We start from the raw sequence: 114,197 nt of genomic DNA on the forward strand, positions 1-114,197 counted from the left end.
CGGAAGCTAAGACTCTCAGCGCCGATGGTACTGCAGGGGGGACCCTGTGGGAGAGTAGGACACCGCCGGACACCAATTCACGATGGCCACCCAGAGATGGGTGGCCATCGCTGTTTAACCAGAGGTTCCGCAGACGGAACCGGAAGATCCAGCACCTCGACCCCCGTGGCATCCGCCATGGTGCGGGTTAGGGTGGTGGCTGGCGGCTCACGGGCCGCCGATCCCCGTCCTCACGGACGGGTCAACTCCACAGAGCTCCACCACGACAGGCGAGGAACGCATGGACGACGCAGCATCCGACCGCAACGACCGCGGACAGGACCGGCGCGACGAGCGCCCGCCCCGCGCTGCCGGCGGCGACCGCTCCTCCTCCCCGCGAGGCGGAGCTCGAGACGGCGAGCGGCCCGCTCGCGGTGGAGACTCCCGTCCGTACCGCGCGAACGACTCCGGAGCGCGCTCGGACGCTCCGCGCCGTGACGGAGCCGGCCGTCCGGACCGTGGCGGAGACTCCCGGCCGCGGCGGGACGGCGACTCTCGTCCGTACTCCGGCGGCGACTCCCGTCCGCGCCGCGACGGTGACGCCCGCCCTCCTCGGGCCGGCGACTCCCGTCCTTCCCGTGACGGTGATTCCCGTCCGCGTCGTGAGGGCGACTTCCGTCCCTCTCGTGACGCCGACTCCCGCCCTCGCCGTGACGGCGATGCGCGTCCTTCCCGTGAGGGTGATTCCCGTCCGCGTCGTGAGGGCGACTTCCGTCCTTCTCGTGGTGGCGACTCCCGTCCGCGTCGTGAGGGCGACGTCCGTCCTTCTCGTGATGGTGACTCCCGCCCCCGCCGCGATGGTGAGTCCCGTCCCTCGCGTGACGGTGACTCTCGTCCCCGGTACGGCGATTCCCGTCCTTCTCATGACGGTGATTCCCGTCCGCGTCGTGAGGGCGATTCCCGTCCTTCTCGTGATGGTGACTCTCGTCCGCGTCGTGAGGGCGACTTCCGTCCCTCGCGTGATGGCGACTCTCGTCCCCGCTACGGCGAGGCACGTCCCTCTCGTGACGGTGATTCCCGTCCGCGTCGTGAGGGCGACTTCCGTCCCTCGCGTGACGGTGACTCCCGTCCTCGTCGTGAGGGCGACTTCCGTCCTTCTCGTGATGGTGACTCCCGTCCGCGTCGTGAGGGCGACTTCCGTCCGTCTCGTGATGGCGATTCCCGCCCTCGCCGTGAGGGTGACTCCCGTCCCTCGCGTGACGGAGACTCTCGTCCGCGTCGGGACGGTGACTCGCGTGGCGGGCGCTTCGACGAGCGTCGGGGCGGTGGCGATCGCGCGGGCGGCCGTGGCGGGTTCGGCGGCGGGTACGCCGGCCGCGGCGCTCCGCGCGAGGAGCCGGAGCTCACCGAGGAGGAGCGTGAGCGTCGCTCCCTCCAGTCGGTACGCCCTCGGCACGACGACCCGGATCTGCCGGACGACGTCCAGGCGAAGGATCTCGACAAGGTCGCCCGCAACGAGCTGCGCACGCTGTCCAAGGACAACGCGGAGTGGGTCGCGCGTCACCTGGTGATGGCGGGCCGCCTCCTCGAGGAGGACCCGGACCTCGCGCACCGGCACGTGCTGTCGGCCGCGCGCCGGGCCGGCCGGATCGCGGTCGTCCGCGAATCGCTGGCCATCTCGGCCTATGCGACCGGAGACTTCGCGCTCGCGCTGCGCGAGCTGCGCACCTACCGCCGGATCTCCGGCTCGGACGAGCAGGTCCCCCTGATGGTCGACAGCGAGCGCGGCGTGGGGCGGCCCGACAAGGCGCTCGAGCTCGGCCGCTCCGTGGACCGCAGCATGCTGAGCCCCGGTGCCCAGGTGTCGCTCGCGATCGCGATGTCCGGGGCGCGCCTCGACCTCGGTCAGGGCGAGCTGGCGCTGATGGAGCTCGAGATCCCGCAGCTCGACCCCGACCGCGCCTTCTCCTACAGCCCCGACCTCTTCGCCGCGTACGCGCTCGTCCTCGAGGAGGTCGGCCGTGCCGAGGAAGCCGCCGAGTGGCAGCGCCGCGCGGACATCGCCGCGCGCGCCGTCTTCGCGGCCGAGGGCGGCGGCGACGACGAGACCATCGAGGTCGTCGAGGAGGAGGGCGAGTACGTGCCCGCCACCCGCGCCGAGCTCTCGGGCCTGGTCGCCGCCGACGCAGCCCCCGAGACCGACGCAGCCCCCGAGACCGACGCGGCCCCCGAGGCCGACCTGGACGACTCGCTCGACATCGACGACGAGGACGAGGACGAGGACGACAGCCTCGACCCCGACTCGGCTGAGCTCGCCGAGCAGGACGTTCCCGAGATCGACCAGCCCCTCGAGATCGACGAGCCCGCCGAGACGGACGAGTCCGCCGAAATCGACGAGCCCGCCGACGCCGGTGCACCGGTGGAGGACGACGAGACCACCGACTCCGATGTCTCCGCCGAGACGACGGCCGCGGACGCGATCGAGAACCAGGCCGCGCTCGACGACGCGGACCTGTCCGACGCGGACTTCGAGGAGGCCCTCGCCGATTCGACGCTCGAGGCACTGTCTGTGGAGGACGCCGCCGAGGAGACCGGCGACGAGCAGCCCGCGGACGAGACCACCGCGGCGTCCACCGACGCGGAGTCCGCAGACGACACCGACACCACCACCCCCACCGACACCGAGGAGGACGGCGCCGATGTTCCGAAGCCCGAAGCCTGAGCCCAGCCCCCTCGACGGGCGCGACTGCGTCCTCGCCGACCTCGACGGGGTCGTCTACAAGGGCGCCGACGCGATCCCGTACGCCGTCGAGAGCCTGAACCGCGCGGCCGAGACGGTCCGCGTCGGCTACATCACCAACAACGCCTCGCGCACCGACGTCTCGGTGGCCGGCCACCTCTCCGACCTCGGCCTCGCCGTGCGCCCGGAGGACGTGGTCACCTCGCCGCAGGCGGCCGTCGTGCTGCTCGCCGATCTGATCCCGGCCGGCTCGACCGTCCTGGTCGTCGGCGGGGAGGGCCTCACCACCGAGGTCGAGCGGGCCGGCTTCACCGTCACCCGCAGTGCGGAGGACTCACCGGCCGCCGTCGTCCAGGGCTTCGCGCAGTCGGTCGGCTGGGCCGAGCTCGCCGAGGCGTCGTTCGCGCTGCACACGGGCATCCCGTGGGTGGCCACCAACACCGACTGGACGATCCCCGTCGCCCGCGGCATCGCGCCGGGCAACGGCACGCTCGTCTCCGCCGTGCACACCGCGGTCGGGCGCCTCCCCGTCGTCGCGGGAAAGCCGGAGCGCGCGATCTTCGACGCGGCGACCGCGCGGTTCGGCTCGACGAATCCGCTGTTCATCGGCGACCGGCTCGACACCGACATCGCCGGGGCGAACACCTCCGGCATGGAGAGCGTGCTCGTGCTGACCGGCATCGACCGGGCGAAGCAGCTGCTCGCGGCCGAGCCGAAGCTGCGGCCGACCTACATCCTGGCCGACCTGCGCGAGCTGGACGCGCCGTACCCGGCGACCGTCGTCGCCCGGAACGGCACGCACTCGGTGCGCTCGGCGAAGGTCCGGCTCGACGGCGACTCCGTCGTGATCGTCGACGCCGGCTCCGACGAGACCGACCTGCTGCGCGCCGCCTGCTCGGTGATCTGGAGCTCGGGCCGCGCGATCTACGGACTCGACGTGCCGGAGTCGCTCTACAGCTGACCCCGCGCCCGCACCGGGCCTAGGCCCGATCCCGTGCGGCGGGCTCCTCCCGGCCCTCGAGCCGGAGGAGCCCGCTCAGCCGGATCGCCAGCGCCACCGCCGCGACGGCGATCAGCGCGCCGTAGGCGAAGGTGGCCGTGAAGACGGCGGCGCCGCTCCCGATCAGACCGGTCACCGCGGCGGCGAGCAGCCCGGTGAGCGCGAGCGAGACCGAGCCGCCGGTCGAGTCGGCGATCTGCAGCGCCGAGCTGTTGAAGCCCTCGCGCCCCGGCGCCGAGAGGCCGAGCGTCAGCGTGCCCATCCGCGGGAACATCGCGCCCATCCCGCCGCCCGCGAGGAACCAGCCGACTCCGGCGACGATCGGCGAGAGCGCGAGCACGACCGTCAGCAGCACGACGACGATGCCGGCGAGCAGCAGCCCGGTTCCGAGCCGCATCGCGCCGCCGTGCGAGAGGCGGGTGCCCGGCCGGCCCTGCAGCTGCGAGCCCAGCGCCCAGGAGACGGCGCCGGCGGTGAGCGCGACCCCGGACAGCCACGGCGGGAGTCCGTACCGCTCGCTGAGCAGCAGCGGGAGGTAGACCTCGGTGCCGAAGAAGGCGGCCGCGACGAGGGCCCGGAGCAGCATCGTCGACGGCAGGACACCGCGCGCTCGCAGCGTGCCGACCGGCAGCAGGGCGCGGACCGCGAGGATCACCACCGCGATCGCGACGGCGGCCACTACTCCCGCCGCGTCCGGAGCGATCTCCGCGCTCGTGCTCAGCACGACGACGGCGGCGGCCACCACGACGGCGCGGACGACGCGGCCGATCGCGCTCCGGTCGAAGGGCCGCAGCGCCTGCGGCTCGAGCGCGCGCAGCGTCGGCGCGATGACCGCGCTCGCCACGGCCACCAGCGCCACGACGCCGAGGAACACCCAGTGCCAGCTCGTCAGCTCGGCGACGAGGCCCGCGGCGAGCGGCCCGACCAGCGAGGGCACCACCCAGGCTGCGGCGAAGGCGCCGAAGATCCGGGGGTGCAGCTCGGCGGGGAAGACCCGGGCGACGAGCACGTAGAGCGTGACGGTGATCCCTCCGCTCCCGAGGCCCTGCAGCAGGCGCGCGCCGACGAAGACCGGCATCGACGTCGCCGTCCCCGCCGCGATCAGGCCGAGCGTGAAGAGCAGGATCGCCGCGATCAGCGCCGGGGTCGGTCCCCGGCGGTCCGCCGAGGAGCCCGCCGTGACCATACCGACCACGGCCGCGGCGAGGGTGGCCGCGAAGGCGAGCGAGTAGAGCGCCCGGCCGTCGAGGTCGGCGCTGATGATCGGCATGATCGTCGTCACCGCGAGCGATTCGAACGCGCAGAGGAAGACGAGCGCGGTCGTGCCGGCGGTGGTCAGGAGGAACGGGGCCGAGGTGATGCCGCGGCGGGCGACGGGAGGCACTCTCGCCACACTACGCGGCGGCCGGTGCCGTCGGCGGAGTCAGCGGTAGACCGCCCAGTCGTCCTTCGTCAGCAGGGTGGGCGTGCCGTCGATGTCGACGAGCCAGCCGGCGTCGTCGCGCTCGAGGTAGCGCCCCTGGATGATCTCCGGAGCCCAGCCCCCGTCGCGCGAGGACACCCAGCGGACGAAGCGGACGGTGCCGCCGCGCCGGAAGAGCGTGCCGTTGTGGTCGCTCACGCCAGGATCCTCCTGGCCCGGGGATCGGGAGCGCTCTCGGGCTCGGCGACGACGTGCAGTCCGATCCGGCCGTGCGAGGCCGCGGTCAGCGCGCGCAGCCAGTGCGGATTGAGGTCGTGCTGCCCCTCGGCGTCGTACTCGTAGCGCGTGGCGATGGAGGGGTGCAGCCAGAGCTCGGACAGTCGCCCGTCGTCGTCCTCAGTGGTGAGCAGGAAGCCCTCGCCGCGGCGGAACCGCGCGGTGATCACGCTCTGCAGGTGCGCGAGGGTGCGGTCCTCGAACCGGTGCGCACTCGGCGGTGCCCCGTACAGCAGGCGTCCCATCGTCGACTCTCCTCCGCCGTTTCCGGTCCACCGAGGGGGGCGCACCACAGAACAGCGTACTTTATTGACTAAATCGGTTAGCTAAATGCTCGGCGAGCAGTGCGTTTCCGGGACAGCGCGTGCTGCGTTTCCCGGAGGGCGCCCGCGGGCTGCCGAGAAGTGGTTGCATGGTCGGAGCGAGTTCCCGATCGGGGCGCCTGCCGTCAGGAGGGCGACCCATGGACGATCGACCGGATCTGTTCGCACTGCTGGCCCGGCTGCGGACCGTGGAGCGGAGCTACGACGCGCGCGTCGAGCGCCGGCTGGGCATCGGCGCGACCGACCTGGCCGCCCTGCGTCTGATCGGCGCCGGCGCCGGGCGGAACGAGATCATCCGCGCGGTCGATCTGGCCGGGGCGATCGGTCTGACGACGGCGGCCGTCTCGATCCTCGTCGACCGGCTCTCCCGCGCCGGCTACGTGGACCGCGTGCTCGATCCCTCCGACGGCCGCGGCCGGATCCTCTGCCTGACCGGCCGGGCCGAGACGGCGCTCGGCGAGACCGACGAGCGGGTCTACGGCGAGGTCCGCACCCTCACCGACTCGGTCGCCGACGCCGAGTCGGTGCGCTTCGCCGCGATCCTCGAGGGGCTCTCCGGGATCTTCGAGCGCGGACCGCATCCCGCGGTCTGAGCCCGCAGTCCTGCAGCCCGCGGCCCTGCAGCCCGCCGCCCTGCTCCCGCGGGGCGGCGCGCTCAGCGGGTGAGGCGCTCGATCAGCTCGCGGTAGCGACCGGCGGTCCGGACGACGATCTCGTGCGGGAGCCGGGGCGGCTCGCCCTGGCCGTCCCAGTTGTCCGCGAGCCAGTCCCGGACGATCTGCTTGTCGAAGGACTGCCCGCGCACGCCCGCGTCGTAGTCGACCGCGTCCCAGTAGCGCGAGGAGTCGCTCGTCAGCACCTCGTCGCCGAGGGTGACGACTCCCGTCGCCCGGTCCACGCCGAACTCGAACTTGGTGTCGGCCAGGATGACGCCGCTGCGCAGCGCGATCGCGGCCGCCTCCCGGTAGACGTGCAGCGAGAGGGTGCGCAGCGCCTCCGCCGCGTCCTCGCCGACGAGCTCGACGGTCCGCTCGAACGAGATGTTCTCGTCGTGCTCGCCCTGGGGCGCCTTCCAGGCGGGGGTGTAGATCGGCTCGGGCAGCACGTCGCCGTCGTCGAGGCCCTCGGGGAGCGCGACGCCGGACACGGTGCCGGTCGCGCGGTACTCCTTGAAGCCGCTGCCGGAGAGGTAGCCGCGCACGACGCACTCGATCGGGAACATGTCGAGCGTCTTCACGAGCATGGCGCGGCCGCGCACGGCCTCGGGGATCTCTCCCGGGACGAGGTGGTTGGGCACATCGGCCAGCTGGCCGAACCACCACAGCGACAGCTCCGTCAGCAGCTCGCCCTTGCCGGGGATGCCGGGCTCGAGGATCGTGTCGAAGGCGCTGACCCGGTCGCTCGCGACGACGAGCATCCGGTCGGCGCCGAGCACCGGGTCGGAGTCGTCGGGGGTGTAGAGGTCGCGCACCTTGCCGGAGTAGGCGTGCTGCCAGCCGGGCAGCGGGGCGGTGGGGTCGAAGGCCGGGGAGTCGTCGCGGGTCACCGGGCCATTCTCCCGGAAGCGGGGGCCGTGGTCAGCCTCTCAGCGCGTCTGCGGACGTCGAACCTGGAAGCGGGCTGGGCATCCGCTCTGCCGCGCGGATCCTGAGCTGTCAACCACGCGCGCTGCCGCCGTGCCCGCGCCTAGCGTCGAGGACATGACTTCCGAGAACACGACCGACCAGTACACGTTCCAGGACCCCACGAAGATGTTCGCCGACATCGACACCGAGGAGCAGTATCAGGAGGGCTCCGGCCTCGACTCGAAGATGGACGACCTCGCCGACCGCGGCGAGTCGACCTACCGCGGTTCTGGCCGCCTCGAGGGCCGCAAGGCGCTGATCACCGGTGGCGACTCCGGCATCGGCGCGGCCGTCGCCATCGCCTATGCGCGCGAGGGCGCCGACGTCGCGATCGTCTACCTGCCCGAGGAGGAGTCCGACGCGAAGAAGGTCGTCGCCCTCATCGAGGAGGCCGGCCGCGTCGCCGTCGCCATTCCCGGCGACATCACCGACCACGACTTCGCCGTCGGCGCCGTCGCGAAGGCCGTCGAGGGCCTCGGCGGCCTCGACATCCTCGTCAACAACGCGGGCAAGCAGCAGTCGGTCGAGAACTTCCTCGACATCTCCGACGAGCAGTTCGACGAGACCTTCAAGACCAACGTCTACGCGATGTTCTGGATGACGAAGGCGGCCGTGCCGCACCTCGCCCCGGGCTCCGCGATCATCAGCACCTCGTCGATCCAGGCCTACCAGCCGTCGCCGACGCTGGTCGACTACGCCTCCACCAAGGCCACGATCAACACGTTCTCGAAGGCGCTCTCGCAGCAGCTCGCGCCCAAGGGCATCCGCGTGAACGTCGTCGCGCCCGGTCCGATCTGGACCCCGCTGCAGACCGCGGGCGGCCAGCCGCCGGAGAAGCTGCCCGAGGTCGGCTCGCAGACGCCGCTCGGCCGCTGGGGTCAGCCCTCGGAGCTCGCTCCGGCCTACGTGTTCCTCGCCTCGCCCGAGTCGAGCTACGTCGTCGGCGAGACGCTGCACGTCAACGGCGGCATGCCCACGCCGTAACACTCGGCGGCATCCGCGGGCCCAGCCGGCGTCCGGAGACCTCGGTCCCCGGACGCAGGCTGGGTCTTCGCATTTAGTTGTCGTAACAATCGGTGCGGAGAAGGCGAACTGCGCAAGGCTTTCTCCATGACCGATTCCCTGCCGATCCTCGACCTCTCCCGCCTCGACCAGGGAGAGGAGGAAGCCGCCGCGTTCCGCCGCGATCTCCGCGAGACCACGCACGACGTGGGCTTCTTCTACCTCGTCGGCCACGGCGTGCCGCAGGACCTCCTCGACGACGTGGTCGCCGTCTCCCGCCGCTTCTTCGAGCTCTCCGAGGAGGAGAAGCTGGCGATCGAGAACACGGCCAGCCCGCAGTTCCGCGGCTACACCCGCTTCGGCGCCGAGCTGACCAACGGCGACGTCGACTACCGCGAGCAGGTCGACATCGGCATCGACCGCGAGACCGTGCCGGCCGGCGCCGACGTCCCGGACTACCAGCGCCTCGAGGGACCGAACCTCTGGCCGGAGTCGCTGCCCGAGTTCCGCGCCGTCTTCGAGCGCTGGCACGAGGAGCTCGCCGCGGTGGCGATCCGCCTGCTGCGCACCTGGGCCGTGGCGCTCGACGCTCCGGCCGACGTCTTCGACGAGGCGTTCGCCGAGAAGCCGTTCTCGCTGGTCAAGGTCGTCCGCTACCCGGGCACCTCCGACCCCGAGCCCAAGCAGGGCGTCGGCGCGCACCGCGACGGCGGAGTGCTGACCCTGCTGCTGGTCGAGCCCGGCAAGGGCGGCCTGCAGGTCGAGCACGACGGCTCCTGGATCGAGGCGCCGGCGCTGCCCGGGGCGTTCGTCGTCAACATCGGCGAGATGCTCGAACTGGCCACCGGCGGCTACCTCAAGGCGACGCTGCACCGGGTGATCTCGCCGCTGATCGGCACCGACCGGATCTCGATCCCGTTCTTCTTCAACCCCTCGCTCGACTCGACGATGCCCTCGCTGCCGCTGCCCGAGGAGCTGAAGTCCGGCCTCTCGGTCGACCCGACCAACAGCCCGATCCTCGAGACCTACGGCGAGAACGCGCTGCGCTACCGCCTGCGCGCGCACCCCAACGTCGCGGCCGTGCACCACGCCGACCTGCTGACTCCGGCGAGCTGACCGCCCGCCGCGAGATGCCACTTGTGCACGCTTCTCACGGCGTGTCGCGTGCACAAGTGGCATCTCGCGGCGGGGGAGGGGGCCCGGGCTACTCGATGAGGTTCGCGGTGGGGAGCGAGTGGGTGCCGAGGTGCAGGGTGCGCGTCCCGAGCGTCCAGCTGATGCGGGGGCGGAAGACGGCCAGGCCGGTGAAGGACACCGACTTCATCTTCTTCAGCGCGGTGCTCGCCTTCGTCCGCAGGGAGGAGACCTGCTCGGCGGAGTGCGCGGCGGCGGCCGGGGGCGGTCCCACCTCCCACATCTCCACTGCGGACTGCGGCGGCACATCGGCCGGGAGGTCGGTGGCGCGTCCCGCCGCTCGCGTGGCCTTGTACTCCACGGAGAGGGGCACGGCGACGGAGGCGTTGGAGGTCAGGAAGCTGGTGAGCCGCCCGTCCGCCGCCTCCGCCGCGGTCTCGATCCCCTCGAGGAGATCGGAGCCGACGTGGCAGCCCGTGATCGGGTCCTGCCCCGCGACGATCGCGAAGACGAAGCCACCGGCGCAGCCGAGCAGCGCACTCGAGACGTCGAGGGCGAGCCAGGTGTCCAGCGCCGACTTCTCCCGGGTGGCGATCTCCACGATGTAGCTGCCCTCGACGGTCGCCTTCCCGGCGACGTCGAGCCTGTGCGGGGCCGGCATCCGCTTGCCGGCGAACGTGTCGAGCATCTTCGTGCCGTCGACCTTGCCGTCACCGGCCAGGCTGAACTCCTTGAAGTAGATCGTGTGGCCGGGCAGGAAGCGCCACGCGTCGGGCTCTCCGGCCTTCGGCTGGAAGTAGAGCCGGACGCCGTGCTTCCGGACGAGCGCCGGAGACAGATTGACCCCCGCCTTCGCGAACGCCGTGTCCTTCACCTTCGGCGCCCCCAGGACCGAGTAGTTGATCGAGTCGCGGAAGGAGAACGCGATCGACATCGTGGGGACGTTGCAGTCCTCCTTGAGAGCGAGCTGCCGGACCTCGCACGGCCCGTTCGGAGAGGTGACCCACGGATTGCCGCTCCTCGTCATCGACGGAGCGCCGACGGACATCTCCAGGTCGAACTCGTCGCTCACCCCGGGGTACTCGGAGGAGAGCTCGATCCCGGCCCGCAGGAGGAAGCTGAAGCGGCCCTTCCCGGAGATGTGCGAGTTGAGGAGGCTGTAGGAGCTCCAGCCCTCCAGATGCGCGGTCGAGCCGCCGGTGAACAGGACCGTCGCGGAGCTGTCCTGGTCGTGGGCCGGGAGGCTCGCGATCGCGGCGCTGAATCCGGGGTCGGACGACGGAGTGCTCAGCATGACGGCGTCGCGGAAGCGGGCGCCGACATCGCCCTGTCCCTTGCAGCGCTTCACCTCGACGTCGAAGATGGCGCAACGCCACCAGTTGAGCGAGTGACCGAGCTCCTCGAGGTAGAACTTGGCGAAGTCCGGGTTCGCGGAGCCGTCGGTGATCCTCACGAGGTCCTCGTTGAGCAGGATCGCGCTCTGATCGTCGTCGTAGACGAAGGCGGCGGGCCGGTCGCCCAGGGTGTCGGAGGCGACCCAGAGCGGACTGATCTGCTCGAGGTACGCGGAATCCGTCAGGACCTTCAGCAGCTCCGCCGTGATCGACCGGCTCTCCGCGCTCGCCCACGCGGGGTTCTGCCGCGCGACCTCCTCGTAGTCCGGGCCGAACGCATGGGTGAACACCGTCTCCACCCCGCGCTCGAAGGCGACCTGCGCGGCGGCCTGGCGCAGATCGGCACTGGTGGCGCCGACCACGGGGAAGGTCTTCGTGCCGTCGAGCCCCAGCTCGTCGCGGAGCGGCCCGTTCGCGAGGAGCCACTTGTGAGTCGCCTCCGGGATCATCCGCGAAGCCCGGGCGAGGAGCTGCCCGAAGTCCTGGTAGTGCGACTCGGGCGGAGCGTCGGACCCGGGCGCGTCACTCCAGAGGCCGCTCTCGCGGACCCCCTCCACCGCCTCGTCGCCGAGGTCCTTCGAGAAGTCGGTGACGAGGCTCTCGAGCGTGGTCCCGAAGTCGTCCTTCCCTCCGATCTCGTGCAGCGCGTCCGAGAGGAACCGCTGCTCGCCGGTCTTGAGCGCGGTCTCGGCGGAGAGCTCCAGCCCGCCCTCGATGGCCTCGCCCGCCGGTCCGAGTGCTCCGAGGAACACGCGGCGGAGGTTGGTCCCGCTCGGGTTCTGCTCGTACTCCTCGATGTGCCGGATCAGCGGCCCGATCAGCGGGATCTGCTCCGCCTCCCCGATCGCGCTGTGCTCGTGGAGCCACTGCCGCTGCAGTTCGCGGAACGTCTCCTCGTCACGGTCGGCGGCGCGCCGGTACTCCTCCTCCGACGCTTTCAACTCGGACAGCTCCTTGCTCTCGACCCGGAGCAGGGCCGCGTAGCCGGTGGGGTCCTCGCCCGCCCAGGTGCGGTGAAGCTCGTGCCAGTCCTCCGCCATCCGGGCCCGGAGTGCCGCCTGCGCCTCGGCGACCCGGGCGCCGTACTCGTTCCGGACGGCGTTCCGCTCCGCCTCGAGCGTCTCCACATCGTGACCGGCGGCTGTGCAGAAGACCATGCTCACGCCGAGACTGAGGGCCAGCCAGAACGGTTGGCACGCGCTTCTCCGCTCGGCGATCGCGCGGTGGATCCGCGGCTCGAAGGCGGCGATCCTCTCGCGGAGCGCCGCCTCCGCTCCGAGCTTCGCGTCGTTCAGCCCCAGGGAGAAGAGCCGATCCATCCGCGCGTGCTGACGGTCGTACGCTCGCTGCGCGATCCAGTGGCCGGAGTCGTCGAGAGCGGCTTGGAGCCGACCACAGGCCTGCAGCAGGGGGGAGCCCGCCGCCGCGGAGCTGCACCGAGCGGCGGACACCCGCCAGCGATCGGCACCCGACGCCGGATCGACGCCGGGCTCGCTCGTGAGGCACTCCGTTCCCGTCCCCGTGATGCAGACCAGACCCCCGTCGAGGTCGCGGGCGTACCAGATCGGCACTCCGAGTGAGCTGCCGTCCCTCCAGGTCATCTCGGCGGCACTCGCCGCCCGGCAGAGGCTCGCGAACACGGTCGCGATCGAGTCCGGGACGGCGTCCACCTGCGAGCAGCGCACGAGTGCGGTCCGGCCCCTGGCGACGTCGGTGACCGCGGCGAGCGGCGTCGCCGTCCGCAGGTCGTACGCCGACCCCTCGGCACCCGGCTGCGGCGTCGCCGCCACCGGGAATGCGATGTCCCGGTCGTCGACGATCGTGTACACGGCGGCGGGACGTCCGACCTTCGGGTCCGCGGGCAGGACGCGCAGCTCCTCCATCCTGACCCCGACGAGCGGATCGTCGAGGGGGGAGGGGCCGGGCGTCGCGGCGTGCGCGGGAAGGGCGGTGCAGACGGCGAGAAGAGCCGCGAGGACGGCGGTCGGTCGGGTGAGGCGTCGAGGCATGGCTGCTCCTGGGTGGGAGGGGCGGGATGCTCCGGGCGGACCGGGCCCGGTGAGGGCCGGCGGCAGCGTCTCGCGCGATCGATCGGGTTGCCACACCGTAGTGGGATCGGATTCCGCTTCTGTGTCGTTGCGCGTCCTGCGGCAGCGGAGGCGCGACATGCCTCGTCCTCCTCGGGCCGACGCTGCCGAACGGCGAGGGGGGGATCGTGACGCGCGCTTGATGCAGGGGTGACGGAGCGCTGACGGGGTGGAGCGGAGTGTGGAGTGCCGGCGTCGCCGGACCGCCGCTCCTCTCGTCGTCAAGGGAATCCCATGTCGTCTCCTCGTGCTCGTTCGTCCCGCCGTCTCGGCGCTGTGCTCGCGCCGCCGGCTGCGCTGCTCCTGGTGCTCGCCGGCTGCAGCGCCGCTCCCGCGCCGGCCGCGTCCACGGCGACCGCCGCTGCCGCGGTCGCCGCGCCCACCGACGCCGAGGTGCGGGGGCTGTTCGACGAGTGGAACGCGGCGCTCGCCACCGGCGACCCCGCGCAGGTGGACGCGCTGTACGCGGACGACGCGGTGCTGCTGCCGACCGTCGCACCCGGGGTCCTCGACACCTCGGCCGAGCGCATCGGCTACTTCGACGCCTTCCTGAAGAAGCGGCCGACGGGGACGATCGACGAGAGCGTCGTCCGTGATCTCGGCGACGGCTACGCCTCGAACACCGGCCTCTACACCTTCGCGCTCGCGGAGACCGGGGAGCTCGTGCACGCCCGGTTCACCTTCGTCTACGAGGAGATCGACGGCGAGTGGAAGATCATCGAGCACCACTCGTCGAAGGAGCCCGTCACGCCGTGACAGCGGAGCGGCTCGCCCGCCCGGCGTGGCACAGTGAGTCGTGCTCATCTTGCTGGTGGAGGACGATCCCGTGATCGCCGACTGCGTGACCGCGGTGCTCGAGCAGTACGGCTACGCCGTCGTCCGGGCGCGGACGGGCAGGGAGGCGCTCGACTCCGGTCCTCCGGACCTCGTGCTCCTCGACCTCGGACTGCCGGACATGGACGGGCTCGACGTCTGCCGGACGCTGCGCCGCAGGGCCGACGTCCCGATCATCGTGATCACCGCGCGGAGCGACGAGGCCGACACCGTCGCCGCGCTCGAGGTGGGCGCGGACGACTGCGTGATCAAGCCGTTCGGCGTCCGAGGGCTGATCGCGCGGATCCGGGCGGTGAGCCGGAGGGTCGGCGCGGCCGGGGCGCGGTCGGCGGCTACCCTCCCGCCGCCGCCCCTGTCGCTCGGCCGGGTCGTCGTCGATCCCGCGTCCCGTCGCGTGCACCTCGACGGTGCCGAGCTCCCTCTGACACCCAAGGAGTTCGACCTGCTGCTGGCCCTGGCCCGGCGCCCGGGGGCGGTGCTCACGCGCGAGGCCCTGATCGACGAGGTCTGGGACTGCAACTGGTTCGGCTCCACCCGCACCCTCGACGTCCACGTCTTCGCGCTCCGCCGCAAGCTCGGCGCGGCGGTGACGATCACCACCCTCCGCGGCGTCGGCTTCCGCCTCGACCTGCCCTGACGGCCTCCGCGAGATGCCACTTGTGCTCGCCTTTCACGGCGTGTCGTGTGCACAAGTGGCATCTCGCGGAGGGGAGGGGGGCCTCGGGGTCAGGGGGTCAGCAGGTGGCCGCCGGGTAGGGGAGGGTGGCGGCGAAGGCGGGCTGGCCCGGGGAGGTGCCGGTGACGGTGACGGAGCCGGCGGGGGTCGACTTCAGGCGCGTGGTGAAGGCGGCCGAGGCGGAGGAGCCCGGGGCGACCGAAGGGAACGCCTTCGTGCCGTAGGCGGAGTCGACGGTGATGTCGGCCGCTGCGGTGTCGGTGTTCTTGACGGTCACGGTGAGCACGACCTTGCCGGCGATGCAGCGGGTCGAGACGGCGGGCGCGAGCTCGAGGGTGTCGAGCGGCAGCGCGGCCGAGGCCGAGGTGCGCACCAGCGCGTCGGCGTAGCCGTTGTAGGAGGCGGTGACGCCGCTCACTCCGGCCGGGACGACGGCGCGCGCCGAGCCGCCCGAGAGCGCGACGGTCGAGCTCCAGGTGCCGCCGGTGAAGGTGACGGTGCCGGCGACGTCGCCCCTGTCGGCCGCCGCGACCGTCGCCGTGACCGTGCGGCCGTCGGCGGTGAGGGTCGTGGTGGAGTCGACGGCGGTGACGCCGGTCCAGTTCTTCATCGCAGTGAGGACCGTCTGCGGGACGCTGACGAACGCGCCGTGCCGCGGGCTGGCGGGGAGGCCGCCCTTGGTCGAGACGTTCCAGTCGGCCGACTTCGACAGGCGGGCCGACTGCGAGCTGCCGGCGATGGCGGCTCCCGAGGTCACGAAGGCCTTGTAGCCGCCCTGGCCGTAGTTGTCGACGAGGAAGGCGTAGCCGTCGCCGTTCGCGGTGGTGTCGTTGGGGTCGCCCGCGTTCAGCTTGATGATCTCGGGGCCCTCACCGTCCTGACCGGTCTCGAGCTTGGTCATGTTGGTGTCGGTCAGCTGCCAGGTCTTCGTCGGGTCGGCGTTCCAGTTCGACGAGGTCGTCGGCGCGGTGAGCACCGTCGACTTCTCCAGGAAGATGTCCTTCCCGGCCTCGAGGGTGCCGGCGGCGGCGCCCTCCTCGTTCTTGGTGAAGCGGTAGTAGGAGTCGCCGATCTTGGTGATCGTCGAGTCGATCCGCGCGTAGCCGGTGTCCTGCCAAGTGGCGGGCGGCTGGGTGAAGGTGCGGAAGTCGCGGGTGATCACCGAGAAGACGCGGGAGTAGAGCTTGTCGCTGTTGGTCTTCGTCGCGTCGGAGTAGAGGCGCGAGGAGAAGAAGACCACGTAGGACTGCAGCGCGTCGTCCCAGTACGCCTCCGGCGCCCAGGTCATGCCGGCGGCCGGCTGGTTGACCGTGATGCCGGTGTCGGCGCCGTTGGTGCGGGTCCACGTCACCAGGTCGGTCGACTCCCAGACCTCGATCTTGAGGCTGCCCTTGGACTGCGCGTCGCCCCAGCCGGTGCCGCAGGAGATGCAGAGGTCGGTGGCGACCATGTAGTACTTGTCGCCGTTGTGCGAGCGGAGGATGAACGGGTCGCGCAGGCCCCTGGTGTCGGTCGTCGAGGTGATGACCGCCTTGCCGCCGTTCACCGGCGAGAAGGTGAAGAAGTCGTTGCCGGACGTCGCCGCCTGGTAGATCTTCTCGTCGCCGTCGGACTTGAAGTACGCCGAGGCGTAGCCCGCGTCGGGAGCGGTGCGGCCGAGCTCGGCCACCGTCAGCGAGAAGGAGCGGGTCTCGGTGACGCCGTTGAGGGTCGCGGTCGCGGTCAGCGTGACGGGCTTGTCGCCCGAGCCGTAGGCCGGACGGGTGACGACGCCGCCGCCGCGGAACGGGTCGGCCGCGCCGACCGCCGGGGCGGTGTACGAGGTGCTGGTCGGGGTGACGAGCGCCGGGTCGGACGAGGTCCAGGTGATGGCGGTGCCGTTCTTGGCTCCTGTGACCGCGAGCGGCAGGTTCTCGGTGGTGCGGGTGGCGAGCACGAGCGCGTCGAGGTCGTCGTTGATGCTCGGGGCGAGCACGACGACGTCGAAGGTCAGCACGGCGCCCTGGCCGGTGGTCGCGGTGAGGGTGACCGGGGTGTCCTGCGCGATCGAGCGCGAGACGACTCCGGTGCCGGAGACGACCGCGGGGTTCGAGGAGGTCCAGGTGAGCGGGACGCCGCTGCTGGTCGCGGGGAGCGTCAGGTTCGTCGAGACGGCGGTCAGCGAGGGGTTGCCGGCCAGGAGCACGGGCAGGATGTCGGGGCGGAGCAGCGCCGAGGTCGCGGCGGCCTTCGCGGCGGCGGTCGGCATGCTCGACGCGACCTGGTCGGCGGTGAGCGCCGTGTCCCAGAACTTGACGTCGGTGACGTCGGCGGTGAGCAGCGGGTCGCCGGAGTAGAGCGAGCGGCCGAGGTAGCCGAGTGTGCTCCCGGAGGGGACGATGCTCGCCATCGACTTCGCGGCGGTGACCGTCGAGATCTGCACGCCGTCGCGGTAGAGGGTGAGCGTGGTGCTCGCTCCGGTGCCGGTGCCGACGAGGGTGAGGGTGGTGAAGCCGGGGTTGAGGGTGCCGCCGAAGGGCATCCGGGTCTCGCCGTTGCCGCTGTCCTTCACGCGGATGCCGGCGAGGACCTGGCCGCTCGGGGAGCCGTCGGGGTTCCGCGGATTCACGAAGACGTGGTTGCCGAGCTGGGTGGTGTTCCAGGGGCCGACGCCGTCGCCGATCACCCAGCCGAACTGGTTGGCGGTGGTCTGCGTCTTCACCGTGTACTCGACGGCGAAGGCGTTGTCGGTGCCGGTGACCAGTCCCTTCGGGAGGCTCGCGTAGCCGTCGGACTTGAAGCGGGCGACCTGGTCGCCGCCGGCGTCCGCGAAGGAGGCGTCGGTGAGGCCGGTCAGCGTCGCGTTGCGGCCGTTGCCCGAGATGTCGAGCAGGGCGGACCCGGCGTGCGACATGTCGTAGTGCGCGGTGGGTGCGGGCACGTCGACGGCCTGGGCCGAGACGGGGACGAGGGCGCCTCCGAGGGCGACGCTCGTGCACGCGAGTGCGGAGAGGAAGAGGGACCGGGCACGGCGCCGGGGCGCGGTGGCAGGGGGCTCCGGGGAGCGTCGTCTCATCGTCGAGACCTTTCCTGGGTGAGGGGGATCAGGCCGCCGAAGAGGGGCCGGCGGGTGGTGTTCACGTTAACATGCGCGCCGGTCCGGGGCTAGGGCGGATCGGCGCCGGCGTGCGGTCGCGTCGCTCCTCCGGCGCCACCCTGTGCGGCGGCGGCCGGGTGGCGTACGGTGAGCGGACCGCATCCTGGTCCCCGATGTCGGACCTCGTCCATCCGTCGAGAGCACCAGGGGAGCATGAGATGAAGACTCTGTCGTACGCCGGGGGCGCGATCGTCCTCGAGGACGAGGCCGCGGACGCCGTTCTGCGCTACTCGGTGGCGCTGGCCGACCGCGGCCGGATGGCCACCGTCACTCTCGCCGACGCGGCGTCCTCCGACGCCTCGGCGGTGGTGGTCCTGACCATCGGCGTCGGGGTCCCGCTCCTGCTGCGGGGCGAGCGGACCGGGTCCGGCACCGACTCCGCACTCGACCTGCGCGACCGGCTCGACGCGCTCGAGCGCTCCCGGGAGCCGATCGGGGTCTGGGACACCGACCCCCGGCAGCTCTGGGGCGAGCTGGACTACGACTTCCTCTGAGGCGGTCGCCGCACGTCCGATCACCCGGATCGCCCCGGCCCGTGGGCGGTGCGGCGCCTTCCGGCGCACCCGTTCAGGGGAGCGCTAGAGTCGGCTACAACGTTGTATGTTCAGCAGGTCCCGACTGAAGGAGATCGATGGCGATCACTCTGCACGACGTGGCGCGGGCCTCCGGAGTCTCCATCAAGACCGTCTCCAACGTCATGAACGACTACCCGCACGTGCGGCCGGCGACCCGCGAGCGGGTCGAGGCCGCGATCGCCGAGCTGGGGTACATCCCGAACCTCTCGGCCCGGAGTCTCCGGCGCGGGCGGACGAACGTCATCGGACTGGCGCTCCCCGAGCTGAGCCTGGCGTACTTCGCCGAGCTCGCCGACAGCGTCATGCGCGCGGCCGACGACCGCGGTCTGACCGTGCTGATCGAGCAGACCGGAGGCGACCCGCAGCGCGAGCGGGACGTCCTGCGCAGCTCGCGGCGCCAGCTCACGGACGGACTGCTCTTCAGCCCTCTGGGGATGGCGATGGCCGATGAGCCGGCGCTCGCGGTCGACTACCCGCTGGTCCTGCTGGGCGAGCGGATCTTCACCTCGCGCTTCGACCACGTGACCATGCAGAACGTCGCCGCCGCCCGCGCCGCGACGACCCACCTGATCGAGTCCGGCCGGCGGCGGATCGTCGCCCTCGGGGCGCACGAGAACGAGGACGTCGGCTCGGCCGCGCTGCGGATGCGGGGGTACCGCGAGGCCCTGGAGGCGGCGGGCATCGCCTACGACGAGCGCCTCGTCAGCTACTCCGGACCGTGGCACCGCGCCAACGGCAACGCGGCGATGTGCAGGGTCCTGGAGTCCGGGGTCGACTTCGACGCCGTCTTCGCCCTGAACGACTCCCTCGGGCTCGGCGCCATCCGCGCGCTGCAGGTGCAGGGGCTGAGCATCCCCGGGGACGTCGCGGTCATCGGCTTCGACGACGTCGACGAATCGCGGTACTCGGTCCCGAGCCTGTCGAGCATCGATCCGGGTCGCGACGAGATCGCGCGGACCGCCGTCGAGGTGCTGAAGGGGCGGATCGAGGGTTCGCTCCTCGCGCCGCCGACGCTGCACGAGGCCGGTTTCTCGGTGACGTCGCGGGAGTCGACCGCGCCGTAGCGCGTTGTCACGGTTGCGTCGCGGACGGCGACCGCGCTCTTGACACTCGCCGACGAACTCCGCATCATCATTTCTACAACGTTGTTTTCCATCGTTGTACAAACGACCTGCTCCAGGACGATCCCCCTTCCCGGCCGACGACGGCCGTATCCGAAAGGACACGCAATGATGCGTCACACGAAGAGAATGCTCGCGGCGGGGGTGGCCGTCGCCGCCTCCGCGGCCGCCCTCACCGGCTGCTCCGCAGGGAGCGACGCCGCCACCTGCGAGAACACGATCGTGAACGAGGACGCCAAGGTCGTCACGATGTGGGCCTGGTACCCGGAGTTCGAGGGGATCGTCGACCTCTTCAACAACAGCCACGACGACGTCCAGATCTGCTGGAGCAACGCCGGCGCCGGCAACGACGAGTACACCAAGCTCACCACCGCCGTGCAGGCCGGCTCGGGCGCACCCGACGTCGTCATGCTCGAGAGCGAGGTCGTGCAGAGCTACATCCCGCAGGACGCGCTCGTCGACCTCACCGAGTACGGCGCGGGCGACGTGCAGAGCAACTACTCCGAGGGCGCCTGGGCCGACGTCTCCAGCGGCGACGCCACCTACGCGATCCCCGTCGACGGCGGACCCGTCGGGATGCTCTACCGCCAGGACATCCTCGACCAGTACGGCATCCCCGTCCCGACGACCTGGGAGGAGTACGCCGCAGCGGCGCAGGCTCTCAAGGACGCCGGCTCCACCACGCTCATGACGGACTTCCCCGGCAACGGCCGCGCCTACCAGCAGGCGCTCTTCGCGCAGGCCGGCTCGGTGCCCTACACCGTCGACGGCACGGACGTCACGGTGGACCTCGACGACGAGGCCAGCGCGAAGGTCATGGACTACTGGAGCGACCTGGTGCAGAAGGGCCTGGTCGGCACCGAGGACGCCTCGACCACCGACTACAACACCCACCTGGTCGACGGCACCTACGCCTCGGTCGTCGCCGCCGCCTGGCTGCCCGGCTACCTGAAGGGCTTCGAGGGCGCCGACACCGACGCCGTGTGGCGTGCCGCACCGGTCCCGCAGTGGGAGGGTGCCGAGCCGACCCAGATCAACATCGGCGGATCCGCTTTCGCGGTGACCAGCCAGGCCGAGGACAAGGAAGCGGCCGCGACGGTGGCGAAGGAGATCTTCGGCACCGAGGAGGCCTGGAAGATCGGCATCGAGAAGGGCGCTCTGTTCCCGCTGTGGAAGCCGATCCTCGAGTCGGACTACTTCGCGAACCTCGAGTACGACTTCTTCGGCGGTCAGCAGATCAACAAGGACGTCTTCCTCTCCGCCGCCACGGAGTACCAGGGCTTCCAGGTCTCGCCGTTCCAGAACTTCGCCTACGACAAGCTCACCGAGGCGGTGAACGCCGTGAACAGCGGTGACTCGGGCGTCGCGGACGCCCTCTCGACCTATCAGACCGCGGTCAGCGAGTACGCCGCGGGCCAGGGCTACACGGTCGGTTGACGATCGGCGGCCGCCGTCCGCGAGGGCGGCGGCCGCCCCGTCCCTCCTCGAAGGAGCACCATGTCCAACCTCGTCGTCCCCGCCCCCGCCGCCACCGCAACCCCGGCCGAGACCCGTCCGAAGAAGCCGCGCGCCGGAGTCGTCGCCTCGCGGCGCGCCCGCTGGGGCTGGGTCTTCGTCGCCCCGTTCGGGATCTTCCTCGTGGTCTTCCTGATCACGCCGCTGATCTACTCGTTCATCCTGAGCCTGCAGAACAAGACCGTCGCCACCGGCAATCAGTGGGTCTGGTTCGCGAACTACGCCAAGGCCTTCTCGGACCCCCTCTTCCTCGAGGGCGTCTGGCTGGTGGTGCGCTTCGCCCTCATCCTGATCCCGATCCAGATGCTGGTCTCGCTGATCGCCGCGCTGATGCTGGACGCGCTCACCTCGCGGTTCTCGCGGTTCGCCCGGCTGATGATCTTCGTGCCCTACGCGGTGCCCGCCGTGATCGGCGCCCTGATGTGGGGCTTCCTCTACAGCCCGTCCTTCGGGCCCGCCACGGAGGTGTTCGGCTGGCTCGGTCTCGACGCGCCGAACCTGCTGGGCAAGGACTCGATCTTCGGCAGCCTGGTCAACGTCGTCACCTGGCAGTGGGCCGGCTACTACATGATCATCATCTACGCGGCCCTGCAGGGCATCGACCCCGCGGTCTACGAGGCGGCACGCCTGGACGGCGCGAGCGCGATCCAGACGGCGCTGCGGATCAAGATCCCGATGATCTCCTCCTCGATGGTGCTGATCCTCGTCTTCGCCCTCATCGGCACGCTGCAGTTCTTCACCGAGCCGCAGATCCTGCGCTCGCTGGCGTCGGGCTCGATCGACGCGTCGTACACGCCGAACATCTACGCGTACACGCTCGCCTTCTCCTACAACCAGTTCAACTACGCCTCCGCGATCTCCTTCGCGCTGGGTCTCGTGGTGTTCCTCGGGTCCTACCTGTTCCTGATGGCCACCAAGAAGAGGAACGGACTCTCATGAGCACCCTCTCGCTCGCCCCCAAGCGCGACCGCGTCCAGCGACGCGACGACGCCGTCCGGGCGCGGAGCCGCCGCGGCGGCCGCCAGCTGCTCCCGCACGTGATCCTGCTCGCCTTCGTCGTCTACTTCGCGCTCCCGTTCTGGTGGCTCGTCGTGGCCTCGACCAAGGACCAGGTCGGCCTGTTCTCGGGCACCGTCAGCCCGCTGTGGTTCGGCGACTCCTTCGAGTTCTTCACCAACATCGGCTCGCTGTTCACCTACTCGAACGGCCTCTACTGGAAGTGGCTCGGCAACTCGTTCCTCTACGCCTTCGCCGGCGGACTCGGAGCGACGGTGCTGTCGGTGCTCGCCGGCTACGGCTTCGCGGCCTACGCCTTCAAGGGCCGCAACGCCTTCTTCTCGCTGGTCCTGGGGTCGGTGATGGTGCCGGCGACGGCCCTGGTCATCCCGCTGTTCGTCATGTTCAGCACCGCCCAGCTCACCAACACCGTGTGGGCGGTCATCCTGCCCTCGATGCTCAACCCGTTCGCCGTCTACCTCATGCGCGTCTACACGCAGGACGCGGTGCCGGAGGAGATGCTGGACGCCGCCCGGATGGACGGAGCCGGCGAGATCACGGTCTTCTTCCGCGTCGCCCTGCCGCTGCTGCGCCCCGCACTCGTGACGGTGCTGCTGCTCTCCGTCGTCGGGACCTGGAACAACTACTTCCTCCCCCTCGTGATGCTCTCGAACTCGCAGCTCTTCCCGGTCACCGTCGGACTCGGCACCTGGCAGACCCAGGCGTCGGTCAACACCGGCGGCCAGTCGCTGTGGAACCTCGTCATCGTCGGCGCCCTGATCTCCGTCATCCCGCTGATCGTCTCGTTCCTCACCCTGCAGAAGTACTGGCAGGGCGGACTCTCCATCGGCTCCGTCAAGTGACGCCGACCGCCGCCGGGACTCCCGCATCACCGCTCACCTCAGCACGATCCAGAAAGGCTCTGCCATGACCGACGCCTCCCGCGCCGTCTCCCCGCCCGCGACCGCGCGCATCTCCCTCGACCCGGCCGCGGTGGTCGCTCCCGTGAATCCGCGGCTGTTCGGCTCGTTCGTCGAGCACCTGGGCCGCTGCGTGTACGACGGGATCTACGAGCCCGGGCACCCGACCGCCAATGAGGACGGCTTCCGCCTGGACGTGGTCGAGCTGGTCAAGGAGCTCGGCTCGACCACGGTCCGCTACCCCGGCGGGAACTTCGTCTCCGGCTACCGGTGGGAGGACGGCGTCGGACCCCGCGAGGACCGCCCGCGCCGCCGCGACCTCGCCTGGCACTCCCTCGAGACCAACGAGGTGGGCCTGGACGATTTCGCGAAGTGGGCGAAGCTCACCGGCAGCGAGATCATGTACGCCGTCAACCTCGGCACCCGCGGCGTCCTCGAGGCCTTGGACGTCCTCGAGTACGCGAACGGCAAGGCCGGCACGTTCCTCGCCGACCAGCGGATCGCGAACGGGTCGCCGGAGCCGCACGACATCCGCATGTGGTGCCTGGGCAATGAGATGGACGGCCCCTGGCAGGTCGGCCACATGAACGCCGACGACTACGGCAAGCTCGCCTCCCGCACCGCCAAGGCCCTCAAGATCGCCGACCCCTCGCTCGAGCTCGTGATCTGCGGCTCGTCCGGCTCGTCGATGCCGACCTTCGGCGAATGGGAGCGGGTGGTCCTCGAGCACGCCTACGACGACGTCGAGTACGTCTCCTGCCACGCCTACTACCAGGAGTACGACGGCGACCTGGGGTCGTTCCTGGCGTCCTCGCTCGACATGGAGTACTTCATCTCCACCGTCGCGGCGACCGTCGACCACGTGAAGCACAAGCTGAAGAAGTCGAAGGACATCAAGCTGTCCTTCGACGAGTGGAACATCTGGTATCTCAAGGAGCACCAGGAGGAGGAGGCCGCCCTCGCCGCCGCCGACACCAGCGGTGCCCGGGAGTGGCCGTACGCGCCGCGGCTGTTGGAGGACGTCTACTCGGTCGCCGACGCGGTCGTGCTCGGCAACCTCATGATCACGCTGCTGAAGAACTCCGACCGGGTCACCTCGGCGTCGCTCGCGCAGCTCGTCAACGTGATCGCGCCGATCATGACCGAGCCGGGCGGAGCGGCCTGGCGGCAGACCACGTTCTTCCCGTTCTCCACCACCGCTCGCCTCGCGTCGGGCTCGGTGCTGCGGCCGCGGATCGAGGTCGGGTCCTACTCCACCTCGCGCCACGGTGACGCGCCGCTCGTCGACTCCGTCGCCACGCTGGATGACGGTCGCGCGGCCGTGTTCCTGGTGAACCGCTCGACGACCGACGCCCTCGAGGTCACGGTCGACGTGAACGGCCTCGGCGTCTCCACCGTCGCCGAGGCGGTCGCCCTCTTCGACGAGGACGTCTACGCCAGGAACACCAAGGACGACCAGAACCGCGTCGGCCTCAAGCCCGTCGACGCCACGCTGGTCGACGGCGTGCTGGCGCTGACGCTGCCCCCGGTCTCCTGGACCGCCGTCTCCCTGACGGCGTAGCGGACGGACCGGGTGGGTCTCGATACGCGGGCCTGCGGCCCGCTACTCGACCAGCATGAAAGGCGAGCTGCGCTCCCTGTTCTTACGGGCGCGGGCGCTCCATGCTGATCGAGTAGCCCGCGCAGCGGGCGTATCGAGATCCCCCACCGCAGGCACGTCGGCCACCGGGTCTCGATACGCGGGCCTGCGGCCCGCTACTCGACCAGCATGAAAGCTGCGGTCCCGCTGCTCGACCAGCATGAAAGCTGCGGCCCCGCTGCTCGACCGGCAGGGGAGCACGAACTGCCGCGGCGGCCGGTCAGTCCCGGTAGCCCTCGATGATCTGGCGGGCGAGGGTCGTGATCGGCGTGGAGGTCGAGCGCGAGCGGGAGCGGAGGATCTCGAAGGCGCGGTCGACGGTGGTGCGCTGGGAGTAGGCGATGATGCCCTTCGCCTGCTCGATCAGGACGCGGCTGTCGAGGGCGCGCTGCAGCTGCTCCTGGGTGACGGTGCTCTCGCGGAGCGCGCGCTGGTGCAGGATGCCGATCGTCGCGACGTCGGCGAAGGCCTGCACGACGGCGATGTCGTCGGGGTCGAGGGTGCCGGTGCCGGCCTGGAAGAGGTTGAGCGAGCCGATCGTGGTGCCCCGCGAGCGCATCGGCACGCAGTGCGCGGCCCGGACGCCGAGGTCGCGCGAGCGGGTGCGGAACTCGGCCCAGCGGTCGTCGACCGCGAACGTGTCCGGCACGATGACGGGGCGCCCGGTGTCGTAGCACTCGATGCACGGGCCGGCGGTCTCGAGCTGCAGCAGCTCGATCAGGCGGGTGTCCTCGTCCGTCGAGGCGAGCACCTCGAGCGTGCCCTCGGGGCTGGCGAGCACCAGGCCCGCTGAGACCGCGTCGAAGAGGGTCGCGCTGCTCTCGACGAGCGTCTGTGCGAAGTCGACGACGTCGTAGTCGTCGATGAGCGTGTCGGAGAGGGCCACGAAGGTCGCGATGACGCTCCGCTCGCGGGAGTTGATCACCATGAGTCGTCCTGAACGGTGAGCGGGCGGTCGGGGAAGCCGTCCTGGCGGGCGACGATGTCCTGGGCGACGTCGACGAGGGGGCGGTGCTGGGCGAACGCGTGGGCCCTCAGCAGCACGAGGGCGTCGTCCGAGTCGATGCGGTAGCGGGCGATGATCATGCCGGTCGCCTGGTGGACGACCCTCCGGGACCCGGGGTTGCTGCTCACCTCGTCCGCGTCGTCGTGGAGCACCGCGGCGAGCACCCGGAGCGAGGTGGCGGGCGACTGCGCCGAGATCTCGGTGAGCGCGGCGTCGTCGAGGGTGATCGGGGCGCGGGTGTAGAGGTCGACGGCGCCGATCGAGAGCCCGGCGAAGGTGAGCGGGAAGGCGAACACCGAGCGCACGTCGAGGGCGTCCACCGCCTCGGCGAAGAGCGGCCAGCGCACGTCGGTACCGGTGTCGAGGAGGGACACGGGGGCGCCCGCGGCGATCGCGTCCCAGCAGGGGCCCTGGCCGAGGTCGAGCTGGATCTCGTCGAGCCGCGCGGCCGTCGGGTCGCTGGCGGCGATCGTCTCGCCGCCGAACGTGCGGCCGAGGGTGGAGATGGCGACGCCGTCGATCGGGTACCCGCGCAGATACGGGTCGCAGAGGACGGCGGAATCGGTCATCGCGCCTACCCTAGCCGCCGCGGTGCCGGGACGCGCGGGCCGGAGCGACGAGGCGGCCGCCGGCAGCGTCGACGCTTCGGCGTCGGCTCCGCGCCGTTCAGGCCGCGTCGGGTGTGTCGTCGTCCTCGGCGTCGTTCGTGAGGATCGTGATCGCCGTGAACGGGGTGATCAGGATGAGTGCGGTGCTGGCGCGGCCCTCGCCGTGGTTCACGGCGAGCCACTGCGGGGTCTCCGCGGCGAGGGCGGCGTCCACCTCGACCCGGAACTGGGCGGCGGTGCGGTCGCTCACCGTGTAGGGCGCTCCGTCGTAGAGGATGTCGAGCCGGCGCATCAGTGCGCCTCCCGGTCGAGCGTGCGGACGTGCTCGGTGTCGGGCTCGGCGACGACGTAGAGGCCGCCGGCGGAGTTGGCGAGATCGGTGAGCGCGGCGATCCAGGCGGGGTTGATGCGGGGCATCCGCCCGCCGAAGTACTTGTAGCGCAGGCCGACCGCGGGGTGCAGCCAGATGGCGCTGCGGCCGTCGCCCATGCTGTGGTCGTCGCGCCAGCTGAGCAGGAAGGACTCGTTGCGGCGGAGCTTCGCGGTGATGACGATCTGCAGGTGCGCGAGCACCCGGTCCTCGAAGTCGATCTCGACGGATCCGTCGTAGAACAGTTTTCCCATCGCCGTCTCCAGCCTTCGTCACAGCCGGCGGGCGCCCGCCTGTCTGCCACCCTTCTCCAGATCGACGGCCCTGACAACCCCGATCGATCCTCGCCACCGTCCCGTCTCCTCCTCGATCTGTCAAGGACCTCCCCGGGGGCGGGGACCTCGACCGAGCATGGTCGACATGAAGCACATCCTCTTCGCGGACAAGACGATCCTGCTCGGGGACGACGCAGCGGACGCCCTGGTGGCGTACGCGGTCGCACTCGGCGCGAACCGCACGGCCGACCGGGTCGAGTACACGGGGATCGGGGCGGACGGCGCGACGATCCAGGTGTCGTTCCTGCTGAACTCCGGCGCGTCGCTCGTCTCGGAGACGACGCCGTCCGAGTTGCCCGAGCCGGACAACCACGAGGAGGTGCAGCGGATCCGCGCGCGCACCGAGGCGCTCGTCGGGTCGCACCCGGTCCAGCCGGGCGACGGCGGTCTGACCTCGGACTTCGACGTCGAGAGCGCTCTCGACTACTGAGCGGTTCCTCCCGGTCGAGGGCTGATGAGAAAGGAGTCGACATGGTCTGCGAGTTCCCGGTGTGGGTGCACCTGGCCCGGAAGACGCCGGTGCGCGCGGCCGTGCGGGGCCGGGTCTACGAGATCGGCGCTCCCGAGCGCCCGGACGGCGAGGTGCTGCTGACGGTCTGGACCGGAGGGCGCGCTGTCGGTCAGGTGCTGGCGACGGAGCCGCCGGTCTTCCGCCGCCTCGGCCCGCGGGCCGACCCTGAGCCGCAGCCCGTGAGCGGCATCCCCGACCTGCTGGAGTGCGCGGCCGGGCTGCGTTAGACCGAGCGGGTCCGGGTGCGTGCCGGTCGAGTCGCCCCGCCGGGGCGTCTCGAGCAAGGGGGGGATCTCGATACGCCCGCTGCGCGGGCTACTCGATCAGCATGGGGCGGGCCGCTGCGCGTGGCACTCGGGGCGCGTGTCGGCGGCGCCGCGAGATGCCACTTGTGAGCGCGACACGCCGAGGAATGCGTGCACAAGTGGCATCTCGCGGACGGGGGAGGGGCGTCACTGCCAGAGGACGATGCGGTGGCCGGCGACGTCGGCCACCAGCGCGCGGGTGTCGTAGAGCGCCTCGAGGTGCGGGGCGGTGAGGACCTCGGCGACCGGGCCGTGATGGGCGATGCGGCCGTGGCGGACGGCGACGATGCGGTCGGCGAACCGGGCGGCGACGTTGATGTCGTGCAGGACCACGACGATCGTCATCCCCCGCTCGTCGGCGAGGCGGCGCAGGAGCTTCATCAGCACGACGCCGTGGCGCGGGTCGAGGTTGTTCAGCGGCTCGTCGAGGAGGAGGTGGTCGGTGTCCTGCGCGAGCGCCATCGCGACGAAGGCGCGCTGGCGCTGGCCGCCGGAGAGCTCGTCGAGGAAGCGCTCGCGGACGGCCGAGAGGTCGAGGGCGGCGATCGCGGCGTCGACGTGGGCGCGGTCCTCGGGGGAGGTGCCCCGGCCGCCGTGCGGGAAGCGGCCGTAGGCGACGAGGTCTTCCACGCTCAGGCGGATCGCGACGTGGTTGTCCTGGCGGAGGATCGCCAGGCGCCGGGCGATGTCGCGGGAGCGGGTGGTCGCGACGTCGAGGCCGTCGACGCTGACGCTGCCGGCGGACGGCTTCACCAGGCGGCCGATGGTGGCGAGGAGGGTCGACTTGCCGGAGCCGTTCGGGCCGATGATCGCGGTGAGGCCCGCCTCGAGGGCCAGTGTGACGTCGTCGACGGCGACGACGCTCCCGTGCCGGGTGGTGACGGCGGTGGTCTGGATCATGTCAGCGGGCCCTTCCGGTGAGCACGAGGAGGAGGAAGAGGAGGCCGCCGGCGAACTCGATGACGACCGGCAGCTCGGTGCCGAAACCGAGCACGCGGTCGAGCACGAGCTGGCCGCCGACGAGGGCGACCACTCCGACCGCGACCGCCGCCGGAATGCTGCGCAGGTGCCGGTGGCCGACGACGGTGTAGGCGACGTTGGCGACGATCAGGCCGAAGAAGGCGACCGGGCCCACGAGCGCGGTCGAGGCCGCCACCATCACCGCGACCGCGACGATCACATGCATCACGGTGTGGCGGTGCTCGACTCCGAGGGAGACGGCGGTCGCCTCGCCGAGCGCGAGCACGTCGAGAGAGCGGCGGATCGGCCAGAGGGAGGCGATCGCCGCGGCGACGAGCACGCCGGTCGGCAGCAGCAGCTCCCGGTCGACGGAGGTGAAGCTCGCGAAGGTCAGGTTCTGCACGACGGCGAAGGTGTCCGGATCGAGGAGGCGCTGCAGGAAGCCGGTGACCGAGCGCAGCAGCACGCCGAGGACCAGGCCCGCGAGCACGATCACGTGCAGATCGAGCCGGCGGCGGACGAAGAGCCAGGAGTAGAGGGCCGTGACGACGCCGACCATCAGCACCAGCTCCACCAGCCAGGAGGCGAGTGGCGGCGCCGACACCAGCAGGGCGGGGCCGATCGCGAAGGCGGTCACCACCTGCAGCAGCAGGAACACCGCGTCGAAGCCCATGATGCCGGGGGTGAGGATGCGGTTCGCGGTGACGGTCTGGAAGAGGACGGTGCCGACTCCGATCGCCGCGGCCGCGATCACCATACCGAGAACGGTGCGGGTGCGCAGGCCGAGCGCGTACTCCCAGCGGCCGGGCAGATCGGTGACGAGGTAGAGGGCGACGACGGCGACGGCGATCGCGGCGAGGAGCACCAGGTGCGGGCCGGGGCTGCGCAGGGCCGCCGGGCGGAGGGCGCGGGCGGCGCGGCGGGGTGCGAGGGCGGTCACGCGGCGGTCCTCCGACGGGCGGGCCCGATCAGCAGGCGGAGGAAGACGAGGCCGCCGAGGATCCCCATCACCAGGGAGATCGGCAGCTCGAACGGGAAGCGGACGGTGCGGGCGACCAGGTCGCAGGCGAGGACGAGGGCCGCTCCGAGCAGGGCGACGAGCGGCACGGAGCGGCGCATGGTGTCGCCGACGAGCCGGCTGACGAGGTTGGGCACGATCAGGCCGAGGAAGGGCAGGGCGCCGGTCACGACGATCATCACTCCGGTGACCGCGGCGATGATGACGACGCCGGTGAGCATCACCGCGCGGGTGTCGAGGCCGAGGCCGCGCGCGGTGTCCTCGCCGAGGGCGGCGACGGTGAAGCGGTCGGCGGCGATCCAGGCCACGGCGGCGGCGGCCGCGGCGACGTAGAGCATCTCGTAGCGGCCGCGGAGGATGCCGGAGAAGTCGCCGATGCCCCAGTTCAGGAGCTCCTGCTGGGTGTCGGTGCGGTAGGCGAGGAAGGTGGTGGCGGCGCCGATCACTCCGGAGTAGAGGAGGCCGACGACGGGCACGAGGACGCTGGAGCGCGCCGGGATGCGGCGGGACAGTGCGAGGAAGCCGAGCACGCCCGCGAGGGCGCCGACCGCGGCCAGCGCCGCCTTCGCTCCCATCGGCAGCGCAGGGGCGAGCAGGAGGACTCCGAGCAGAGCGAGGGTCGCGGCGTCGGTCGCGCCGGTGGTGCCGGACTCGACGAGGCGGTTGCGGGTGAGCAGCTGCAGGATCAGGCCGGTGACGGCGAACGCCGCGCCGGCGAGGATCAGGGCGAGGGTGCGGGGGAGGCGGCTCTCGACGAGGACGAACGCGTCGAGCTCGGCGACCCCGAGGAACAGCGAGAGCGTCGCGAGGGCGGCGACGAGCGCCACCCCCGCGACGGTCAGCGCGCGGACGGGAGGACGGACCACGCGGGGAGCGCTCAGCTCTGCATCGCGTCGTGCACGCTCTCGAGCACGTTCTGCACGGCGGTGAGGCCGTTGATCACGATGTACAGCTCGCTCGCGGGCAACTGGACGATGCGGTCGTTCTGCGCGGCGGGGGTCTGCGCGACGAGGGCGTTGTCGAGGGTCGCCTCGGCGGTGCTCGCGGCGCCGGTGGCCGCGCCGCGGTCGAAGGCGAAGATCCACTCGGGGGCGGCGGTGAGGAGGAACTCGTTGGTGACGGTGTCGCCGTGCGGGGATCCCTCCGTGCCGGGCAGCTCGGCCGCGGCGACGGCGGGGGTGAAGCCGAGATCGTCGAAGAAGTAGCCGAAGCGGGAGCCCTCGCCGAAGGCGCTGTACTCGCCGCCGGAGACGGAGAGCACGAGGGCGCTGCCGTCGGCCCGGTCCTCGATGGTCGCGGCGAGCTGCTCGGTGGCGGCGGCCTGGGCGGCGACCTCCTCCTCGCGGTCGAAGATCTCGCCGAGCTGGGTGGCTCGCTCGAGGGCGGCGGCGGGGTCGAAGGTGCCGGCGTAGCTGCCGGTCAGGTCGATCGTGGTGGCGATCTCGGACAGCTCGTCGTACTGGCCGGTGCTGCGCGCGGCGGTGACGATGAGGTCGGGCTCGAGCTCGGCGACGGCCTCGAAGTCGGGCTCGAAGAGCGTGCCGACCTTCGGCAGGTCGGCGTACTCGGCGAGGTACTCGGGCAGGGTCGCGTCCGGGATCGCGACGACCGCGTCGCCGGCACCGATGGTGTGCAGGGCGAGGGTCGCGATGTCGAAGGTGACCACGGCGGAGGGGGACGCGGGGACCTCGACGGAGGTGCGGGCGACGGCCGTGTCCTCCTGGTAGGACTGCTCGCCGTCCTCCTCGACGAGGGTCAGCGTGGGCTTGGCGTTCTCGACGACGATCGTGGCTGCGGCGGCGTCGCTCGGGGCGGCTCCGGAGGCGCCGGACGAGCAGCCGGCGAGGGCGACGGAGGCGGCGGCGAGACCGGCGATCAGCAGGGGGATGCGAGAGCTGGATGTGCGATGCATGAGGGTAGGCTAGCCTAACTCTCAGTAAGGGTGGCCTCAGTTCTGGCGGTGGGCGGATCTACTTGGAAGAGACGCCCGCAGACATGTTGGTCGAGTAGCCCCGCAGGGAGGTATCGAGACCCGCCCACCTAAGGACGTCGGTCTGTTCCCCGCCCTGCGCTGGCGCCGGAGGCGCCCCCTCCGCCCGATACGCCCGCTTCGCGGGCTACTCGATCAGCATGCAGGGGCCGCTGTGCGGGCTGGTCGGGGTCGCGAGATGCCACTTGTGAGCGCTTTTGACGGCGTGTCGGCCGCACAAGTGGCATCTCGCGGGAGCGCAGGGTGTCGCGTTGTCGCGGCAGGGTGATCAGTGGTCTCGGCGTGGTCCTCGGGGTGACGAGGGGCGGGTCGTCAGGTTCGATCCGACAGAGAACGCTATGAGACCGATGAAGAGGTAGTTGGCATGTGCTTCTCCCTTCGGGCCCTCGAGCGTTCCCGTCTGGATGAGCCACGCCAACACGCCGAACCACACCGCGAGAGGGGCGAGGGCGAGGGCTGTGCCGAGCTTCGGCCCTGCTCTCCCGGACAGGGCGCCGAGACCGAAGAGGACGGCGCCCACTGCGACGAGCATCACGTTATTGCTCTAGCAATCCCTGGTCCACGGCCACCACACGCCCGCGGGCCCTCCGAGTCCGACGACGTAGTGAATAGAGATGCATTTGCCGCCGGCCACTTGAGACGTGCCAATGGCGGCAACCGTCGTGCAAGCAACCGAAAGCAGTCTGGCGAACGGCACGGGCGACTTGCTTAGTACGCCAGCGCAGGCCCCATAGCCGCCCACTGCCGTGAAGCTCTCTTGCCTGTTCAGGTGAACTTGGATGTACAGGCCAAAGAAGTCGACAGTGGGGTCGGCGACGACGGGGAAAGCCGCTTCCGCGGTGTCGATGACCTGAGTCAGTGTGGAGCCTGATATCTCGTAATGCGTGGAGAGCGAGCGTCCCAGAGCGTCGACCGCCCACGGCGCTTCGATGCCCCCTATGAATTCATCACCCTCCGAGATGCTCACTGATCCGTTATCGAGAAGGAGAAGCTGGGTGTCGCTCCCGAAGGTCCAGTGTGGGTGGTCGTTCGTGGGGGTGCGGAGGACTGCTGAGAATCGCGTCGCGCCTTCCCTGGGATGACTGATCGCGTAGGTGATGGATTCGTCCTCCACCGTTGCGAACTGTTCCGACTCGGAGATTGCGGCGTCGTCCGAAGCACCCAGAGTGACCGACAGGTCTGCGCCCTCCACCGCGACGGTCGGGCCGTCGTCGCCGGCGTGAACAGCGGGCAGCTGGGCGTCGGCCGGAGTCGATGACCCGACAGCGACGGTCTCAGCCCTCTCGAGAACGTCTGCGACGGAGTACGTGTCCGCGTTCGCGACGCTCGGTAAGCATGTCGATATGAGGACCGCAGTCACGGCGGCCGCGGTCGACCCGAATGTGCGTCTAGCTTTCATTTCTTGTCCTTCTCTCTACTGGGTCAGGTTGATCCAGGTGCTGGGATCGACGAGAGGGCGGAGGTATTCACTCCTCGATCGAGATACTGGCGACAGGTGGTGTGTTCACAGCACGGCTCAACCCGGGTCGAGCGGACGCCGAGCCGATTCAGATACTTGTGATGAAAATCAAGGCACTTCATGCCGCGACGCGTCATTCGAGTAGTTCACCGCCATCGGTGATCTGGACAAGAAGTGTGCGCCTGCGAATCGATTTCTGAATTGTATCCATGCTTGTGGATGGGCATCTGAATAGGAATGTCCACCGGACGCCAGCCGGTTCCTTTTCGTGACTCAGTTTGGTCGGTATTGGGCGGCTCCTTCAAGACCTGGCGCGAGACCGGTAGTTTTTCGGCGCGGAATGTCCGTTGGCAAAAAATTCTGGCTCACGTGGGTCTCGATACGCCGCTGCGCGGCTGCTCGACCGGCATGAGGAAGGCCCGGGAGCAGCGGAGGTGGAGGTCCATGTTGGTCGAGTAGCCCCGGAGGGGAGTATCGAGACCCGGCGTGCTCGGCTGGGCGGGTCTGCAGGCTGGAGTTCTTGCCTGGGAGGATCTCGATACGCCCGCTGCGCGGGCTACTCGATCAGCAGGGAGGGGCCGCTTCGCGGGCCGCCCGGTCAGTGTGATCGGGCCCGCGAGATGCCACTTGTGTACGCGACACGCCGAGGGATCCGTGCACAAGTGGCATCTCGCGGTGACGTCAGAGGTCGATCGTCAGCTCGGAGGCTGCGGCTCGGGAGACGCAGGGGTACATGACGGGGGAGTCGGGGGACGTCGTCAGGGAGTCGCGGTGGTCGACGGGGCCCGCGAGGACGGGGATGGCGCAGGAGCCGCAGACGCCGCGGAGGCAGGAGCCGGTGACGGGGATGTCGCGGGAGGTCAGGGCGTGCAGCATCGACTGGCCGGCGCCGACCTCGACGGAGACGGCGGAGCGGGCGCAGTGCACGGTGAACGGGGCGTTGGGGCGGGCGGCGACGGGCTTCGGCTCGAAGCGCTCGAGGTGCAGGCTGCCCGCGGGCCAGGCGGACATCGCGGCGGCGATCGCGTCGAGGAAGCGGGCGGGGCCGCACGCCTGCACGGCGACTCCGGGGCGGGGCTCCGCCAGAAGCGCGGGGAGGTCGAGGCGGCCGCGGAAGCGGAGGGAGGCCGGGATTGCGGAGGACGGGGCCGGCGTGTTCGGATCTGCGGAGTCGGGGGCCGCAGAAACCGGAGCCGCGAAGTTCGGGTCCGCGGAGTTCGAGGCCGGGGAGTCCGGGGCCGGGGTGTGCACGGTGACGCGGTCGCCGAGCGCGGCCAGCTCGCGGCGGAACGGCAGGTGGGCGGCGCTGCGGACGGCGTAGTGCAGGCTCCACGGGGCTCCGTCGCGGTCGAGGCGCTGGGCGAGCGGAAGGATCGCGGTGATGCCGATGCCGGCCGCGAGGAGCAGGTGCTCGTCGGCGCTCGCCGGCGGGAAGAGGGAGCGCGGCGGGCGGACGTGCACGGTGGCGCCGACGCGGAGGAAGTCGTGGAGGTACATCGAGACGCCGCGCGAGCGCTCCTCGCGGAGGACGGCGATCCGGTATCGGCGGCGGTCGGCGGGGTCGCCGCAGAGCGAGTACTGCCGCTCCTGCCGGGTGATCAGCTGGACGTCGAGGTGCGCGCCCGGCTCCCACTCGGGCAGGTCGCCGCCCGCGGGGTCGGCGAGCTCGAGCGCGACGACGCCCTCCGCCTCCGGCACGATCGCGGTGACGACGAGCGGGATCCGGCCCGCGCGGTCGCTCACGCCGGCACCTCGATCAGGCATCGCGGCGCCGCGCCGGGACCCGCTGCGTCAAAACCAGCGATGTCAGGACCCGCCGCGTCGGGACCCGCCACGTCAGGTCCCGCCGGATCGGGACCCGCCACGTCAGGTTCCGCCGGATCAGGACCCGCCGTGTCAGGACCCGCGACATCGAGACCCGCCACCTCAGGACCCGCCACGTCAGTACAGCGTCCGGTAGCCGAGGTCCGAGGCGTCGTCGATCGCGCGCGCGACCTCGGCGCTCAGCCCGGAGGCCTCGGCCCACATCGTGCCGGCGCTCGGCACCTCCGCGGCGAGATCCTGCATCTCCGGGTCCCAGAGCCGCGAGCGCAGCAGGGCGCGTCCGCAGTGCAGGTAGACCTGCTCGATCTCGACGACGGTGGCGAGGTCCGGGACGACGTGGTCCTGCTCGAGCATCGCGAGCAGCTCCGGGGCGTCGGTGACGTACGCGGAGCCGTTGATCCGGAGCGTCTCGGTCATGCCGGGCACGAAGCAGACCAGGCCGACGTGGCCGTTCTCGAGGATGTTGGAGAAGGAGTCGCCGAGGCGGTTGCCGAGGCGGTCGGGGATGACCACGGTGCGGTCGTCGAGGGCGCGAAGGAAGCCGGGGCGGTCGCCGCGCGGGGAGCTGTCGCAGCGGCCGGCGGCGTCGCTGGTGGAGAGGCAGGCGAACGGCGAGTGCGCCAGGAAGACGCGGCAGCTGCGGTCGAGCCGGTCCATGATCTTGTCGCGCGCCGGCTGCTCGGGCTCGCCGAGGACCGCCCGCAGGGCCTCGGGGGAGAGGGCGCGGTAGCGGGTCACGCGAGCGCCCCGGCGGGAGTCGGCGCGTCGGATGCCCGGCCGACCGCCAGCCGATCCAGCGCCAGCTGCGCGAGGGTCTCGGCGTGCAGGCCGAGCAGGGCGTCGTCGAAGACGGCGGACTCGGAGTGCATCGAGGGGGCGCCCTCGGCCGGGACGCCGGGCGGGCGGGTGCCGAGGAAGAGGAGGGTGCCGGGGATCTCGTCGAGGACGTAGGCGAAGTCCTCCGACGCCATCGACGGCGCGGGGAGGCGGAGCACGCGGTCGGCGCCGTGCCGGGCGGTGAGCGCGGCGATCACGCGCTCGGTCTCCTCCGGGTCGTTGTGGGTGACGGGGTAGGAGTCGATGAACTCGGTCTCGACGCCGCAGCCGTGCGCCGCGGCGACGCCTGCGGCGAGCTCGGCGAGCGAGGAGCGGACGAGGGCGAAGGTGTCGCGGGAGAGCGTGCGGATGTTGAGCATCAGCTCGACCCGTGCGGCCAGGACGTTGGGTGCGGTCGAGTCGCTGACGATGCTGACCACCGAGACGACGGCGGGGTCGGTCGCCGGGACGCGGCGGGCGACGAAGGTCTGCAGGGCCTGCACCAGGGCGGCCGCCGCGGGGATCGGGTCGACGGCGAGGTGCGGGAACGCGGCGTGCCCGCCGGTGCCGGTCACGGTGATCCGCATACCGCTGGCGCTCGCCATCATCGGGCCGGAGCGGGTGACGAAGAGGCCGGAGTCGGTGGAGCAGTCGACGTGCATCGCGAAGGCGGCGACCGGGCGCTCGCCCGCCGCGTCGAGCACGCCCTCCTCGATCATCAGGCGGCCGCCGGCGAAGCCCTCCTCGCCGGGCTGGAGCATCAGGACGACGGTGCCGGCGAGCTCGTCGCGGCCGGCCGCGAGCAGGCGGGCCGCGCCGATCAGCCCGGCCATGTGCAGGTCGTGGCCGCAGGCGTGCATCGCGCCGTTCGTCGCGGCGAAGGGCAGCCCGGTCGCCTCGACGACGGGGAGCGCGTCCATGTCGGCGCGCAGCAGCACGACCGGTCCGGGGCGGCCGCCGCGGAGGACGGCGGTGATCGAGCCGAGGCCGCGGCCGGTCGTGATCTCGAGGCCGAGCGGGGCCAGCTCCTCGAGCAGCAGCGCCTGGGTGCGCGGGAGGGCGAGGCCGAGCTCGGGGTCGGCGTGCAGGCGGCGGCGCAGGCGCACCAGGTCGTCGTGGAGGCCGGGGATCACTGCGGAGTCTCCGGCCGCGGCTGCGCGGGGGACTGCGCGTGCACGCGGCGCATCCGCTGGGCGAGCGCGGGGTTCGAGTACGGCCCCGGCGCGTCCAGCGCCGCGGTGACCCGGTCGACGACCTCCGCCGGCTTGTCCTGGCTCATCTTCTCCTTGGCTTCGAGCCGGGTGACCCGGAGCCGGAAGCCGACCGTGCCGTGCACGATCCGCTCGGCGTAGGCCGCGTTCTCGGCGCTGATCCGGAGGCGGAACGGCTCGGGCAGCTCGTCCTCGAAGTGGTCGACGAGCCGCTCCAGCACGGCGAGGTTCTCCTCGTCGCCGAGCAGCTCGGGCACGCCCCAGACGTGCACGGCGGCGAAGTTCCAGGTCGGCACCGCGCGCGTCACGCCGTACCAGCTGGGCGAGACGTAGCCGTGCGGGCCCTGGAAGACCACGGCCAGCTCGGACTCGCCGAGCCGGTGGGCGCGCTCGTCGGGCCGGCCGACGTGGCTGACCAGCACGAGCTCGTCGGGGTCGGCGCCGGGGAGCGGCTCCTCCAGCAGGAACGGGTAGTGCGAGACGACGACGCCGTCCTCGGTGGCGCTGACCATCGTCGCCCAGGGCGTCGCGCGGATCAGGGCGCGGATCTCGGCGGGGTCGGTCATCGCGTACTCGGTGCTCTCACGCATCGGCGGTCCTCTCGGCGCGGGCGGCGGTCCGAGCCAGGATCGCAGCGAATTCGGGCCAGAGCTCCACCGGGATGTCGTGACCCATCTCCTCGTAGAGGTGCAGCTCGGCCTGGGGCAGGATCCGCGCGGTCTCGAGCGCGGCGCTCCAGTGCAGGCTCTGGTCGCCGCGGCCGTGGAGGACGGCGACCGGCACGGTGACCTTCGCCATCGCCTCCCGCCGCTCGAGCGGCCCGCGCAGCAGCGCGTTCCACTGCCGGATCAGCCCGGTCGGGGTGTAGGCGCGGTCGTAGTAGCGGGCGCCGAGGGCGGCGCTCGCCGCCTCGTCGAAGGGGAAGCCGGGCGACTGGTAGTGCCGCTGGCCGCCGACGAACATGGCGATGTAGGCGTCGCGGTCGAGGACCTCCGGGACCTCGATGATCGGCTGCCCGGTGTGCTCGCCGACCAGGAACTCCGGCGCCGAGCTGAGCGAGGTCGACATCAGGCCGAGCGAGGCGACCCGCTCCGGGTGCAGGATCGCGACCAGCTGGGCGATGTAGCCGCCCATCGACATGCCGGTGAGGTGCGCGCGCGCGATCCCGAGCTCGTCGAGCACGGCGACGACGTCGAGCGCCATGTCGGCGAGGTCGTAGCCGGCCGAGGTGTCCTCCGGGCCGCCGGTCGCCTGGCTGAGGCCGACGTCGCGGTTGTCGGTGCGGACGACGAAGAAGCCGTGCTCGGCGAGCAGCTCGCAGAAGCGGTCGTCCCAGCCGATCAGCTGGGCGCCGCCGCCGTGCAGCAGGACGAGCGGGCGGCCGGACGGGTCGCCCGTCGTCTCGTAGTGCACGGCGACGCCGGCCGGGGTGGTGATCAGGGGCATGGCGGGAGGGTCCTGTCGGGGAGGAGCGAGTGGCTGTGGAGAACGGGCGGCCTGCGCGGCCTGTGGAGGAGAGGTGTCCTGTGGAGAACGGCCGGGTCTGCGCGGCCTGTGGAGGAGAGTCGGCCTGTGGAGGACATCGGTCCGGCACGGCCCTGTGGAGGAGAGTCCGTCAGAGCGCGGACCAGGTCGGCCGGCCGCCGAGGAGGGTCGCCGCGACGGGTGTCGTGCGCAGCTCCGCGTCGTCGGCGGTCGCCGGGTCGCGGTCGAGCAGCACGAGGTCGGCCGCGGCTCCCACGGCGACGGTCGCCCCGCGGGTGCTCGCCGCGAGCGCGACGTCGAACGGCAGCCGCTCGGCCGGGTGCCAGGCCTCGCGGCCGTCGCGGCGGCGGCTGACGGCGGCGGCGAGCGAGATCCACGGGTCGAGCGGGGCGACGGGCGCGTCGGAGCCGAGGGCGAGGCTCGCGCCGGCGGCGTGCAGCGAGGCGAAGGCGAAGGAGCGGTCGGTGCGGCCGGCCCAGTGCCGGTCCGCGACGTCGCGGTCGTCCATCGCGTGCTCCGGCTGCACGCTCGCGACGAGCCCGAGGCGGCCGAAGCGCGCGAAGTCCTCGGCCGCGACGAGCTGGGCGTGCTCGATCGTGCCCGCGAGGCCGAGCCGCTCGAAGACGTCGAGCACCTCGGCGTTCGCGCGGTCGCCGATGGCGTGCACGGCCGGGAGAATGCCGGCGTCGCGGGCGCGGACCAGCAGGCCCTCCACCTCCTCGGGCGCGACGCTCAGCACGCCGCAGGGGTGCGGGTGGTCGGCGGCGATCCCGGGGTAGGGGTCGAAGCAGTAGGCGGTGCGGGTGTTCAGCGAGCCGTCGACGACGATCTTGAGGCGGCCCATCCGGGCGAGGCCGGCCGGATCGAGGGCGTCGCCGGTGCGCAGCCCGCGGGCGATCGCGTCGTCGAGCCGGTCGGGCCAGACCGAGGTCTCGACGCGCAGGGACGTGACGCCCTCCGCGATGCGGGCCGGCCAGGCGCGGGAGTTGTCGGCGTTCTCGAACTCGACGATCCCCACGACTCCCCGGGCCGCGGCGGCCGCGGCGGTCTCGCGGTAGGCGGCGACGGAGGGCAGGCCGACGGCGTCGATCAGGTCGAGCGTGCCGATCCACTCCGTCTCGCGCAGCACCCCGTCCTCCGGGATCGACAGGCCGAAGCGCCGGCCGGCCGCGCTGTTGAGCCAGCCGCAGTGCAGGTCGCCGCTGATCAGGACGAGCGGGCGGTCGGGCGCGATCGCGTCGAGGGCGGCGCGGGTCGGCGCGTCCGTCCAGAGGCCGTCGCGGAAGCCGTAGCCGATCAGCACGGCGTCCTCGCGCACCGGCAGCGCCGCGCGCATGATCGCCACGGCCTCGGCGGCGCTCGCCGCGGGGGCGAGGTCGACCCGCTGCCTCCGCACCACCCACTGGGTGAAGTGCACGTGCGCGTCCCAGAAGCCGGGCGCGAGGAAGCGGCCGTCGGCGTCGAGCGCCTCGGTGCTGCCCGGCAGCGTGCCGGCCGGGGCGATCTCGGCGATCAGGCCGTCGCGCAGCAGCAGGTCGGCGGGGGCGTCCTGCCCCGCGAAGCGAGCGGAGCGGATCAGGAGCTCGGTCATGCGTCCTCCAGGTCGAGAGGCCGGCCCATCACGGGCACGGCCCGGAGCAGCTGCCTCGTGTACGGGTCGGCGGGATCGGACAGCACGGTGTCGGTCGTGCCGTGCTCGACGAGGCGCCCGCCGCGCATCACCGAGACCTCGTCGCTGACGTAGCGGACGACGGCGAGGTTGTGCGAGATGAAGAGCATCGTGAGGTCGAGTCTCTGCTGCAGCTCCCGGAGGAGGTTGAGCACCACGCCCTGTACCGAGACGTCGAGCGCCGAGGTGATCTCGTCGGCGATCAGCACCTGCGGCTCGGCGGCCAGCGCCCGGGCGATCGTGATCCGCTGGCGCTGCCCGCCGGAGAAGGCGGTCGGGCGGTCGTCGGCGCGCGCCGGGTCGATGTGCACCAGGTCGAGCAGCTCGCGGACCCGGTCGTCGCGGGCGGCGGCGGAGTGGCGCCGGCCGGTCGCGAGCAGTCCCTCGGCGATCGAGGCGCCGACGCTCATCCGCGGGTCGAGTGCGGACAGCGGGTCCTGGAACACCATCTGCACCCGGCGGCGGGCGGCCCGGGCCGACGGCTCGCGGCTGGTGATGTCGACGCCGTCGAGCAGGATCCGGCCGGAGTGCAGCGGGGTGAGGCCGACCGCGACCCGCGCGACCGTCGACTTGCCGGAGCCGGACTCGCCGACCAGTCCGTGGGTGGTGCCGGGCCGGACCGTGAGATCCACGGCGTCGACGGCCGTGGTCGCCGAGCGGCCGTGGCCGAAGCGCACGGTCACCGCCTCGTAGCGCAGCTCGCTCATGCGGTCAGTGCCTCCTGGTCGTGGGCGGTCAGGTCGTGGGCGGGCTCGTCGTGGGCGGTCCGGTCGGCGGAAGGCGGCTCCTCGTCGATCGCCGCGATCACCGGGAGCGCCGCGCTCCGGTCGGTCGCCATGTCCGGCACGCAGGCGATCAGCCCGCGCGTGTACGGGTGCCGTGCCTCGTCGAGGCGGTCCGCGGCGATCTCCTCGACCACGCGACCGTCGCGCATCACCACGATCCGGTCGCAGAAGCCGCTGACCAGCGCGATGTCGTGCGAGATGAAGAGGATCGCCGCTCCGGTCGCGGTCTGCGCCTCGCGCAGCGCCTGCATCACCTGCCGCTGCACGGTGACGTCGAGCGCGGTGGTCGGCTCGTCCGCGATCAGCAGCCGCGGCGTGCCCATCAGGCCCATCGCGATCATCGCCCGCTGCCGCATGCCGCCGGAGAACTCGTGCGGCAGCCGGCCGACGCGCTTCTCGGCGTCCGGGATGCGCACCAGGTTCAGCTTGTCGATCGCGCGGCGCAGCGACTCGGCGCGCGGGGTGCGGGCGTGCACCTCGCTCGCCTCGCGCAGCTGGCGGCCGATGGTGAGCGCCGGGTTGAGCGAGGTCAGCGGGTCCTGGAAGATCATCGCCTGCTCGAGGCCGAGGCGGCGGCGCTCGCCGGCGTTGGGCACCGCGGTCATGTCGATGCCGCGGAAGACGAGCTGCTCGCTGGTGACCAGCGCGTCAGGGCCGAGCAGTCCGGCGACGGCGCTCGCCGTGACCGACTTGCCCGAGCCACTCTCGCCGACGATGCCGACGGTCTCGCCGGGCAGGATCGTCAGGTCGACGCCGTGCACGCGCTCGGTCATCGCGCCGTCGCGGCCGGGGAACGCCACGCGCAGCCCCGACATCTCGACGACGGGCATGTCGTCCGTGACCGCGGCGACGACCTCGTCCGAGCGCCGGCGCTTCACGGCCTTGACCGGGCGGCGGCGCGAGGACGACTCGCTGAACACCTCGCCGAGCAGGGCGAAGACGACGCCGACCAGCACCACGGCGATGCCGGGGCCGATCGCGGCCATCGGATCGACGTAGATCCGCTTCGCGCCCTCGTTGAGCAGCCGGCCCCAGTCGTACTCGGGCGCCTGGACGCCGAGGCCGAGGAAGGACAGCGCGGCGAAGGAGAGCAGCGTGACGGAGGCGTGCGCGGCGGAGTTGACCAGCAGCGGCGGCAGGATGTTCGGCACCACGTGCCGGGCGGTCGTGCGCAGCGGCCGGCTGCCGAGCATCCCGGCGGCGCGCACGTAGTCGCTCGACGACACCGAGGCCGCGAGCGTGCTGGTGAGCCGCGCGAAGACCGGGATGCCGGCGAAGCCGACGGCGAGCATCGCGCCGACCGCGGTCGTGCCCCAGATCACCGAGAAGAACAGCGCGAGCAGCAGCCAGGGGAAGGACAGCAGGATGTCGATGAGGCCGGCGATCAGCCGCTGCAGCAGGCGGGGCAGCAGCACCGCGACGACGCCGAGCAGCACGCCGCCGACGACCGAGATGCCGGTCGCGCCGAGGGTGAGCAGCACCGAGACCCGGGTGGCGACGACGACGCGGGCGAGGAGGTCGCGGCCGAGGTCGTCGGTGCCGAAGGGGTGCGCGAGGCTCGCGCCCTGCTGGCGGTCGGCGATCGAGCGCTCGGTGGCGAGATCGCCGAAGAGGATCGGGCCGAGGACCGTCGCGAGGATCACCAGGACGAGGCCGACGGCGGCCGCGACACCCTGCGGGGTGCGCAGCGACTCCGGCAGCCGGTGGGCGAGGGACGGGCGGGCGGAACGGGATGCAGTGCTCATGGCTCAGGCCTCCGCGATGGCCGACCGCGGGTCGAGCGCGGCGAGCAGCAGGTCGATGACGAGGTTGGCGGCGAGGACCAGGACGGCGTACATCAGCACGATGCCCTGGATCAGCGGGTAGTCCTTGGTGGTGATCGACGAGACGATCGTCGATCCGATGCCCGGGATGACGAAGACCGTCTCGATCAGCACCGTGCCGGCGACGAGGCCGGTGAGCACCACTCCGCCCGCGGTCAGCGTCGCCGTGACGATGTTGGGCAGCGCGTGCCGGAGGTAGAGCAGGTGCCCCGGCAGCCGCTTGCTGCGCGCGGTGGTGAGGTACGGCGCCTCCAGCACCCGCACCATCTCGACGTGCACGATGCGCGCGAGGTAGGCGAGCGGGCCGATGGCGAGGGCGAGCACCGGCAGCACCGCGTACTCCGGGCCGCCCCAGCCCGCGGACGGCGCGAGCGGCACGACGATGCTGAACAGCCAGATCAGCACGACCGCGAGCAGGAAGTTGGGGATCGCGATCACGACGCCGAGCAGTCCCGAGACGCCGAGGTCGAGCGTGCGGTGCTTGCCGGCGCGGGCCGAGACCGCCGTGGCGACGCCGATCGGGAACGCGCCGAGCGCGGCGACCGCGAAGGCGACGACCGAGAGCATCAGCGTGGCGGGCAGCCGCTCGGCCAGCGTGCTGCCGACCGGGCGCTGCGTGCTGATCGAGGTGCCGAGGTCGCCCCGGAGCAGCCCGCCGAGGTAGTTCGCGAACTGCTGGCCGATCGGCAGGTCGAGGCCGAGGGTGCTCCGCAGCACCGCCACGGTCTCGGCCGGCGCCGTCGGGCCGAGGGCCGCGCGCACCGGGTCGCCGGGCACGAAGTGGACCATGAAGAAGGAGGCGATCAGCACGATCACCAGCGAGACCGCCGCGCGGGCGAACCGCTTGAGCAGGAAGGCGAGGCGCGGGGAGCCGACCACGCCGAGCAGACGATCCCCCCGGCGCGGACCGGCCGCGGGCGCGCTCGGCGGGGAGGCCGGTGACAGCGGGGCCGTGGGTCGCACCGAGGGGATCGTCATGGTCAGCCCTGCATCCGGATCGTGGTGGGAGCGACGGTGCCGGGACGCTCGAGGGTCGCACCCTTGACGTACATCGGCGACTCCGTCTCGGCGAGCGGGAAGACGTCGACCCGCTCGATCAGCTCGGCCTCGGCCTGCTTCCAGACACCGCAGGCCTCGTCGGCGGTGCCGGCGCTGAGCGCCTGCGTCGCGAGGGCGTTGTACTCGGGGTTCGAGACTCCCATGAAGTTGTAGCCGCCGTTCTCGCTCGTCTCGCCGAGGAAGAACAGGCTCAGCACCACGGGGCTCGAGGGGGCGAGCTGGATGAAGCCGGTGTCCCAGTCGTAGCTCTGGTAGAGGTCGGTCGACCAGCCGGCCGAGTCCTCGGCGACCAGGTCGGTCGTGATGCCGAGCTCGTTCCACTCCTGCTGGACCTCCTCGGCGGCGGCGCCGTGCGAGGGCGTTCCGGCGTCGTAGAGGAAGCGGATGGTCAGCGGCTCGCCGTCCTTCGCGCGCAGTCCGTCGGAGCCGAGCGGGTAGCCGGCCTCGTCGAGCAGCTCGCCGGCGGCGTCCACGTCGGTGTCGGGCAGCGTCCACTCCGGGCCGCCGGCGACGCAGGTGAGCGGGATCTGGTTGACCAGCGAGACCGAGTCGACGGCGTTGCCGTCGGTGACCAGCTCGCCCACGGCGTCGCGGTCGAGCGAGAGGGTCAGCGCCTGGCGGACGCGGACGTCGGCGGTGGGGCGGTCGGCGCGCTCGTTGAAGAGCATCTCGCCGATCGGGTTGAGCACGCCCTCGGTGTCCAGGCCCGCCGCGTCGAGGCGCTGGCGGTCGGCGCCGATGACGGAGGCGGCGTTGAGCTCGCCCGAGATCAGCAGGTTCGCGGCGGTCGCCTCGTCGGTGATCACCCGCGCCTCGATCTCGTCGGGCAGGCCCTCGGTGTCGCTGGTGACGTCGTCCGGGCCCCAGGTGTAGTCGTCGCGCTTGGTGTAGGTGTAGTCGGAGCCGGGGCTCGACGCGGTCAGCGCGTAGAGCGCGGTGCCGTTGGTGGTGTCGGTCAGGGTCGACGGGTCGTCGAGGCCGGCCTGGCAGACCATCTCGATGCTGCCGGTGCCCTGGAGCAGGAACGGGTTGTTCGCCGTCGAGGTGACGGTGACGACGTTCCCCTCCGCGGTCGCCGTCATGTCGGCGGTGACGCTCGAGCCGAACCAGAACGTGCCGTTGTCGGCGTTCGCCTGGTAGGCGAAGTTCGCCGCGGCCGTCTCGGCGGTGAAGGGGGTGCCGTCGGCGCAGGTGATGCCGTCCTTCAGCGTGTACGAGATCGAGGTGGGCGTGCTCTCCCAGCTCTCGGCGAGGAAGGGCACGACCTCGCCCTCGGGGGTCGTGTAGGCCAGCGAGTCGTAGCCGAAGGTAACCATCGCGCGCTGCACGAGCGAGACGCCGGTGAACGGGTTGAGGCTGCCCGGGTCGTCGTTGATCGCGAGGGAGAAGGTGCCGCCCGAGACGGGATCGGCGCCGGCCGCGGAGCCGCCGGCGGGGGCCGAGCAGGCGCTCAGGGCGAGCATCGCCACCAGCGAGCCCGCGGCGACGGCCGGGACTCGGAGCGCTGTGGTGCGGGGAGAACGGGTCATGATGCGTCCTTCGGGGAATGCAGGGCGAGTGGTGCAGGACTCCCGATCAGGGCCAGCGGGCCCGCGGCCTTCACGGAGACTTTGAGCGACGCGCTGGCCGAGTAGGACAGCGGCGTCTCGAGCACGTCGACGATCTCGACGAGCCGCGGATCGGCGCCGGCCTGGATCGCGCGCTCGATCGCGATCCGGCCGGCCGCCTCGATCGCGGCGGCGCGGTCGACGTGGTCGCACAGCTGGTCGGCGCGGCCGCCGGCCAGGGCGATCGCGGCGCCGACGGCGTTGGCCACGTTGCCGCGGTCGGGGCGGAGCACCTCGCTCGCGCCGTGCACGTGGTCCGGGACCAGGAAGCCGCCGCCGCCGACGACCACGAGCGGCAGGCCGACGCGGCCGAGCGACATCCGCTCGACGGCCGACTCGATCCGGTCCTGCGCCACGGCGAGGGCGTTGCCGAGGGCGGAGCGGGTGGCGCGATCCAGCGCGGGGAGGGCCCTGCCGGGGATCATCCCGGGCAGCTGCATCGCGGCGGCGTCGGTGAGGGTCGCGGTCGCGCCGCCGAAGAGCAGGCCCTCGCGGGCGATCCGGTAGCCGACCGAGTCGGTGGTCGGCACGCCGGTGGCCGTGTCGACGATCGTGCCGCCGCCGATCCCGACGCTGAGGATGTCGGGCATCCGGAAGTTGGTGCGGACGCCGCCGATCTCGCGCGGCAGGGTCGACTCGCGGGGGAAGCGGTCGACCAGCACGCCGAGGTCGCTGGTGGTGCCGCCGATGTCGATGATGATCGCGTCGTCGGCGCCGGAGAGGAACGCGGCGCCGCGGATCGAGTTGGCGGGGCCCGAGCCGATGGTGAGCACCGGGTAGCGGGCCGCGTACTCGACGGCCATCAGCGTGCCGTCGTTCTGGGCGAAGAAGGTGGCGGCGTCGAGGCGCTCCTCGTCGACGACGGTGAGCAGTCCCTGCGTCACGTCGCGGGCGATGCCGTGCAGCGCGGCGTTGAGCACGGTCGCGTTCTCGCGCTCGAGCAGGCCGAGCGCGCCGATCTCGTGGCTGAGCGAGACGGGGAGGTCCACGCCGACGTGGTCGGCGACGAGCGCGGCGACCTCGAGCTCCTGCTCCGGGAAGGAGGGGCTGAAGATCCCGCAGACGGCGACCGCGTCGAAGCGGCCCTCGAGCGAGTCGAGGAAGCGGCGGATGCCGTCGACGTCGAGCGGCGAGATGGGGTAGCCGTCGATCAGGTGGCCGCCGCCGGCGAGCAGGCTGCCGGCGAGCACGGTGTCGCGGAGGTCGGCGGGCCAGCCGGAGAGCGAGGGGAACTCGGTCGAGGCGGGGGCGCCGAGGCGGATCACGGCGACGCGGCCGAGGTCGCGGCGGCGGACGATCGCGTTGGTGGCGTGGGTGGTGCCGAGCATGACGCGGGAGACGCGGTCGCGGTCGGCGCCCAGCTCGCCGAGCACGGCGGAGAGCGCGGCGCGGATGCCGCCGGTGACGTCCTCGGTGGTGGCCTGCTTGGTCCAGGCGGTCACGGCGCCGTCGGCGTCGAGCACGACGGCGTCGGTGTTGGTGCCGCCGACGTCGATGCCGACGGAGAGGTCGCGGAGTGCGGCGCTCATCGGGCCACCTCCGCCACGGCGCCGTCGAACGGCACGTAGTCGAAGTCGAAGTCGAAGGCGGCGGGGCCCGCCAGCTCGATCCCGCGCGGGGTCCGCCAGAGCGGATCGCAGGCCCAGGCGAGCACGCTGACCCGCTGGCCGAAGCGGAGCATCTCGGTCGAGATCGCCTCGCCGGTCTCGGAGTCGAGGATCGAGACGAGGTCGGGGACGCTGACGAGGACGCCGCCGTCCTCGATCACCACGAGGTTCTCGTTCTGGATCTCGACCCGCACCATCCGGCTGCGGTCGGCGCCGACGCCGTCGATCGTGACGGAGCCGCGGGTGAAGCCGCCCTCGGTGCTGCGGTCGATGTCGATCACCTTGCCGCCGATCAGCACGGCCGCGCCGAGCTCCTCGGCGATGTCGGTCACCGGGTCGGCGGAGGCGAGCAGGCGGCGGCCGACCTGGATCGCGCGGCTGACGGTGCCCTCGATCACGGCGCCCGGGGCGGTCTCGTGGGTGAGCAGGTAGTGCGCGCCGAGGGCGATGCCGCCGGCTGCGACCGTGAAGGCGCGGGCGTGGCGCTCCAGCCAGGCGATGTCGACGGTGCGGAGGACGGTGACGTTGCCGACCACGTCGCTCATCACCGCGAACTCGCTCGGCAGCCCGGCGACGTTCATCGAGATCATGGTGGCCTTCGGGAACGCGCGGCCCATGCCGTCCGCGTCGAGCACGGCGAGCCCGAGCTCCGCGGCCCAGCCGACCGGCGCGACGCCGTTGCTGCCGCCGATCTCGGCCGCCATCACGGTGGTGACCGGGCGGCCGATCAGGCGCTCGACCTCGCGCAGCAGCGTGTGCGCCTGGCTGCTCGAGCCGAGCATCTCGATGCCGACCGAGGGAGCGCCCATCCCGGACATGATGATGACCGCGTCGTCCGGGCCGAGGTCCTCGACGCCGACCACGCGCACCGGGCCGTTGGCGTCGATCGCGTTCTCGACCGAGAGCTGGGCGCCGTGCACCGAGCCGCCTCCGCCGGTGCCGAAGACCGCGCAGCCGGCGGCCAGGGGAGCGACGTCGTCGCGGGTGATCAGGCGGACGGGGCTCGGTCCGGCCGGGGGCGTGAAGCTCATGCTCCGAGGCTAGCCAGGGGCGCAAGTGGGCGGAATGTGCCGTCACCATGAGGAAACGGCCATGATTGTGCTCATGGCACAGACGTCCCTCCTCCACGTCCTCGAGCACGGCGAGCAGTTCGGCATGGTCTGCCGCGCGGGCGACCCGGCGGGCGTCTCGCTCAGCGGAGTGGAGATGCTCGCGCTCGAGGACGTGGGGCAGGCGCTGCCCGGCCACCTGGTGATCGTGCTGCACGGCGCGGAGCAGCCGCGGGCGTACCAGATCGACATCGTCATCCGGCGGGCGATCGCGGCCGAGGTCGCCGCGCTGCTCTTCGTCGGCGAGCTGGCGCTGGCCGAGACCTCGCGCTCGCTGGCCGACCGCGGGGCGCTGCCGGTGCTGACCGCGAGCGCGCCGCCCTCCGAGCTGGCCGTCTCGATCGACCGGCTGCTGCGCGGCGGGGCGGCCGAGGCGCTCGGCCGGGCGGAGCTGGCGATCGCCGCCGCACGGGCCGCCTGCGACGGCGACCCTCTCGATGCGCGCTCGGCGGTGCTCGACGCGGCGACGGCGGCGCTCGGGATCGAGCTGCGGATGATCGAGGACCCGGCCGTCACCTGGAGCGACCCCGACGCGGTCTGCATCGGCGAGGTCGCGGTCGGGCGGCTGGTCGCCGAGCAGCCGGAGACCGCGGCGGTGATCGCGCTGCCGGTGATCGCCGCGCTGCTGTCGCGGGCGCTGCAGCGCGAGTCGCAGGTGCGCTTCGGCCCGGCGCGCTCGCGGGCCGACCTCGTGGTCGAGCTGCTGCTGGCGGAGTCCTCGCGCATCGACGCGCTCGCGGTCGACGCCGCGCGGGCCGGGCTGCCGGTCGCCTCCGCGCACGCCGCCGCCTGGATCACCCCGCGCCACCGCGACGACGCCGAGCGCCGGCTCCCCGCCGCGCTGGTCGCGGCGATCGAGCTGAACGCCTTCCAGCTGACCGACGGCCGCGACGAGGTCTGGCACCTCGCGGTCTTCCACGACGACCTGGTGGTGGTGGCGTCGGAGGAGTCGGGCGCGCCGGACCACCAGCGGCGGGTGCGGGACGTGGCCGAGCGGCTGATCGCGTACGGCGTGGCGGTCGCGGGGGAGGGCTGGACGTTCACGGTCGGGCTCGGCACGCCGCAGTCGGGCGCCTCGGGGCTCCGGCAGTCGGCGACGGAGGCGCGGATCACCGCCGGCTCGGCCGTCGCGGCGGGCCGCCTCGGGGCGGTCGAGGTCACCGACGTGACGGGGCTGCGGAGGGTGCTGCTCGACTTCTACGCGTCGCCGCTCAGCCGCGCGCTGCTCGACGACGTGCTCGCGCCGCTGGACGCCCTCGGCGCGGAACGCTCGGCCATCTCCGTGCGCACGCTGCTGGCGTACCTCAGCAACCGCAACTCCCTCGCCCGGGCCGGCGAGGTGCTGCTGCTGCACCCGAACGCCGTGAACTACCGCGTTCGCCGCATCGAGCAGGCGCTGGCCCTGGACCTCGAGGACCCGGACACCCGCTTCGCCCTGGAGCTGGCCTGCCGCCTGCGCGTGATGGCGACGACGCGCTGACGCGCCGGCCGGCGACCGGACGCGGCGGCACTTCATGCGGGTCGAGTAGCCCCGCAGGGGCGTATCGAGACCCGCCGGCGCCAGCAGGGCGGTCTGCAGACTCGACTTCTGACGCTGGTGGATCTCGATACGCCCGCTCCGCGGGCTACTCGATCAGCAGGGGCTTCGCCATACTGATAAGGTGATCTTTCGGGCAGCGGCGGCGCCCCGTCATGGCTTCAGCGAATTCCCCCAGTGCGCCTCTCCGGGCGCGAACCGTGACGCGCCGGGGGTCCTTCTCTTCTCGCAGGATCATCTCGGTGAGCGCTGCTGCGTGCTGCTCCGCGTCGACTGGACGCGGAGCGGGGGCTCCGAGAGCGCCGGAGCCCGGTACGGGTCCATTCGCGCGGGAGACGCACCGCGACTGGACGCGGAACGGGGTGCGGCCGGGCGTCGGAGCCCCACCCGCGTCCACCCATGCAGATCCGGGGGCCCTGTCAACACCTCGAAGTCTGAAGGGATGTTCAGATAGCGTCATCGGCGAGCGGATCCGGAGTCGGCCGTCGTCGCATCCCCCCGCGGCCCCACGAGAGGGCGCCCGCCCGCGGACGCCGACCCCAGGGCCGTGGCGACGAGGGCACCGTTCGCCCGCCGCAGGAGAGCCCCCACTCCCTCGCGGCCGGCCGGACGCACGTCACCGAGCCCCGCCGCTCCCCGCCCCCGACTGCGCGCCGAAGGATCTCGATGACGACTCTGCTGGACCCCCGACCCCCCGAAGGCCGACGCATCACCGGCGAACGGCCGTGACCGTGACCGGCCTCGACGACACCCGCATCCCGCCGCTCGAGAACGCGCGCGAGCTGGTCCTCCACGCCTGCCGCGTCGGGGACGCCGAACTGCAGTCCCGCATCGACAACCTCTGGGCGGCCAAGGCCGACCCCGAGAGGACGCGCGGACTGCTCGCCCGCTACCGGCGCGAGGTCGAGGACGCCCGCACCCTCCTCGCCGCAGCCGCCGACCCGCAGTGGTGGCGGTCCGCGACCGCCGAGCGGATCGAGGAGAGCTGCCGGGCCGCGAGGATCTGGGCCGAGGGCGACCCGGTCTGCGCCGACCTCGAGCGGGCGTTCGCCGCGCAGCTCCGGAGCGTCCTCGGCATCGACCTGACGCAGATCCCGCGTCAGGAGCGGAGCCGCTGACCTGCGGAGCGATGTGCGCTCCCTCGCGTCGGGAGCCGCTCCCACTCGCCCGGCGACGACGCGCTCCTGCGTGCGAGCCCACGCCGAGTCGGCCTCCCTTCGTGCTCCTCCCAGCCCTCCGCCGGCGCCCGAGGCGCTCCCTCCGCTCGAGACGCCCGCTGCGCGGGCCACTCGATCAGCATGGACATCGCCCTGAGAACACGATGGTCCGTGCTCCCTCAGAGGACCGGTGCGTGCACAACCAAGGCTGGAAGGCGCGATCGGTCGAGAATTCGCGGTTCTCGGGGCTTCCGGCCTTGGTTGTGCACGCCCGCACGCGGCCACCCTCAGCGCAGGACGCCCGAGACCGCCTCCGCCAGCCGGATCGCTGCCCGCTCCAGCTCCCGGGAGCGCGCGGTGACGTCGTCGGCCATCCCGACGAGGCAGGCCGCCGCCACGACGGCGCCGCTCGCGTCGCGGATCGGCGCCGAGATCGAGACCATGCCGGCGTCGTCGTAGGCCTGCATCGAGAGGACGCCGTCGCGGCGGACGGTCTGCATCCGGCGGAGGAACCGGGCCAGGTCCCGCGGGGTGTGCCGGGCCGGGAACAGCTGCGTCAGCTCGTCCGGCTCGAGGTCCATCAGCATGGTGGGGCCGCCGTCCGAGCCGACGATCGGGTGGGCGCGGCCGAGCCAGGGGATCATCGCGAGGCCGTCGCCGGCCAGCTCGAGTTCTTCCACGAGCGTGAGACTGCGCATCCCCGCGAGCACGGTGACGAACGCGCAGGCGCGCAGACTCCGCGCCGCCTCCGCGACGAGCGGCCCGCCGCGCGACACGATCAGCGGAGCGGCCGCCGCCCGGAACCAGCCGTGCACGACCCAGGCGACGCGGAACTCCCCGTCGCCGCCGCGCTCGACCACGCCCGCCGCGACGCAGGCCTCGAGCAGCCGGCCGGTGCGGTCGCGGCGGAGGCCCGTCGCCCGCGCGGCGCCGGCGGCGGTGTCCGGTCCGTCGGCGAGGTGCTGCAGGAGAGGGAGGACCGCGTGGAGCGCGGAGCCGCCGGCGGAAGGGGTGGTGGAGACCAGCGCGTCGTCGCTGTCCGCCGTGTCGTGTCCCGCGCCGGCCTCCCGCGACCCGTCCAGCCCCGCCTCGATGCTCCGCCGCGCGACGGCCAGAGCCCGCCGGATCCGCGGCCCGTTCTCGCGCAGCCGCACCGCCGGCAGTCGCACCGCCAGCACCGCCGCGCACTCGCCCGCGGGCGTCAGTAGCGGCGTCGCGATCTCGACCCGCAGCCCCTCGATCGTCTCCGCGACCGCGTCGTCGCCCGGGCCCAGCGGATCCGCGGCGCGGGCGATCGCGCTGCCCGCGTCGTCGATCCGCTCGCCGACCGCGGCGGGGGAGTGCAGGGTCCACGACGAGAGCACGCTGCCGATCACCCGCATCGACCCGGGTGCCCCGGCCGCCAGCACGACGGTCTCGCCGGTCTGCTGCGCGGCGAGCGTGAGAGCGAAGCGGAGCGACCGAGCGACCGGCGCCGCAGCCCGCCCCGAGAGCCGCACGGCGACCGCGCCCAGGCGGTAGCTGCCGTAGTCCGCGCCGCGCTCGATCAGCCCCGTCCGCTCCAGCTCCGCGCACAGCCGCGAGACCGAGCTGAGCGGCGCGCCGAGCTCGGCGGCGATCACTCCGACCCCGAGCGGCGCCGTCGGATCCGGCCGCTCGCCGAGCAGCCGCACCACCCGCAGGCCCGTCGTCACGCGTCCGCTCACGAGCCGCCCCTCTGCAGAACCGTCAATCCCGAGGCGCTCGAATCGCCGCCAGCACGCACTGTAACAGCGCCGGAACCCGCCGTTCCTACAGTGATCGCACTCGCCCGGCGGCGGTCACGACGGCCCGCCGAGCGCGACGGCGGCGCGCCGTCACCCGCTCCACGAACGCTTCCCACAGCCCTAGGAGTCCCATGAACCCGACCGTCCCCCGCCCCGCGACCCGCACAGCGCCCCGCGCCACGCCGCACCCCGCCCGCCGGGCCGCCGTCGTCACCGCGGTGCTCGCCTCCGCGGCCCTCCTCGCCGGCTGCTCGGCCGACGCCGCCGCCACGACCGACGCGGAGCCGAGCGCCCTGTTCGAGCAGAGCATCGCCGACCTGGTGCCCGAGGACATCGCCGCGGCCGGCGAGATCCGCATCGCGAGCGGCCCCGGCTATCCGCCCCTGCTCGACCTCGCGGACGACGGCACCACGCTCTCGGGTTCGCAGCCCGAGGAGATGCGCCTGATCGGCGAGGTGCTCGGCCTCGACGTCGTCTTCGAGGACATCAAGTTCGATGCGCTCTTCCCCTCGCTGGCCTCGAACAAGATCGACGCCGCGGCCGCCGCGCTGGGCGTCACCGCCGAGCGGCTCGAGACCGTCGACTTCGTCAGCGACTTCCTCGGCGGCACCACGCTCCTGGTCGAGGGCGGCAACCCGCTCGATCTGACGATCGACACGCTCTGCGGCCAGTCCGTCGGCGTGCTCAAGGGCTCGACCGAAAACGACATCACGCTGCCGAAGTGGGACGCCGTCTGCACCGAGGCGGGCGATCCGGCGATCGAGATCTCGACCTTCCCGACCGCGGCCGACGCCGTGCTCGCCCTGAGCTCCGGCCGCGTCGACGCGACGGTCAGCGCCGTCCCCCCGGCCGTCTTCCAGGCCGAGCAGTCCGACGGCGCGCTCGAGGCGCTGGACGTCAACTTCGAGCCGAGCCCCTGGGGCATCGCCTTCCCGGACGGCTCCGAGCTGGCCCCCGCCTTCCAGGCCGCCCTCGAGCACCTGATGACGACGGGCGACTACCAGGAGAACCTCGAGCGCTTCGGCGTCGAGGTCGGCGCGGTCGAGCAGGCCGAGCTCTACACCGACCCGGCCCAGATCAGCGGATGACCGCCGTGGAGCAGCGCGCGACGACCACCGCGCCGCCCGAGACCGTGGTCCCCGTCCGGCACTGGGGCCGGCGCGCGGCGACCGTCGTGATCCTCGTGCTGGCGGCGCTGCTCGCCCACTCGGTCGCGACCAACCCGAACTTCGAGTGGGGCAGCGTCTTCGGCTACTTCCTCGACGGGCGGATCCTCCGCGGCCTCGGCACCACGCTCCTGCTCACCGTGATCGCGATGGTCGTCGGCATCGTCATCGGCGTCCTGATGGCCGTCGGCCGGCAGTCGCAGACGCTCGTGGTCGCCACGGCGGCGGGCGCGTTCGTCGCCTTCTTCCGCGGCACGCCGCTCCTGGTGCAGCTGATCTTCTGGTTCAACCTCGCCGCGCTCTACCCCGAGCTGAGCCTGGGCGTCCCGTTCGGCCCCACCTTCGCCAGCGCCGACACCAACGTGCTGATCAGCCCGTTCCTCGCCGCGATCCTCGGCCTCGGGCTCAACGAGGGCGCCTACATGTCCGAGATCGTCCGCGCGGGCCTGCTCTCGGTCGACCCCGGCCAGGTCGACGCCGCCGAGGCGCTCGGGCTGCGGAGGGCCCAGGTCTTCCGCCGGATCGTCCTGCCGCAGGCGATGCGGGTCATCATCCCGCCGACCGGCAACCAGACGATCTCGATGCTGAAGACGACGTCGCTGGTGAGCGTGATCGCGATCCCCGACATCCTCTTCGCCGCCCAGACCATCTACTCCCGCAACTTCGAGGTGATCCCGCTGCTCATCACCGTCAGCCTCTGGTACCTGCTCGTCACCACGGTCCTCAGCGCGGGCCAGCGGATGATCGAGCGGCGCTTCTCCCGCGGCGACCGGATCGTCCAGGGCCCGACCCCGCTCGGGGCGCTGCTCGCGAGCGCGAGGCCGCGGCCCGCCGCGCGAGGGGAGGGAGCGCTGTGATCGCGCCCATGGTCCAGGCGACCGGCGTGCACAAGCAGTACGGCGGCAACCTGGTCATCCGCGGCATCGACCTGACCGTCGCGCCGGGCGAGGTGACCTGCCTGCTCGGCCCGTCCGGCTCGGGCAAGAGCACCTTCCTCCGCTGCATCAACCACCTCGAGAAGATCGACGCGGGCACGATCAGCGTCGCCGGCGAGCTGGTCGGCTACCGCCGCCACAACGGCCGTCTGCACGAGCTGCGCGACGCCGAGATCGCGACGCGGCGCAGTGAGATCGGCATGGTCTTCCAGCAGTTCAACCTCTTCCCGCACCTCACCGTGCTGGAGAACCTGATCGAGGCGCCCGTCCTGGTCCGCCGCGAGAAGGTGCCGGACGCCACGGCCCGCGCCCGCGTGCTGCTCGACCGGGTCGGCCTCGGCGCCAAGGCGGACGCGTACCCGCGCTCGCTCTCCGGCGGTCAGCAGCAGCGGGTCGCCATCGCCCGGGCCCTCGCGATGCGACCCCGCCTGATGCTCTTCGACGAGCCGACCTCCGCACTCGACCCCGAGCTGGTCGGCGAGGTGCTCGACGTGATGCGCGACCTCGCCGCCGAGGGCATGACGATGATCGTCGTCACCCACGAGATCGGCTTCGCCCGCGAGGTCGCCGACACGGTGACCTTCATGGACGGCGGCGTCGTCGTCGAGTCGGGGCCGCCCGAGCGGATCCTCGCCGACCCGCAGCACGAGCGCACCCGCGCGTTCCTGTCCAAGGTCCTCTGACCCTGTCACCCGGGCCGTCGATCCCGGCGGCCCTCACCGATCCACGGAAGCGAAGCATCAGCATGGAGAAGTTCGACGTCGCCGTCGTCGGAATGGGCGCTCTCGGCAGCGCCGCCGCCTACCACCTGGCCCGCCGCGGCGCCCGGGTCGTCGCGTTCGAGCAGTTCGAGCTCGGCCACGTGCGCGGCGCCTCGCACGACACCTCGCGCATCCTGCGCACCTCCTACGGCGCACCCGAGTACGTCCGGCTCGCGCAGTCGGCGTACCTCGACTGGGCCGACCTCGAGGCGGAGTCGGGCGAGTCGCTCGTCACGATCACCGGCGGGCTGGTCTTCTTCCCGGTCGGCAGCCCCTACTCCGCCGAGGCGTTCCGCTCGAGCCTCACCGAGAGCGGAGTGCCGTTCGAGCTGCTCACGCCGGCCGAGGTCAGCGCGCGCTGGCCGCAGTTCTCGCTGCCCGAGGGCACGCAGACGGTGTACACCGCCGACTCCGGCATCGTGCACGCCGCCCGCACGGTCGCCGTGCTGCAGCTGCGGGCCCGGCAGCACGGCGCCGTGATCCGCGACCGCACGCCGGTCGAGGCGTTGCTCCCGGGCGAGGACGGGGTCGTCCTGCGCACCGCGGCCAGCGACGTGCTCGCGGGCAAGGTGATCCTCGCCGCGGACGCCTGGACGAACGAGCTGCTCGCGCCGCTCGGCGCCGAGATCCCGCTCGTCACGATGCAGGAGCAGGTCAGCTACTTCGCGCCGGCCGAGCCGAGCGCCTTCGACCGCGAGCGCTTCCCGGTCTGGATCTGGGAGGACGAGCACTGCTTCTACGGCTTCCCGACCTACGGCGAGCCGACGATCAAGGCCGCGCGCGACGTCTCCGACAACCTGATGGCGCCGCGCGAGCGCACCTTCGTCCCCTCGGCCGAGCTGCTGGAGGAGCTGACCGGCTTCGTCGGCGCCGTGGTGCCCACCGCCGGCGAGGTGCTGCGCACCGTCACCTGCCAGTACGCGCTGACGCCGGACCGCCGCTTCGTCCTCGGCCCGCTCGACGAGCACCCCGACATCCTGGTCGGACTCGGCGCCGGGCACGCCTTCAAGTTCACGCCGACCATCGGCCGCGTGCTCGCCGAGCTCGCCCTCGACGGTGCGACCAGCGAGGACGTGTCGGCCTTCGGAGTGACGCCGCCGGTCGCGGCGCCGCTCCTGGGCTGAGCGCCGCGCGTCCGGCAGGCTGGTGAGGACCGACTTCGGAGGAGGACCCCGTGCAGATCCAGAGACTCGGTGAGGATGCGCGCCGCCGCCCGCTCTACGGCGGCTCGGGCGTGCTCGACCTGGAGTACTACTTCCGGGCGACCACCGCGCTGCCCAGCTCGGTGATGCGCTTCCACCTCGAGCCGGGCACCTCCGAGGGCGAGCACGTGCACCTCTCCGGCGATCCCGGCAGCTGCTCGCCGGACAGCTCCGACGAGCTCTACGTGGTCGTCCTCGGCGAGGTCGTGATGACCGTCGACGGCGAGAGCGCCGTCCTCCGCGCGGGCGACGCCCTCTACGCCCCGGCCGGCAGCCACCACGGAGTCGCCAACGAGTCCGCCGCCCCCGCCGAGCTCCTCCTCGTCTTCGGCCCGCCGACCCCCTCGACGAGCTGACGCGCTCACGTCCCATGCCGGTCGAGCAGCCGCGCAGCGGCGTATCGAGACCGCCGTCGCCAGCCGTCGGGCCTGCAGACCCGCCTTGTGACCACGGTGGATCTCGATACGCCCGCTCCGCGGGCTACTCGATCAGCATGAACCGCCCGCCGTCAGATCATGCTGGTCGAGCAGCCGCGCAGCGGCGTATCGAGACCCTGCGGCCGAGGCGTCTTCGTCTCACGCTGGTCGAGTAGCCGCGCAGCGGCGTATCGAGACCCTCCCCTGCCTGCTCCGTCGATCACCCCCATCCGTGTTCCCGCCCCCCACGTCCCGCCGCGGCCTGCCATCCTGACCTCGCACGCCCCGATCCCGTGCATGGAGGCGCGGATGTCCGACGACGGCATGGCCGAGTCCGGCTACCGGCAGACCCTCACCCGCGGCATCGGCCGCTTCGGCAGCTTCGCCGCGGGAGTCAGCTACATCTCGATCCTGACCGGCACCTTCCAGCTCTTCTCCTTCGGCTACGCGAACGGCGGCCCCGCCTACTGGTGGTCCTGGCCGATGGTGTTCGCCGGGCAGCTGGCCGTAGCGCTCTGCTTCGCCGAACTCGCCGCGCGCTACCCCGTCGCCGGCTCCGTCTACAACTGGAGCAAGCGCCTGGCCGGCCCGACGGTGAGCTGGCTCGCCGGCTGGATCATGGCGCTCGCCTCCGTCGTCTCGCTCGCCGCCGTCGTGCTCGCCTACCAGAGCACGCTCCCGCAGATCTGGCGGGGCTTCCAGCTCGTCGGCGACGGCACCGGCACGAGCGCCGGCGTCAGCGCGGTGCTCTGGGGCGCGATCCTGGTGGCGTTCACGACCGGCGTGAACGCGATCGGTGTGCGGCTGATGGCCCGCATCAACAGCGTCGGCGTGCTGATCGAGCTGGTCGCCGCGGTGCTGCTCGTCGTCGTCCTCGCCGCCAATGCGGTCAACCCGCCGAGCGTCGTCCTCGAGACGGCCGGCCGCGGCGAGGGCGTCCCCGGCGGCTACCTCGGCGCGTTCCTCATCGCCGCGATCGCCTCCGCCTACGTGATGTACGGCTTCGACACCGCCGGCTCGCTCGGCGAGGAGACCGTCGATCCGCGGCGCACCGCCCCCGCCGCGATCCTCCGCGCGATCACCGCCTCGTTCGTGCTCGGCGGCCTGATCATCCTCTTCGGCCTCCTCGCCGCCCCCGACCTCGCCGACCCCGCACTCGGCTCCCCGTCCGGCGGCCTGCAGCTCGTGGTCCTGCAGGTGCTCGGCGGCCCGCTCGGCTCGGTGTTCCTCGGCTGCATCGTGGTCGCGATCACCGTCTGCGCGCTCGCCGTGCACACCGCCGGCATCCGCCTGGTCTTCGCGATGGCCCGTGACAACGCCCTGCCCGGCAGCGCCCTGCTCGCCCGCGTCGACCCGCGCCGCCGCACCCCGGTCGCCCCGGCCGTCCTGATCGGCGTGCTGGCCGTCCTGATCCTCGTCGTCAACATCGGCACCCCCGAGATCTTCACCGCCGTGACGAGCGTCGCCGTCATCCTGATCTACCTCGCCTACCTGCTGGTCACCGTGCCCCTGCTGCTGCGCCGCCTGCGCGGCCGCTGGCCCACCGCCGACGCGCCCACCGGCTACTTCTCGCTCGGCCGCCTCGGCCTGCCGGTGAACATCGTCGCCGTGCTCTGGGGCGCCGCGATGGCCGTGAACCTCGCCTGGCCCCGCACCGAGGTCTACGGCGACGGCCCCCTCCGCTGGATCGCCCTCATCGTCGTCGGCGCGGTCGTCACCGTCGGCCTCGCCTGGTTCCGTCTCCGCGGCCGCCACCACCTCGGCGTCCTGCCGGAGCACGCCCAGCCGCTCCCGGAGCCGCTCGACCGCTGACCTCTCGACGTCCGCGCTCCTGCCCGTCCCTCCGTGTCGCCCCATCCGTCACCACCGGCTGCTGCCTCGCCGCCGAAGGAGCCGTTCGTGCCGGATCGCCGCCCCCCTCTGCCCGCGGGAGCCCGCACGCGCTGAGTCGCCCGAGAAGGTCCGTTCTCTCGCCCAAGAACGAGCCTTCTCGGGCGACTCAGTCCAACGGGCTCCTCGCTCACCGCATCGGGGCCGGCGATCGTGCGCGCGGGGTCCGGCCCGACGGTGCGCCAGGATGGACGGCGGGCGACCGCCCGTCGAGGGGAGGGAGCGCCGTGCCGGACCGCCAGGCTCTCTCGACCGGCGCGCTGCTGACGCACGCGGTGCTCATCCAGGCCGTCGCCTTCCTGCTGCGGCCGGCCGCGGTCTACCAGGCGATCCAGCTCGACGTGCCGGCCTGGGCGCTCGGAGCACTCGGTGCCTCCTTCGCGGTGGTGCCGCTGCTGATCGCGCTGCCCGTCGGCGGCCTCGTCGACCGGGTCGGCGCCCGCTTCGTGATGGCCTGCGGCTCGCTGCTGACGATCGCCGCCGCCGGCCTGCTGCTCCTCGCGGGCGGCGGCCTCGTCGGCCTGCTCTGCGGGACCGCGCTGCTCGGCGCCGGCCACCTCGGCTGCGTCGTCGGCCAGCAGGCGGTGGTCGCCGGGGGAGCGGCCGGCACCCGCCTCGACAGCCGCTTCGGCTACTACACCTTCGCCGCCTCGCTCGGCCAGGCGATCGGCCCCGCCTTCATCCCCGTCTTCGCCGGCAGCGCCGTGCGCCCCGACCCGGCCCCGCTGTTCCTCGTCGGAGGCGCGCTCGCCGTCCTCCTCCTCGCCGTCACCACCGCGATCGCTCGCCCCGCGCCCCGAGCCGCCGCCGAGGCCCCGTCCGAGGGCTCGACGCTCGGCCTGCTGCGGATCCCCGGCCTCGCCCGCGCCCTGCTCACCAGCGCGACCGTCGTCGCCGCCGTCGACCTGACCGTCGTCTACCTGCCCGCCCTCGGCGCCGAGCGCGGCCTGCCCGCGGGCGTGGTCGGTGCCCTGCTGACCGTCCGCGCCCTCGCCTCGATGGCCTCCCGGCTCCTGCTCGGCGCGACCACCTCCCGCTTCGGCCGCACCCGCGTGATGGTCGCCGGCATCGTCGTCTCCGCCGTCTGCCTGATCCTCACCGCCCTGCCCGCTCCGACCGCGCTGCTCTTCGTCGCCGTCGCCCTGCTGGGTCTCGGGCTCGGCATCGGCCAGCCGATCACCATGTCCTGGCTGATCGAGCGCACCCCCGCCGACCGCCACGGCCGCGCCCTCTCCCTCCGCCTCGCCGGCAACCGCATGGGCCTGATCGCCCTGCCCACCCTCCTCGGCACCATCGCCGCCGCGGCCGGCGCCGGCGGCGTCCTCATCGGCACCGGCGTCGCCGTCGGCTCCACCCTCGTCCTCCTCCGAGGCGTCCGCCTCGACTGACCCGCGCCGCCCGCTCGGGCGCCGAGTCGCCCGAGAAGGCTCGAATCCGCCCGCGATCCGCGCCATCTCGGGCGACTCACCCGCTCACTCCAGGCGCACCTCCGCGGCGGACTTGTCGGCGCGCCAGCCGCGCCAGACGGGCTGGCGGAGGGTGCCGCCGGAGGTGCGCTCGCGGTAGCGGACCTCGCCGACGAGGACGGGCTCGACCCAGTGCACGCCGCGGGACTCGGCGGGCGGGACGGCCACCGCGGGCTCGTCGGTGGCGTGCTCGGCGAGGCGGTCGACGAGGCCGCGGCGCTCGCGGTCGCTGAAGCCGCTGCCCACCCGGCCGGAGTAGACCAGTCCGTCGTCGCCGGGCAGCGCGGTCAGCAACGAGCCGACCGAGCCCACCAGCCCGCCCTCGCCCTCGCGCCAGCCGACGATCACCACCTCCTGCACGCGGTGGTGGGTGAGCTTCACCCAGTCGCCGGAGCGGACGCCCGGCCGGTACGCGGCGTCCCGGCGCTTGGCGACGACACCCTCCAGGCCGAGGGCGAGGCTCGTCGACATCGCCTCCTCCAGGTCGCCGTCGAAGACCGAAGGGACGTGCACCCGCTCGTTCTCGGTCGCCAGCTGCTCCAGGGCGGCGCGCCGCTCGTCGTAGGGGCGGCCGATCGCCTCTGTGCCGTCGATCGCCAGCAGGTCGAAGAGCATCAGGTGCACCGGAGTCGCGCGGGCCGCCGCCTCGATCTCGCGCGGCTTGGTCAGGCCGCCGCGGGTCTGCAGCCGGCCGAAGTCGGGCCGGCCGCGCTCGTCGAGCGCGACGATCTCGCCGTCGAGCACGCAGTCGACCGCCGCCGCCTCGGCGATCGGGGCGAGGAGGTCGGGGAACGCGGCCGTCAGGTCGTTGCCGTTCCGGCTGGTCAGGGTCACGGCTCCGCCCGCCACCCGTACCAGGGCGCGGTAGCCGTCCCACTTCATCTCGATCGCGGAGTCCGCGGGGATGTCCGCCGCGCGGCCGGCGGTCGCGAGCATCGGCCGGAAGGCGGCGGCCTCCGCGGTCGGCGCGGCAGCGGAGGACCGCGGCGCTCCGGGATCGGTCGGTGCGGCAGCGGACGGTGCCGGCGCTCCGGCCTCCGACGCCCCGCCGGACCCCCCGCCCTTCCGCACCCCGACCCCGCGCCCGTGCGCCTTCCCCCCGTGCGCCTTCCCCCCGTGCGCCGCGGCCCCCGGCGCCATCAGGTGCAGCAGCCAGTGCTTCTCGTCCCCCTTCCCGCCCTTCGCCCCCGTGTGCAGCAGCGCGTACCGCCGCGGCTCGCCGCCGAGCCCGCCGTCCGGCCGGCCGGTCAGCACCGCGATCACCTCCTCGCCCTCGCGCCATTTCTCCAGCGCGTAGGTGCCCTCGTCCCAGATCCGCACCTCGCCGCCGCCGTACTCGCCCGCGGGGATCGTGCCCTCGAAGGTCGCGTACTCGAGCGGGTGGTCCTCCGTCTGCACCGCCAGCCGGTTCGGATCGCCGTCCAGCGGCGGCCCCTTCGGCACGGCCCAGCTGACCAGGACGCCGTCGTGCTCGAGCCGGAAGTCGTAGTGCAGCCGTCGCGCGTGGTGCTCCTGCACGACGAAGGTGTCGCCCGACGTCGCGATCCCCGCCCCCGGCGACGGCACCGGCTCCGGCGTCTTCGAGGCGTCGCGCATGCTGCGGTAGGCGGCCAGCCGGTCGGCGGAGGCGTCGGTCGCCGCGAAGCCCGCCATCCGCTCCGGCGACGGCTCGAGCCCCGCACCGCGTGACGCGAGCACCGGGCGCAGCAGGTCGCCGTCGCTCCGCAGCCGCTCGACCACCTCGTCCGGAGCGAGGTGCCGCAGATCCGCCGCCCCGATCTCCTCCCACGAGCGCGGCGCGGCGACCCGCGGCAGCAGTCGTCCCCGCAGCGAGTACGGCGCGATGGTCGTCTTCGCGGCGCTGTTCTGACTCCAGTCGACGAGCACCTTGCCCTCGCGCAGGGTCTTCTTCATGTCGGACACGACCAGATCGCGGTGGTCGGCCTCGAGCACCTTCGCCAGCTCGTGCGCGACCGAGGAGATCTGATCGCTCGAGGCGGAGGCGTCCAGCGGGCAGTAGAGATGGATGCCCTTGCTCCCGCTGGTCACCGGGAACGGCTCGAGCCCCATCCCCTCCAGCAGGTCGCGCGCGAGGAACGCCACCTCGGCGCACTCCGCCAGCCCCGCCCCCTCGCCGGGGTCGAGGTCGAGCACGAGCCGGTCCGGCGGCCGCCGCTCGCCGTCCGAGCCGACCCGCCACTGCGGCACGTGCAGCTCGAGCGCCGCCTGCTGGGCCAGCCAGGTCAGCCCGGCGACGTCGTCGACGAGCGGGTACTCGACATCGCGCGAGGAGTGCGCCAGCTTCGTCCGGCTCAGCCAGTAGGGCGCGGAGGAGGGCAGGTTCTTCTCGAAGAAGACCTCGCCCGGCTCCTCCGCGGTGCCGACCCCGTCGACCCAGCGCTTGCGGGTGACCGGCCGCCGGGCGAGGTGCGGCAGCATCGCGGAGGCGACGGACGCGTAGTAGGAGAGGACGTCGGCCTTGGTGAACCCCGCCTCCGGATAGACCACCTTGTCGAGGTTGGTCAGCCGCAGGCGCCGCCCACCCACCGACACGAGCTGCTGCGAGGAGGGGGTCATGACTCCATGGTGGCGTCGCTCGTCCGCCGCCGGGGCGGGAGTTGCGCCGACGGGGGAGGATCACGGCGAGGGCGACGGTGTGGAGGAGTGTCTCGCGGCCCGCGCACGGCTGCACTGGATAGCCTGACGATCACCCCCACTTCCTCGACAAGGAGCCCCGTGCCCGAGACGATCACCGACATCCCGCTCACCACGATCGACGGATCCACGTCGACGCTCGCCGACTACGCGCCGGTGAAGCTCATCGTCAACGTCGCCTCCCGCTGCGGCCTCGCCCCGCAGTACGAGAAGCTCGAGGCGCTGCAGAAGCAGTACGGCGACCGCGGCTTCACGGTGCTCGGCTTCCCGAGCAACCAGTTCCTGCAGGAGCTCAGCGACTCCGACAAGATCAAGGAGTACTGCTCGACCACTTGGGGCGTCACGTTCCCGATGTTCGAGAAGGTCAAGGTCAACGGCCGCTCGGCGCACCCGCTCTACGCGGAGTTGACCAAGACCGAGGACGAGGCGGGCAAGGCCGGCAAGGTGAAGTGGAACTTCGAGAAGTTCCTGATCACCGCCGACGGCACCGTGCATCGCTTCCGCCCGACGGTCGAGCCCGACGACCCGCGGATCGTCCAGCTGATCGAGGCGTCGCTCCCCGCCTGATCGCGGCGGCTGCGCGGATCCGATCGAACGGCGGCGCGGGATCGACCCCGCGCCGCGGCGGTTCTAGCGGGCGCGCAGCCCCTCGGCGATCCGTGCCTGCGCGGGCTCGACGCCCTCGGGGCAGACGATGTCCGAGACCTCGAACGGCGTCGCACGGGTGAAGGGGATCATCTCGATCCCGTCGACGTGACGCAGAAGGACGAGCGCACTGTCCCCGTCGCGGAGCGTACGGCGCACCTGCCGCAGGAAGACACCGGCCATCTCGAGCTCGACCGTGAAGATCCGGCCGCTCACGTCGATCCGGCAGCCGAGCACGGGCTGGGAGGCGGTGGAGGCGGAATCGGGCGCGTGGCGGACGGCGATCGGCTCGTCCTTGCGGAGGGAGCCTCCCGTCCCGGTCAGGGTGGGTGCTGCGACTGCTCGCGCGGTATCGGTCATCGTCGTCTCCGTCCGTGGTCGCGACCGACGGAGAACCGCCCGGTCACTGTCCTCAGACGCTACGACGCGACCCTGGGACGGGGGGTGGGGTTGACGGATCCGGTCTCGGGGGAGAAGGCGGCGGGGTCAGGAGCCCTGACGCGTCTCCTCGGGCTCCGGGAGGACGGACAGCTCGCCGTGCATGCTCGCGACGCTCAGCATCTGCTCGATCCACGCGCGGTTGAGCTTGGGCTGGTGCGTCTCGGCGAAGCGGAAGTGCAGCGGCACCGACGGGTGCAGCCAGACCGAGCTGCGGCCGTGGCCGGTGGAGGCGTCCGCGGTCCAGGAGAGCGAGAAGGCCTCGTTGCGCCGCAGCTTCGACAGCACGGCGACCTTGAGGTGGGCGAGCACCCGCTCCTCGAACTCGATCTCGAGATTCTGCGGTCCATAGGTCAGCGTGGCCACGGGCGCCCTTCGTCAGTGCGAGCCGCCCACGGCGGACAGCTCCTCGGGGACGGTAACCGGTGGAGCCCCTCCACGCGGAATCGGCGGGGAGACACGCCGATGCCCCATTGACAGCCCGGGCCGCGCCCCCTAGCCGGGGGCCGCTTCGCCCGCATGCTGGTCGAGTAGCCCCGCAGGGGGTGCCGACCTCTCGCCGAGGGCCTCTGCGAACCTCATGCTGGTCGAGTAGCCCCGCAGGGGCGTATCGAGACCCACCGTCCCCAGCAGGGTGGGTCTGCAGACTCGTCCTCTCGACGCGGGTGGATCTCGATACGTCCTCTGCGTGGGCTGCTCGATCAGCATGGAGCGTCCACCCTGACGAGGTGACCCTCTCGCGTCCCGGACGCCCTCTGCTCGGACGTTCGGCTCGCGCTTCCGCCCTGGGCTCGCGATCTCGGCGCATTCCAGCGTGCCGGAGGTGTTTCCGCGTGCCGGAGCTCGCGCGCACGGGGACGTTCGGCTCGCGATTCCACCCCGGGCTCGCGATCTCGGCGCATTCCGACGTGCCGGAGGCGACCCCGCGTGCCGGAGGACGTCCCCCGCAGCGAGGACCGCGCCCGGCCTCCGTCCGGCGCGACCGGGTAGCATCGCAGGGCCTGTTCCGGCGGACGAAAGCGACGAGGCCATGAAAACGCGAGTCATCTTCTACCTCATCGGCGGCGTCCTGCTCCTCGGCGCCGGCATCAGCTCGCTCGGCGACGGGGTCTCCGTGCCGGACATCATCACCGTCCTCTGCGGCGTGCTGATCCTCGCCCTCGCCGGCTGGCAGTACCGCCGCTCGCACGGCCCCGACGAGCGCACGCCCGGCGACGACGTCGAGCGCCCCCACCGCTAGCCCGCGCTCCGCCGGCCGGCGGGCACGACCCGCTCCCGCTCCGCCGCCGGCTCCGGGGCAGCAATCCGACCACGCGTGACCCCGGCCGCGCGGCCCCGAGCGCGCACTACCCGCGCGCCAGCAGCAGCCGGTACGGCGCCGCCCGCTCCACGCGCCAGCCCTCGGGCGCCAGCACGCGCAGCTCCGGCGCCGTGTAGCTCCGCCGCACCGACAGCGACCCGTCGTAGTGCAGGAACGACCCCGCCGCGATCGGCCGGGTCGCCGCCGCGTACGCGGTGTACGCCAGCCGCGAGCGCTCGATGTCGTTGTGCAGCGCGCGCGGAGCGAGCCGCTCGCTGTCCTCGAGCAGCGCGCGGAGAGACTCCGGCGGCAGGTGGTGCAGCAGGTGGTTCGACGTCACGATGTCGTACTGCGCACCCTCGGCCACCAGCTCGGCGCTGCTCGCCCGCCGGAACTCGAGCCCGGCCGGCGCCGGCGTCGATGTCGCGAAGGCGAACGCCCGCTCGTCCGGATCGATCGCGGTGATCGCGAGCCGCAGCCCGTCCGCGTGTGCCCAGTCGGCGAGCGAGCGCGCGATGTCGCCGCCGCCCGAGCCGATGTCGAGCAGCCGCAGGGGCTCCTCGCTCCGGAACAGCGGGCGCAGCCGGGTCCGGTAGAGCCGCCGCCAGCCGGAGACGAGACGGTTCACCGTGCCGAACCGCGCGTAGGTCGCGTCGAGCAGCGCGCGGTCGCAGGACGGGTCGTCCATCAGCTCCTGCGCGTCCGTCTCCCGGTGCCGGAGGTCGGGGACGAGCGGCGCGTGGGCGCTCACGCCCCGCCGCGCTTGGTCAGCAGCGCCATCTCGACGGTCAGCCCGGGTCCGAACGCCATCGCGCCGATCCGCTCGCCGTCGGCCGCCTCGCCGTGCAGCAGCCGGCGGAGGATGAACAGCACGGTCGCGCTCGACATGTTCCCGACCGTCCGCAGCACCTCGCGCGAGGGCCGCATCTGCTCGTCCGAGAGGCCGATCGCCGACTGCACGCGGTCGAGGATGCTCCGGCCGCCCGGGTGCACGGCCCAGCGCTGCACGTCCGCGGCGCCGACCCCGCCGAGGCCGAGCATCGGCTCGAGCGCGGCGGTGATGTTCGTGCCGATGATGGACGGCACGTAGGTGCTCAGCCGCATGGTGAAGCCGTGGTCGCCGATCGTCCAGGCCATCTCGTCCTCGCCCTCGGGGGTGAGGGTCGTGTCGAGCTCGTCGATGTCGAGCACCGCGGTACCCGGCTCGGGTGCGCGGGCCGTGACGACGGCGGCGGCGGCCCCGTCGGCGAAGACGGAGGTGGCGACGATCTGCTCCGCGTCGCTCGAGCTGGTCAGGTGGATGCTGCAGAGCTCCGCCGCGACGACCAGCACGACGGCCGACGGGTGGGCCTCGCAGAACGCGCGCGCGGCGCGGAGCCCGGGGAAGGCGCCGTAGCAGCCCATGAAGCCGAGGTGGAAGCGCTGCGTCGAGACCCGCAGCCCGAGCGCGCGGACCAGCTGGTAGTCGGGACCGGGCGCGTAGAAGCCGGTGCAGGAGACGGTGACCACGTGCGTGACCTCGTCCGGCGCGAAGCCGGCCGCCTCGAGCGCGCGCCGGGCCGCCTGCGCGAACAGCTCCGGAGCGCGGGCCGTGTAGACGGCGTTGCGCGCGGCCGTGCCCGGATCGAGCAGGAGGCCGGAGCGGGCGTCGTAGAAGGTGCTCTCGCCGTGGCGCTCCTCGCCGTCCAGCTCGTCGACGACCGTGTGCCGGGTGTCGATCCCCGAGGCGTTGAAGGCCGCGCCGATCAGCCGCGAGCCGAGGCGGGTGACGGCGGGCTGCGCGGCGAAGAGGTCGCGGAGCTCCGGCTGGTGCAGGACCGTGGGCGGGACGGCCGTCTCGATGCTGCGGATGTGGACGCTCACCCGCGGGAACCTACCGCACGTTCCTGCGGGTGAGCGGCGCTCCGGAGGCTCCGCGTGGCGGTGCTCAGAGGATCGGCTTCCCGCCGGTGACGGCGATCGTCGAGCCGCTCATGTAGCTGGCGTCGTCCGAGGCGAGCAGCACGTAGGCGTGCGCGACCTCGGCGGGCTGGCCGGGGCGGCCGAGCGGGACCTGCTCGCCGAACGAGGCGACGGCCTCCGGCGGCATGGTCGCCGGGATCAGCGGGGTCCAGATCGGGCCGGGGGCGACCGCGTTCGCGCGGATCCCCTTCTCGCCGAGGGCCTGCGCGAGCGAGGCGGTCATGCTGAGCATCGCGGCCTTCGTCGCCGCGTAGGGCAGCAGCTGGTACGACGGCTGGTCGGACTGCACCGAGCTCGTCGCGATGATCGAGGCGCCGCTCTTCAGGTGCGGCAGCGCGGACTTGACCAGGTGGAAGTAGGCGCTGATGTTGGTCGCGATGGTGCGGTCCCACTCCTCGTCGGGGATGTCGGTGACCTCCTCGCGGCTCATCTGGAACGCCGCGTTGCTGACGAGCACCTCGAGGTGGCCGAGCTTCTCGACGGTCTCGGCGACGACGGAGCGGCAGTGCGCCGGGTCCTGCAGGTCGCCGGGGAGGAGCAGCGCCTCGCGGCCGGCCTCGCGCACCCACTTCGCGGTGTCCTCGGCGTCCTCGTGCTCGTTCAGGTACGAGATCGCGACGTCGGCGCCCTCGCGGGCGAACGCGATCGCGACGGCCTTGCCGATGCCGCTGTCGGCGCCGGTGACCAGGGCGACCTTGCCGCGCAGGCGGTCGGAGCCGCGGTAGCTGGTCTCGCCGTGGTCGGCCTTCGGCGTCAGCTCGGCCTCGGTACCGGGCGGGGTCTGCTCAGGGGATTCCGGAGTCATGATGCTCCCTCTCGTCGTGGGTCGGTCTCCCCATGCAAGCCGCTCCCGCCGCGCGGCGGAACGGGGTTGACGCCCGTTCGGCCGCGCCGAGCGTGGTCGTGCGCGAACATGCTGGTCGAGTAGCCCCGAAGCGCCCCCATGCTGGTCGAGTAGCCCCGAAGCGCACCCATGCTGGTCGAGTAGCCCGAAGGGGCGTATCGAGACCGACCGTGATCAGAAGTCGGACTCTGCAGACCCCGCATGCTGACCACGGTGGATCTCGATACGCCCGCTCCGCGGGCTACTCGATCAGCAGGAGGCGACGACCCCACCGGCACCCGAGCCGCCCGTCGATCCGCGCCGTCAAGCCCGAGACACCGGGAGCCGCCGGGGAGTTGACTGAGCCGACGCTCCGCACCGGGGCGCACGAGGAGGCCGACATGAGCACGCCCACCGATCGGGGCCCCGGCTCCGACAGCACCGGTCCCGACCGCAGCGACCGCTTCCGCAGCGAGCCGAGCGGCGCCGACCACGACGCGACCGCCCGCTTCGACACGACGAGCACCGCCTCGAGCAGCACGGGCGCCACCGCGACCACCGCCCCCGACGACCAGCCCGCCGCGCACCGCGCCCCCGTCGATCCCGACTCCGCCGAGGCCGCGAAGGCCCGCACCGCCGCCCGCAAGGACATCCACCAGCGCGAGAAGGATCGCTTCGGCGGCCTCAAGGTCGGCTGCGCCTTCTTCGGCTGGCTCGCCGCGACCGGCCTCGCGGTCATCCTCACCGCCCTGGTCACCGCGATCGGCGCGGCCGTCGTCGGCACGCAGGACGTCACGGCGGACCTGGCCGCGGACCCCGCCGCCTTCGGCTGGGTCGGCGCGATCGCGCTGCTCGTGATCCTCCTCGTCGCCTACTACTCCGGCGGCTACGTCGCCGGCCGGATGGCCCGCTTCAGCGGCGCCAAGCAGGGCGTCGCGGTCTGGGCCTGGGCCGTCGTCGTGGCGATCGTCGTCGGCATCGTCTCCGCGCTCACCGGAGGCAGCCAGATCCTCTCCGCCGTCAGCGGCTTCCCGCAGATCCCGCTCGACGCGGGCGACGCCACCGTCACCGCGATCGTGACCGTCCTCGCCGCCCTGGTCGTCTCCCTGGTCGGCGCCGTCCTCGGCGGCCTCGCCGGCATGCGCTTCCACCGCCGCGTCGACCGCGAGGGCCTCTCGGGCCTGGCCGTCTGACCCCCCTCCCGCGAGATGCCACTTATGAGCCCCCGCCTCGGCGTGTCGCCCTCGTAAGTGGCATCTCGCGGACTGCGGCCGCACGGGCACCCTCCCCGCGAGATGCCGCTTGGGTACGCCTCACTCGGCGTGTCGCGTACCGAACCGGCATCTCGCGGACTGTGGCCGCACTCTCACCCCGGCCCTCCCCGCGAGATGCCACTTATGAGCCCCTGCCTCGGCGTGTCGCCCTCATAAGTGGCATCTCGCGGACTGCGGCCGCACGCGCACCGCGGGAGGAGGCCCTCGCCTACGCTCGTGCGGGTGGAGAACGCGCGTGCCGGCAGGCTGAGCAGTGAGCTGGCGGAGTGGGCGGCGCCCGCGGCGCTCGCCGGGCTCCGGGACGAGTACCTCGCCTTCCTCGCGGAGCACGGCGACGCGGCACTCGAGCGCGGCGGCGGCCCCGAGCACGTCACCGCGAGCTGCTTCGTGCTCTCGCCCGGCCTCGACCGGGTCCTGCTCTGCTACCACCGCAAGGGCCGGTTCTGGGTGCAGCTCGGCGGGCACGTCGAGGCGGCCGACGCCTCCGTCCCCGTCGCCGCGGAGCGCGAGGCCCGCGAGGAGAGCGGCCTGGCAGCCCTCACCCTGCTCGGCGACGTCCCGCTCGACCTCGACCGGCACGGCCTCGGCGGCGGCTTCGGCCGCTGCAGCACCCACTGGGACATCGGCTACGGCGCGATCGCCGACCCCGAGGAGCCCTTCGCCGTCAGCGACGAGAGCGACGCCCTGGCCTGGTGGCCGGTCGACGCCCTGCCCGAGGACGTCCCGCCCGGCTTCCCGGAGCGCCTCGCCGGCGCGCTGGCGGCGGCCCGCAAGCACTGAGGATCCGGAGCCGCGACGAACCCCCGCCATGCGGCACGATGAACGCATGCCCGACCCCGCGCGCCCCGTCGTCGTCCTCGCCGGAGCGAGCGGCTTCCTCGGCACCGACCTCGCCCGCCGCTTCGAGGCCGACGGCTGGACCGTCCGCCGGATCGGCCGCTCCGGCCCCGACGCCCGCTGGGGCGACACCACCGCGATCACGCGGGCCCTCGACGGCGCCCGCCTCCTCGTCAACCTGGCCGGCAAGAGCGTCGACTGCCGCTACACCCCGGCCAACCGCGCCGAGATCCTGCGCTCCCGGATCGACACCACGCAGGAGCTGCACCGCGCCGTCGCGGCCGCCGCGACCCCGCCTCCCGTCTGGATGAACGCGAGCACGGCCACCATCTACCGCCACGAGGAGGAGCGCGCCAACACCGAGCAGGACGGCGTGCTCGGCGAGGGCTTCTCCGTCGACGTCGCACGCGCCTGGGAGAAGGCGTTCTTCGCCGGCGAGACCCCCGGCGTCCGCCGCCTCGCCCTGCGGATGACGATCGTGCTCGGCGACGGCCCGGCCACCGGCATCCTGCTGAAGCTCGCCCGCCTCGGCCTCGGCGGCCCGCAGTTCGACGGCCGCTGGCCCGCCACCCGCGCCCGGCGCGCGGCCGGCGTGCACCACGAGTACCGCCCCACCCACGGACGCCAGCACTTCAGCTGGATCCACGTCGAGGACGTGTACCGCTCGGTCCTTTTCTTGGAGGAGCAGCCCCTCGACGGCCCCGTGAACGTCGCCGCGCCGAACCCCAGCGACAACACCGAGCTCTCCCGCCTGCTGCGCGCCGCGGTCGGCCGGCGGATCGGCCTGCCCGCCCCGCGCTTCGTCCTCGAGCCGGCGACCTTCGCCCTGCGCACCGAGTCCGAGCTGCTGCTCAAGAGCCGCTGGGTCGTCCCCGGCCGCCTCGAGGAGGCCGGCTTCGCCTTCGCCCACCCCGACCTCGGCGAGGCCCTCCGCGACATCGTCGCGACCGCGCGCTGACCCCGGGCCGGGATCGCCCGCCCTCCCGACACCGCCCTCCCGACACCGGCGCCCCGACACCGACGCCGGCGCCCCGTCCCCGCGGCGCCCCTCCCCGAACCCCCGGGTACTCATCGCGCGCGCTCGGATGCTAACGTCACCATGCCTGCAACGGCGCGGATCACCGTGTCGCGGTACGAGGCGGCCCTGCGCTCCGTGAACGGTCACGGACCACCGCGGCACCGCCGACTCCGCCGGGCACCGCCGACGAAGGAAGCAGCACACCGTGGGATCCAGCGACAGCACGGCCCGGCATACCGCGGCCGGCAGCGTCGAGGTCCGTGCCCGGCGCCTCGACGGGACGTCCGTCGGATTCCGCGCCGTGCTGGTCGCGACCGGCGACGGCCGCCTCGTCGTCGCGGACAGCACTCCCGTCCCGACGGGCTGGCGGTTCACCGGCGCCGCGGACGAGCTGCTCGAGGTCCGCCTGCCCGCCCGCCCCGAGCTGCGCGACGTGAGCGTCGTCTACACGACGACCCTCGACACCCTCGACCACGTCGTCGTCCCGGACACGGGCCGCTGGCACATGAACAGCAGCCACCCCGTCTCCGCGTGGCGCTTCAGCGGCGACCTGCAGGTCCGCGCGAACTCGCTGAAGACGCCGGTCTACGTCTTCGAGCGGCTCGGCGGCGGCGCCAGCGGCGTGGGCGTGATCGCCGCGCCCGCGGAGATGGACATCACCCTGCACGAGCCCGCCTCGAACCGGGCGCTGAACGTGCACTTCCGCCGGCTCCGGGTGGAGTTCACGCTGCTCCACCTCGCCGACACCGCGGAGGCCGGTGACGACGGCGAGGCCGTGCACCGGTTCTGGATCGCCGTCCTCCCCGCGTCGCAGCACGCCGACTGGCGCTCGGTGCTGCGGCGGTTCTCCGCCTGCGAGCGGCTGGCCCTGGACGTGCGCTGCTCCACCCGCCCCGAGGCGCTCGAGCCCCACTGGTGCACCGGGGTCGACTGGAGCTCCGAGCACGTCACGCAGGAGCTCGTCCTGCGGAACGCCCGCCTCGCCGCGGAGCTGGGGATCCCGAACATCGTCATCGACGACGGCTGGTTCGGCCGCGGACGGGACTCGAGCGACGACGTGCCGATGGACATCGGCGACTGGACCCCCGATCCGGTCAAGTACCCGGACCTGCCGTGGCTGATCGAGTCGATCCACGCGCTCGGCAGCCGGGTGATCATCTGGTGCGCCCCGCACGCCGTCGGTCCCGCCTCCGCGGCCTTCGGGCGGGTCGGCGACCTCCTCGTCCAGGACGCGCACGGCGCCCCGATCCTGAACCCGGCGATGTTCTCCTCGCTGTGCTTCCGCAGCGAGCGCGCCCGGCGGGTCATGGTCGACGTCGTGCGGGACCTCTTCCGGCGCCACCCCTTCGACGGCGTGACGTACGACCTCTTCGACGGGCTGCCGTCCGAGGAGTGCGAGTCCCCCGTGCACGCGCACGACCTCGGCTCGACGATCGTCGGACTGCACCGCGTCCTCGCCGAGTGCGCGGCGATCACCGAGGCGCAGCCGCGGCCGGTCGTCGTCGAGATGAAGCAGGACCACGCCACCGCCGCCATCGCCGGGCTCGGCTCGGTCGTGCGCGGCGGCGACTCCCCGTACGCGTCGCGGACCAACCTGGTGCGGATGGACTACCTCCAGGCCCGGGGGATGCCGGGGCTGAACGACTACCAGACCTTCCCCCGCTCGGCGTCGCCCGCCGAGGTGTGCGTCATCGCACTGCGGATGGTCGCCGGGGGAGTCCCCGCCTGGGGACGCGACCTCACCGCGCTCGATCCGGGCCAGCGCGTCTGCCTCCTCCGCGTGCACCGCTGGTACCGCGCGCTCCTGCACCACGGCGCCGGCGCCCACCGCGAGAGCGACCGGGACGGCGTGCTCCTGCTCCGCACGGACGTCGGCGTCGTCCTGATCTGCACCGAGCCGGGCCGCGTCGTCACCGTGCCGGCCGACTGCTGCCAGATCGTGAACGCGACCCTCTCGACCGAGCTGGTCCTGCGCTCGGAGCAGAAGCGGACCGTCCTCGGCACGCGCTCGATCCTCGCCGAGGTCTGCGTCCCCAGGCTGCGCTCCCTCCCGAGCGGCGTCCACCGCCTGGAGCTCGGCACCGGGAGCGTGCTCACTCTCGCCGTCGAGCTCCGGCCGCACCCCACCGACACCGACGGAGACGCCCGACGACCGACCGGACGGACCCCGCCGCGATGACGACCGCGCGCGAGAGCGTCCGGCGGATCCTGCGGGCGAACCCGGACTACCGCCGCGTCTTCCTCGCCCAGATCGTCAGCCAGGGCGGCGACTGGTTCACGATGATCCCGCTGATCGTCCTGCTCCAGCGCCTCACCGGCGACGGCGCCCTCGGCGCGCTGCTGCTCGCGGCCGAGACCGCGGTCATCGCCGTGCTCCCGCTCTGGGCCGGCGGGCTCGTCGACCGCACGTCGCGCCGCACGGTGCTGGTCGCCGCGCAGGCGGGGTCGGCGCTCGCCGTGCTGCCGCTGTTCCTGCTGCAGTCGGCGGCGACCGCGTGGCTCGCGGTGCTCACCTTCGCGCTGCTCGCGGCGGGCAAGGCGTTCTTCACCCCGGCGGTGAACGCGATCGTCCCGCAGATCGTGCCGCGGGAGAGCCTGCTCGTCGCGAGCACCGGGCTGAACTCGGTCTGGGGAGTGATGCTCGCGCTCGGCGCCTCCCTGGGCGGCATCGCCTCCGCCCTCGTCTCGCCGTACTTCTGCTTCGCGATCACCGCCGGCGCCTACGGGTTCTCCGCGCTGCTGCTGCTCGGCCTGCCCGCGGCGCGCGGCACCGAGCGCGGGGCGGGGCGAGGGGCCGGTCGCGAGGCCGGCCGCCGCGGAGGCCTCGCCCGGTTCGCCCGCGACGTCCGCGAGGTCGCCGCCTTCTGCCGCTCCGACCGGCGGATCCCGGCCCTCCTGCTGGCGAAGCCCGGCAGCCACCTCGGCAACGGCGCCATCGCGCTCTTCCCGGCGCTCTCTCTGACGATGGCGGCGGACCCCGCCGTCGCCGCGAGTCTCCTCTTCGCCGCGCGCGGCGTCGGCGCCGTGATCGGGCCCCGCGTCGCGCGGTTCGCGGCGGAGCGCTCGCCCGACCTGCGCGGCGGGATCGTCGCCGCCGTGCTCCTCTTCGGCCTCGGCTACGCCCTGGTGTCGATCAGCACCTCGGTCGTCCTCGCGATCGCCCTCGTCCTGCTGGCCCACATCGGCGGCAGCATGAACGCGAGTCTCAGCGGCTACGGCCTGCAGTCGATCACCGCGAACGACCTGCGCGGCCGCGTCTTCGCCGTCGACACCATGATCGCCATGCTCGCGATCGCCCTCAGCCAGGCCCTGGTCTCGCTCGGGATCCTGCTCCTCGAGCCGCGCACCGTCATGGCCCTGTGCAGCGCCGTCGTCCTCGGCGGCGCGGTGCTCTGGTGGTCCGCGACCCGCCGCACGCCCCTGCGCACCGCCTGACCCCCCCCGTCCGCCGGATCCGCTCTCCAGAGATCGTCGTCCTCGAGCTCCCGCTACGACGACTCTTGAGGAGTCGCCCGCTCAGCAGGCCCGGAGCCGGCCGACCGCGGCCGAGAGCGTCGGAGTGCCGCCGAGGATCGTCACGTAGTCGAGGTCCTGTCTCGCGATCGCCGTCTTCGTCGCGCCCGGGAGGCAGGCCGTTTCGCTGAGGTACAGCGGCGCTCCCCGCTCCGCCGCCGCGGGCCCCGCGGCCAGAGCGTCGGCGAAGCTCGTCGCCGAGGCGACGAAGGCCTCGTCGACCAGCTCCGACGGCGGATAGAGGGCGTTGAGGAGGCGACTGGTGTCGTGCCGGTCCGTCCCCGCCACCCGGTGGACGGACTCGACGAGGGTCGACGCGCGCAGGGCCGACTCGATGCCGGAGCTGATCGACGGGGTTCCGCCGAGCAGCTGGCCCGACTCCGCCGAGAGCCGGCGGATCGCGTTCCGCGTCGCGTTGTCCAGATCGCTCCGGGCACCGTCGACGAGGAGGACGGGCTCGAGCCGACGCCCGGCGATCGGCGCGGCCGAGAGGGCGTCGGGGAAGTCCGTGCCGGTGGCGAGGAAGACCGTCGAGTAGTCGGAGCCGCGGAACGCGTCGGCGACGATCCGCCGCGACGTCTCGTAGCGGTCCCGGCCCGCGATCCGCACGACCGGAGCGTCGGTCAGGTCGTCCAGGCTCCGCAGGACGGCGTCGCTGACCGAGAGGGCGCTGCCGACCACCACGATCCGGCTCGGCCGCAGGTCCTCGACCTGGCGGGCGACGGTCTCGGGGAGCACCAGCGGGTCGGTCAGGAGGAGGCTGCCACGCTGGAGCGACGCGGCGGGCCCGGCGGACAGGGCGTCGGGCCAGTTCGCCCCGCTCGCGATGTACATCGGCGAGTTCTGGGACACGTATCCGGCGCGTGAGACCAGTGTCGCGGTCTCGTAGCGGTCCGATCCCGCCACGCGCTCGACGTCCGAGCCGTAGGCGGTCGGGGTGAAGTCGATGCCGGTGAGGCCTTCTGGTTCGAGGGATTGGTAGACGTACTTGTCGAGGCGCGCCGTCTCCTGGAAGTACTCGTCGTCGTAGTCGGGGACGTCCGCCTCGGTGAGCCGGAAGACGTAGACGCCGGTGGGCAGGCGGTCCGCGCCGCTGAACGAGTAGCGGTCCTCCGCGCCCGGCGTGCCGCTGGTGGCCAGGGAGGCGAGCTTGACGAGATCCCCCGCGTTGCTGGAGTACCAGGCCTCGACGATGAAGTCCGTCGTAGTGACTCCGGGGGCGGCGGCGGGCGTCACCGTTCCGGTGACGGTTCCTGCGGCGGCCAGCTGGATGTCGACGGAGTCGTTCGATCCGGTGAACCGCTGGGCCTCCCGCTCGAACGGACTGCCGTAGACGCCGCCGAAGGGGTTGTAGGCGTACCAGGTCGGGTACCAGGCGTCGTCGTCGATCACCTCGGCGCGCACGGCGTAGCTCCCACCCGCGGGGAGGGTCAGCGAGTAGGTCTCATCCGTGACGATCTCCTCGACCACGGCTCCGGCCTCGTCCACCGCCCGGACCCGGTACGCCTCGCCGGTCGGATCCGGGGTGGCGGCGTCGACGCTGCCGGGGCGGAGGAGACCCGACACCTCGATCGTCCCGGCCGCCGAGGCCTGCGCCGGTGACCCCGCCGCGACGGCTCCCGCGAGCAGCGACAGGACCGCCCCCGCGGTGGCGAGGAGGCGGACGCGGGACCGGGAGCGGGGTGCAGGGGACAACGGCGGCCTTCCGGAGCGACGGAGGCGGCTCGGTCGGGGCGACGGGCTGCCGGGTGCGCCACACGCTAGCGACGACCGCCGACGCGCGCGGCGCAGCGAGACACGTTGTCCCACTCCGGCGACCGGGTCGAGGCGCCGGCGGGAGCCTCCGTGCTAGCGCCCGGCGACGCGCAGCGCGCGGTGGGCCCGCGCGCACGCCTCTGCGAAACGAGGACGAATGGCCGAGATCGGCGTGCGAGGCGTTGTTCTCACGCCACCAAACCCTCGTCGGGCGTCGGCCCGTGACTTCTTCGCGCATCTGCGAGAGCATCTCCGTCATCACATGGGTATGGCCAAGCTGTGTCGTTCACATAACTCGGAGGACTGGATGAAGACATCGAATCGTAAGACGGCATTGCTCGCACTGGCCTCGGCAGCGGCACTGGTCATGGCCATCAGCGCGCCCAGCACCCTGTCCGCACCCGGCTCATCGAGCGGAGGTGCTGTCATCGTCTCGGACGTCACGAACATCGAATCCCGTTCCGAGGGAGTGATCACGCTTGCGGCTGGCAAGCCCGGCTACACCCTTCTCCGAGACAACTTCCGATCGAAAGAGACCTGCGAGTCCTACCGGACCCAGTACGTCGTCCGCTTCGCCTATCACCGGGAGTCCTACTGCTCCGAGCGGGAGTCGAACGATCGGCACTGGCTCTGGGTCCGATACGACTACTCGTGCGTCGACCGTGTCGTTCGGCAGACCGTCTAGCATCCTGGCGGGGGTGGTCATCGCCCTCTGGGCGCTCGCACTGGTGTCCTGCTCACGAGAGCCTGCTGGCGAGGACGGTCATCTGGGCACAGTGGTCGTCGTAGCTCCGGGCTTCTCGGCGGAGGAGTTCGCGTCGCTCTCCGATTCCCTCGCGCGGTCAGGAGTGAGTGCTGCCTTCCTCGATGACGCTTCACTCCTCTCTCTGGAGGTCGACTCCTCGCCGGCAGGTGAGCAGATGGCTCTCGTGGCGTTCGGTCATCGCTCGACTCCCGTCTGGGATTCACTCCCGGAGGTGAGCGATCGGCTCAGGTCGGCGGTCTTCGTGAGTGTTCCGTCCGGGCAGAACGTCGAGGTCCAGCTTCTCCATGGATTGCCCATCCTCGATCTGCATTCCCGACAGGATTCAGTGACCGTCTCTGCGCATCAGCGCGTCCACGATGCACTCTCGATTGCAGGCCTTCCCCATGAGATGGTCGTCTACGACGGAGTGCAAGGAGATTTCTTCGCCGCGAGCGGCCGTGCATTCGACTCTGCGACGTGGGCGGACGCCGCCGCGCGCATCGTCGAATGGGTGATCGTGTCCCTCCGGTCGGACGAGCTGAGAGAGGTGCGTCGATGACGACGAAGGAGCATCGGCTCTCCGTGATCGGCGTGCTCGTCGAGCTGGACGGCGAGTACTGGATCGTCCAGAGGACATCGCACGGGGAGGCGCCGGTACGGACGATTGAGTGGCTCTCGACGGTCCGTCGGCACGGGCTGAGACTCGTCGGTGCTCGCCTTCCCGCAGGAAGCGGTGTGATCGCGGCCCTCGGCTCGCTATCGGGCTCCGACTTCCGGGTCGCAGCCCTGCGGCACCATCGCGTGGAGGACGTCTTCGACCGTTCGCCGTCCCTCCGCTCCTCGAAGAGGTCCTCCGTGCAGAGACCGGATCCTGACGTGCGGTCCGCTGCCCGTGAAGCCGAGATGCTCGAGAGCGGAGAGATCGACAGCCGCAGATATCTCCGGGCCGAGGACGGCCGATGGCGGGTGATCATCTCGGCCGCCGATCCCGAGTCGGTCCGACCACGACTGGAGCGCGTGCATGGCTCCGCGCTGACGCTGATCGCTTCGCCGTGGAGTCGCGCCGACCTCGATCGAGCGCGGGAGGACCTGGGCGCGAGGAGGATCGAGTGGCAGGTCGTGGCGCTCCTGGACGGGACCGACGAGGACGGGCTGTCCGTGATCCGAGCCGCGGTGCGTTCCGTGACTCCGGAGATCTCGACATGGCTGCGCGGATTCTCCCGCGGCATGATCGAGCTTCACCCGTTCCTTCATCCGAACGCGGACACCGGTGCGTTCGCGGACGAGAGCGCCCTTTACAGCCACCGCTTCACGGGCTGAGCTGAGGCCCGGCCGAGCGAGCGAGGGGCGTCAGCGCCCGGCGACGCGCAGCGCGATGTCGCGGCGGTACTGGCCGCCGTCGAGGGTGATCAGGTCGAGGGCGCGGTAGGCCCGCTCACGGGCCTCGGCGAAGTCGGCGCCGCGGGCGACCACGTTGAGCACCCGGCCGCCGGTGGCGACGAAGCGGCCGTCGACCAGCTGGGTCGCGGCGTGCGCGAGGGTGACGCCGGGGACCTCGGCCGCCGCCTCCAGGCCGCCGAGGACGCGCCCGGTGGCGGCGTTCTCGGGGTAGCCCTCGCTGGCGAGCACGACCGTCACGGCGACGTCCTCCGAGAAGGCCGGCCACGGAACGGAGGCGAGCGCGCCGGTCGCCGCCGCGAAGAGCAGCGCCGAGAGCGGGGAGACCAGGCGCGGCAGCACGACCTGGGTCTCCGGGTCGCCGAAGCGCGCGTTGAACTCGATCACGCGGATGCCGGCGTCCGTGACGATGAGGCCGCAGTAGAGGAGTCCGACGAACGGGGTGCGCTCGCGCTCGAGCTGGCGGATGGTCGGGATGGCGACGGTGTCGATGACCTCGTCGACGAAGGCGCGCTCGCTCTCCCAGCGGTCCGCGAGCCAGGGGAGCGGGGAGTAGGCGCCCATGCCGCCGGTGTTCGGGCCCTCGTCGCCGTCGGCGAGGCGCTTGTAGTCCTGGGCGGGCGAGAGCGGGACGACGTCGTGGCCGTCGGAGAGGAGGAAGAGCGAGACCTCCTGGCCGGCCAGGAACTCCTCGATCAGCACGTCGCCCGACTGCAGCCAGAACTCGGCGTGCGCGACGGCGGCGGTGCGCGACTCGGTCACCAGCACGCCCTTGCCGGCGGCGAGGCCGTCGGCTTTCACGACGTAGGGGGCGCCGAACTCGTCGATGACGCGCGTCGCGTCGACGAGGGTCGAGACGCGGGTCGCCCGGCCGGTGGGGACGCGCGCCATGTCCATCACGCGCTTGGCGAAGGTCTTCGAGCCCTCGAGGGCGGCGGCGGCGCGGTCGGGGCCGAAGGTGGGGATGCGGCGGCGGCGCAGGGCGTCGGCGACCCCCGCGACGAGGGGCGCCTCCGGCCCGATGACGACGAGCTCGATGCCCTGCTCGACCGCGAAGTCGCTGACCAGGCGCGGGCTGTTGGTGTCGAAGTGGATGACCTCCACGTCGCGCGCGATCCCCGCGTTGCCGGGGGCGGCGATGATCTCGTGCGCCTCCTCCTCCGCGAGCAGAGCGGTGATGATGGCGTGCTCACGGGCACCCGAGCCGAGGACGAGGATCTTCACCCTGACAGGATAGGCCCGCCCCGGAGCGCCCCCGCCCGCCGCGCGCCCCGTCGCCGCACGCCCCGGCCGGCGCCCGCCCGCTCCTCCGCGAGATGCCACTTGTGCACGCCTTCTGCGGCGTGTCGCGTGCACAAGTGGCATCTCGCGAAAGCAGGCAGACACGGGGGACGCCGGGCGGCACGGCAGACTGGACGCATGGCCAAGGGGAAGATCGACGAGGCGACCGGGCAGGACGCCGTGCGGGCGGCGCTCGCCGGCGGGGCGGACCGGAACACGACCGCGACCGCCGTGCGCTTCCTCCTGCAGATCATCGAGACGAACGTCCCGGGCCGCAGCGTCGAGGTCCGCGTGCCGCCGTTCGGCGCCGCCCAGTGCGTCGAGGGCCCGGGCCACACCCGCGGCACTCCGCCCAACGTGATCGAGATGGACGCCGCCACCTGGCTGCCCCTCGCCACCGGCTCCCTCCCGTGGAGCGAGGGCCTCGCGAGCGGCCGGATCCACGCCTCGGGCGTGCGTGCCGACCTCTCGCAATTCCTCCCGCTGCTCCACGTCCGCCGGCCGTCGGCGAATTAACATCTCGTAAACGCACCGCCGCCGCCCCGATCGACGTTTGACGGACAGGCTCGCGTCGGGTTGTCTGGGAAAGTTCCCCCACTGCGGCAGGAGTTCTCTCCGAATCGCCGCTCGATGCTTGGAGACCTCCCACAGATGCGAAGCACTACCCCCGGCCGTCGCGGCCTGACCAGACTCCTCTCCGTCACCGCCGTCAGCGCGGTGGCCGGAGCGGCCCTCCTCGGAGCGGCCCCGGCGATGGCGGCCGACGAGCGCGTCATCGACGTCTACACGATGAACGACTTCCACGGCCGTCTCGAGGCCACTGCCGGCTCCTCGGTCGCGCAGAGCACCGCGGGTGCCGCCTCCATCGCCTCGGCGTTCTCGACGCTGAAGGCCGAGAATCCCGCCAACTCCATCCTCGTGTCGGCGGGCGACAACGTCGGGGCCTCGACCTTCACCTCGCTGGTTCAGGACGACAACCCCACGATCGACGCGCTGAACGAGATCGGTCTGAGCGCCACCGCGGTCGGCAACCACGAGCTCGACAAGGGCCGCGAGGACCTCGACGAGCGCATCATCCCGCGCTCGGACTACGAGTACATCAGCTCGAACCTGCTCGAGAAGGACACCCACGAGCACGCCTACTCGCCGTCCTACGTCCAGGACTTCGATGGAGTGAAGGTCGGCTTCGTCGGCGCGACCACGGAGGACCTGCCCTACCTGGTCAGCCCGGACGGCATCTCGACGCTCGACGTCGCCTCGATCGTCGACTCGGTCAATGAGGAGACCGCCCGTCTGCACGACGGCGTGGACGAGACCGACGACGCCTCCGTGCCCGTCAAGCAGAAGAACCTCGAAGCCGACGTGGTCGTCGTCGTCATGCACGAGGGGGCCGCATCGCCCACCGTGAGCTTCACCGACCAGGAGTCGGTGTTCGGGAAGATCGTGAACGGCGTCGGCCCGAACGTCGACGCGATCGTCTCGGGCCACACCCACCAGGTCTACGACCAGGACGTCACGATCGGCGACAAGACGCTTCCCGTCCTCCAGACCGGCAGCTACGGGACCTACCTCGGTCACCTCGAGATGACCGTCGACGCTGACACGAAGACTCTCACCTCGATCACGTCCGACCTCGTCGACCTCCTCCAGCCGGTCGAGGTCACGGACGCCAAGGGCGTCGTCTCGACGGTCTACCAGCCGATCTACACCCCCGAGTCCACCCCCGAGGGCACCACGGTCGCCGCGCTGGTCGCTGACGCCGTCGCCGTCGCGGATGTCGAGGGCGCGGTCTCCATCGGCTCGATCACCGGAGACGTGCGCCGCGGAGTGCAGTCGGACGGCACCGAGAACCGCGGAGCGGAGTCGACGATCGGCAACCTCGTCGCCGACGCGCAGCTGTGGGCGACGCAGGAGGACCTCGGAACCCAGATCGCCTTCATGAACCCTGGCGGGATCCGCCAGGACATCACCTACGCCTCCAGTGGTGAGGGAGATGCGGACGGCAACGTCACGTACCGCGAGGCCGCCGTCGTCCAGCCGTTCGCCAACACGCTGGTCACCGAGACGCTGACCGGCGCTCAGATCCGCCAGGTGCTCGAGCAGCAGTGGCAGCCGGGCAAGTCGCGCCCGGAGCTGCACCTCGGCATCTCCGCCGACCTGTCGTACACCTACGACCCGACGGCTGCCGTGGGCTCGCACATCACCGGAGTCTTCTACCAGGGAGCGCCGGTCGGCGACGACGAGACCTTCAAGATCGTGACCAATTCCTTCCTCGGCGCCGGCGGCGACAACTTCACCGCGCTGGGCACCGGGGCGGACAAGGCCGATTCCGGTCGCAGCGATCTGAACGCCTTCACCGAGTACATGGCCGAGTTCTCGCCGGTGACGCCGGACCCCGCCTCGCGCTCGATCGGCATCGTCGACACCAGCGTCGAGGGTGCGGAGACGCTGTCCTACGAGCTGTCCTCGCTCGACGTGAACAACTCGACCGTCCGCGACGACGAGGTGCAGGTGCTGATCGACGGCGTCCAGGTGGCGACCGCTCCGATCGACCACACCGTCGTCGACACCACCGACGAGCAGGGCCGCGCGTCGGTCGGCTTCTCGGTCGCGGAGCTGTCGGCCGGCGACCACGAGCTCGAGTTCGCTCTGCCGGTCACGGGTGTCTCGGTCGTGTCGACGCTCACGGTGACCGAGACCGCAGGCCCCGGCACCACCCCTTCTCCTGAGCCGACCCCGGAGCCCACCGAGACCGTCATCCCGACGACCCCGGCGACGACGGCTCCCGCCATGCCCGGCGCCTCGGGCGGCTCGACCGGTCACCTCGCCGCGACCGGCGTCGACGCGACTCCGGCCTTCGCGGCCGGTATCGCGGCGCTGCTGCTCGGCCTCGGCATGACCGTGGCGCGTCTGCGCCGCCGCACCGCCGCGAAGTAGCACTCGCACGGGAGAGGCCCCGCGGTTCGCGCCGCGGGGCCTCTTCTGCGTTTCCGGGTGAGCGTGACGTGCGGGCGCCCCCTGGAACGCGAGAACGCCGCCTCCCCGGGTGGGGAGACGGCGTCGGAACGCGATGAGGTGCTGTCGCGGAGCGCGGGGCTCAGTGGCGGACGGGGACCTGACGGTATCCGTCGCGGCTGGCGACGAGCACCGTCGACACCGTGCCCCATGCGGCGACGGCACCGAGGACGACGAGGATTGCGATGCTCATGAGTGTTCTGCCTTTCGTTGCTCCGACGTGTCTGCCAGGTTTGGCGATCCATCCGCCGGGATGCTCTGTACAACGTCCACTCTCGGGCTTTCTGTTCCTTAGGACAATCGCACTGTTCTTGGCCTGACGTGTAGCGTTCCTACATGGACGTGCGACGGCTGGAACTGCTCCGGGAGCTCTCGATGCGGCGCTCGATCACCGCGGTGGCGGCGGCGACGCACCGCACTCCTTCGGCGGTGTCGCAGCAGCTCAAGGTGCTCGAGCGCGAGGCGGGAGTGCCGCTGATCGAGCGCTCGGGACGCGGTGTCGTCCTCACCGCGGCCGGCCGCGAGCTGGCCCGCAGCGCCACCGAGATCGCGACCGCTCTCGAACGCGCCGACGCGGTGTGGCAGACCTTCAAGAACAATCCGATCGGCGAGGTGACGATCGCCACCTTCCCGACGGCCGGGCAGATGCTGCTGCCGGATGCGCTGGTCGCTCTGCGCAGCGTCGAGGGGCTCGTCGTGCACTGCGAGGACGCGGATCCCGGGACCGACGAGTTCCTCGATCTCACCGCCGACTTCGACATCGTCCTCGCGCACTCGCCCACCGGCCGCAGCGCCTGGGCCGGGCACGGTCTCGCGATGGCCGAGCTGATGGTGGAGCCGCTCGACATCGCCCTGCCGCTCGGCCACCGGCTCGCCGACCGCGCGACCGTCACCGCGGGCGACCTCGTCGGCGAGACCTGGATCGGCGTGCCCGACGGCTTCCCCTTCGAGCGGATCATGCAGGAGATCGAGACGACCTCGGGCGAGCCGGTCCGCGTCGAGCAGCGCTTCGCCTCGACCCGCGTGACGGAGGCGTTCGTCGCCGCCGGCCTCGGCATCGCCGTCGTCCCGCGCTACACCGCGGGCACGGCCGGCATCGTCGTGAAACCCCTCCGCGGCGTCAACTCCGTGCGCCACATCGTCGCCCTGATGCGCCCCGACCGCGCGGAACGCCTCTCCGTGCGGACCGTCGTCCGCGAGCTCCGCGCCCAGGCGGGCCGCCTCCTCCACTCCATGTGACCGCGCCCTCGGAGTCGCGCCCTCGGAGCCGCGATGAGGCGCCGCTCCATGCTGGTCGAGTAGCCGCGCAGCGGCGTATCGAGACCCACCGTCCTCCGGAGCGGGGGCCTGCAGACCACCGTTCCGATGATGATGGATCTCGATACGCCGACTTAGTCGGCTACTCGATCAGCATGGTGCCGACCCCCGTCACGGCCACGGTGGATCTCGATACGCCGACTGCGTCGGCTACTCGATCAGCATGCTGTGGCGCCCCTGCGCTGGTCGAACAGTCGCGCAGCGCCCTCCTCATGTTGGTCGAGTAGCCGCGCAGCGGCGTATCGAGACCCGCCGCCTCTCGACCGCGCTACCCGATCCGCCGCCGCCTCGCCACTCGGCCCGCGCCCGGCCGGGCACAGGGGACAATGGAGGCATGACCGATCCGCTCGACTCCTCGCCGCGCCCCGACGACGTCGAGATCACCCGCGAGGAGGTCGACGTCCGCCGCTCGCCGCGGGTCTGGCGCATCCTCGCGCTCGGCGCGGGCCTCGGCGCGATCGTCGCCTTCCTGCTCACCTTCGCGCTGCCCGAGACCGAGGGTTTCAGCCAGGCGCAGGTCTTCGGCTTCAGCCTGCTGCTGTTCGTGACGATCTTCGGCGGTCTCGCCGCGCTCGTCGTCGTGATCCTGGACCGGGTCGTCGGCCGCCGCGTCGTCCGCACCACCGCCGAGCGCACGGTCGCCCGCGAGGCGGACGTCGAGCCCGCGGACGAGCCTGACGACGCCCCGGACGAGAACGAGGCGCCCGGCACGGAGCCGGACGCCTCGACGCGCTAGAGACGACGCTCCAAGCGAGCGGTCAGCGGCGCTTGCGGCTGCTGCGGCTCGTCGAGCGCGCAGCGTTCTGCGTGGCGCGCTTGGCCTTCTGCGACTTCTTCAGGCGACCCGCGATGAACGTCAGGAGCAGGGGCAGCAGGCGGTAGATCACGGGGACTCCTCGTCTCGGGCGCACGGAGCGGCGCCCCACGAGCATGGACGATCCGCCGCCGCACGGCACCCCGTTGCGCGCACCCGGGCGCTGTGCCTGCCGGATGCGCGCCCTCCCAGCGTCAGCTCAGCTGCGTGCGCTCCACCCAGTCGAGGTACTCCGGCGTGACGGTGCCGGTGACGTACTCGCCGGTGAAGCAGCTGGTCTCGAGGTCGGTGACGTCCGAGCCCTCCAGGATCGCCGCCTTCATGTCGGCGACCTCCTGGTAGATCAGGTAGTCGGCGCCGATCGCCTCCGAGATCTCGGGGATCCGGCGGTTGTGCGCGACGAGCTCCTGCCGCGACGGCATGTTGATCCCGTAGACGTGCGGGTAGCGCACCGGCGGCGCCGCGGAGGCGAAGGTGACGCTGTTCGCACCGGCCGTGCGGGCCATGTCGACGATCTCCTTCGACGTCGTGCCGCGCACGATCGAGTCGTCGACGATCAGCACGTTCTTGCCCTTGAACTCGCTCGACATCGCGTTGAGCTTCTGCCGCACCGACTTCTTGCGCACCGCCTGCCCGGGCATGATGAACGTCCGGCCGACGTAGCGGTTCTTGTAGAAGCCCTCGCGGTACGGGATGCCCAGCTTCTGCGCGACCTGCATCGCGGCAGGGCGCGAGGAGTCCGGGATCGGCATGACCACGTCGATCGCCCCGCCCGGCGTGTACTCGGCGATGGTGTCGGCGAGCCGGTCGCCGAGGCGCAGCCGGGCCTCGTACACCGAGATCCCGGAGAGGATCGAGTCGGGCCGCGCGAGGTAGACGTACTCGAACGAGCACGGGATGAGGCGCGGGCTCTTCGCGCACTGGCGGCTGGTCATCCGGCCGTCGGGGGTGATGAAGATCGCCTCACCCGGAGCGACGTCCCGGACGATCTCGAAGCCCTGCGCCTCGAGGACGAGCGACTCGGAGGCGACCACCCAGTCGTCGGGCCCGTTGACATTGAACCGGCGGCCGACGATCAGCGGCCGGATGCCGAACGGGTCGCGGAACGCGAGCAGCCCGTGGCCGGCGATCAGCGCGATGGTGGCGTAGGAGCCCTCGACCCGCTCGTGCACGCGGGCGACAGCGTCGAACACCTCGTCCGCGTCGAGGTCGCGGCCCGAGATCGAGGCCTGCAGCTCGTTCGCGAGCACGTTGACCAGCAGCTCGGTGTCGGAGGTGGTGTTGAGGTGGCGGCGATCGACGGTGAAGAGCTCCTCGGTGAGCTCGCGCGTGTTCGTCAGGTTGCCGTTGTGGATGAGGATGATGCCGTACGGCGCGTTCACGTAGAACGGCTGTGCCTCCTCCTCGCGCTCCGCGTTGCCCTTGGTGGCGTAGCGGACGTGCCCGAGGCCCATCGTGCCGAGCAGCGAGCGCATGTCGCGGGTGCGGAACGCCTCGCGGACCTGCCCCGCCGCCTTCTTGATGTGCAGCGTGCTGCCGTCGGCGGTCGCGATGCCGGTCGAGTCCTGGCCGCGGTGCTGCAGGAGGGAGAGGCTGTCGTAGATGGACTGGTTGACCGGCCCGGAGGACACGATCCCAACGATTCCGCACATGCCGGAGGGGCTCCCAAGGGGATAGCAGGGGGGATTGACGGTCCATCCTGGCACGCGGACGACGCATCCCCTAACGGTTCGCTCCCGGCGGATCCGCCCGGGCGGGGGCGCTCGCGGGTGGCGGCGCGGGCGGATCGGCCGGTCGGCGGTCCGGCTCACCGGACGCGCGCTCAGCCGCGGCCAGCTGCTTGACGGCCGGATCGGGCCGGCCGAAGATCTCGGCGATCGCGGCGCTCACCTCGACGGCCGTGAAGCCCGTCGTGAAGTGCAGCTCCGGCCGGCGGTGGTGGAGGACCGTCGCGCGGAGCAGTGGGCGGACGATCCTCGCGGCCGCCGGGGGCAGCGTCGTGCGGAGACGGCGTCCACCGTGATGATCCTGTTGGATCACCACCGGCGTGCTCGGCTCGCTGGGTCCGTCGGTGATCGTCACTTCGACGACGTCGTGGTTCTCGAAATACGCCTGTTCGCTTCGCGTCAGCATCATCAGCGCGAGCAGTGAGCGCTTCCTCTCGCCGGAGAACTGCAGCTCGTCACGTTGCCACGCGGGCAAGCGCGTCGCTTGGAGCACGATGCCGGCCGCGACGTCGAACGTCTTCCACGAGACGACGACGGTCCGGCCGGTCGTGCAGTCAGCCTCAGTCATCGGGTCCTTCTCTGTGTGCGAAGAGTCATCCCGAAGGCTCGCTGGAGTCCGAAGGCGGATCGGCAGAATCGGCCGACGAGTGGTCGCGTCTACCTTCGTTGATCGGGTTCACCCGATCGTCACGCGCGATTGCGAAGGGATGGACGATCTCGTTGATCATGTCCGCACCTCGATTCCATTCTTTCTGTCGAACGACACCCGGCTCCGAATGTGCGATCTCCCGGCGATGCCCTGGGCTCAGCAGTGGGTTCAGCTCAACGCTCGAGCAGGACGGTGGTGAAGCTGTACGACCTCACCGGAGAGTTCTCCCAGGCCTGCCCGATCATGCTCGACATGCGACGAAAGGTCTCGCGTTCTCCCGGGTCGTCCGCCAACAGCTCGCCCGATCCGCGAACGAGAATCAGAAAGGAGAAAGCCTGGTACCACGAGAGGTCTCTCATCTGCTCCGCGAACGAGGGCCAGTTCTCGACCTTCCACGGGAAGGCCAGCGCGCGTCCATAGCAGTCCCACAGCTGCTCGACGGTCCGCATCCCGCTCGCGTGAAGTTCGATCAGTCCGCCGTCGGTCTCCGTCACATCGATCAGGTCTGTCAACTGGGAGTCCTCATCCTCGACCTCGAATAGCCACGGCCTTCCGGTGTAGCGTCTCGACTTCCTCGTCCCACCGGCTGTGAGTTCTCCAGCGATCACCCTATCTGTGGACCCATCACTCGGAGCCACGTGGTTCATCGCTCTAGCGTGTCAAGAATCATGATTCTTTTGTGTCTCGGCAACTCGAACAGGGTCTCCGGCGAGGGCGATTATCTCCGCGATCGATACCACGTGTTTGCCTTCGGTGATGACGAGAAGGCCGCCATCGTGGACTTCGCGGGCGGCAATCTCAGGCGAGAGAAAATCTAGCTTCCAAATACTTGCCTCGGGGGCGGAGTCGCGTTGCAATAGAATGCTGAAATATTCGCTCAACGTGGCTCCTGTCAGCTCGAGTTCGACGGAATAGCACGTTGCGGCGTATACCGGCGAATTCGGTTCCCCGAACCGACGCCCTCGGAGGTCGGGTGCAAGCCACTCGACTCGCGCGAACGCGAATGGGTTGAGAATTTCTTCTATCATGGCCGCACCTTGATTCCATCCATCCCGTCGGTGAGAATTCTTAGCTGCACGGGGTAAGCGCAGTATGCTTGTCCCTATTCCGTCGGGTGAGGACCCTCGTCTTCAAGCTCGTCAATGATGAGATCTGGGTACCTTCGTCTCGACAGTGATGACCTCCCTCCGTTCGTCTCAGCGCGCCATTCATTCGCCGCTTCTCCAGATGTCGTGAAGAACTTTCCTTCCACACTGTTTTTTCCTAGCCTAAGTTCGCCGGTCTCGGCAATGGAGTCCAATTCGACGGCATCTACATTTCGGAGAAGTTAAAGGTTATGGAAGGGGGGGCTTCCGGCTGGGACGTCTTGTGCTTCCACCGAGCGGCTCGCCGCGGCCGCAAAGATGAGTGAGATCGCTCGCCGGACGGCATCGGCGGCCTTCTTGTTGGTCGGGTGAATGAAGGCCCGATGGATCGGAACGCCTGACCGGACTGTGCAGTATTTAGGTATCAATCCAGCGCGGCGAGCCAGTCGCCCCCCCTCTCGAGATCTAGACCGAACTCGATTGCAATGGATCGGATGCGCCGCATGTCGTCGGGCGAAAGCGGCGCATCCACCTCTGAGCCCTGCAGAATCATCTCCTCGTAGGCGATCTCCCACTCACCTGCATCGATGAGCGAGATCGCCAGGTCGTGCGCCTGGTCGTTCAAGAAATTCGGGATGGACGCCATCCATGTGACTTCGGATTTGAGATTCATTGTGTACCTTTGCTCGCGTGGAGGGCGGACTTCATTGACGGACAGGATAAGCGGTGATGATCCGATCGGTCGCGGGTTCGATGACTACCTTAATCAGTACGCCCTCTCTCTCCCCGGTCACTGTCGCGCGAATCGGGACGCCTCGATTTGTCAATTCCTTTATCTGGCCGTTCGGATAGGCCCAGGACAGACTCGGGTCTGTGGCTATATCCGAGACTTCGTGCATGATCTTCTCGGCGGACCAGTGTTCAGGGAAAAGGCTCTTTTCCGGCAAGCCCGGACTCATGTGTCGGTCAATGATGTGAGCGGTACCCCCGCCGTCCGCCAGACTGACGTAACTCTTGAGACCCCTCTTGCCCGCCATTGACAAGAGACTCGTGGTCTGTTGTGCGGCAACTCCCGCAGTCTCGCTAACAGAGCCGACGCTCCCCAAAGCCGCAGTGAAAAGTAACACAGATGGACGGACGACATCCGCTGCATGTTTATTGTTTGCCAGTAGGTCTCGCTGCCAGGCTGGCATTTTCGCAATACTTCGCGATTCGAGGAAGTCAGCCCACTGCTTATTGACCCAGTACTGGTTGTCGTTGTAGACGCCTGCTCGGGGGTAAGGTGTGGCCTTCGACTTCCAATCCCAGTTGTCAAGAGTCGTTTGGGTGAACCATTTCGGCGCGCTTTCGCTGCCGGGAACGTTGTGCGGCTTCGCTGGTCCGGGGCCACGAGGCGCGAATCGGCCCGTGCCGTTCGCCGCGGGTACCGCTGCGGTGCTGTGCGATCGCTCGGCGGAATCGGCTGACTGAAGGCCGGAGGGATCGGAACGACTGACCGGACTGTTCTGGCTGTACGAGTACCCGTTGTTCTGCTGCGGCTCGAACGGCGACAGGACCGGGTCGACGCTGACGAACTTCCCGAGGCCCGGGTCGTACTCCCGCGCCCCGAGATGCGTCAGGCCGCTGGCGGACGACCTCGGCGCGTTCAGGTACGCGTTGCTCGACGTCCAGCCGGATCCGGGCCCGCGGCTGTTGCCGTAGGGGTCCATGAAGCGCCGGCGGACGGATCCGGTGGCCTGGTCGACGGAGACGGACGCCGTTCCCACCGTGTCGGTCGCGAGCCAGACGATGGTGCTCACTGCGGGTGCGGCGGCGGTCGTGGTCCGCTCCGCGACGGCGGCGCCGTTGAAGCCGTAAGTGCGGGTCCCGGAGGTGGTCGAGGAGCCCGGCTTCCGCTGCAGCACGGTGTCGCCCAGGAAGAGGCGCGCCCCTTCGCCGGAGTCGACGCGCAGCAGGAGGTCGCCCGACGCGTCGTAGACGTTCGCCTGGGTGGCCGGACCCGCAACCACGCCGCTCAGCTTCCCGCGCGCGTCCCAGCTCAGGGTCTGGCCGGGCCGGCTCACTGTGTTGCCCGCGCCGTCGTAGGCGTAGCTGCTCGTCGCCGGCGCTCCGGCTCCGGTGGTCTGCGCCGTCGCGCTCACCGCGTGGGCGTGCCCGGCCGCACCGTAGCTGTAGTCGGTGGTCGAGGCGACTCCGCCGCCCGCCGCCGCGGCCGTCGTCTGCTTCGTCCGATTCCCGGTGACCGGATCGACCGTGTAGGTCGTCCGGTATGCGGCCGACCCGCCGAGTGCGACTCCCTCGCCGCTGTCACCGCACGTCCATCTCCCGTCGGCCGATGCCGGGGTCCACGCGTCCTTCAGGTTCTGCAGGGCGTCGTACGCGAAGCACTGCATCTCCTGCGCCGCCGTGTCCGCGGGGGACGGCGTGACGGTGTCGATGCCGGGATCGCCGATCCTGGTGCGGATCGACGTGATGCCGCCCGCGGGGTTGCGGCCGATCGTGCGGTCCGCGACCGTGAACGCCCCCCGCGTGCCGATGGTGAGGTTGCGGATCGCGGTGATCCGCCCGGTCGCGCCGTCGTGGTCGGTGGTGGTGAACATCTTCGTGTGCCCGGCCGCGCCCGGGTCCGGGTCGCTCTGGAACTGGGCGACGTCGCCGGTGTTGGTGAGGACGACCTTGCTCACGTAGTCGCGCAGTCCGGTCGAGCCGGCGACGAGCCCGAGGGAGTCGTAGCGGGTCTCCACCGTCTCCGCGGGGAGGCCCGGCTGTCCGGGCAGCCCGGCGACGGCCGGGAGGATCGACTTCTTCAGCGCCCCGTCCGGGTAGTACTCGGACCCTTGCGTGTAGCGGAAGCCGGAGAAGGCCGGCGCGCCCTCGGGGATCGAGGTCGTGACGCTGGTCGGCCGGTAGCCGGCGTCGATCGCGTCGATGCTCTTCAGGTAAGTCGTGCCGTCGACGGTGCTGGACGAGGTGGCTAGCTGCCCCTTGGCGCGGAGATCGTAGGTCCAGCCGGCGAGCTGCACTCCGGCGCCGTCGACCTGCGCCACCTTCCGGTCGAGCTCGTCGTAGCGGTACGCGAGGGCGACTCCGCGGCCGTCCACCGAGGTGAGCACGTTGCCGGCGTCGTCGTAGGTGAAGCTCGACGATCCGGTGTCGGGATCGCTGGAGCCGGTCTTGCGTCCGCGGACGTCGTAGCTCCAGGACCAGGTGCTGCCGTTCTGATCCTTCATGGTCGCCATCCGGCCCTGGGCGGTGTAGCTGTAGGCGGTGGTGATCGGCGAGGCGGAGTCGACGGCTCCCTGCCATTGGACGAGCCGGCTGGTGAGGCCCCGCGCGTCGGTGTAGGTCGTCTGCGCGGTGGCGCCGGCGGGCGGAGTGACGTCGACGCGGTCGACTCCGGAGTACCTGGTCGTGGTCGTCGAGCGGAGGTGGTTGCCGACCTCGTAGAGCGAGGAGGCGGTGATCCTGCCCGCCGAGTCGTAGGAGTGGACGGTGCGCGTCGGGATGTTGTTGGACGAGTAGGCCTGCAGCACCACGGCGCTGCTCGAGTACTCCTTGTTCGCGCCGTACGGGCCGTTGGTGGCGACGATCCGGCCGAGCGAGTCGTACTGCGTGTCCGCCACGACCGTGCTGTTCTCGGGCCCCGGGGTCCGGGACTGCACGAACCGGCCGAGGCCGTCGTAGACGTCGAGCTTCTTCAGGACCTGCCCGGCCGAGATCCTCGACGTCTCCACGGTGGAGATCCCGGTCGCGTGGATCGCGTAGCTGAAGCCGAGGCTCGGGGAGTCCGGGTTCTCCGTCTTCAGCCGGCCGGGCCGCCAGACCGCCGTCAGCCGGCCGAGGGCGTCGTGGTCGGTCGAGGTGATCCGGCCGTTCGGATCGGTGCTCGTCGTGGCTTGACCGCGGGCGGGGTCGAGCGCGGTGACGGTCTGCCAGCCCTTCGGGTTGGTGACGACGATCTGCGTCGGGGCGCCGGAGCCCGCGGCCGCACCCGCGGCCGGGGTGTACGCGGTCGTCGTGGTGCGCTGCGCGACGTCGGCGACCGAGATGACCCGGCCGACGGCGTCGTAGCCGGTGGTGCTGGTCCGCAACCAGGTCGGGGTGTATCCGGAGTACGACGCGGCGACCCAGTTGCCGGTGGCGTCGCCCCGCGACGGCGCGGCGCCGACCTCCGCTCCGTCGTACGCCGCCCGGGTCTGGACGATGACGTCGTCGGGGTAGCTCGCGTCGACGCCGCAGGCCTTCCCGAGCTTCAGGACCTCGCTGGAGAGCCCGATGATCCAGGCCGTCGTGTTCGCGGCGGCGTAGTTCGTGATCGTGCAGCTGGAGAGCTCTCCGGCGGGGGAGACGACGCTGACCGCGGTCGGGTAGCCGTAGGTCGGGTCGAAGGCGGTCGTCGTCGTGGTCACTCGGTCGCCGCCGGTGGAGAGGCGCTCCGTGACCTGCACGCTCCCGTCGCCGAGCTTCCGGGACTGCCGGGCGCCGTCGTCGGCGCCGACGGCGGAGGCCCACGGCGTCGTCACCGTGCCGGTGAGCACCGTGTCGTCGACGTACGTCCTCACCTCGCGCACCCGGCCGGCGAGCCACCGGTCGTCGGGAGCCTCGGTGCCGGGGACCATGCGCGTGCCCGGCTTGCCCCGGTCTCCGTTCAGTCCCCGGTAGAAGACGTAGTCGGTCCGGACCCGCTTGTCGGAGGTGCCCGGATCGCCGACCCGAACGCTCAGCTGCGCGTAGCCGGCGTACTCCGACCAGGTGCGCTTCGCCTCCGGGAGCAGGGGGTTCCGGTCGTAGCGCCAGGCCACCCCTCCGCTGTAGTCGTAGGTCGACACCTTCGTCGGGTCGACGGCGCCGTCGGTCTGCGGGCTCTCGAGCATCGTGCCGACGACGTAGGCGTTGAAGAGGTCCAGGCGCGGCACCGCTCCGGTGACCTTCGGCGTCCACCACTGCGGGAAGCAGCGTCTGGTGTTCCCGGCGAGATCGCCGAGCACCGCGGACTGGACGGCGGGGTCGTCGCACTCGGGGGCGAGGTAGGTGACGCTGATCCCGCCGCCGGTGGGCAGCCGGACCGCGTTCAGCCGCATCTTGTTGAGGAGCGCGTAGCCGATCGCGGCTCGTGCCCGGTTCTGGAGCTGTCGGCCGGAGAACGTCGTCGTCCCCTCCTGCAGCGTGCTCGCGCCGCTCCCGCCGGTGTGCGCGATCGAATCGAGCCAGAGGGCGGGGTCGGTGCCGTCGCCCGTCTCGGGGAAGGAGTGGCCGAGCGTCCAGGTGTCGACGGTGGCGTAGGCGGAGGAGGTGCGGACCTGGGTGGTGACGTTGTCCAGGCGCGCGGTCGTCCAGAAGGTGGGCGAGCGCTGACCGTCGCAGCTGCCGGTCGTGCAGTTGAGGTCGAACGGGACGTCGGGGTAGACGCTCGCGCTTCCCGCGGCGCCGTCCACACCCGGTGTCCGGACGTCGCCCCCGAGGGCCAGTGGGGCGCACGCACTCGCATCGGAGGCGTTGCAGCGCCCGGTGGCGCTGTAGCCGAAGGTCACCCTCCCGGTCGCGGCGTTCGGAGCGTAGACGGTGCCCTCGGTCATGCCGTACTCGATGCTCGTCAGAGCACCGCCGCGCACGTAGGCGGTCGGGCCGGTGCCGGCCGTCGATCGGAAGCGGTTGGTCTCCTGTGCGTAGGAGAAGACCTCGGCGTTGCCGTGCGTGTCGACGACGTAGTCGAGGTTCCAGCGCCACGCCTGCGTGCAGGACGACGACGCGAAGGTCGAGCCGTGGCAGGGCTCACCCGCGTCGTCGCCGAAGACGGGCGCGGTGAAGACCGACTTCGTCTCGGGACTGCCCGGAGACCAGCCCGGGAGGCGGTTCCGGCCGAAGAAGTACTGGGTGCCGTCGGTGGTGGTCATCCGCCAGCACTCGGCGTCCTTCGCGCCGTTGCCGACGCACTCGGCCGATCCGGTGAGCTTCTCGATCCGGGATCCGTCGTCCTGCTCGAGCTTCCAGACGTTCGTCGTCCCGTCCCGGACGAGCACGCCGGAGTGCCCGCCGAACGACAGAGTCGCATTGTCGGTCTTCCAGCAGAGATCGCCGGACGCCTTCGCATCACGGCCGGCTTCGTCCTCCAGGGCGCAGGGGAGATAGCTGCGCTCGATGAAGCCGCTGCCGGCCAGGTCCCAGCCCTCGCCGACGACCGAGGTCTGATTGTTCGTGGACGCGGTGCGGCCGTCGACGCTCTGCGAGTCGTAGGCGAGGGCGAGCTCCGGCTGCGGGCCGGCCGCCGGCGGCGGGACGGCGAGCGGGTAGCTCCAGACGAAGGCGCCGGTCTGGGCGCTGACGTCCCACGTGCTCGACGGCGCGAGCGAGGTCGCCCGGTAGTCGCCGTTCCCCGCCGCCGAGCTCGCCGCCGCGGCCGCGGTCACCACGGTCGGCGCCGCGTCCGCCTGCACCCTCATGACGCTCGCTCCGGCGGTGCTCTTCGACGCCACCGGTGTCGCCGCGGCTCTACGGGGCGTGATCGCCGCCGCCGTCCTGATCGATGACGCCGGCTCCGCTGTCGTCGTCGTCGAGGGAGACTCCGGGATCTGCACCCAGGACACCCGCGAGGCGTAGTCGCCGCCGTAGAGGGCCGAGGTCAGCTCGTCCGGCACCGACAGCTCGACGACGCCCGCTGCGGTCGTCCCGTCCGTGCGGGACACCTCGAGGGTCAGACCGGTCGCACCCTTCGCCGCCGCCTCCTCGGCGCTGAGGATCGAGACGGACACCGACTCGACGGCGGGAGAGCCCTCCGCCGGACTCGCCTGGACCGTGATGCCCGTGTCGCCGAGCTCCGTCGGGGACGTGTGCGCCTCTGCCTCCGGATCGTCTGCTGACGGGAGCGCCGCGAGGCGCATCGCCGTCGACGCCGCAGCGGGCGACGCGGCCTCCGGCGACGGGGGAGAGGGGGTCTCCGCTGACAGATCGACGTCGAACGACTCCGGCTCCGGCAGTGCTGCCTCGTCCACGAGTGGAGCCGGTGCCGCTTCCCCGTCGGACTCGCGTCCGGCGATCGCATCGACGTCGACGAGGACGCCCCGATCGACCGGCGGCACGACCTCGGCGGCGTGGGCAGGTGTCACGGAGAGGACCGTGACGACCAGCACGGCGCTGACCGTCGAGGCGAGGAGGCGCCGGAAGCGGGCGCGACGGAGGAGGGAGTTCGGAGATGCCACAGGAAGGCCCGTTTCTCGAGGGTGTGCCGTCGGAGACGGACTAGTGGTCAAGCGGATGCGGGGTGACCGGGGCGGAGGTCTGCGGGCGGGTGGGGGTCGTCGGGTCGGCGGAGGCGGCGATCCTGAGCTGTGCGACGGTGGATCGGGTGCCGTCGGCGTTGGCGACGTTCGCCCAGCTGCCGACCTTGTCGACGCTCGTGACGAGGAGCGTCGAGACCTCGGCGATCGGCGCGACCGTGATCGTCGCCGACCGTCCGGAGGCGTCCGGGCAGACGACCTGGACCTCCCCGGTCCGGGTCCCGCAGGCGGGCAGCGCGTCGACCTCGGTCTTCAGGCTGTAGTCGCTCGGCACCCCGTCGGTGGGGACCCAGCGGTAGAGGAATCTGTCCACCCCGTCCTCGGCCGGTGCCTCGAAATGAATGGTGAACGGCCGGCCCACGGTGTAGCTCGCGGGGCTGGAGTCGTTCGTGATCGTCGGGAGGGTCGAGGGGCCGCTGTTGCGGACGGTGAAGTAGCACCACGGGGAGTCGTCCGACTGGAGACGATCGTCGTCCGCACGGGCCGACCAGGCGTAGCGACCGTCCGCCAGCGTTCCGGCGTCGAGCGTCATCGTGCGGTCCCAGCGGTCGGGCTCGACCGGTGTGGTGGCGAAGACGACCCTGGTCGAGCCCGGCGGGGCGTCGTGGCCGGTGCCGCCGCTGCTCGCGGTCACGACCTGGAAGCGCCCGTACATCGGATCGCCGTCGGGGTCGTGCATCGTCGCACGCAGGACGAGCGCTGTCCGGTTGGTCACCCAGGCGGGATCGGAGGCGACCCCGCAGCCGCGATCGGGCGTCGACATCACCACGTTCGTCGGCGACTCCGGCCTGCGGTCGTAGGTGACGGTCATCGAGGCCGAGGGATCGAACCGCTTCCACTGGCTGTGGTCGCCCTCATCCGGCGCCCGCAGTCCGAAGGTGATGGTGTCGGCGTTCGCGCCGGCGGCGACCTTCGCTCCTTCGGTGGCGTTCCACCCGACGTTCTTCTCGGGGCAGTCCGCCGCGCCGCGCCGCCCGGAGGCGTCGACGGTGTCGAGCTTCTGGATCCAGTTCCCGCCACCCGATTCGTTCCAGGTCGCGCCCTCGCGCATGCTGCCGGTCCACCAGAGCTCGACCGGTGTCGCGGTGCAGTTCCAGGACCAGATCTCGTGCGCGCTGAAGCTCGCGCTGATGATCTCCGCGCCCTTGATGCCCTCGGTGGGCATCAGGAAGAAGGACCGGGCGTTGCGGATGTCCCCCGCCGGATCGTCGACCGAGCCGACGGACTGCCCGCGGCCGTCGTTGCCCTGCCCGTCGAGGAACGAGGCGTTCGGCAGGTTGGACGCCACCCACCACGAGTGAGCGCGAGTGCCGGAGAAGTCCGGGTCGATGAAGACGGGATAGTCGAGGCCGGGAGTCGTGAGAACGGAGTCGACGTCCAGAGACAGCGAATCGCCCGTCGTGCTCGTCGGGACCGTGCTCGACTCGGGAGCGTCGCCCGTCGGCCGACTCCCCGCGTCGACGGAGGACGAGTCCCACCAGGTCGGCGCGCTCGCGACGAGGGCGGAGTCCCTCCCGTCGATCTCCGCCGAAAGGCCGCCGTCGGCCTCCCGAGAGACCTCGCCGCCGTCGAACTCGAAGCGGACGGTGTCGAGCTCCGGATTCGTGGCGGCCTCCGGCGTCTTCACGATCAGGACCTGCGACATCCCGACGTTGGTCGACGCGACCCGGAGGTCCACCTCGGGGAAGACGTCCTGGTACAGCGCCGTCGAGCCGTCCAGAACCGGGCTCGGCAATACGCCGTGCTCCCAGTTCATCGACAGCCAGGCGCCCGTCGCCGTCCGGATCTGCGCCAGCTTCCGATCACCGCCTCCCGAGAATCGGACGGGCACCGTGGCGACTGCGGGCTCGATCGCGCCATCGGCCGTCCGGGACATCGTGGTATCCACGTCGATCCACGTGCCGTTCCGCTCGACGCGCTGCGGCTCCGTGCTCGCGACGTACTGCATCGTGCCGTCGGGCAGGGCCGTCGTGATCTCGGTCGCGGTCGTCCTGCTGCTGACCACGACATCGTGGTCGAACGTCCTCGCGAGGGATGCGGCGTCGGCGTCGGTGGAGGCTTCAGCGGCATCGGCGGTCGCGGCGGCGACTCGCTCGACGGTGGGCGCCGTCGGGACCGCGCCGGCGACCGGTGCGAGGAGCGGGGCGACCAGGGCGGCGACGGCGAGGAGCGGCACGCGCCGCCCGCGGCTCCGATCGCCGGTCGCGCTCCCTCGGAACATCGTGTGCACCACTGCCCACTCCTGCCTGTCGACGGACAGGTGAGCGGACCTCACCTCGTCTCGGGTCGAGAGCCTGGCAGCCGACGCGCGAATCGCCTCTGAGGATCTTCGAAGCTGATCGGATCGGCAGTCGGGCGGCTCCCTGCTGGGGAGGCTCGGGAGAGCGCGCTACGCCAGTGCGGGAGCGGGCTCGGTCTCCGGACGGAGCGCTGTCGACCAGCGCGGCGCCCGCCGAAGCTGGCGCGTCGTGCGGGCCGCCGATGGCGCGTCCTGCGTCAGCAGCCGGTCGAGGAGATGACGTACCCGCCGCCCACGTAGGACGGTCCGTGGTAGCCCCAGGCGTTCAGGTCGGTCGCGTTCGTGACTCCGGCGACGAGGGCGGGTTGCGAGCGGCCGGAGTTGTCGAGGTTGCCGCCCCAGGCGTAGACGGTCGCGTTCGAGGCGAGCGCCAGGTAGGTGCCGTCCGTGCTGAACACCTTCGTCAGGGTGACGCCCGCGGGGATCGTCCTCGCCTCCGTGCGGTAGGCGTTGCCCGCGGGCTGCGCGGCGAAGAACTGGGCGACCGTTCCCGCCGTGGTGGCGTACACGCCGCCGGTGTAGCCCTCGTAGGTCCAGGCGTGGGTCGTCGCGAGGTTCTCGGCGCGCAGGATCCAGCCCGCGCCGCCGGGCGACGAGGTGAACGCGGCGCCCTGCGTCCACAGCTCGCCGGAGCCGGTGAGGGCGTAGACGGTGGACTGCCCGGCCTGGAACTCGACGATGTCCGCCGGAGCGCCGCCGAGGGCGGTGAGGGCGTGGCTGCCGTTCCAGGCGCTGACGCCCCCGTCGGCGCGGAGGATCCCGCCGCCGAAGGCGAGGACGCCGTTGGCTCGGCGGTAGCTCCAGGTGCTGATCGCCGACGCCCCGGCCGTGCCCGCGATGAGCGTGGCGGCGATCTGCTCGCCCGAGGTCGCGTTCGCCCACCAGTGCAGGCCGGTGCTCGTGAGGGCGTAGCTGTAGCCGTCGTTCGACTCCGCGGCGAGGACCGTGCCGGTGACGCCGGTCACCGCCACGACGGTGAGCGGCCCGGTGCCGGTCCCCGTGCGGTACCACTGGCGGACGGAGTCCGCTCCGGCTCCCGCGGCGATGCCACCGGCGGAGGTGTTGCCGGCCTGCACGCAGGTCCAGGTGTCGATGAACACCATGCCCGTCACCGCGGCTCCGGCGAACGTCAGGGTTCCGGGAGCAGTCACCGGGGCGCCGAGGTTCGCTCCCCAGTACCGCACCCGGCCGTCGGCGGTCAGCACGGCGGCGTTCCGGCCGGCGCTGGCGGCGAGCTCGTCGCCGGAGATGGCACCGTGGACGCCGTCGGCGACTCCGGGCACGACGGCGGTGGAGAACGTCGGCTGCTGGTTCGCGCCGCCGGGGGAGCGCGTGAGCTCCACCACCTGGCCGGGGCTCGCGGTCACCGTCCCCGGCGCGTAGGCGATCGCCGTGCCGTAGGTGGCCGTGATCGTGTAGGAGCCCGCGGACCCTGACGCGGCGAACGCCGGGACGGAGACGACGCCCTCCGTGCCGACCGCCACCACGGCGGAGGTCCCGCCGGCGGAGAAGCCGAGCCCGGGCGGGAGCGTGACGGTCACCGTGGCGCCCCTGGCCGCGGGAGACGTCCCGTCGAGGGCGCGGAAGAGCACGGTGCCGGCGGGCACGACGTCGCAGCGGACCGCCTCGAAGCCGGTCACGTCGAGCAGATCGGGCGGACCGACGGGCTCGGGCGGCGTCGAGGCGGCGGCGTGCGGCGCCGCGGTGACCAGGGCGACGGTGGGGATCGTCCAGGCGGCGGCCGCCACGATCGAGCGCCGGCGGAGTGGCGAGCCGGACGGGGAGGCGGGGTCGGCCATCAGGTTTCCTCGGGGGCGCGGAGGACGGCGTGGATTGCGCTGCCGTCCAGGATGAAGAGGGGACGCGCCGAGCATGGCAACGCAACCATCTCGCCGTCACTCTCGATCCCGAGATCAACCCCTGAAGGGGGTGCGGTCCGCCCGAGCTCGATGCGGGGTGGTCGTCCCCGGCTGATCGCAGCGTCTGCACGGCGCGGCCCTTCGGTAGGGTCGTCGCGTGAGCAACGAGACGAGCAGCTACGCCCGCGCGGGAGTCGACACGGCGGCCGGGGACCTCGCCGTCGAGCTGATGAAGGCGGCGGTGTCCGCCACCCACGACCGCAATGTGCTGGGGGGAGTGGGCGGGTTCGCCGGGCTCTACGACGTCTCGTTCCTCAAGGACTTCCGGGCGCCGCTGCTCGCGACCTCGACCGACGGCGTCGGCACGAAGGTCGCCATCGCGCAGGCGATCGACAAGCACGACACCATCGGGCAGGACCTCGTCGGCATGGTCGTCGACGACATCGTCGTGGTCGGCGCCCGCCCGCTCTTCATGACCGACTACATCGCCTGCGGCAAGGTCGTCCCCGCGCGGATCGCGGACATCGTCGCGGGGATCGCCCGCGCCTGCTCGGCCACCGGGACCGCGCTCGTCGGCGGCGAGACCGCCGAGCACCCTGGGCTCCTCGGCCCGGACGACTACGACGTGGCCGGTGCGGCCGTCGGCGCGGTCGAGGCGGACGCGGTGCGCGGCGCCGACCGGGTGCGCGACGGCGACCTGGTGATCGCGATGGCCTCCTCCGGGCTGCACTCCAACGGCTACTCGCTCGTGCGCCACATCCTCGCCGAGAAGGGGATCCGCTTCACCGACACCTCCGCCGAGCTCGGGGGCGTCGTGGGCGAGGTGCTGCTCGAGCCGACCCGCCTGTACACGGCGCCGCTGCTCCGCGTGCTCGAGGACGACGCGCTCGGCGCGGGCGTGCACTCGATCAGCCACGTGACCGGCGGCGGGATCGCGGCGAACCTGGCACGGGTGCTGCCGCGCGGCTCCTGGGTCGAGGTCGAGCGCTCGAGCTGGAGCCCGGCCGACGTGTTCCGGGCGCTCGCCGCGATGTCGGGGGCGACGCTGGAGAGCACCGAGGGCACCTGGAACCTCGGCATCGGGATGTTCGCCGTCGTCGACGCCGACGCGGCGCCCGCGGTCATCGCGGCGCTCGAGGCGTCGGGCGTGCCGTCCTGGGTCGCGGGCCGGGTGTCGCTGAGCGAGCGCTCGCTCGACGGCTTCGAGCAGGGCGCCAAGGGCGTCGACGGCGGCGCGGTGCGCCTGGTCGGCTCGTACGCGGGCTGACCGCGGGGCGGTCCGGCTCGACATTCGGCTCGTGAATCGGGCTTCGGCTCGTCGGAATCGGCTGATCGGGCGTGCCGGAGGTGTTTTCGAGTGCCGGAGGTTCTGGCGGAGGAGACCGTCGGCACGTCGAACGGGCCTCGGCTCGTGGAAGTCGGCCGGTTTGGCGTGCCGGAGCTGGATCCGCGTGCCGGAGGTTCCGGCGGAGGGGCTTGGGCACGTCGAACGGGCCTCGGCTCGTGGAAGTCGGCTGGTGTGGCGTGCCGGAGCTGGATCCGCGTGCCGGAGGTTCCGGCGGAGGGGCTTGGGCACGTCGAACGGGCCTCGGCTCGTGGAAGTCGACTGATGTGGCGTGCCGGAGCTGGATCCGCGTGCCGGAGGTTCCGGCGGAGGGGCTTGGGCACGTCGAACGGGCCTCGGCTCGTGGAAGTCGGCTGATGTGGCGTGCCGGAGCTGGATCCGCGTGCCGGAGGTTCCGGCGGAGGAGCTTGGGCACGTGGAACGCGGCTGGGCACGTGGAGATCGGCTGATTCTGCGTGCCGGAGATGGTCTCGCGTGCCGGAGGTCTGACGGAGAAGCTTCGGCACGCGGAACGGGTCTCGGCTCGCGAGTATCGGCTGGTCCGGCGTGCCGGAGGCGGTTTCGCGTGCCGGAGGTGGGGCGGCGATCGGGCCCGCGTCAGGCCGGGCGGTGGCGGCTCCGGGAGGGTCCCGCGCCCGGAGCAGCGGGCTGCGCGGCAGGGCGCCCGCGCTCGGGTGCGTGCGCCCGCTCCCAGGAGTGCTCGCGGCGGGTCAGCAGCCAGGAGCCCCAGGCGCAGAGCAGGAAGGCGGCCGCCGTGGCGAGGAGTGCGGTGATCCAGGTCGCGGCGTCCCGGCTGACGAGGAGGTTCGCGGCGAGGACCAGCACGCCGAACGCGGCGCCGACGCTCGTCCCGGCGATGAAGGCGCCGCTCCGACGGCTCATCGCGCGGACGGTGACCATGCCGGCGATCGCGCCGAGGCCTCCCACTGCGCCGAGGCCGGCGCCGGAGGCGACGCCCATCAGCATCCCGAAGCCGACCAGCGCGGACGGGTCGAGCGCTCCGGCGGCGAGCGCGCTCGGGAGGTAGAGGGCCAGGGCGACCGCGGCTCCGACTGCGCCGCCGACGAGGACGGCGCCGATCAGCAGTGCGGCGGTCACGGACATGATCCGGGCGACCGGGCGCGCGGATCCTTCGGGTTCGAACATCGCGGCTCCATCGACGCGGACCTGCGGGTCGTTCCGCGGGTGGACTTCGGACACTACGCCTCCGACAGCCCTCGCGGGGTCGGCGCGGCGGAGTCCTCGCGGTGCGGCCAGGTCCTCGGGGCCGACGCTCGGGAGCGGTGGCCGATGCTGCGTCCTGCGGCGTCGCGGAGTGAGTGACGCCGGTCCGGCGGCGCGGACACAGCGGCCCGGACACAGCCCCGCGGACTCAGCCCCGCCGACTCAGCGAGGGCTCAGCGCCGCAGGGTCTCGCTCGGCAGCTCGCCGAAGCGCTGGGTGTAGTGCTGGGCGAACCGGCCGCCACTGATGAATCCCCAGTGAGCAGCCACGTCGCCGACGACGAGGGTCTGCGGGCCGCCGGCGACGAGCTCGTCGTGGGCGAGGTCGAGGCGCACGCCGCGCAGGTACTGCCGCGGCGTCATCGAGTAGGCGCGCTGGAAGGCGAGCTGGACGCCGCGCACGGTCAGTCCGGCGGCGTCGGCGATGTCGGCGACGCCGAGCGGCAGGTCGGCGTTCGCGTGCACGAACTCGACCGCCCGTCGCAGCCGCCGGGCGCTGACCGAGTGAGGTGCGGAGGGCAGCGGGACGACCCGGTGCGCGAAGGCCTGCAGCACGGCCGCGGCGGCGACCTGCGACGCGGATTCGCGCTGCAGCGACGAGGGGGCCTTCACTCCGGTGAGCGTGTCGCGGAGCACCCGCACCGCCGCCCACCAGGGGGCGGGCGAGTGCGCGAGCGGGGCGAAGCGGATCGGGCCGGGCTCGGTGCCGTGCCGCTCGGCGGCGGCGCGCTCCAGGTAGGCGGAGTCGAAGTGGACCAGCGCGTCGCGGTACTCGCTCGTCTCGAAGCCGAACGGGCGGCCGGAGGGGAACATCGCCGGCCGGCCGGCGACCAGGCGGTTCTCGTCGCGGCCGAGGTCGAGGCTCGCGCGCCCCTCGTTGAGCCAGAGCACGATGTAGACGCCGGTGGGCTCGACCGTGCCGCGGACCGAGCCGAGGAAGGAGGCGGCGTGCAGGCTCACGGGGCCCGGGCCGGTCGACGCGTAGCGGTAGGCGAACGGGACGCGGGTGTGCTCGGCGCGGAAGCCCGACCCGTTGTAGCCGCGGGAGTAGAACGCGCGCGCCTCGTCGAGGTCGCGGCCGCGCGTCTCCGAGTGCCACACGGGCGACGGCGCGGACGCGGGCTTCATCTCGACATCCTGGCAGCGACGACCGACATCGAGCGCGCCCGGGCGGTCGGCGCGCTCACGAGCCGAGCCCCCGGTCCAGCCAGAACAGCCCGAGCGCGGCGACGTCGGAGGTGCCGACGATCGCGCCGGAGCGGACCATCGCCGCCACCTCGGCGTCCGGGAACCACTGCTGCCGCATGTCCTGCTCGGTCTCCTCGCGCTCGGGCTCGCCGTGCTCGAGGTCCTCGGCGAGGAAGACGTCGAACGACTGCGCGACGAACCCGTCGGCCTCGCTGAGCCGGCCGAGCGGTCGGAGTCGTCCGGCGCGCAGGCCGGTCTCCTCGCGCAGCTCGGCACGCGCGAGCGCCTCGGCGTCGCCGCCGGGCGAGTCGTGCGGCCAGCCGCCGGACGGGAACTCCCAGGTGCGGCGGCCGATCGGGTAGCGGTACTGCTCGACCAGCCAGAAGCCGTCGCGCTCGCGCGGGACGATCAGCGCGTAGTCGGCGCGCTCGACGACGGAGTAGACGCCTTCGACGCCGCCGGGCCAGCGCACCTCGTCCTCGCGGACGCGGATCCACGGGGTCTCATAGGCGACACGGGTGGAGAGCTGCTCGACGCGGCCGTGCTGCCCGGACTGCTCCGGGAACGGAGACTGCTCCGGGAACGCTGGCTGCTCCGGGAACGCGGACCGCTCCGGGAACGCAGAAGCCGCGGGGTCGCTCGACTGGAGCGGCCCCGCGGCGGAGGAGGGATCAGGCACGCTTCTGGTGCTGCTCCTCGACGAGGTCGGTGTCGTCGCCCTCGTCCTCATCGTCGATCCACTTCGAGTAGTCCGGCTCGTCCGGGTGGCTGAGCTCGCGCTCGAGCGCACTGTAATCGACCGTTGGGCTGAACGACTTCAGCTCCCGAGCGATCTTGGTGTTCTTTGCCTTCTGACGGCCGCGCCCCATGGGTGACCCCCTCACGATGACAGGCCAGACGGGCGGTGAGCCGGCTGGAGAAAAAGAAGCAGACAGGAAGTATGAAATCTAGCCGGTAGTTTAGCAGACGAGGCACCGGCCCCCCTGTGCGCGAGCAGCGGAGTGAGCGGCGCCTCCCGACCGCGTGGGGAGCACCGTGGACAGTGCGCTCGATCCGCGGCCCGTCGTCGTGGTCGGCGCCGGTCAGGCGGGGCTCTCGGTCGCCTACTACCTCCGCCGTCTGGGCCTGCGCCCGGGCGTCGACTTCGCCGTCCTGGACCGCGGGCCGCGCGCCGGCGGTGCCTGGCAGTTCCGCTGGGAGGCGCTCCGGCTCGGCTCCGCGCACCGCGTGCACGACCTGCCCGGGATGGACCGGCTCGGCCTGTCCTTCGCGACCGCGGACCGCCGCCGGCCCGCGCGCGACGTCGTCACGGAGTACTACGAGGCCTACGAGAGCGCCTACGAACTCGCCGTCCGGCGGCCGGTGGCGGTGCGCGGCGTCAGCAGTGCGACGATCGGCGACAGGACGGCACCGCTCGTCGTGGAGACCGACGCCGGCAGCGAGCGCGCCCGGATCCTCGTCAACGCCACCGGGACCTGGGGTTCGCCGTTCCTGCCGTACTACCCGGGCCGGGACGACTTCGAGGGCGTCCAGATCGACACGACCGAGTACCTGCGCGCCGCCGACTTCGCCGGGCAGCAGGTGATCGTGGTCGGTGGCGGGACCTCCGCGATCGGCTTCCTCCTCGAGCTGGAGCGGGTCGCGCGCTCGCTGACCTGGGCGACGCGGCGACCGGTGGTCTACCGGGACGGCGAGCAGCTCGCGCTGGAGTCGGCGGTGGAGGCGGTGGCGGAGCAGGACCGCGCGGCGCGGGCCGGCCGCGCGCTGCCGAGCATCGTCGGCGGCACCGGGGTGCAGCGCACGCGCCGGGTCGTGGCGGGCATCGAGCGCGGCGTGCTGCACGAGCGCGGCATGTTCTCCTCGATCGAGCCGCACGGGGTGCGCTGGCCGGACGGCTCCTACACCCGCGCCGACGCGATCATCTGGGCGACGGGATTCCGGCCGGAGCTGCGGCACCTCGCGCCGCTCGGCCTGCGCGAGCGCGAGGGAGGGGTCGCGGTCGAGGACGGCGCGTCGCTCACGGACCCCCGGGTCTTCTTCGCGGGCTACGGGCCGACGGCGTCGACGATCGGCGCGAACCGCTCCGGCCGGCTGATCGCTCGCGCGGTCGTGGCGCGGCTGTCCTGACGGCGGCGCGGCCCGGTGAGGCGGCGCCCTTGCATGCTGGTCGAGTAGCCCCGGAGGGGCGTATCGAGACCCGCCGTCGTCAGGATGATGGTCTGCAGGGTCTGCGTCCTGATGGTGGTGGATCTCGATACGCCCGCTGCGCGGGCTACTCGATCAGCAAAGGGGGCGGCGCGGGCCGCTCGTTCGGCGAGGGCCGCTGGGGCGGCAGGAAGAGCGGAGCATCCGCCGCTCAGTGGGCGTCGCGCCAGTCGATGGGGACGACGGAGCCGCGGTAGCGGATCCCGTCGACGCGGATCGAGCCGGCGAGGGGCGGGGTGATCGGGGCGACGACGAGCGTCGAGCCGCCGGGGGCGAGGCCGAGGGCGGCGGAGAGCACGGCGATCGAGGCGGCGGCCGACCAGGCCTGCGGGCGGCAGGCGGCGGGGTACGGCACGGGGGCCGCCACCTCGGCGGCGGCGTCGCCGGAGTGCAGCTCGGGCATCCGGTAGCCGAAGCCCTCGGCAGCGGCGAGCAGTCCGCGGGAGAGGGCGGTCGCCTCCGCGCCGAAGCCCTCGCGGGCGAGCCCGGTCACGGCGATCGCGGTGTCGTGGGCCCAGACCGAGCCGCCGTGGTACGAGAGCGGCCAGTAGCCGCCGGAGCCGGTCGACAGGGTGCGCAGCCCGTAGCCCGAGTCGAGCTCGGGGGAGCCGAGCAGCTGCGCCACGCGGGCCGCCTGCTCCTGCTGCAGGATCCCGGTGCCGAGCAGGTGCCCGATGTTGCTGGTGACGGTGTCGACCGGGCGCTTGGCCGCGTCCAGCGCGATCGCGGGGTGCCCGCCGTCGGCGTCGTCGATCCAGAAGGCGCCGGTGAAGCGGTCCTTGAGCGCGGCGGCGTACGCGCGCCACTCCGCTCCGTCGCGGCCGAAGTGCTCGAGCAGCGCCGCACCGCCGACCGCCGCCTCGTGGGCGTAGGCCTGCACCTCGCAGAGCGCGATCGGCCCGTCGGCGAGGCTGCCGTCGCGCCACTGGATCGAGTCGCCCGAGTCCTTCCAGCCCTGGTTCGCGAGGCCGTGGCCGGTGGTGTCGACGTACTCGAGGAATCCGTCGCCGTCGGAGTCGCCCTCGTCGCGGAGCCAGCGCAGCGCGGCCTCGAGCGCCGGCAGCAGCGCCTCGACCTCCTCGTCCGCGAGACCCCAGCGCCAGGCGTCGTGCAGCAGGCAGACCCAGAGCGCGGTCGCGTCGACGGTGCCGAAGTAGAGCGGCGGCAGCGAGACGCCCTCGCCCGGGATCTCGAGGGTCGTCGAGCGCAGCTCGTGCATGATCTTGCCCGGCTGCTCGGCCGTCTCGGCGACGTGCTCGGTGCCCTGAAGCCCCGCGAGGACCCGCAGGGTGGAGGCGGCCAGCTCGGTGCCGAGCGGGAGGAGCATCCGCGCCGCCCAGATCGAGTCGCGGCCGAAGAGCGTGAAGAACCAGGGCGCGCCGGCGGCGAGGAACGGCGCGTCCGGCCGCTCCAGGGTCACCATCCGCAGCGCGTCCAGGTCGTCGAGGGCGGCGCGGCACCAGGCGGCGAGGCGCGAGTCGCCGGCCTCGACGGTCGCGCCCGCCCACTCCGCGGGGCCGGGGGCGGCGCCGACGACGGCCGCGGAGTCGGTCATCGCGATGCTCCAGGCGACCTCGACCGAGCCGCGGGCCGGGACGACGACGTCCCAGGAGAGCGTCCCGCCGGGGGAGACCACGGCGCCCTCGGCGCGGACCTCGGCGCGGGCGCCCGCGTGCGTCCAGACCAGGGAGGAGCCGTCGACGGCGGTCGCCACCGCGGTCTCGTCGCGCAGCCCGGCCTTCACCACGTGCACGAGCGAGAAGTCGGGGTCGAGCGCGAGCTCGACGGTGGTGGCGACGGAGTCGGGCAGCGCCGACTCGAGCCGGATCCGCTCCTCGAGCCGGCCGGGGGTGACCGTGCGGAGGCGCACGACGCGCAGGCGCGGGTCGGCGGCGTCGTCGTCGAGGTGGCGCGCGAGGGCGGTGAAGCGGGCGGAGGAGGCGCCGTCGCGGCCGACCGCGATCGACTCGAGCGGCTCGCCGCCGACGAGCAGGCGCAGGCCCGCCAGGACGCGGACGTCGCCGTGGTAGAGCCCGTGCGCGGGCAGCGCGCCGAGCTCGCCGGCGTCGTCGCTCCAGAGCTGGGTGGGCGCCCGGAGCAGGACGACGGCGTCGTTCAGCAGGGGCTGCCGGGGCGGGCGGGGGTGGTCGTCGTGGTCGGTCGTCACGGTCGACTCCTCACTGGATCGTCGGTACTGGAGCGTACGGCCGGTTGACAGCGCCGTCGCCGCAGGTAACATTACCCAGGAATTTGATCGATCAAATAACTCGGCCCGCGGGGATTTGAACGATCAAGCCCGAGCACCGCACCACCGCACACCCGTCGAGGAGGACGCATGGCACTGCCGACCGTCGAGGACGTCGCCCGCGCAGCCGGTGTCTCGCGCCAGACCGTCTCGAACGTGCTGAACAGCCCGCAGATCGTGCGCGAGAGCACGCGGGAGCGGGTGGAGAAGGCGATCGGCGACCTCAACTACCGGCCGCACGCCTCCGCCCGGCGCCTCCGCACCCGCAAGTCGGGGACGATCGGCGTCCGGATGGACCGGGTGCTCGACGGCGTCTCCGGCAGCCTCCTCGACCGCTTCCTGCACGCCGTCACCGAGCAGGCCGACGCCCGCGGCATGCGGATCCTGCTCTACACGGCGGCGAGCCCCGAGGAGGAGATCGAGCGGATCGGCAAGCTCCGCGACGGCGCCGACGTCGACGCCTTCGTGCTCACCTCGACCTTCTACGGCGACCGGCGCACGGCCTGGCTGATCGAGCAGGGCGTGCCGTTCGTCACCTTCGGGCGCCCCTGGGGGCTCGACGACCAGGGCGACCCGCAGCACCTCTGGGTCGACGTCGACGGCGCCGCGGGCGTCGCGCAGGCCACCGCGCATCTCGCCGACGAGGGCTGCTCCCGGATCGCCTTCTTCGGCTGGCCGGACGGCTCGGCGACCGGCGACGACCGCCGCAGCGGCTGGGAGCGGGTGATGGCGGAGCGCTTCGCCGACGTGCCGCTGCTCGTCGCGGAGGCCGAGGACGACGTGCAGCGCGCGCGCTCCGCCGCGATCGCCTTCCTCGAGGCGCACCCCGAGGTCGACGGGCTCGTCTGCGTCTCCGACTCCCTCGCCCTCGGCGCCTCGATGGCGGCTGTCGCGGTCGGCCGGCCGAGCCTCGCGATCGTCGGCTTCGACAACACCCCGGTCGCCGGCGCCGTCGGCCTCTCCAGCGTCGAGCAGGACCTCGGCGCCGTCGCGGCCGGCGCCCTCGAGCTCCTCCTCGGTGAGCAGGGCGACGACGTCGTCCACCGCCCCCTCGCACCCGGGGAGGCGCACCGCCTCATCACGCCGCACCTCGTCGTGCGCACCCCGCTCCACCACTCCGAGAGCTGACGCCGCACACCGGGCGCCACCTTCCCCCACGACTCCCCACGACTCCCTCCCGAAACCCATGAAAGGTCAGAACATGACGCACAGCACCAGAACGGCACGCTGGGGTGCCGCGGTCCTCGCCGGCGGCCTCGCCCTCTCCCTCGGCGCCTGCTCGAGCGGCGGCGGCGGATCGGACGACTCCGCCGGGCTCACCGTGATGATCGGCTCGTCCGGCGACGCCGAGACCACCGCCGTCACCGACGCCGTGAACTCCTGGGGCGAGGCGAACGACACCGCCGTCGACGTCGTCGCGGCCAGCGACCTCACCCAGCAGCTCGGCCAGGGCTTCTCGGGCGGCAACCCGCCCGACCTCTTCTACATGAGCTGGCACCAGTTCCAGACCTACGCGAGCAACCGCTACCTCGAGCCCTACGCGCAGGACGCGGACGACGCCGACGCCTTCTACCCGGCGCTGCGCGACGCCTTCACCTACGACGACCAGTTCTACTGCGAGCCCAAGGACTTCTCGACGCTGGGCCTCGTGATCAACACCGACCTCTGGGCGGCCGCGGGCCTGACCGACGCGGACGTCCCGACCGACTGGGCGTCGCTCCAGTCCGCCGCGCAGAAGCTCACCGCGAACGGCGTGACCGGGCTGTCCTTCGGCCCCGAGTACGCCCGCATCGGCACCTTCATGAACCAGGCCGGCGGCTCGCTGCTCTCCGAGGACGGCACCACCGTCACCGCGGACACCCCCGAGAACGTCGCGGGCCTCACCGAGGTGAAGACCCTGCTGAGCGACGGCGTGCTGAAGTTCCCGGCCGACCTCGACTCCGGCTGGTCCGGGGAGGCGTTCGGCAAGGGCGCGGCCGCGATGGTGATCGAGGGCCCGTGGATCAACGGCGCGCTCGAGGCCGACTACCCGGACGTGAACTACACGGTCGCCGAGCTGCCCGCGGGCCCCGTCGGCAAGTCGACCTTCACCTTCAGCAACTGCTGGGGCATCCCGGCCGGCAGCACCACCGCCGACCAGGCCGAGTCGCTCGTCGCGTCGCTCACCTCGGACGAGCAGCAGCTCGCCTTCTCGGACGCGTTCGGCGTGATCCCGTCGACCGAGTCGGGCGCCGCGGAGTACGCGAGCAAGTACCCCGAGAACGCCGCCTTCGTCACCGGCAACGACTACGCCGTCAGCCCGGTCGCCTTCGCCGGCGCCGCCACCGTGATCACCGACTTCAACTCGGCCCTCGAGGGCCTGGCGTCGGGCGACCCGGAGGCGATCCTCGCGGACCTGCAGACCAACCTGCAGGACGCGCTCGACACCGCGAACGCGAAGTAGCGCGGGACGACGCCGATGAGCACCGCCACCGCCGCCCGGAGCCGCCGCTCCGGTATCCGCGGGAACGAGGCCCGCTACGGCTGGCTGTTCACCCTCCCCGCGATCCTCGTCGTCGGCGTCTTCCTGGTCGTCCCGATCGCCCTCGCGCTCTGGGTGAGCGTCAGCAACTGGAACGGCCTCGGCTCGCCGCTGGGCCCGACCGCGCAGTTCGTCGGCACCGACAACTACCGGGCGGTGCTGCTGGACTCCGGGCTGGCGCAGAAGGACTTCGGCACGGCGATCCGCAACAACGTCTACTACGTGCTGCTCGTCGTGCCGCTGCAGACCGCGCTCGCGCTGTTCCTGGCGGTGCAGGTCAACCGCCGGGTGCTGCGCGGGCGCGGCTTCTTCCGCACCGCGTTCTACTTCCCGTCGGTGACCTCGTCGATCGCGATCACCGTGATCTTCCTGTTCCTCTTCTCGGCCTCCGGAGTCATCAACGCGGTGCTCGGCTGGTTCGGCGCCGACGGCCCGACCTGGATGGCGGACCCGACCGGGGTGCTGCACTCGCTGCTCGGACTCGTCGGCGTCGACGGCAGCTGGTTCGCCGGCGGCGCTCCGCTGGGGCTGACCTGGTGGGACTGGCTGTCCGGTCCGTCGGTCGCGATGTGCGTGCTGATCACCATGGCGATCTTCACCACCTCGGGCACCTTCATGCTGCTGTTCCTCGCGGCGCTGCAGAACATCGGCGCCGAGATCGACGAGGCGGCGCTGATGGACGGCGCGGGGCCGCTGCGGAAGTTCTTCTCGGTGACGCTGCCGATGCTGAAGCCGACGCTGTTCACCGTGCTCACCCTGGGGCTGATCGGCACCTGGCAGGTGTTCGACCAGATCTACCTGACCGGAGGCGGCGCACCCGGCAAGACGCTGCTCACGCCGGCGTACCTCGCCTACGAGTCGTCGTTCACGGACCTCCGCTGGGGCCAGGGCGCGGCGATCGCCTTCATCCTGTTCTTCATCATCGTCGTCCTGACGCTGCTGCAGCGCGCGATCCTCCGCGAGAAGGGCGAGCCGAGCGCCCGCCGGACCCGCCGGGCCGCCCGCGCGGACGCCGCGACGACCCTCACGACGGGAGGAGTGCGATGAGCACCCTGGTCGACTCCGAGCCGCGCACCGAGGCGGAGCCGCCGCCCCAGGCGCCGCTGCCGCACCGCCGCGTGCAGCTCGGTGCCCGCGGCCGCGCCTCGCTGATCGGCGGCTACCTGCTGCTGATCGGCCTCGCCCTGGTCTACATCTACCCGTTCCTGATCTCGGTGGCGTCGTCGTTCAAGACCGACGCCGACGCGACCTCGAACCCGCTGTCGCTGCTGCCGGCGACCTGGTCGTTCGCCTCCTACGAGCGGCTGTTCACCGACGTGCCGCTGCCGCTCTGGACGCTGAACTCGGTGATCGTCACCGTCTTCGTCACGGTCGGGCGGGTGTTCTTCGACTCGCTCGCGGGCTACGCGCTCTCGCGGCTGCGCTTCCGCGGTCGCGGGCTGCTCTTCGCGCTGTTCATCGGCGTGATGAGCGTGCCGGCGGTGGTGCTGCTGATCCCGCGGTTCCTCATCCTCAAGCAGCTCGGGCTCTACGACAGCTACGCGGGGATGATCGTGCCGCTGATCGTCGACGCGGCGGGCATCTTCATCATGAAGCAGTTCTTCGACTCGATCCCCCTGTCGATCGAGGAGGCCGCCCGGATCGACGGGGCGGGCGTCTTCCGGACCTTCCGCTCGATCGTGGTGCCGATGGCGCGGCCGGCGATCGTGACGCTGTTCATCCTGTCGTTCCAGGGCTCGTGGAACGAGTTCTCGCACTTCGTCGTCTCGCGGCAGTCGCCGGAGCTGAACACGCTGACGACCGGAGTCGCCTCGCTGGTCTCCGGGCAGCTGGGCACCGGCAACCAGTACCCGCTGCAGCTCGCGGCGGCGGTGCTGATGTCGATCCCGGTCGCGGTGCTCTTCTTCGTCTTCCAGCGGCGGATCATGAACACCACGGAGGGCGCGGAGAAGGGCTGACGCCGAGGGCGCGCACGGCGCGCTGTGCTTCCGGGTCTCGATACGCCGCGTGCCGCGGCTACTCGACCAGCATGAACCTCCCTGCGCCCGTCGAAGCTGCTCGACCGGCATGGACGTCGCCGCGCCCGTCAGGGCTGATGGAGCAGCGCGAGCAGCGCGGCATGCATGCTGATCGAGTAGCGCGCGCAGCGCGCGTATCGAGATCCCGAGCAGACGGAAGGGGCGCTCCGCCGCAGCGGAGCGCCCCTTCCTCCGTGCTACTTCTTCAGGAACTCGAGGACGACGCGGTTCCACTCCTCGGCGTGGCTGACGTTGACGCCGTGCGGGGCGCCGGCGACGACGTGGAGCTCGGAGCCGGGGATCGCGGCGTGCGTGCGCGCACCGGAGCCCTCGAAGGGGACGGTGCCGTCGCCGCCGCCGTGGATGACGAGCGTCGGAACCGTGACCTTCGGCAGGTCCTCGCGGAAGTCGGTGCCGGCGAACGCGGCCATGCAGGCCAGCGCGGCGTGCTTGGACGACTGCTTCGCGAGCGCGAGCGCGTCCTGGCGCTGCGCCTCGGTGACCTTGAGCTCGCCGTTCACCGAGAAGAACTCGGTGGTGAACTGCTCGTAGAACGAGTCCTCGTCCTTGGTGAGGCCGGCGGTCATCTCGGCGGCGGCCGACTTCTCGAGCGGTCCGTCCGGGTTGTCGTCGGTCTTCATCAGGTACGGCGGCACGGCCGACGCGAAGACGACGCTGTGCAGGCGCTCGGTGCCGTACTTCGAGAAGTAGCGGGCGACCTCGCCGCCGCCCATCGAGAAGCCGACGAGCGTGACGTCCTGCAGGTCGAGCTCGGTGAGCAGCGTGTGCAGGTCCTCGGTGAGGGTGTCGTAGGTGTAGCCGGTGAGCGGCTTGTCGCTGCGGCCGAAGCCGCGGCGGTCGTAGGTGATGACGCGGAAGCCGGCCGCCGCGAACGCGGGGACCTGCTCGCTCCAGGACTCGCCCGACAGGGGCCAGCCGTGGATCAGGACGACGGGGCGACCCGAGCCGCCGGTGTCGTCGACGTGGAGGTCCGTGTCCTTGAAGAGGCCGTGGTGGGCGGTGATCTCTGCCATGAGTCGTGCTCCTTCCGGCGCCGTGGATCGGCGTCAACTGTCTGTTCGAAGGAGTGTGGCGCCGCGGATGGGGAGCGAGCCGTGAGGGGAGGGGCCCTTGACAGCCCCTCCCCGTGCTGGTTACGAGAGCGCGTCGACGGCGGCGAGGATCGCCTCGGTCTCGGTGCGCGTCGTGTAGTCGACGTGCACGTCGGCGAAGCGGACCACGCCCTCGGCGTCGAGCACCAGGACGGTCGGGAACGGGATCGCCGGGGTGTCGTCGGCGTTCGAGTCCTTCACCGCGAAGCCGAGCGCCGTGTGCGCCTCGATCGCCGCGTCGCTGGGCGCGGTGACGATGCCGAGCTCGGTGGCGAGCGCGTTGCCCGGGTCGGTGACGACGGTGAAGCCGAGCTCGCCGCCCAGCGTGGCGGAGGCGTCGGGCGTCTCCGGGCTGACCGCGACGAAGGCGATGCCGCGGCTCGCCAGCTCGGGGGCGAGGGTCGCGTCG

97 protein-coding genes (1 of these 97 running past the window's edge) are annotated in these 114,197 nt (G+C 72.0%); 44 read left to right on the forward strand and 53 right to left on the reverse strand.

From position 1 onward, the window contains the following. Positions 1-241 precede the first annotated feature (241 nt). Complete coding sequence (locus tag EDF43_RS22130; RefSeq protein WP_207901667.1) at positions 242-1,591, reverse strand: hypothetical protein; 1,350 nt, start codon at positions 1,589-1,591, stop codon at positions 242-244. Here EDF43_RS22130 and EDF43_RS22135 point away from each other — a divergent pair. Then, on the forward strand, positions 1,550-2,701 hold the full coding sequence (locus EDF43_RS22135; protein WP_243646284.1) for a hypothetical protein: 1,152 nt from the start codon (positions 1,550-1,552) through the stop codon (positions 2,699-2,701). The genes EDF43_RS22130 and EDF43_RS22135 overlap by 42 nt on opposite strands. Then, the gene (locus tag EDF43_RS09665) at positions 2,679-3,680 is read left to right on the forward strand and encodes an HAD-IIA family hydrolase (RefSeq protein ID WP_132436489.1); all 1,002 of its coding nucleotides are present in this window, start codon (positions 2,679-2,681) and stop codon (positions 3,678-3,680) included. The genes EDF43_RS22135 and EDF43_RS09665 overlap by 23 nt, the downstream gene beginning before the upstream one ends. 19 nt (positions 3,681-3,699) lie before the next feature. Here the strand turns inward: EDF43_RS09665 and EDF43_RS09670 are convergent, their stop codons facing one another. Genes EDF43_RS09670 through EDF43_RS09680 form a run of 3 tightly spaced genes read right to left on the reverse strand, consistent with a single transcriptional unit; the run spans position 3,700 to position 5,663 of the window. Beyond that, positions 3,700-5,103: an MFS transporter gene (locus EDF43_RS09670; RefSeq protein WP_243582188.1), complete on the reverse strand. Its 1,404-nt coding sequence runs from the start codon at positions 5,101-5,103 to the stop codon at positions 3,700-3,702. A 39-nt stretch (positions 5,104-5,142) separates the two neighbouring features. After that, positions 5,143-5,340 carry a hypothetical protein gene (locus tag EDF43_RS09675; RefSeq protein WP_123706625.1) on the reverse strand — a complete coding sequence of 66 codons (198 nt, stop codon included), beginning with the start codon at positions 5,338-5,340 and terminating at the stop codon, positions 5,143-5,145. Further along, positions 5,337-5,663 (reverse strand): ATP-dependent DNA ligase, encoded by a 327-nt coding sequence (locus tag EDF43_RS09680; RefSeq protein WP_123706624.1) that lies wholly within the window; start codon positions 5,661-5,663, stop codon positions 5,337-5,339. The genes EDF43_RS09675 and EDF43_RS09680 overlap by 4 nt, the downstream gene beginning before the upstream one ends. Positions 5,664-5,881: 218 nt before the next feature. Between EDF43_RS09680 and EDF43_RS09685 the strand changes: the two genes are divergently transcribed. After that, on the forward strand, positions 5,882-6,334 hold the full coding sequence (locus tag EDF43_RS09685) for a MarR family transcriptional regulator (RefSeq protein WP_165909065.1): 453 nt from the start codon (positions 5,882-5,884) through the stop codon (positions 6,332-6,334). Positions 6,335-6,396: 62 nt separating this feature from the next. Here the strand turns inward: EDF43_RS09685 and EDF43_RS09690 are convergent, their stop codons facing one another. Beyond that, positions 6,397-7,287 (reverse strand): phosphoribosylaminoimidazolesuccinocarboxamide synthase, encoded by an 891-nt coding sequence (locus tag EDF43_RS09690; RefSeq protein WP_132436491.1) that lies wholly within the window; start codon positions 7,285-7,287, stop codon positions 6,397-6,399. A gap of 154 nt (positions 7,288-7,441) precedes the next feature. Here EDF43_RS09690 and EDF43_RS09695 point away from each other — a divergent pair, with 154 nt between their 5' ends. Continuing rightward, positions 7,442-8,350 carry a glucose 1-dehydrogenase gene (locus tag EDF43_RS09695; RefSeq protein WP_132436493.1) on the forward strand — a complete coding sequence of 303 codons (909 nt, stop codon included), beginning with the start codon at positions 7,442-7,444 and terminating at the stop codon, positions 8,348-8,350. A gap of 126 nt (positions 8,351-8,476) precedes the next feature. Continuing rightward, positions 8,477-9,484, forward strand: a complete 1,008-nt coding sequence (locus EDF43_RS09700) for a 2-oxoglutarate and iron-dependent oxygenase domain-containing protein (RefSeq protein WP_132436495.1) — start codon at positions 8,477-8,479, stop codon at positions 9,482-9,484. 88 nt (positions 9,485-9,572) lie between these two features. On the opposite strand, the gene EDF43_RS09705 is transcribed toward EDF43_RS09700, so the two are convergent. Next, positions 9,573-12,905 (reverse strand): hypothetical protein, encoded by a 3,333-nt coding sequence (locus tag EDF43_RS09705; protein ID WP_132436497.1) that lies wholly within the window; start codon positions 12,903-12,905, stop codon positions 9,573-9,575. 312 nt (positions 12,906-13,217) lie between these two features. Between EDF43_RS09705 and EDF43_RS09710 the strand changes: the two genes are divergently transcribed. Then, entirely contained in the window at positions 13,218-13,739 is a 522-nt protein-coding gene (locus EDF43_RS09710) for an SgcJ/EcaC family oxidoreductase (RefSeq protein ID WP_123737621.1), read from the forward strand. Positions 13,740-13,779: 40 nt separating this feature from the next. Continuing rightward, on the forward strand, positions 13,780-14,454 hold the full coding sequence (locus EDF43_RS09715; protein WP_132436499.1) for a response regulator transcription factor: 675 nt from the start codon (positions 13,780-13,782) through the stop codon (positions 14,452-14,454). A gap of 97 nt (positions 14,455-14,551) precedes the next feature. Here the strand turns inward: EDF43_RS09715 and EDF43_RS09720 are convergent, their stop codons facing one another. After that, the gene (locus EDF43_RS09720) at positions 14,552-17,548 is read right to left on the reverse strand and encodes an immunoglobulin-like domain-containing protein (RefSeq protein ID WP_132436501.1); all 2,997 of its coding nucleotides are present in this window, start codon (positions 17,546-17,548) and stop codon (positions 14,552-14,554) included. A 239-nt stretch (positions 17,549-17,787) separates the two neighbouring features. Between EDF43_RS09720 and EDF43_RS09725 the strand changes: the two genes are divergently transcribed. From EDF43_RS09725 to EDF43_RS09750, 6 genes are all read left to right on the forward strand, one after another. Further along, positions 17,788-18,123, forward strand: coding sequence for a hypothetical protein (locus tag EDF43_RS09725; protein WP_123444562.1), 336 nt, complete (start codon positions 17,788-17,790; stop codon positions 18,121-18,123). A gap of 137 nt (positions 18,124-18,260) precedes the next feature. After that, positions 18,261-19,268: a LacI family DNA-binding transcriptional regulator gene (locus tag EDF43_RS09730; protein WP_132436503.1), complete on the forward strand. Its 1,008-nt coding sequence runs from the start codon at positions 18,261-18,263 to the stop codon at positions 19,266-19,268. 168 nt (positions 19,269-19,436) lie between these two features. Next, positions 19,437-20,762, forward strand: coding sequence for an extracellular solute-binding protein (locus EDF43_RS09735; protein WP_165909066.1), 1,326 nt, complete (start codon positions 19,437-19,439; stop codon positions 20,760-20,762). 60 nt (positions 20,763-20,822) lie between these two features. Further along, positions 20,823-21,779: a sugar ABC transporter permease gene (locus EDF43_RS09740; protein ID WP_123737625.1), complete on the forward strand. Its 957-nt coding sequence runs from the start codon at positions 20,823-20,825 to the stop codon at positions 21,777-21,779. Continuing rightward, on the forward strand, positions 21,776-22,699 hold the full coding sequence (locus EDF43_RS09745; RefSeq protein ID WP_123444558.1) for a carbohydrate ABC transporter permease: 924 nt from the start codon (positions 21,776-21,778) through the stop codon (positions 22,697-22,699). Before EDF43_RS09740 ends, EDF43_RS09745 begins: the two co-directional genes overlap by 4 nt. Before the next feature lie 64 nt (positions 22,700-22,763). Then, positions 22,764-24,317 (forward strand): alpha-L-arabinofuranosidase C-terminal domain-containing protein, encoded by a 1,554-nt coding sequence (locus tag EDF43_RS09750; protein ID WP_132436507.1) that lies wholly within the window; start codon positions 22,764-22,766, stop codon positions 24,315-24,317. A 298-nt stretch (positions 24,318-24,615) separates the two neighbouring features. Here the strand turns inward: EDF43_RS09750 and EDF43_RS09755 are convergent, their stop codons facing one another. The 4 genes from EDF43_RS09755 to EDF43_RS09770 all read right to left on the reverse strand — a co-directional run bounded on the left by EDF43_RS09755 (position 24,616) and on the right by EDF43_RS09770 (position 26,633). Continuing rightward, on the reverse strand, positions 24,616-25,323 hold the full coding sequence (locus EDF43_RS09755; RefSeq protein WP_132436509.1) for a GAF and ANTAR domain-containing protein: 708 nt from the start codon (positions 25,321-25,323) through the stop codon (positions 24,616-24,618). Continuing rightward, on the reverse strand, positions 25,317-25,970 hold the full coding sequence (locus tag EDF43_RS09760; RefSeq protein ID WP_127887769.1) for a GAF and ANTAR domain-containing protein: 654 nt from the start codon (positions 25,968-25,970) through the stop codon (positions 25,317-25,319). The genes EDF43_RS09755 and EDF43_RS09760 overlap by 7 nt, the downstream gene beginning before the upstream one ends. A gap of 97 nt (positions 25,971-26,067) precedes the next feature. Continuing rightward, the gene (locus tag EDF43_RS09765) at positions 26,068-26,301 is read right to left on the reverse strand and encodes a hypothetical protein (protein ID WP_132436511.1); all 234 of its coding nucleotides are present in this window, start codon (positions 26,299-26,301) and stop codon (positions 26,068-26,070) included. Next, positions 26,301-26,633 carry an ATP-dependent DNA ligase gene (locus tag EDF43_RS09770; protein ID WP_132436513.1) on the reverse strand — a complete coding sequence of 111 codons (333 nt, stop codon included), beginning with the start codon at positions 26,631-26,633 and terminating at the stop codon, positions 26,301-26,303. Before EDF43_RS09770 ends, EDF43_RS09765 begins: the two co-directional genes overlap by 1 nt. A gap of 166 nt (positions 26,634-26,799) precedes the next feature. Between EDF43_RS09770 and EDF43_RS09775 the strand changes: the two genes are divergently transcribed. Next, positions 26,800-27,144 (forward strand): hypothetical protein, encoded by a 345-nt coding sequence (locus tag EDF43_RS09775; protein ID WP_123706266.1) that lies wholly within the window; start codon positions 26,800-26,802, stop codon positions 27,142-27,144. A 41-nt stretch (positions 27,145-27,185) separates the two neighbouring features. Next, entirely contained in the window at positions 27,186-27,452 is a 267-nt protein-coding gene (locus tag EDF43_RS09780) for a hypothetical protein (RefSeq protein WP_123737631.1), read from the forward strand. 225 nt (positions 27,453-27,677) lie between these two features. On the opposite strand, the gene EDF43_RS09785 is transcribed toward EDF43_RS09780, so the two are convergent. The 17 genes from EDF43_RS09785 to EDF43_RS09865 all read right to left on the reverse strand — a co-directional run bounded on the left by EDF43_RS09785 (position 27,678) and on the right by EDF43_RS09865 (position 47,874). After that, positions 27,678-28,430: an ATP-binding cassette domain-containing protein gene (locus EDF43_RS09785; RefSeq protein ID WP_123737632.1), complete on the reverse strand. Its 753-nt coding sequence runs from the start codon at positions 28,428-28,430 to the stop codon at positions 27,678-27,680. Between the two features lies 1 nt (position 28,431). Then, on the reverse strand, positions 28,432-29,430 hold the full coding sequence (locus tag EDF43_RS09790; RefSeq protein WP_243646270.1) for an iron chelate uptake ABC transporter family permease subunit: 999 nt from the start codon (positions 29,428-29,430) through the stop codon (positions 28,432-28,434). After that, complete coding sequence (locus EDF43_RS09795; RefSeq protein WP_243582183.1) at positions 29,427-30,374, reverse strand: iron chelate uptake ABC transporter family permease subunit; 948 nt, start codon at positions 30,372-30,374, stop codon at positions 29,427-29,429. Before EDF43_RS09795 ends, EDF43_RS09790 begins: the two co-directional genes overlap by 4 nt. An 11-nt stretch (positions 30,375-30,385) precedes the next feature. After that, a complete protein-coding gene (locus tag EDF43_RS09800; protein ID WP_132436515.1) occupies positions 30,386-31,420 on the reverse strand; it encodes an ABC transporter substrate-binding protein in 1,035 nt (344 codons plus the stop codon). Positions 31,421-32,042: 622 nt separating this feature from the next. Beyond that, a complete protein-coding gene (locus EDF43_RS09805; protein ID WP_123737634.1) occupies positions 32,043-32,897 on the reverse strand; it encodes a hypothetical protein in 855 nt (284 codons plus the stop codon). Positions 32,898-33,638: 741 nt separating this feature from the next. Next, a complete protein-coding gene (locus tag EDF43_RS09810; protein WP_123737635.1) occupies positions 33,639-34,700 on the reverse strand; it encodes a PDR/VanB family oxidoreductase in 1,062 nt (353 codons plus the stop codon). 198 nt (positions 34,701-34,898) lie between these two features. Continuing rightward, positions 34,899-35,519, reverse strand: coding sequence for an MSMEG_1061 family FMN-dependent PPOX-type flavoprotein (locus EDF43_RS09815; RefSeq protein WP_207901671.1), 621 nt, complete (start codon positions 35,517-35,519; stop codon positions 34,899-34,901). Beyond that, positions 35,516-36,730: a M20 family metallopeptidase gene (locus EDF43_RS09820; RefSeq protein ID WP_207901673.1), complete on the reverse strand. Its 1,215-nt coding sequence runs from the start codon at positions 36,728-36,730 to the stop codon at positions 35,516-35,518. The genes EDF43_RS09815 and EDF43_RS09820 overlap by 4 nt, the downstream gene beginning before the upstream one ends. Then, complete coding sequence (locus EDF43_RS09825) at positions 36,727-37,398, reverse strand: FMN-binding negative transcriptional regulator (RefSeq protein WP_132436517.1); 672 nt, start codon at positions 37,396-37,398, stop codon at positions 36,727-36,729. Before EDF43_RS09825 ends, EDF43_RS09820 begins: the two co-directional genes overlap by 4 nt. Further along, positions 37,391-38,254 (reverse strand): alpha/beta hydrolase, encoded by an 864-nt coding sequence (locus EDF43_RS09830; protein ID WP_132436519.1) that lies wholly within the window; start codon positions 38,252-38,254, stop codon positions 37,391-37,393. Before EDF43_RS09830 ends, EDF43_RS09825 begins: the two co-directional genes overlap by 8 nt. A 169-nt stretch (positions 38,255-38,423) precedes the next feature. Next, on the reverse strand, positions 38,424-39,884 hold the full coding sequence (locus EDF43_RS09835) for an amidohydrolase family protein (protein WP_132436520.1): 1,461 nt from the start codon (positions 39,882-39,884) through the stop codon (positions 38,424-38,426). After that, positions 39,881-40,669: an ATP-binding cassette domain-containing protein gene (locus EDF43_RS09840; protein ID WP_123448029.1), complete on the reverse strand. Its 789-nt coding sequence runs from the start codon at positions 40,667-40,669 to the stop codon at positions 39,881-39,883. The genes EDF43_RS09835 and EDF43_RS09840 overlap by 4 nt, the downstream gene beginning before the upstream one ends. After that, positions 40,666-42,492, reverse strand: coding sequence for a dipeptide/oligopeptide/nickel ABC transporter permease/ATP-binding protein (locus EDF43_RS09845; RefSeq protein WP_132436522.1), 1,827 nt, complete (start codon positions 42,490-42,492; stop codon positions 40,666-40,668). The genes EDF43_RS09840 and EDF43_RS09845 overlap by 4 nt, the downstream gene beginning before the upstream one ends. Before the next feature lie 3 nt (positions 42,493-42,495). After that, positions 42,496-43,533: an ABC transporter permease gene (locus tag EDF43_RS09850; protein ID WP_207901675.1), complete on the reverse strand. Its 1,038-nt coding sequence runs from the start codon at positions 43,531-43,533 to the stop codon at positions 42,496-42,498. A gap of 17 nt (positions 43,534-43,550) precedes the next feature. Beyond that, complete coding sequence (locus EDF43_RS09855; protein ID WP_132436524.1) at positions 43,551-45,158, reverse strand: ABC transporter substrate-binding protein; 1,608 nt, start codon at positions 45,156-45,158, stop codon at positions 43,551-43,553. Beyond that, positions 45,155-46,765, reverse strand: coding sequence for a hydantoinase/oxoprolinase family protein (locus EDF43_RS09860; protein WP_132436526.1), 1,611 nt, complete (start codon positions 46,763-46,765; stop codon positions 45,155-45,157). Before EDF43_RS09860 ends, EDF43_RS09855 begins: the two co-directional genes overlap by 4 nt. Beyond that, entirely contained in the window at positions 46,762-47,874 is a 1,113-nt protein-coding gene (locus tag EDF43_RS09865) for a DUF917 domain-containing protein (protein WP_207901677.1), read from the reverse strand. The genes EDF43_RS09860 and EDF43_RS09865 overlap by 4 nt, the downstream gene beginning before the upstream one ends. Positions 47,875-47,947: 73 nt before the next feature. Here EDF43_RS09865 and EDF43_RS09870 point away from each other — a divergent pair, with 73 nt between their 5' ends. Together EDF43_RS09870 and EDF43_RS09875 are read left to right on the forward strand one after the other, a co-directional pair. Then, positions 47,948-49,432, forward strand: coding sequence for a PucR family transcriptional regulator (locus EDF43_RS09870; RefSeq protein WP_207901679.1), 1,485 nt, complete (start codon positions 47,948-47,950; stop codon positions 49,430-49,432). 788 nt (positions 49,433-50,220) lie between these two features. Beyond that, on the forward strand, positions 50,221-50,607 hold the full coding sequence (locus EDF43_RS09875; RefSeq protein WP_132436528.1) for a hypothetical protein: 387 nt from the start codon (positions 50,221-50,223) through the stop codon (positions 50,605-50,607). Positions 50,608-50,933: 326 nt separating this feature from the next. Here EDF43_RS09875 and EDF43_RS09880 read toward each other — a convergent pair whose 3' ends face one another. Beyond that, complete coding sequence (locus tag EDF43_RS09880) at positions 50,934-52,352, reverse strand: helix-turn-helix domain-containing protein (protein WP_132436530.1); 1,419 nt, start codon at positions 52,350-52,352, stop codon at positions 50,934-50,936. A gap of 191 nt (positions 52,353-52,543) precedes the next feature. Here EDF43_RS09880 and EDF43_RS09885 point away from each other — a divergent pair, with 191 nt between their 5' ends. From EDF43_RS09885 to EDF43_RS09915, 7 genes are all read left to right on the forward strand, one after another. Next, positions 52,544-53,500, forward strand: coding sequence for an ABC transporter substrate-binding protein (locus EDF43_RS09885; protein ID WP_132436532.1), 957 nt, complete (start codon positions 52,544-52,546; stop codon positions 53,498-53,500). Then, positions 53,497-54,435, forward strand: coding sequence for an amino acid ABC transporter permease (locus tag EDF43_RS09890; protein WP_132436534.1), 939 nt, complete (start codon positions 53,497-53,499; stop codon positions 54,433-54,435). Before EDF43_RS09885 ends, EDF43_RS09890 begins: the two co-directional genes overlap by 4 nt. Positions 54,436-54,443: 8 nt before the next feature. Continuing rightward, a complete protein-coding gene (locus EDF43_RS09895) occupies positions 54,444-55,196 on the forward strand; it encodes an amino acid ABC transporter ATP-binding protein (protein ID WP_123706281.1) in 753 nt (250 codons plus the stop codon). A gap of 62 nt (positions 55,197-55,258) precedes the next feature. After that, positions 55,259-56,398: an N-methyl-L-tryptophan oxidase gene (solA, locus tag EDF43_RS09900; RefSeq protein ID WP_132436536.1), complete on the forward strand. Its 1,140-nt coding sequence runs from the start codon at positions 55,259-55,261 to the stop codon at positions 56,396-56,398. A 50-nt stretch (positions 56,399-56,448) separates the two neighbouring features. Then, positions 56,449-56,832 carry a cupin domain-containing protein gene (locus tag EDF43_RS09905; RefSeq protein WP_132436538.1) on the forward strand — a complete coding sequence of 128 codons (384 nt, stop codon included), beginning with the start codon at positions 56,449-56,451 and terminating at the stop codon, positions 56,830-56,832. A gap of 369 nt (positions 56,833-57,201) precedes the next feature. Continuing rightward, positions 57,202-58,704, forward strand: coding sequence for an amino acid permease (locus EDF43_RS09910; protein WP_243582173.1), 1,503 nt, complete (start codon positions 57,202-57,204; stop codon positions 58,702-58,704). A gap of 305 nt (positions 58,705-59,009) precedes the next feature. Beyond that, the gene (locus EDF43_RS09915) at positions 59,010-60,170 is read left to right on the forward strand and encodes an MFS transporter (RefSeq protein WP_132436542.1); all 1,161 of its coding nucleotides are present in this window, start codon (positions 59,010-59,012) and stop codon (positions 60,168-60,170) included. Between the two features lie 84 nt (positions 60,171-60,254). Here the strand turns inward: EDF43_RS09915 and EDF43_RS09920 are convergent, their stop codons facing one another. Next, the gene (locus EDF43_RS09920; protein ID WP_132436544.1) at positions 60,255-62,825 is read right to left on the reverse strand and encodes an ATP-dependent DNA ligase; all 2,571 of its coding nucleotides are present in this window, start codon (positions 62,823-62,825) and stop codon (positions 60,255-60,257) included. A 159-nt stretch (positions 62,826-62,984) separates the two neighbouring features. Here EDF43_RS09920 and EDF43_RS09925 point away from each other — a divergent pair, with 159 nt between their 5' ends. Continuing rightward, positions 62,985-63,470, forward strand: a complete 486-nt coding sequence (locus tag EDF43_RS09925; protein WP_243582172.1) for a glutathione peroxidase — start codon at positions 62,985-62,987, stop codon at positions 63,468-63,470. 63 nt (positions 63,471-63,533) lie between these two features. Here the strand turns inward: EDF43_RS09925 and EDF43_RS09930 are convergent, their stop codons facing one another. Further along, entirely contained in the window at positions 63,534-63,908 is a 375-nt protein-coding gene (locus tag EDF43_RS09930) for a hypothetical protein (protein ID WP_132436548.1), read from the reverse strand. 126 nt (positions 63,909-64,034) lie between these two features. Then, on the reverse strand, positions 64,035-64,352 hold the full coding sequence (locus tag EDF43_RS09935; RefSeq protein WP_243646271.1) for a hypothetical protein: 318 nt from the start codon (positions 64,350-64,352) through the stop codon (positions 64,035-64,037). A 664-nt stretch (positions 64,353-65,016) separates the two neighbouring features. Here EDF43_RS09935 and EDF43_RS09940 point away from each other — a divergent pair. Next, positions 65,017-65,226, forward strand: coding sequence for a hypothetical protein (locus EDF43_RS09940; RefSeq protein WP_123706287.1), 210 nt, complete (start codon positions 65,017-65,019; stop codon positions 65,224-65,226). A gap of 106 nt (positions 65,227-65,332) precedes the next feature. Here EDF43_RS09940 and EDF43_RS09945 read toward each other — a convergent pair whose 3' ends face one another. From EDF43_RS09945 to EDF43_RS09955, 3 genes are all read right to left on the reverse strand, one after another. Further along, on the reverse strand, positions 65,333-66,037 hold the full coding sequence (locus EDF43_RS09945; RefSeq protein ID WP_243582171.1) for a methyltransferase domain-containing protein: 705 nt from the start codon (positions 66,035-66,037) through the stop codon (positions 65,333-65,335). Continuing rightward, positions 66,034-67,149 (reverse strand): 3-oxoacyl-[acyl-carrier-protein] synthase III C-terminal domain-containing protein, encoded by a 1,116-nt coding sequence (locus tag EDF43_RS09950; RefSeq protein ID WP_132436550.1) that lies wholly within the window; start codon positions 67,147-67,149, stop codon positions 66,034-66,036. Before EDF43_RS09950 ends, EDF43_RS09945 begins: the two co-directional genes overlap by 4 nt. A 64-nt stretch (positions 67,150-67,213) precedes the next feature. Then, on the reverse strand, positions 67,214-68,053 hold the full coding sequence (locus EDF43_RS09955) for an SDR family oxidoreductase (RefSeq protein ID WP_127887746.1): 840 nt from the start codon (positions 68,051-68,053) through the stop codon (positions 67,214-67,216). Between the two features lie 419 nt (positions 68,054-68,472). Between EDF43_RS09955 and EDF43_RS09960 the strand changes: the two genes are divergently transcribed. From EDF43_RS09960 to EDF43_RS09980, 5 genes are all read left to right on the forward strand, one after another. Further along, the gene (locus EDF43_RS09960) at positions 68,473-69,264 is read left to right on the forward strand and encodes a hypothetical protein (protein ID WP_123737658.1); all 792 of its coding nucleotides are present in this window, start codon (positions 68,473-68,475) and stop codon (positions 69,262-69,264) included. A 303-nt stretch (positions 69,265-69,567) separates the two neighbouring features. Then, entirely contained in the window at positions 69,568-70,125 is a 558-nt protein-coding gene (locus tag EDF43_RS09965) for an NUDIX domain-containing protein (protein ID WP_165909067.1), read from the forward strand. A 46-nt stretch (positions 70,126-70,171) separates the two neighbouring features. Then, positions 70,172-71,140, forward strand: a complete 969-nt coding sequence (locus tag EDF43_RS09970) for a DUF1731 domain-containing protein (RefSeq protein ID WP_132436551.1) — start codon at positions 70,172-70,174, stop codon at positions 71,138-71,140. 265 nt (positions 71,141-71,405) lie between these two features. Then, entirely contained in the window at positions 71,406-73,379 is a 1,974-nt protein-coding gene (locus tag EDF43_RS09975; RefSeq protein ID WP_132436553.1) for an alpha-galactosidase, read from the forward strand. Then, the gene (locus tag EDF43_RS09980; RefSeq protein ID WP_132436555.1) at positions 73,376-74,635 is read left to right on the forward strand and encodes an MFS transporter; all 1,260 of its coding nucleotides are present in this window, start codon (positions 73,376-73,378) and stop codon (positions 74,633-74,635) included. The genes EDF43_RS09975 and EDF43_RS09980 overlap by 4 nt, the downstream gene beginning before the upstream one ends. An 81-nt stretch (positions 74,636-74,716) precedes the next feature. Here EDF43_RS09980 and EDF43_RS09985 read toward each other — a convergent pair whose 3' ends face one another. Next, positions 74,717-76,408, reverse strand: coding sequence for a cell wall-binding repeat-containing protein (locus EDF43_RS09985; RefSeq protein ID WP_132436557.1), 1,692 nt, complete (start codon positions 76,406-76,408; stop codon positions 74,717-74,719). A gap of 217 nt (positions 76,409-76,625) precedes the next feature. Between EDF43_RS09985 and EDF43_RS09990 the strand changes: the two genes are divergently transcribed. From EDF43_RS09990 to EDF43_RS10000, 3 genes are read left to right on the forward strand one after another with little or no spacing between them, the layout of a single operon-like run. Then, positions 76,626-77,153: a hypothetical protein gene (locus tag EDF43_RS09990; RefSeq protein WP_132436559.1), complete on the forward strand. Its 528-nt coding sequence runs from the start codon at positions 76,626-76,628 to the stop codon at positions 77,151-77,153. Positions 77,154-77,166: 13 nt separating this feature from the next. Beyond that, a complete protein-coding gene (locus EDF43_RS09995; protein ID WP_132436561.1) occupies positions 77,167-77,772 on the forward strand; it encodes a dienelactone hydrolase family protein in 606 nt (201 codons plus the stop codon). 23 nt (positions 77,773-77,795) lie between these two features. Next, on the forward strand, positions 77,796-78,533 hold the full coding sequence (locus EDF43_RS10000; RefSeq protein ID WP_132436563.1) for a hypothetical protein: 738 nt from the start codon (positions 77,796-77,798) through the stop codon (positions 78,531-78,533). Between the two features lie 30 nt (positions 78,534-78,563). On the opposite strand, the gene purD is transcribed toward EDF43_RS10000, so the two are convergent. Next, positions 78,564-79,835 carry a phosphoribosylamine--glycine ligase gene (purD, locus tag EDF43_RS10005; protein WP_123732480.1) on the reverse strand — a complete coding sequence of 424 codons (1,272 nt, stop codon included), beginning with the start codon at positions 79,833-79,835 and terminating at the stop codon, positions 78,564-78,566. Positions 79,836-80,030: 195 nt separating this feature from the next. Between purD and EDF43_RS10010 the strand changes: the two genes are divergently transcribed. From EDF43_RS10010 to EDF43_RS10025, 4 genes are all read left to right on the forward strand, one after another. Beyond that, complete coding sequence (locus EDF43_RS10010) at positions 80,031-80,408, forward strand: sterol carrier family protein (protein ID WP_132436565.1); 378 nt, start codon at positions 80,031-80,033, stop codon at positions 80,406-80,408. Between the two features lie 135 nt (positions 80,409-80,543). After that, positions 80,544-82,829 (forward strand): bifunctional UDP-sugar hydrolase/5'-nucleotidase, encoded by a 2,286-nt coding sequence (locus tag EDF43_RS10015; RefSeq protein WP_132436567.1) that lies wholly within the window; start codon positions 80,544-80,546, stop codon positions 82,827-82,829. Positions 82,830-83,243: 414 nt separating this feature from the next. Then, positions 83,244-84,146 carry a LysR family transcriptional regulator gene (locus tag EDF43_RS10020; protein WP_123448058.1) on the forward strand — a complete coding sequence of 301 codons (903 nt, stop codon included), beginning with the start codon at positions 83,244-83,246 and terminating at the stop codon, positions 84,144-84,146. 412 nt (positions 84,147-84,558) lie between these two features. Continuing rightward, positions 84,559-84,960 carry a hypothetical protein gene (locus tag EDF43_RS10025; protein ID WP_132436569.1) on the forward strand — a complete coding sequence of 134 codons (402 nt, stop codon included), beginning with the start codon at positions 84,559-84,561 and terminating at the stop codon, positions 84,958-84,960. A 22-nt stretch (positions 84,961-84,982) separates the two neighbouring features. Here the strand turns inward: EDF43_RS10025 and EDF43_RS22510 are convergent, their stop codons facing one another. The 9 genes from EDF43_RS22510 to EDF43_RS10065 form a co-directional block, all read right to left on the reverse strand. After that, positions 84,983-85,111, reverse strand: a complete 129-nt coding sequence (locus EDF43_RS22510) for a hypothetical protein (RefSeq protein WP_260303555.1) — start codon at positions 85,109-85,111, stop codon at positions 84,983-84,985. Positions 85,112-85,232: 121 nt separating this feature from the next. Beyond that, entirely contained in the window at positions 85,233-86,690 is a 1,458-nt protein-coding gene (purF, locus tag EDF43_RS10030) for an amidophosphoribosyltransferase (RefSeq protein WP_132436571.1), read from the reverse strand. 70 nt (positions 86,691-86,760) lie between these two features. After that, on the reverse strand, positions 86,761-87,333 hold the full coding sequence (locus tag EDF43_RS10035; RefSeq protein ID WP_165909068.1) for a hypothetical protein: 573 nt from the start codon (positions 87,331-87,333) through the stop codon (positions 86,761-86,763). Between the two features lie 254 nt (positions 87,334-87,587). Beyond that, positions 87,588-87,926 (reverse strand): barstar family protein, encoded by a 339-nt coding sequence (locus EDF43_RS10040; protein ID WP_165909069.1) that lies wholly within the window; start codon positions 87,924-87,926, stop codon positions 87,588-87,590. Positions 87,927-88,073: 147 nt separating this feature from the next. Further along, entirely contained in the window at positions 88,074-88,295 is a 222-nt protein-coding gene (locus tag EDF43_RS10045) for a hypothetical protein (protein WP_132436577.1), read from the reverse strand. Between the two features lie 628 nt (positions 88,296-88,923). Next, complete coding sequence (locus tag EDF43_RS10050) at positions 88,924-89,172, reverse strand: hypothetical protein (RefSeq protein ID WP_132436579.1); 249 nt, start codon at positions 89,170-89,172, stop codon at positions 88,924-88,926. A 31-nt stretch (positions 89,173-89,203) separates the two neighbouring features. Beyond that, on the reverse strand, positions 89,204-95,695 hold the full coding sequence (locus tag EDF43_RS10055; RefSeq protein ID WP_132436581.1) for an RHS repeat-associated core domain-containing protein: 6,492 nt from the start codon (positions 95,693-95,695) through the stop codon (positions 89,204-89,206). A gap of 40 nt (positions 95,696-95,735) precedes the next feature. Next, positions 95,736-98,006 (reverse strand): hypothetical protein, encoded by a 2,271-nt coding sequence (locus EDF43_RS10060; protein ID WP_132436583.1) that lies wholly within the window; start codon positions 98,004-98,006, stop codon positions 95,736-95,738. A 263-nt stretch (positions 98,007-98,269) separates the two neighbouring features. Beyond that, positions 98,270-99,871 carry a hypothetical protein gene (locus tag EDF43_RS10065; RefSeq protein ID WP_132436585.1) on the reverse strand — a complete coding sequence of 534 codons (1,602 nt, stop codon included), beginning with the start codon at positions 99,869-99,871 and terminating at the stop codon, positions 98,270-98,272. 217 nt (positions 99,872-100,088) lie between these two features. On the opposite strand from EDF43_RS10065, the gene purM reads away from it, so the two are divergent. Continuing rightward, positions 100,089-101,198 (forward strand): phosphoribosylformylglycinamidine cyclo-ligase, encoded by a 1,110-nt coding sequence (gene purM / locus EDF43_RS10070; RefSeq protein WP_123737669.1) that lies wholly within the window; start codon positions 100,089-100,091, stop codon positions 101,196-101,198. A 675-nt stretch (positions 101,199-101,873) separates the two neighbouring features. Here purM and EDF43_RS10075 read toward each other — a convergent pair. The 4 genes from EDF43_RS10075 to EDF43_RS10090 all read right to left on the reverse strand — a co-directional run bounded on the left by EDF43_RS10075 (position 101,874) and on the right by EDF43_RS10090 (position 104,556). Continuing rightward, entirely contained in the window at positions 101,874-102,422 is a 549-nt protein-coding gene (locus EDF43_RS10075; protein ID WP_132436587.1) for a hypothetical protein, read from the reverse strand. A gap of 251 nt (positions 102,423-102,673) precedes the next feature. Continuing rightward, a complete protein-coding gene (locus EDF43_RS10080; protein WP_132436589.1) occupies positions 102,674-103,627 on the reverse strand; it encodes a helix-turn-helix transcriptional regulator in 954 nt (317 codons plus the stop codon). 55 nt (positions 103,628-103,682) lie between these two features. After that, positions 103,683-104,366, reverse strand: a complete 684-nt coding sequence (locus tag EDF43_RS10085) for an NUDIX hydrolase (RefSeq protein WP_243646272.1) — start codon at positions 104,364-104,366, stop codon at positions 103,683-103,685. Continuing rightward, entirely contained in the window at positions 104,359-104,556 is a 198-nt protein-coding gene (locus EDF43_RS10090; protein WP_123448069.1) for a DUF3073 domain-containing protein, read from the reverse strand. The genes EDF43_RS10085 and EDF43_RS10090 overlap by 8 nt, the downstream gene beginning before the upstream one ends. Positions 104,557-104,722: 166 nt before the next feature. Between EDF43_RS10090 and EDF43_RS10095 the strand changes: the two genes are divergently transcribed. Further along, positions 104,723-105,814, forward strand: coding sequence for an NAD(P)-binding domain-containing protein (locus tag EDF43_RS10095; RefSeq protein ID WP_243646273.1), 1,092 nt, complete (start codon positions 104,723-104,725; stop codon positions 105,812-105,814). Between the two features lie 229 nt (positions 105,815-106,043). Here the strand turns inward: EDF43_RS10095 and EDF43_RS10100 are convergent, their stop codons facing one another. Continuing rightward, complete coding sequence (locus EDF43_RS10100; protein ID WP_243646274.1) at positions 106,044-108,059, reverse strand: glycogen debranching N-terminal domain-containing protein; 2,016 nt, start codon at positions 108,057-108,059, stop codon at positions 106,044-106,046. Between the two features lie 168 nt (positions 108,060-108,227). Between EDF43_RS10100 and EDF43_RS10105 the strand changes: the two genes are divergently transcribed. The 4 genes from EDF43_RS10105 (at position 108,228) to EDF43_RS10120 (ending at position 112,616) form a co-directional block, all read left to right on the forward strand. Continuing rightward, positions 108,228-109,265 carry a LacI family DNA-binding transcriptional regulator gene (locus tag EDF43_RS10105; RefSeq protein ID WP_132436597.1) on the forward strand — a complete coding sequence of 346 codons (1,038 nt, stop codon included), beginning with the start codon at positions 108,228-108,230 and terminating at the stop codon, positions 109,263-109,265. A 73-nt stretch (positions 109,266-109,338) separates the two neighbouring features. After that, entirely contained in the window at positions 109,339-110,580 is a 1,242-nt protein-coding gene (locus EDF43_RS10110; RefSeq protein ID WP_132436599.1) for an extracellular solute-binding protein, read from the forward strand. A gap of 15 nt (positions 110,581-110,595) precedes the next feature. Then, positions 110,596-111,705 carry a sugar ABC transporter permease gene (locus EDF43_RS10115; protein ID WP_132436601.1) on the forward strand — a complete coding sequence of 370 codons (1,110 nt, stop codon included), beginning with the start codon at positions 110,596-110,598 and terminating at the stop codon, positions 111,703-111,705. Further along, positions 111,702-112,616, forward strand: coding sequence for a carbohydrate ABC transporter permease (locus tag EDF43_RS10120; protein ID WP_123706320.1), 915 nt, complete (start codon positions 111,702-111,704; stop codon positions 112,614-112,616). Before EDF43_RS10115 ends, EDF43_RS10120 begins: the two co-directional genes overlap by 4 nt. Before the next feature lie 257 nt (positions 112,617-112,873). On the opposite strand, the gene EDF43_RS10125 is transcribed toward EDF43_RS10120, so the two are convergent. Beyond that, positions 112,874-113,710, reverse strand: coding sequence for an alpha/beta hydrolase (locus EDF43_RS10125; protein ID WP_123741048.1), 837 nt, complete (start codon positions 113,708-113,710; stop codon positions 112,874-112,876). Positions 113,711-113,830: 120 nt separating this feature from the next. Further along, positions 113,831-114,197: the 3' portion of a peroxiredoxin-like family protein gene (locus tag EDF43_RS10130; protein WP_123741054.1), read on the reverse strand. Its footprint extends 299 nt past the window's final position; only the last 367 of its 666 coding nucleotides appear in the window; the start codon falls outside the window, past its right edge; it ends in the stop codon at positions 113,831-113,833.

The sequence above is a fragment of the Rathayibacter sp. PhB179 genome (assembly GCF_004345345.1).
Lineage (GTDB): Bacteria > Actinomycetota > Actinomycetes > Actinomycetales > Microbacteriaceae > Rathayibacter > Rathayibacter festucae.

What these genes read in the sequence shown, in the direction of transcription:
- EDF43_RS22135 (WP_243646284.1), top strand. Translation starts at nt 1,550, where the DNA reads ATGGCGGGCCGCCTCCTCGAGGAGGACCCGGACCTCGCGCACCGGCAC.
- EDF43_RS09665 (WP_132436489.1), top strand. Translation starts at nt 2,679, where the DNA reads ATGTTCCGAAGCCCGAAGCCTGAGCCCAGCCCCCTCGACGGGCGCGAC.
- EDF43_RS09680 (WP_123706624.1), bottom strand. Translation starts at nt 5,663, where the DNA reads ATGGGACGCCTGCTGTACGGGGCACCGCCGAGTGCGCACCGGTTCGAG.
- EDF43_RS09685 (WP_165909065.1), top strand. Translation starts at nt 5,882, where the DNA reads ATGGACGATCGACCGGATCTGTTCGCACTGCTGGCCCGGCTGCGGACC.
- EDF43_RS09695 (WP_132436493.1), top strand. Translation starts at nt 7,442, where the DNA reads ATGACTTCCGAGAACACGACCGACCAGTACACGTTCCAGGACCCCACG.
- EDF43_RS09700 (WP_132436495.1), top strand. Translation starts at nt 8,477, where the DNA reads ATGACCGATTCCCTGCCGATCCTCGACCTCTCCCGCCTCGACCAGGGA.
- EDF43_RS09705 (WP_132436497.1), bottom strand. Translation starts at nt 12,905, where the DNA reads ATGCCTCGACGCCTCACCCGACCGACCGCCGTCCTCGCGGCTCTTCTC.
- EDF43_RS09710 (WP_123737621.1), top strand. Translation starts at nt 13,218, where the DNA reads ATGTCGTCTCCTCGTGCTCGTTCGTCCCGCCGTCTCGGCGCTGTGCTC.
- EDF43_RS09720 (WP_132436501.1), bottom strand. Translation starts at nt 17,548, where the DNA reads ATGAGACGACGCTCCCCGGAGCCCCCTGCCACCGCGCCCCGGCGCCGT.
- EDF43_RS09725 (WP_123444562.1), top strand. Translation starts at nt 17,788, where the DNA reads ATGAAGACTCTGTCGTACGCCGGGGGCGCGATCGTCCTCGAGGACGAG.
- EDF43_RS09730 (WP_132436503.1), top strand. Translation starts at nt 18,261, where the DNA reads ATGGCGATCACTCTGCACGACGTGGCGCGGGCCTCCGGAGTCTCCATC.
- EDF43_RS09735 (WP_165909066.1), top strand. Translation starts at nt 19,437, where the DNA reads ATGCGTCACACGAAGAGAATGCTCGCGGCGGGGGTGGCCGTCGCCGCC.
- EDF43_RS09740 (WP_123737625.1), top strand. Translation starts at nt 20,823, where the DNA reads ATGTCCAACCTCGTCGTCCCCGCCCCCGCCGCCACCGCAACCCCGGCC.
- EDF43_RS09745 (WP_123444558.1), top strand. Translation starts at nt 21,776, where the DNA reads ATGAGCACCCTCTCGCTCGCCCCCAAGCGCGACCGCGTCCAGCGACGC.
- EDF43_RS09750 (WP_132436507.1), top strand. Translation starts at nt 22,764, where the DNA reads ATGACCGACGCCTCCCGCGCCGTCTCCCCGCCCGCGACCGCGCGCATC.
- EDF43_RS09755 (WP_132436509.1), bottom strand. Translation starts at nt 25,323, where the DNA reads ATGGTGATCAACTCCCGCGAGCGGAGCGTCATCGCGACCTTCGTGGCC.
- EDF43_RS09760 (WP_127887769.1), bottom strand. Translation starts at nt 25,970, where the DNA reads ATGACCGATTCCGCCGTCCTCTGCGACCCGTATCTGCGCGGGTACCCG.
- EDF43_RS09765 (WP_132436511.1), bottom strand. Translation starts at nt 26,301, where the DNA reads ATGCGCCGGCTCGACATCCTCTACGACGGAGCGCCCTACACGGTGAGC.
- EDF43_RS09770 (WP_132436513.1), bottom strand. Translation starts at nt 26,633, where the DNA reads ATGGGAAAACTGTTCTACGACGGATCCGTCGAGATCGACTTCGAGGAC.
- EDF43_RS09775 (WP_123706266.1), top strand. Translation starts at nt 26,800, where the DNA reads ATGAAGCACATCCTCTTCGCGGACAAGACGATCCTGCTCGGGGACGAC.
- EDF43_RS09780 (WP_123737631.1), top strand. Translation starts at nt 27,186, where the DNA reads ATGGTCTGCGAGTTCCCGGTGTGGGTGCACCTGGCCCGGAAGACGCCG.
- EDF43_RS09785 (WP_123737632.1), bottom strand. Translation starts at nt 28,430, where the DNA reads ATGATCCAGACCACCGCCGTCACCACCCGGCACGGGAGCGTCGTCGCC.
- EDF43_RS09800 (WP_132436515.1), bottom strand. Translation starts at nt 31,420, where the DNA reads ATGCATCGCACATCCAGCTCTCGCATCCCCCTGCTGATCGCCGGTCTC.
- EDF43_RS09805 (WP_123737634.1), bottom strand. Translation starts at nt 32,897, where the DNA reads ATGAAAGCTAGACGCACATTCGGGTCGACCGCGGCCGCCGTGACTGCG.
- EDF43_RS09825 (WP_132436517.1), bottom strand. Translation starts at nt 37,398, where the DNA reads ATGCGTGAGAGCACCGAGTACGCGATGACCGACCCCGCCGAGATCCGC.
- EDF43_RS09830 (WP_132436519.1), bottom strand. Translation starts at nt 38,254, where the DNA reads ATGCCCCTGATCACCACCCCGGCCGGCGTCGCCGTGCACTACGAGACG.
- EDF43_RS09835 (WP_132436520.1), bottom strand. Translation starts at nt 39,884, where the DNA reads ATGACCGAGCTCCTGATCCGCTCCGCTCGCTTCGCGGGGCAGGACGCC.
- EDF43_RS09840 (WP_123448029.1), bottom strand. Translation starts at nt 40,669, where the DNA reads ATGAGCGAGCTGCGCTACGAGGCGGTGACCGTGCGCTTCGGCCACGGC.
- EDF43_RS09845 (WP_132436522.1), bottom strand. Translation starts at nt 42,492, where the DNA reads ATGAGCACTGCATCCCGTTCCGCCCGCCCGTCCCTCGCCCACCGGCTG.
- EDF43_RS09855 (WP_132436524.1), bottom strand. Translation starts at nt 45,158, where the DNA reads ATGACCCGTTCTCCCCGCACCACAGCGCTCCGAGTCCCGGCCGTCGCC.
- EDF43_RS09860 (WP_132436526.1), bottom strand. Translation starts at nt 46,765, where the DNA reads ATGAGCGCCGCACTCCGCGACCTCTCCGTCGGCATCGACGTCGGCGGC.
- EDF43_RS09865 (WP_207901677.1), bottom strand. Translation starts at nt 47,874, where the DNA reads ATGAGCTTCACGCCCCCGGCCGGACCGAGCCCCGTCCGCCTGATCACC.
- EDF43_RS09870 (WP_207901679.1), top strand. Translation starts at nt 47,948, where the DNA reads ATGGCACAGACGTCCCTCCTCCACGTCCTCGAGCACGGCGAGCAGTTC.
- EDF43_RS09885 (WP_132436532.1), top strand. Translation starts at nt 52,544, where the DNA reads ATGAACCCGACCGTCCCCCGCCCCGCGACCCGCACAGCGCCCCGCGCC.
- EDF43_RS09890 (WP_132436534.1), top strand. Translation starts at nt 53,497, where the DNA reads ATGACCGCCGTGGAGCAGCGCGCGACGACCACCGCGCCGCCCGAGACC.
- EDF43_RS09895 (WP_123706281.1), top strand. Translation starts at nt 54,444, where the DNA reads ATGGTCCAGGCGACCGGCGTGCACAAGCAGTACGGCGGCAACCTGGTC.
- solA (WP_132436536.1), top strand. Translation starts at nt 55,259, where the DNA reads ATGGAGAAGTTCGACGTCGCCGTCGTCGGAATGGGCGCTCTCGGCAGC.
- EDF43_RS09910 (WP_243582173.1), top strand. Translation starts at nt 57,202, where the DNA reads ATGTCCGACGACGGCATGGCCGAGTCCGGCTACCGGCAGACCCTCACC.
- EDF43_RS09920 (WP_132436544.1), bottom strand. Translation starts at nt 62,825, where the DNA reads ATGACCCCCTCCTCGCAGCAGCTCGTGTCGGTGGGTGGGCGGCGCCTG.
- EDF43_RS09930 (WP_132436548.1), bottom strand. Translation starts at nt 63,908, where the DNA reads ATGACCGATACCGCGCGAGCAGTCGCAGCACCCACCCTGACCGGGACG.
- EDF43_RS09940 (WP_123706287.1), top strand. Translation starts at nt 65,017, where the DNA reads ATGAAAACGCGAGTCATCTTCTACCTCATCGGCGGCGTCCTGCTCCTC.
- EDF43_RS09955 (WP_127887746.1), bottom strand. Translation starts at nt 68,053, where the DNA reads ATGACTCCGGAATCCCCTGAGCAGACCCCGCCCGGTACCGAGGCCGAG.
- EDF43_RS09960 (WP_123737658.1), top strand. Translation starts at nt 68,473, where the DNA reads ATGAGCACGCCCACCGATCGGGGCCCCGGCTCCGACAGCACCGGTCCC.
- EDF43_RS09970 (WP_132436551.1), top strand. Translation starts at nt 70,172, where the DNA reads ATGCCCGACCCCGCGCGCCCCGTCGTCGTCCTCGCCGGAGCGAGCGGC.
- EDF43_RS09980 (WP_132436555.1), top strand. Translation starts at nt 73,376, where the DNA reads ATGACGACCGCGCGCGAGAGCGTCCGGCGGATCCTGCGGGCGAACCCG.
- EDF43_RS09990 (WP_132436559.1), top strand. Translation starts at nt 76,626, where the DNA reads ATGGCCGAGATCGGCGTGCGAGGCGTTGTTCTCACGCCACCAAACCCT.
- EDF43_RS10010 (WP_132436565.1), top strand. Translation starts at nt 80,031, where the DNA reads ATGGCCAAGGGGAAGATCGACGAGGCGACCGGGCAGGACGCCGTGCGG.
- EDF43_RS10015 (WP_132436567.1), top strand. Translation starts at nt 80,544, where the DNA reads ATGCGAAGCACTACCCCCGGCCGTCGCGGCCTGACCAGACTCCTCTCC.
- EDF43_RS10020 (WP_123448058.1), top strand. Translation starts at nt 83,244, where the DNA reads ATGGACGTGCGACGGCTGGAACTGCTCCGGGAGCTCTCGATGCGGCGC.
- EDF43_RS10025 (WP_132436569.1), top strand. Translation starts at nt 84,559, where the DNA reads ATGACCGATCCGCTCGACTCCTCGCCGCGCCCCGACGACGTCGAGATC.
- purF (WP_132436571.1), bottom strand. Translation starts at nt 86,690, where the DNA reads ATGTGCGGAATCGTTGGGATCGTGTCCTCCGGGCCGGTCAACCAGTCC.
- EDF43_RS10035 (WP_165909068.1), bottom strand. Translation starts at nt 87,333, where the DNA reads ATGACTGAGGCTGACTGCACGACCGGCCGGACCGTCGTCGTCTCGTGG.
- EDF43_RS10050 (WP_132436579.1), bottom strand. Translation starts at nt 89,172, where the DNA reads ATGAATCTCAAATCCGAAGTCACATGGATGGCGTCCATCCCGAATTTC.
- EDF43_RS10065 (WP_132436585.1), bottom strand. Translation starts at nt 99,871, where the DNA reads ATGGCCGACCCCGCCTCCCCGTCCGGCTCGCCACTCCGCCGGCGCTCG.
- EDF43_RS10075 (WP_132436587.1), bottom strand. Translation starts at nt 102,422, where the DNA reads ATGTTCGAACCCGAAGGATCCGCGCGCCCGGTCGCCCGGATCATGTCC.
- EDF43_RS10080 (WP_132436589.1), bottom strand. Translation starts at nt 103,627, where the DNA reads ATGAAGCCCGCGTCCGCGCCGTCGCCCGTGTGGCACTCGGAGACGCGC.
- EDF43_RS10090 (WP_123448069.1), bottom strand. Translation starts at nt 104,556, where the DNA reads ATGGGGCGCGGCCGTCAGAAGGCAAAGAACACCAAGATCGCTCGGGAG.
- EDF43_RS10105 (WP_132436597.1), top strand. Translation starts at nt 108,228, where the DNA reads ATGGCACTGCCGACCGTCGAGGACGTCGCCCGCGCAGCCGGTGTCTCG.
- EDF43_RS10110 (WP_132436599.1), top strand. Translation starts at nt 109,339, where the DNA reads ATGACGCACAGCACCAGAACGGCACGCTGGGGTGCCGCGGTCCTCGCC.
- EDF43_RS10115 (WP_132436601.1), top strand. Translation starts at nt 110,596, where the DNA reads ATGAGCACCGCCACCGCCGCCCGGAGCCGCCGCTCCGGTATCCGCGGG.
- EDF43_RS10120 (WP_123706320.1), top strand. Translation starts at nt 111,702, where the DNA reads ATGAGCACCCTGGTCGACTCCGAGCCGCGCACCGAGGCGGAGCCGCCG.
- EDF43_RS10125 (WP_123741048.1), bottom strand. Translation starts at nt 113,710, where the DNA reads ATGGCAGAGATCACCGCCCACCACGGCCTCTTCAAGGACACGGACCTC.